General features: G+C 48.3%; 94 protein-coding genes and 1 tRNA gene (1 of these 95 running past the window's edge). 39 read left to right on the forward strand and 56 right to left on the reverse strand.

Going from position 1 to position 115,343, the window contains the following annotated elements:
• Positions 1 to 139 precede the first annotated feature (139 nt).
• The gene (locus BLS44_RS19835) at positions 140 to 490 is read left to right on the forward strand and encodes a GIY-YIG nuclease family protein (RefSeq protein WP_090391982.1); all 351 of its coding nucleotides are present in this window, start codon (positions 140 to 142) and stop codon (positions 488 to 490) included.
• 8 nt (positions 491 to 498) lie between these two features.
• On the opposite strand, the gene BLS44_RS19840 is transcribed toward BLS44_RS19835, so the two are convergent.
• The 4 genes from BLS44_RS19840 to BLS44_RS26840 form a co-directional block, all read right to left on the reverse strand.
• The gene (locus BLS44_RS19840; RefSeq protein WP_090391983.1) at positions 499 to 1,152 is read right to left on the reverse strand and encodes a class I SAM-dependent methyltransferase; all 654 of its coding nucleotides are present in this window, start codon (positions 1,150 to 1,152) and stop codon (positions 499 to 501) included.
• 459 nt (positions 1,153 to 1,611) lie between these two features.
• On the reverse strand, positions 1,612 to 2,118 hold the full coding sequence (locus tag BLS44_RS19850; protein WP_090391985.1) for a transposase: 507 nt from the start codon (positions 2,116 to 2,118) through the stop codon (positions 1,612 to 1,614).
• Between the two features lie 14 nt (positions 2,119 to 2,132).
• A complete protein-coding gene (locus tag BLS44_RS19855; protein WP_090391986.1) occupies positions 2,133 to 2,594 on the reverse strand; it encodes a MarR family winged helix-turn-helix transcriptional regulator in 462 nt (153 codons plus the stop codon).
• A gap of 113 nt (positions 2,595 to 2,707) precedes the next feature.
• A complete protein-coding gene (locus BLS44_RS26840) occupies positions 2,708 to 3,571 on the reverse strand; it encodes an SRPBCC family protein (RefSeq protein WP_218127792.1) in 864 nt (287 codons plus the stop codon).
• Positions 3,572 to 3,718: 147 nt separating this feature from the next.
• Between BLS44_RS26840 and BLS44_RS19865 the strand changes: the two genes are divergently transcribed.
• Complete coding sequence (locus BLS44_RS19865; RefSeq protein WP_090391987.1) at positions 3,719 to 4,297, forward strand: ORF6N domain-containing protein; 579 nt, start codon at positions 3,719 to 3,721, stop codon at positions 4,295 to 4,297.
• Positions 4,298 to 4,345: 48 nt separating this feature from the next.
• Here the strand turns inward: BLS44_RS19865 and hemL are convergent, their stop codons facing one another.
• From hemL to BLS44_RS19880, 3 genes are all read right to left on the reverse strand, one after another.
• Positions 4,346 to 5,635: a glutamate-1-semialdehyde 2,1-aminomutase gene (gene hemL, locus BLS44_RS19870; protein WP_090391988.1), complete on the reverse strand. Its 1,290-nt coding sequence runs from the start codon at positions 5,633 to 5,635 to the stop codon at positions 4,346 to 4,348.
• A gap of 147 nt (positions 5,636 to 5,782) precedes the next feature.
• Positions 5,783 to 6,619: an undecaprenyl-diphosphate phosphatase gene (locus BLS44_RS19875; RefSeq protein WP_090391989.1), complete on the reverse strand. Its 837-nt coding sequence runs from the start codon at positions 6,617 to 6,619 to the stop codon at positions 5,783 to 5,785.
• A 67-nt stretch (positions 6,620 to 6,686) separates the two neighbouring features.
• The gene (locus BLS44_RS19880) at positions 6,687 to 6,938 is read right to left on the reverse strand and encodes a DUF3098 domain-containing protein (protein WP_090391990.1); all 252 of its coding nucleotides are present in this window, start codon (positions 6,936 to 6,938) and stop codon (positions 6,687 to 6,689) included.
• 270 nt (positions 6,939 to 7,208) lie between these two features.
• Here BLS44_RS19880 and leuS point away from each other — a divergent pair, with 270 nt between their 5' ends.
• A complete protein-coding gene (gene leuS / locus BLS44_RS19885; protein WP_090391991.1) occupies positions 7,209 to 9,989 on the forward strand; it encodes a leucine--tRNA ligase in 2,781 nt (926 codons plus the stop codon).
• An 87-nt stretch (positions 9,990 to 10,076) separates the two neighbouring features.
• Here the strand turns inward: leuS and BLS44_RS19890 are convergent, their stop codons facing one another.
• A complete protein-coding gene (locus BLS44_RS19890) occupies positions 10,077 to 10,466 on the reverse strand; it encodes a DUF4488 domain-containing protein (protein ID WP_090391992.1) in 390 nt (129 codons plus the stop codon).
• 203 nt (positions 10,467 to 10,669) lie between these two features.
• Here BLS44_RS19890 and BLS44_RS19895 point away from each other — a divergent pair, with 203 nt between their 5' ends.
• On the forward strand, positions 10,670 to 11,956 hold the full coding sequence (locus BLS44_RS19895) for an OmpA family protein (RefSeq protein WP_090391993.1): 1,287 nt from the start codon (positions 10,670 to 10,672) through the stop codon (positions 11,954 to 11,956).
• A gap of 88 nt (positions 11,957 to 12,044) precedes the next feature.
• The gene (locus BLS44_RS19900; protein ID WP_090391994.1) at positions 12,045 to 13,283 is read left to right on the forward strand and encodes a M16 family metallopeptidase; all 1,239 of its coding nucleotides are present in this window, start codon (positions 12,045 to 12,047) and stop codon (positions 13,281 to 13,283) included.
• Here the strand turns inward: BLS44_RS19900 and BLS44_RS19905 are convergent.
• The 8 genes from BLS44_RS19905 to BLS44_RS19940 form a co-directional block, all read right to left on the reverse strand.
• Positions 13,280 to 14,197 (reverse strand): hypothetical protein, encoded by a 918-nt coding sequence (locus tag BLS44_RS19905; RefSeq protein ID WP_090391995.1) that lies wholly within the window; start codon positions 14,195 to 14,197, stop codon positions 13,280 to 13,282. The genes BLS44_RS19900 and BLS44_RS19905 overlap by 4 nt on opposite strands.
• Positions 14,198 to 14,310: 113 nt before the next feature.
• On the reverse strand, positions 14,311 to 14,976 hold the full coding sequence (locus BLS44_RS19910) for a LytR/AlgR family response regulator transcription factor (RefSeq protein ID WP_090391996.1): 666 nt from the start codon (positions 14,974 to 14,976) through the stop codon (positions 14,311 to 14,313).
• A 16-nt stretch (positions 14,977 to 14,992) separates the two neighbouring features.
• Positions 14,993 to 15,415, reverse strand: a complete 423-nt coding sequence (locus BLS44_RS19915) for a type II toxin-antitoxin system VapC family toxin (protein ID WP_090391997.1) — start codon at positions 15,413 to 15,415, stop codon at positions 14,993 to 14,995.
• On the reverse strand, positions 15,405 to 15,656 hold the full coding sequence (locus tag BLS44_RS19920) for a DUF6364 family protein (RefSeq protein ID WP_090391998.1): 252 nt from the start codon (positions 15,654 to 15,656) through the stop codon (positions 15,405 to 15,407). The genes BLS44_RS19915 and BLS44_RS19920 overlap by 11 nt, the downstream gene beginning before the upstream one ends.
• 35 nt (positions 15,657 to 15,691) lie before the next feature.
• Complete coding sequence (locus BLS44_RS19925) at positions 15,692 to 16,714, reverse strand: TlpA family protein disulfide reductase (protein ID WP_143019862.1); 1,023 nt, start codon at positions 16,712 to 16,714, stop codon at positions 15,692 to 15,694.
• Positions 16,715 to 17,012: 298 nt separating this feature from the next.
• On the reverse strand, positions 17,013 to 18,506 hold the full coding sequence (locus BLS44_RS19930) for a TlpA family protein disulfide reductase (protein WP_090392000.1): 1,494 nt from the start codon (positions 18,504 to 18,506) through the stop codon (positions 17,013 to 17,015).
• Between the two features lie 2 nt (positions 18,507 to 18,508).
• Complete coding sequence (locus tag BLS44_RS19935; RefSeq protein WP_090392001.1) at positions 18,509 to 19,984, reverse strand: sensor histidine kinase; 1,476 nt, start codon at positions 19,982 to 19,984, stop codon at positions 18,509 to 18,511.
• Between the two features lie 12 nt (positions 19,985 to 19,996).
• Complete coding sequence (locus BLS44_RS19940) at positions 19,997 to 21,538, reverse strand: TlpA family protein disulfide reductase (RefSeq protein ID WP_090392002.1); 1,542 nt, start codon at positions 21,536 to 21,538, stop codon at positions 19,997 to 19,999.
• Between the two features lie 206 nt (positions 21,539 to 21,744).
• Between BLS44_RS19940 and BLS44_RS19945 the strand changes: the two genes are divergently transcribed.
• The 3 genes from BLS44_RS19945 (at position 21,745) to BLS44_RS19955 (ending at position 30,001) form a co-directional block, all read left to right on the forward strand.
• Positions 21,745 to 24,012: an FUSC family membrane protein gene (locus BLS44_RS19945; protein ID WP_090392003.1), complete on the forward strand. Its 2,268-nt coding sequence runs from the start codon at positions 21,745 to 21,747 to the stop codon at positions 24,010 to 24,012.
• Positions 24,013 to 24,353: 341 nt separating this feature from the next.
• Entirely contained in the window at positions 24,354 to 26,480 is a 2,127-nt protein-coding gene (gene feoB / locus BLS44_RS19950; RefSeq protein WP_245729303.1) for a ferrous iron transport protein B, read from the forward strand.
• A gap of 263 nt (positions 26,481 to 26,743) precedes the next feature.
• Entirely contained in the window at positions 26,744 to 30,001 is a 3,258-nt protein-coding gene (locus BLS44_RS19955) for an amidohydrolase family protein (protein WP_090392004.1), read from the forward strand.
• A 111-nt stretch (positions 30,002 to 30,112) separates the two neighbouring features.
• Here the strand turns inward: BLS44_RS19955 and BLS44_RS19960 are convergent, their stop codons facing one another.
• Complete coding sequence (locus BLS44_RS19960; protein ID WP_090392005.1) at positions 30,113 to 30,559, reverse strand: cytochrome c class I; 447 nt, start codon at positions 30,557 to 30,559, stop codon at positions 30,113 to 30,115.
• A 218-nt stretch (positions 30,560 to 30,777) separates the two neighbouring features.
• Here BLS44_RS19960 and BLS44_RS19965 point away from each other — a divergent pair, with 218 nt between their 5' ends.
• Positions 30,778 to 31,239 (forward strand): viral A-type inclusion protein, encoded by a 462-nt coding sequence (locus BLS44_RS19965; RefSeq protein ID WP_090392006.1) that lies wholly within the window; start codon positions 30,778 to 30,780, stop codon positions 31,237 to 31,239.
• A 33-nt stretch (positions 31,240 to 31,272) separates the two neighbouring features.
• Here the strand turns inward: BLS44_RS19965 and BLS44_RS19970 are convergent, their stop codons facing one another.
• Positions 31,273 to 31,881, reverse strand: a complete 609-nt coding sequence (locus tag BLS44_RS19970) for an adenylate kinase (RefSeq protein ID WP_090392007.1) — start codon at positions 31,879 to 31,881, stop codon at positions 31,273 to 31,275.
• A gap of 208 nt (positions 31,882 to 32,089) precedes the next feature.
• On the opposite strand from BLS44_RS19970, the gene msrB reads away from it, so the two are divergent.
• The 6 genes from msrB to BLS44_RS20005 all read left to right on the forward strand — a co-directional run bounded on the left by msrB (position 32,090) and on the right by BLS44_RS20005 (position 38,887).
• On the forward strand, positions 32,090 to 32,653 hold the full coding sequence (gene msrB, locus BLS44_RS19975; RefSeq protein WP_090392008.1) for a peptide-methionine (R)-S-oxide reductase MsrB: 564 nt from the start codon (positions 32,090 to 32,092) through the stop codon (positions 32,651 to 32,653).
• Positions 32,654 to 32,824: 171 nt separating this feature from the next.
• Positions 32,825 to 34,168 carry a TolC family protein gene (locus BLS44_RS19980; protein ID WP_090392009.1) on the forward strand — a complete coding sequence of 448 codons (1,344 nt, stop codon included), beginning with the start codon at positions 32,825 to 32,827 and terminating at the stop codon, positions 34,166 to 34,168.
• A 24-nt stretch (positions 34,169 to 34,192) separates the two neighbouring features.
• Positions 34,193 to 35,452, forward strand: coding sequence for an efflux RND transporter periplasmic adaptor subunit (locus BLS44_RS19985; RefSeq protein ID WP_090392010.1), 1,260 nt, complete (start codon positions 34,193 to 34,195; stop codon positions 35,450 to 35,452).
• A gap of 22 nt (positions 35,453 to 35,474) precedes the next feature.
• Positions 35,475 to 36,221, forward strand: a complete 747-nt coding sequence (locus tag BLS44_RS19990; protein ID WP_090392011.1) for an ABC transporter ATP-binding protein — start codon at positions 35,475 to 35,477, stop codon at positions 36,219 to 36,221.
• Positions 36,222 to 36,230: 9 nt separating this feature from the next.
• On the forward strand, positions 36,231 to 37,451 hold the full coding sequence (locus BLS44_RS19995) for an ABC transporter permease (protein WP_090392012.1): 1,221 nt from the start codon (positions 36,231 to 36,233) through the stop codon (positions 37,449 to 37,451).
• A gap of 239 nt (positions 37,452 to 37,690) precedes the next feature.
• Positions 37,691 to 38,887 (forward strand): hypothetical protein, encoded by a 1,197-nt coding sequence (locus tag BLS44_RS20005; RefSeq protein ID WP_245729305.1) that lies wholly within the window; start codon positions 37,691 to 37,693, stop codon positions 38,885 to 38,887.
• 141 nt (positions 38,888 to 39,028) lie between these two features.
• Here the strand turns inward: BLS44_RS20005 and BLS44_RS20010 are convergent, their stop codons facing one another.
• From BLS44_RS20010 to BLS44_RS20020, 3 genes are all read right to left on the reverse strand, one after another.
• On the reverse strand, positions 39,029 to 39,454 hold the full coding sequence (locus BLS44_RS20010) for a hypothetical protein (protein ID WP_143019863.1): 426 nt from the start codon (positions 39,452 to 39,454) through the stop codon (positions 39,029 to 39,031).
• Positions 39,455 to 39,531: 77 nt separating this feature from the next.
• Positions 39,532 to 40,911, reverse strand: coding sequence for a hypothetical protein (locus BLS44_RS20015; protein WP_090392015.1), 1,380 nt, complete (start codon positions 40,909 to 40,911; stop codon positions 39,532 to 39,534).
• An 82-nt stretch (positions 40,912 to 40,993) separates the two neighbouring features.
• Complete coding sequence (locus BLS44_RS20020; protein ID WP_090392016.1) at positions 40,994 to 43,768, reverse strand: TonB-dependent receptor domain-containing protein; 2,775 nt, start codon at positions 43,766 to 43,768, stop codon at positions 40,994 to 40,996.
• 276 nt (positions 43,769 to 44,044) lie between these two features.
• Between BLS44_RS20020 and BLS44_RS20025 the strand changes: the two genes are divergently transcribed.
• From BLS44_RS20025 to BLS44_RS20045, 4 genes are all read left to right on the forward strand, one after another.
• Positions 44,045 to 44,692 carry a DUF47 domain-containing protein gene (locus BLS44_RS20025; RefSeq protein ID WP_090392017.1) on the forward strand — a complete coding sequence of 216 codons (648 nt, stop codon included), beginning with the start codon at positions 44,045 to 44,047 and terminating at the stop codon, positions 44,690 to 44,692.
• Between the two features lie 98 nt (positions 44,693 to 44,790).
• Complete coding sequence (locus tag BLS44_RS20030; RefSeq protein WP_090392018.1) at positions 44,791 to 46,023, forward strand: inorganic phosphate transporter; 1,233 nt, start codon at positions 44,791 to 44,793, stop codon at positions 46,021 to 46,023.
• Between the two features lie 682 nt (positions 46,024 to 46,705).
• A complete protein-coding gene (galE, locus tag BLS44_RS20035) occupies positions 46,706 to 47,731 on the forward strand; it encodes a UDP-glucose 4-epimerase GalE (RefSeq protein ID WP_090392019.1) in 1,026 nt (341 codons plus the stop codon).
• Between the two features lie 492 nt (positions 47,732 to 48,223).
• Positions 48,224 to 48,766, forward strand: coding sequence for a hypothetical protein (locus BLS44_RS20045; protein WP_090392021.1), 543 nt, complete (start codon positions 48,224 to 48,226; stop codon positions 48,764 to 48,766).
• Between the two features lie 37 nt (positions 48,767 to 48,803).
• Here BLS44_RS20045 and BLS44_RS20050 read toward each other — a convergent pair whose 3' ends face one another.
• The 5 genes from BLS44_RS20050 to BLS44_RS20070 all read right to left on the reverse strand — a co-directional run bounded on the left by BLS44_RS20050 (position 48,804) and on the right by BLS44_RS20070 (position 56,551).
• Positions 48,804 to 49,904: a mandelate racemase/muconate lactonizing enzyme family protein gene (locus BLS44_RS20050; protein ID WP_090392022.1), complete on the reverse strand. Its 1,101-nt coding sequence runs from the start codon at positions 49,902 to 49,904 to the stop codon at positions 48,804 to 48,806.
• Between the two features lie 43 nt (positions 49,905 to 49,947).
• Positions 49,948 to 50,406: a hypothetical protein gene (locus tag BLS44_RS20055; RefSeq protein ID WP_090392023.1), complete on the reverse strand. Its 459-nt coding sequence runs from the start codon at positions 50,404 to 50,406 to the stop codon at positions 49,948 to 49,950.
• A gap of 105 nt (positions 50,407 to 50,511) precedes the next feature.
• Positions 50,512 to 51,150: a response regulator gene (locus BLS44_RS20060; RefSeq protein ID WP_090392024.1), complete on the reverse strand. Its 639-nt coding sequence runs from the start codon at positions 51,148 to 51,150 to the stop codon at positions 50,512 to 50,514.
• Between the two features lie 10 nt (positions 51,151 to 51,160).
• Entirely contained in the window at positions 51,161 to 54,178 is a 3,018-nt protein-coding gene (locus tag BLS44_RS20065) for a ligand-binding sensor domain-containing protein (RefSeq protein WP_245729307.1), read from the reverse strand.
• Positions 54,179 to 54,400: 222 nt separating this feature from the next.
• Positions 54,401 to 56,551: a S46 family peptidase gene (locus tag BLS44_RS20070; protein ID WP_090392025.1), complete on the reverse strand. Its 2,151-nt coding sequence runs from the start codon at positions 56,549 to 56,551 to the stop codon at positions 54,401 to 54,403.
• A gap of 373 nt (positions 56,552 to 56,924) precedes the next feature.
• Between BLS44_RS20070 and BLS44_RS20075 the strand changes: the two genes are divergently transcribed.
• Entirely contained in the window at positions 56,925 to 58,319 is a 1,395-nt protein-coding gene (locus BLS44_RS20075; RefSeq protein ID WP_090392026.1) for a glycoside hydrolase family 140 protein, read from the forward strand.
• 8 nt (positions 58,320 to 58,327) lie between these two features.
• Here the strand turns inward: BLS44_RS20075 and BLS44_RS20080 are convergent, their stop codons facing one another.
• Positions 58,328 to 59,296 carry a 2-hydroxyacid dehydrogenase gene (locus tag BLS44_RS20080; RefSeq protein WP_090392027.1) on the reverse strand — a complete coding sequence of 323 codons (969 nt, stop codon included), beginning with the start codon at positions 59,294 to 59,296 and terminating at the stop codon, positions 58,328 to 58,330.
• Positions 59,297 to 59,538: 242 nt separating this feature from the next.
• Here BLS44_RS20080 and BLS44_RS20085 point away from each other — a divergent pair, with 242 nt between their 5' ends.
• The 4 genes from BLS44_RS20085 to BLS44_RS20100 all read left to right on the forward strand — a co-directional run bounded on the left by BLS44_RS20085 (position 59,539) and on the right by BLS44_RS20100 (position 65,093).
• On the forward strand, positions 59,539 to 59,871 hold the full coding sequence (locus BLS44_RS20085; RefSeq protein WP_090392028.1) for a PadR family transcriptional regulator: 333 nt from the start codon (positions 59,539 to 59,541) through the stop codon (positions 59,869 to 59,871).
• Between the two features lie 16 nt (positions 59,872 to 59,887).
• A complete protein-coding gene (locus tag BLS44_RS20090) occupies positions 59,888 to 62,041 on the forward strand; it encodes a PspC domain-containing protein (protein ID WP_090392029.1) in 2,154 nt (717 codons plus the stop codon).
• A 135-nt stretch (positions 62,042 to 62,176) separates the two neighbouring features.
• On the forward strand, positions 62,177 to 64,597 hold the full coding sequence (locus BLS44_RS20095) for a TonB-dependent receptor (RefSeq protein ID WP_090392030.1): 2,421 nt from the start codon (positions 62,177 to 62,179) through the stop codon (positions 64,595 to 64,597).
• A 10-nt stretch (positions 64,598 to 64,607) separates the two neighbouring features.
• Positions 64,608 to 65,093, forward strand: coding sequence for a nuclear transport factor 2 family protein (locus BLS44_RS20100; RefSeq protein WP_090392031.1), 486 nt, complete (start codon positions 64,608 to 64,610; stop codon positions 65,091 to 65,093).
• Between the two features lie 27 nt (positions 65,094 to 65,120).
• Here the strand turns inward: BLS44_RS20100 and BLS44_RS20105 are convergent, their stop codons facing one another.
• From BLS44_RS20105 to BLS44_RS20120, 4 genes are read right to left on the reverse strand one after another with little or no spacing between them, the layout of a single operon-like run.
• Positions 65,121 to 66,833: a TlpA family protein disulfide reductase gene (locus BLS44_RS20105; protein ID WP_090392032.1), complete on the reverse strand. Its 1,713-nt coding sequence runs from the start codon at positions 66,831 to 66,833 to the stop codon at positions 65,121 to 65,123.
• A gap of 12 nt (positions 66,834 to 66,845) precedes the next feature.
• Complete coding sequence (locus BLS44_RS20110; protein ID WP_090392033.1) at positions 66,846 to 67,601, reverse strand: LytR/AlgR family response regulator transcription factor; 756 nt, start codon at positions 67,599 to 67,601, stop codon at positions 66,846 to 66,848.
• Positions 67,598 to 69,364 carry a sensor histidine kinase gene (locus tag BLS44_RS20115; protein ID WP_143019864.1) on the reverse strand — a complete coding sequence of 589 codons (1,767 nt, stop codon included), beginning with the start codon at positions 69,362 to 69,364 and terminating at the stop codon, positions 67,598 to 67,600. Before BLS44_RS20115 ends, BLS44_RS20110 begins: the two co-directional genes overlap by 4 nt.
• 10 nt (positions 69,365 to 69,374) lie before the next feature.
• Positions 69,375 to 70,718 (reverse strand): TlpA family protein disulfide reductase, encoded by a 1,344-nt coding sequence (locus tag BLS44_RS20120; RefSeq protein WP_176954494.1) that lies wholly within the window; start codon positions 70,716 to 70,718, stop codon positions 69,375 to 69,377.
• 263 nt (positions 70,719 to 70,981) lie between these two features.
• Here BLS44_RS20120 and BLS44_RS20125 point away from each other — a divergent pair, with 263 nt between their 5' ends.
• From BLS44_RS20125 to BLS44_RS20140, 4 genes are all read left to right on the forward strand, one after another.
• Positions 70,982 to 72,307: a Gfo/Idh/MocA family protein gene (locus BLS44_RS20125; RefSeq protein WP_090392036.1), complete on the forward strand. Its 1,326-nt coding sequence runs from the start codon at positions 70,982 to 70,984 to the stop codon at positions 72,305 to 72,307.
• Positions 72,308 to 72,430: 123 nt separating this feature from the next.
• Entirely contained in the window at positions 72,431 to 73,810 is a 1,380-nt protein-coding gene (locus BLS44_RS20130; protein ID WP_245729308.1) for a deoxyguanosinetriphosphate triphosphohydrolase, read from the forward strand.
• A gap of 186 nt (positions 73,811 to 73,996) precedes the next feature.
• Positions 73,997 to 74,929, forward strand: a complete 933-nt coding sequence (locus tag BLS44_RS20135; RefSeq protein WP_090392038.1) for an NAD(P)/FAD-dependent oxidoreductase — start codon at positions 73,997 to 73,999, stop codon at positions 74,927 to 74,929.
• Positions 74,930 to 75,039: 110 nt separating this feature from the next.
• Positions 75,040 to 75,112: transfer RNA gene (locus BLS44_RS20140), tRNA-Thr, on the forward strand.
• A gap of 36 nt (positions 75,113 to 75,148) precedes the next feature.
• Here the strand turns inward: BLS44_RS20140 and BLS44_RS20145 are convergent.
• From BLS44_RS20145 to BLS44_RS20155, 3 genes are read right to left on the reverse strand one after another with little or no spacing between them, the layout of a single operon-like run.
• A complete protein-coding gene (locus tag BLS44_RS20145) occupies positions 75,149 to 78,379 on the reverse strand; it encodes an error-prone DNA polymerase (protein ID WP_090392039.1) in 3,231 nt (1,076 codons plus the stop codon).
• Positions 78,380 to 78,390: 11 nt separating this feature from the next.
• On the reverse strand, positions 78,391 to 79,887 hold the full coding sequence (locus tag BLS44_RS20150) for a Y-family DNA polymerase (protein WP_090392040.1): 1,497 nt from the start codon (positions 79,885 to 79,887) through the stop codon (positions 78,391 to 78,393).
• Position 79,888: 1 nt separating this feature from the next.
• Complete coding sequence (locus BLS44_RS20155) at positions 79,889 to 80,623, reverse strand: ImuA family protein (protein WP_090392041.1); 735 nt, start codon at positions 80,621 to 80,623, stop codon at positions 79,889 to 79,891.
• Between the two features lie 154 nt (positions 80,624 to 80,777).
• On the opposite strand from BLS44_RS20155, the gene BLS44_RS20160 reads away from it, so the two are divergent.
• The gene (locus tag BLS44_RS20160) at positions 80,778 to 81,113 is read left to right on the forward strand and encodes a hypothetical protein (protein ID WP_090392042.1); all 336 of its coding nucleotides are present in this window, start codon (positions 80,778 to 80,780) and stop codon (positions 81,111 to 81,113) included.
• 34 nt (positions 81,114 to 81,147) lie between these two features.
• On the opposite strand, the gene BLS44_RS20165 is transcribed toward BLS44_RS20160, so the two are convergent.
• Positions 81,148 to 81,492: a winged helix-turn-helix transcriptional regulator gene (locus BLS44_RS20165; RefSeq protein WP_245729310.1), complete on the reverse strand. Its 345-nt coding sequence runs from the start codon at positions 81,490 to 81,492 to the stop codon at positions 81,148 to 81,150.
• A gap of 87 nt (positions 81,493 to 81,579) precedes the next feature.
• Between BLS44_RS20165 and BLS44_RS26975 the strand changes: the two genes are divergently transcribed.
• Complete coding sequence (locus tag BLS44_RS26975) at positions 81,580 to 81,696, forward strand: SDR family oxidoreductase (RefSeq protein ID WP_245729312.1); 117 nt, start codon at positions 81,580 to 81,582, stop codon at positions 81,694 to 81,696.
• 5 nt (positions 81,697 to 81,701) lie between these two features.
• A complete protein-coding gene (locus BLS44_RS20170; RefSeq protein WP_245729318.1) occupies positions 81,702 to 81,971 on the forward strand; it encodes an SDR family NAD(P)-dependent oxidoreductase in 270 nt (89 codons plus the stop codon).
• 25 nt (positions 81,972 to 81,996) lie between these two features.
• Here BLS44_RS20170 and BLS44_RS20175 read toward each other — a convergent pair whose 3' ends face one another.
• Positions 81,997 to 82,866 (reverse strand): pirin family protein, encoded by an 870-nt coding sequence (locus BLS44_RS20175; RefSeq protein ID WP_090392045.1) that lies wholly within the window; start codon positions 82,864 to 82,866, stop codon positions 81,997 to 81,999.
• An 11-nt stretch (positions 82,867 to 82,877) separates the two neighbouring features.
• Complete coding sequence (locus BLS44_RS20180) at positions 82,878 to 83,426, reverse strand: YceI family protein (protein WP_090392046.1); 549 nt, start codon at positions 83,424 to 83,426, stop codon at positions 82,878 to 82,880.
• A 126-nt stretch (positions 83,427 to 83,552) separates the two neighbouring features.
• On the opposite strand from BLS44_RS20180, the gene BLS44_RS20185 reads away from it, so the two are divergent.
• Entirely contained in the window at positions 83,553 to 83,960 is a 408-nt protein-coding gene (locus tag BLS44_RS20185; protein ID WP_090392047.1) for a winged helix-turn-helix transcriptional regulator, read from the forward strand.
• Between the two features lie 319 nt (positions 83,961 to 84,279).
• Entirely contained in the window at positions 84,280 to 85,311 is a 1,032-nt protein-coding gene (locus BLS44_RS20190) for a GntR family transcriptional regulator (RefSeq protein ID WP_090392048.1), read from the forward strand.
• Between the two features lie 15 nt (positions 85,312 to 85,326).
• Here BLS44_RS20190 and BLS44_RS20195 read toward each other — a convergent pair whose 3' ends face one another.
• From BLS44_RS20195 to BLS44_RS20210, 4 genes are all read right to left on the reverse strand, one after another.
• On the reverse strand, positions 85,327 to 86,616 hold the full coding sequence (locus BLS44_RS20195) for an alpha/beta hydrolase (protein WP_090392049.1): 1,290 nt from the start codon (positions 86,614 to 86,616) through the stop codon (positions 85,327 to 85,329).
• Complete coding sequence (locus BLS44_RS20200) at positions 86,609 to 87,787, reverse strand: SGNH/GDSL hydrolase family protein (protein ID WP_090392050.1); 1,179 nt, start codon at positions 87,785 to 87,787, stop codon at positions 86,609 to 86,611. Before BLS44_RS20200 ends, BLS44_RS20195 begins: the two co-directional genes overlap by 8 nt.
• Complete coding sequence (locus BLS44_RS20205) at positions 87,787 to 89,403, reverse strand: beta-N-acetylhexosaminidase (RefSeq protein ID WP_090392051.1); 1,617 nt, start codon at positions 89,401 to 89,403, stop codon at positions 87,787 to 87,789. The genes BLS44_RS20200 and BLS44_RS20205 overlap by 1 nt, the downstream gene beginning before the upstream one ends.
• A gap of 280 nt (positions 89,404 to 89,683) precedes the next feature.
• Entirely contained in the window at positions 89,684 to 91,132 is a 1,449-nt protein-coding gene (locus BLS44_RS20210; protein ID WP_218127793.1) for a GDSL-type esterase/lipase family protein, read from the reverse strand.
• 379 nt (positions 91,133 to 91,511) lie between these two features.
• Between BLS44_RS20210 and BLS44_RS20215 the strand changes: the two genes are divergently transcribed.
• From BLS44_RS20215 to BLS44_RS20235, 5 genes are all read left to right on the forward strand, one after another.
• Entirely contained in the window at positions 91,512 to 92,210 is a 699-nt protein-coding gene (locus BLS44_RS20215) for a hypothetical protein (RefSeq protein ID WP_090392052.1), read from the forward strand.
• A gap of 163 nt (positions 92,211 to 92,373) precedes the next feature.
• Positions 92,374 to 92,844 carry a GNAT family N-acetyltransferase gene (locus tag BLS44_RS20220; protein ID WP_090392053.1) on the forward strand — a complete coding sequence of 157 codons (471 nt, stop codon included), beginning with the start codon at positions 92,374 to 92,376 and terminating at the stop codon, positions 92,842 to 92,844.
• A 299-nt stretch (positions 92,845 to 93,143) separates the two neighbouring features.
• Positions 93,144 to 94,010, forward strand: a complete 867-nt coding sequence (locus tag BLS44_RS20225; protein ID WP_090392054.1) for a leucine-rich repeat domain-containing protein — start codon at positions 93,144 to 93,146, stop codon at positions 94,008 to 94,010.
• Positions 94,011 to 94,162: 152 nt separating this feature from the next.
• The gene (locus BLS44_RS20230; RefSeq protein WP_090392055.1) at positions 94,163 to 94,720 is read left to right on the forward strand and encodes a cupin domain-containing protein; all 558 of its coding nucleotides are present in this window, start codon (positions 94,163 to 94,165) and stop codon (positions 94,718 to 94,720) included.
• Entirely contained in the window at positions 94,713 to 95,213 is a 501-nt protein-coding gene (locus tag BLS44_RS20235) for a MepB family protein (RefSeq protein WP_090392056.1), read from the forward strand. The genes BLS44_RS20230 and BLS44_RS20235 overlap by 8 nt, the downstream gene beginning before the upstream one ends.
• Before the next feature lie 110 nt (positions 95,214 to 95,323).
• On the opposite strand, the gene BLS44_RS20240 is transcribed toward BLS44_RS20235, so the two are convergent.
• The 13 genes from BLS44_RS20240 to BLS44_RS20305 form a co-directional block, all read right to left on the reverse strand.
• Positions 95,324 to 96,319: a carboxypeptidase-like regulatory domain-containing protein gene (locus BLS44_RS20240; RefSeq protein ID WP_143019865.1), complete on the reverse strand. Its 996-nt coding sequence runs from the start codon at positions 96,317 to 96,319 to the stop codon at positions 95,324 to 95,326.
• A gap of 57 nt (positions 96,320 to 96,376) precedes the next feature.
• Positions 96,377 to 96,985, reverse strand: a complete 609-nt coding sequence (locus BLS44_RS20245; RefSeq protein WP_090392058.1) for a YceI family protein — start codon at positions 96,983 to 96,985, stop codon at positions 96,377 to 96,379.
• Between the two features lie 17 nt (positions 96,986 to 97,002).
• The gene (locus BLS44_RS20250) at positions 97,003 to 97,461 is read right to left on the reverse strand and encodes a cupin domain-containing protein (protein WP_090392059.1); all 459 of its coding nucleotides are present in this window, start codon (positions 97,459 to 97,461) and stop codon (positions 97,003 to 97,005) included.
• A gap of 479 nt (positions 97,462 to 97,940) precedes the next feature.
• Positions 97,941 to 98,687: a LytR/AlgR family response regulator transcription factor gene (locus BLS44_RS20260; RefSeq protein WP_090392061.1), complete on the reverse strand. Its 747-nt coding sequence runs from the start codon at positions 98,685 to 98,687 to the stop codon at positions 97,941 to 97,943.
• A 3-nt stretch (positions 98,688 to 98,690) separates the two neighbouring features.
• Positions 98,691 to 99,761, reverse strand: coding sequence for a sensor histidine kinase (locus BLS44_RS20265; RefSeq protein ID WP_090392090.1), 1,071 nt, complete (start codon positions 99,759 to 99,761; stop codon positions 98,691 to 98,693).
• Between the two features lie 177 nt (positions 99,762 to 99,938).
• Positions 99,939 to 100,811, reverse strand: a complete 873-nt coding sequence (locus tag BLS44_RS20270; protein ID WP_090392062.1) for a methylated-DNA--[protein]-cysteine S-methyltransferase — start codon at positions 100,809 to 100,811, stop codon at positions 99,939 to 99,941.
• Positions 100,812 to 100,816: 5 nt separating this feature from the next.
• Positions 100,817 to 101,488, reverse strand: coding sequence for a methylated-DNA--[protein]-cysteine S-methyltransferase (locus BLS44_RS20275; protein ID WP_090392063.1), 672 nt, complete (start codon positions 101,486 to 101,488; stop codon positions 100,817 to 100,819).
• Between the two features lie 121 nt (positions 101,489 to 101,609).
• Positions 101,610 to 103,976 (reverse strand): hypothetical protein, encoded by a 2,367-nt coding sequence (locus BLS44_RS20280; protein ID WP_090392064.1) that lies wholly within the window; start codon positions 103,974 to 103,976, stop codon positions 101,610 to 101,612.
• The gene (locus BLS44_RS20285) at positions 103,963 to 105,171 is read right to left on the reverse strand and encodes a carboxypeptidase-like regulatory domain-containing protein (protein ID WP_176954495.1); all 1,209 of its coding nucleotides are present in this window, start codon (positions 105,169 to 105,171) and stop codon (positions 103,963 to 103,965) included. Before BLS44_RS20285 ends, BLS44_RS20280 begins: the two co-directional genes overlap by 14 nt.
• A gap of 212 nt (positions 105,172 to 105,383) precedes the next feature.
• On the reverse strand, positions 105,384 to 106,070 hold the full coding sequence (locus BLS44_RS20290; protein WP_090392066.1) for a DUF4998 domain-containing protein: 687 nt from the start codon (positions 106,068 to 106,070) through the stop codon (positions 105,384 to 105,386).
• A 10-nt stretch (positions 106,071 to 106,080) separates the two neighbouring features.
• Positions 106,081 to 107,256, reverse strand: coding sequence for a DUF5000 domain-containing lipoprotein (locus BLS44_RS20295; protein ID WP_143019866.1), 1,176 nt, complete (start codon positions 107,254 to 107,256; stop codon positions 106,081 to 106,083).
• A 17-nt stretch (positions 107,257 to 107,273) separates the two neighbouring features.
• Positions 107,274 to 109,097 (reverse strand): RagB/SusD family nutrient uptake outer membrane protein, encoded by a 1,824-nt coding sequence (locus BLS44_RS20300; protein ID WP_176954496.1) that lies wholly within the window; start codon positions 109,095 to 109,097, stop codon positions 107,274 to 107,276.
• Positions 109,098 to 109,178: 81 nt separating this feature from the next.
• Entirely contained in the window at positions 109,179 to 112,301 is a 3,123-nt protein-coding gene (locus BLS44_RS20305) for a SusC/RagA family TonB-linked outer membrane protein (protein WP_090392069.1), read from the reverse strand.
• 393 nt (positions 112,302 to 112,694) lie between these two features.
• On the opposite strand from BLS44_RS20305, the gene BLS44_RS26845 reads away from it, so the two are divergent.
• Entirely contained in the window at positions 112,695 to 112,961 is a 267-nt protein-coding gene (locus BLS44_RS26845) for a hypothetical protein (RefSeq protein ID WP_090392070.1), read from the forward strand.
• 673 nt (positions 112,962 to 113,634) lie between these two features.
• On the opposite strand, the gene BLS44_RS27220 is transcribed toward BLS44_RS26845, so the two are convergent.
• Both BLS44_RS27220 and BLS44_RS20320 read right to left on the reverse strand, forming a co-directional pair.
• Complete coding sequence (locus BLS44_RS27220) at positions 113,635 to 114,570, reverse strand: hypothetical protein (RefSeq protein ID WP_090392071.1); 936 nt, start codon at positions 114,568 to 114,570, stop codon at positions 113,635 to 113,637.
• 5 nt (positions 114,571 to 114,575) lie between these two features.
• Positions 114,576 to 115,343, reverse strand: partial view of a glycoside hydrolase family 43 protein gene (locus tag BLS44_RS20320; protein WP_090392072.1) — the 3' portion only. 228 nt of this gene lie beyond the right edge of the window; the window shows 768 of its 996 coding nt (coding positions 229–996); its start codon lies beyond the right edge, outside the window; it ends in the stop codon at positions 114,576 to 114,578.

Consider the following 115,343-nt stretch of genomic DNA (forward strand, 5'->3'; position numbering starts at 1 on the left):
TGCTGAGCTTGACGTGCTGAGCTTGACGTGCTGAGCTTGACGTGCTGAGCTTGACGTGCTGAGCTTGACGTGCTGAGCTTGACGTGCTGAGCTTGGCGAAGCACGAACACCATTAACATAAACCATAACTTCAAATACCATGAAACGCTACTATGTCTACATCCTGAAATGCTCTGACAATTCTTATTACACTGGCATTACCAGCAACCTGGAGCAAAGGCTGCGTCAACATGAAAGCGGATACTACGAAGGCAGCTACACCTCCTCAAGAAGACCGGTAACCTTGGTTTATTATGAATGCTTTCATAATGTAAGAAGTGCCATTGCTTTTGAAAAACAGATCAAAGGCTGGTCGCGGAAAAAGAAGGAGGCCCTGATGCGGTCCGACTGGGATACCCTGAAGCTATTATCAAGGAACTATACCCAATACGGGGATCCTTCGTCAGATCACCCTTCGTCAGGCTCAGGGGGACGTGAAAGGCCAGTATGATGCACTTTTCATAGCGAGCTTGACGTACCGAGCTTGTCGTGCTGAGCCTGTCGAAGCACAAAAACACTCACCTCCGTGTCCACATCATTAAGCGTTACAGTACTGTTCCACTGTTGCCTGGCGCAGGGCAGCAATGTAATAATGAACGGTTTCGCCACCAGCCGCTGGGGGGTGCTGATGATAACGGTAACCTTATGCTGCAGGAAATGGTCAATTACTTTCTTGAGTTCAGCAAATACCTCCGGCTCATAGTTTACATCGCTGAGCAACACCACATCCGGCCATGGTTGTGCAATGGCATCTTTCCAGTCCAGGGTTGTGGCGGTTACATTGTTTAGTTGTAGCTGCGCCGCCGATCTTTTTACATAAGCTGATGCAAGAACCTCTTTATCGCTGATGGTTACCTCTTTGGCAACGGATGCGGCATATAAACCCGGCAGGCCCAGACCGGCCGCCAGCTCCAGCACCCGCTGATCCGCAATATATTCCTGGTGTTGCTGTAAAAACATACTCAACCCTATCGCAGCAGGCCATACCTGTGCCCAGTATGCGGCGTTTTTATTGTCCTTATACGCCTGCTGCACAAACTCCGGTGGAGGCATACAAATTTCCAGGTGGTGATCGCCTATTGCAAAGGATTTCGATATAAAAGGGGGTTGCATATGCAGGCAAAGAAAAGGATTTATTCAGAACATCCGTAACGCAAAAAGCCGCTGCAATACGGTAGACCTCGCTACGCCTCCGCTTTTGGCGGAGGTGACCAAAGAGCGTATCCGTACCCGGCCGGTAATTTTGCGGTTATGTACATCGCTTTTCTTCCGTTATCCCGGGCGGAGTGTAACGAAGCCGGAGGATCACTTTGGTTTGCTTCCGGAATTCCCCGCTTTCCGCTTGTGGCGAGATCGGTCAGTATGACGAAAATATATGCTCTTATTATAACCATAACCCGGCTGCAATGCGCATATTCCTTGTTCCGTCATGCCGGCCATAGCGAAGGCATTTATTCATTGTTGGAGCAGATCGCCCCGCGCGTCCTGCGGACAACAATACCCGTATTGAGGTGCTGAAGTGAGTGACACAACGAAGCCGCCAAAAGCGCTGAAGCCGGGCCATAAAACAGCTTACCCGTTCTTTACCCCTGCCAGCTTTACCAGCAAGGGGATCAACCCAACTGACACGGCTATAAAAACACCCACACGGATATAGTTTAAAGTGCGCCATTGCCTTGCCCGGCTCAGCAGGTCGGCGCTAAAGGATTTGCCGTTGGCGATGGCCTGGAACTCGATGATATTGGGAGCAAAATATGCAAGGGTCCATACCCGCAATGCAATATGTACGGCAAACAGCACCAGGAGCCCGTTCCTTACCGGATCGATTTTCCAGCAGAACACCATGGCCAGGATGAAGGTTATTTCATGTATGGAATGGGCAATGATCCAGAAGGTTTTAAGGTCGGCCCCATATGGCGCCTTAAAGTACTGGAGGGATTGCGGCGGGGCGGCCGTCCATTTGGGAACCAGCACCGCTGTTTCAAAAAGCTGCGCCCCGTTCAGTAAAAAATAAGCCAGGATGGTTACCAATAACCAGCCTTCCGCCCTTGACAGGTATTCTATATTAACGTTTGCCATGATGTACTGTTTTTTTATTTAGCATTGTTGTTGAGTTCGTTGGTAAAGGCCTTCATGATCCCGACGGATGCGCGGAGATAACCGGCAATCAGCTGCACATCCTTCTTGCTGTAGGTGGAGATCAGTTTTTCAACCTCCGTTTTCAACCGCTGGTTAGAGCGCTCAAACAGTTTTTTTGCTTTGGCTTTATTGGCAACGATCAACACTTTCCTGCGATCTGTTTTGTCAAACTCCCGGCTTACCAGCTGCTGCGCTTCCAGCCGGTCGATCATGGCGGTTACCGCGCCGGTGGTTAGTCCGGTATGGTTAGACAGCTCCCCTGCGGTAAGCGGCCCCTGCCGGAGGATCAGACTAAGGTACTTATGATCCACGCCTGTTAAACCCGCGCTGCGGGCGATGGCCTCGTGCATAAGGATGGTTGCATCGGAGAGCTCCCTTCCCAGTTCGCTAAAATCTTCTGTTGCTGATGGCTGCATATATCTTTACAATTAATTATCTTGATGATAAAGATAATTAAAACTTCCGGAACTTTTCTGACATTGCCGGTCCCGCCCGGCGACCATTGAAAAAAAACCGGTAAATAGCTTCGCTATGGCTTGTGAGCACCCCCATAGCAGTCCGTTTCCGCCTGCGTCAAAGTTCGCCCTCTACGATCAAACAGTAATGCGAGATTTGTTTTAAAAGGGGGCTGCGCTACCTCCCACTCCCAGCCTTCGGACAACGATGGGAATTGCTCCGACAGTTTCTGCAGGAACCGGTCCCAGCCGGAACAGGACTCACTGATAAAAACACGCATCCCGTTCCTCGTAAACAGATCCAGGCAAACCTCATCCGTTGTCAACAGGTCTTGCTTGTAAGCAAAGATCGTTTCCACATCCGCCCATGCATAACAGGCACGCAGCAATGCTTCCTCCTGTATGAACCCATCATGTGTATAAGAAAAAGCACCGGCCCGTTCCAGTATGTATGGGTTACGCTCTGCCGCTACCAGGCAGGCGCCCATCCCGGATTCTGCAATATCTTTTATTACCCGGTTGCGCTTTGTCAAAAACCGGGTAAGATAACGCCTCATAATGATCGCATCCGTCAGCCGTCCCAGCACGCCCAGTGGCGATTGAAACTCAAACACATCCTTTATTAAAGTTCCGGCTTCTACCGCACTGAAATAGTGATCATGCTTCATAAACCTAAAGGCCCCACGCTGTTGCTCATCCCTGAAATGAACGGGCCGCTGATACGCCGTAATTTTTGAGGTCAGCTTCTGGCGTACACCAAAATGCCGGGCCTGCCAGGTTACCGTTTCCCCGGCCTCAATAAGTCCGCTGGTTTTCCCCGCAATAGCGCGCTCCCCGGTTTGGACAGTTGAAAAACGGTGCAGGTCAATGCTCCGGGACAGATCGAAGCAGGTTTCCGGATCGGCACTGACTAATGTTTCCAGTTTAATAACAGGCATACCCTTTGGGAAATTGGATTTAAATGTTGATAAAACAAAGATACAGTGGCAGAACTGTAAGGATATAAACCTGGCTGCAGGAAGTCCAGGCCCAACAAACATCTTAAAAATAATTCATATACCTTTATGCCATAAAATAGTCAACCTATGCAAATCATCCGCAGTATCCAAAACCGTATTTACGAGATCCGTGGCGAACGCGTGATCCTCGATTTTGATCTTGCTGTCCTTTATGAAGTGGAAACAAGAACATTGAACCAGACCGTAAAAAGAAACAGTAAACGGTTTCCGGCTGATTTTATGTTTCAATTGACCCGACAGGAATTTGCTGTACTAAGGCAGGAAATCGACAAATTATATGACGATGAATATCAGCAAGTTACAGATATGTCATCACAATTTGTGATGACATATCCCGGGAAACGTCCTAAAACCGCACAGCCTTATGCATTTACAGAGCAGGGAGTGGCCATGCTAAGCGGCCTACTGAACAGTGACAAAGCCATTCAAATGAACATCGCCATTATGAGGGCATTTGTGGAGATCAGGAGGATCATGCTGCAGCAGAGCGACCTGGCGGAACAGCTGACGCAGATCCAGGAGCGCATTACCGGCCACGATGCGCAGCTTTCTGCTATTTATGATGCTATTGAAAATTTACTGGACGAAAAAGCCGCCCAGAAAAAATGGGATAATCGCCAACGGATCGGGTTTAACACGAAGTAAAATAATGTGTTATTTTTCGAGACTTCAGGTCTCGAAGATCAGGCTCTCTTAAAGCTCATCCAGGCTCTCTTTTACGGCCTGTATGGTTTGATCAAGATCTTCCTTCGTTAGTGCGTTATTCAAAAACCAGCTTTCAAAAGCAGAAGGCGGCAGGTAAATACCCCGTTTCAGCAACGCATGAAAAAACCGGTTAAACCGTGCATTATCTGCTGCTGCTGCTGTTGCAAAATTTACCACCGGCTGACCGGAAAAATGAACACTGAGCATGCTGCCCAACTGGTTGATCACATAGGGCTGTCCCCAGGCTTGCAGTACTCTATCCAGTCCGTTCTTCAGGTAGGTCGTTTTTTCATCCAATTCCGCCAGTAACTCCGGGTGTTCCTTTAGCACTTTAAGTAAGGTTAGACCAGCCGTCATCGCCACCGGGTTACCGCTCAGTGTTCCGGCCTGGTAAACGCCACCCAGGGGGGCCACCATTTCCATAATGTGTTGTTTGCCTCCAAAAGCACCAACCGGCATGCCAGCTCCGATCACTTTGCCATATGTTACCAGGTCCGCATCAATGCCCAAACGTTCCTGTGCACCGCCCAAAGCCAGGCGAAACCCGTTCATAACCTCATCAAAGATCAGGATCATCTGTTCTTCATCACAAATACGGCGCAGTCCTTCCAGGAAACCTGGTTCCGGAATGATACAACCCATATTGCCGGCTACTGGCTCCACAATAATGGCTGCAATTTCACCTCTGTGGCTGGCAACCAGTTGTTCAACGGCTGCCAGGTCATTATACGCGCAGGTAAGCGTGTCATTAGCTGCACCGGCGGTAATACCGGGCACGGTTTGAATATTAAAAGTAGCCACCCCGCTGCCCGCCTTTACCAGGAAGGGATCGGCATGGCCGTGATAACAGCCTTCAAACTTTATGAATTTATTACGGCCGGTATAGCCCCGGGCTACCCGCAGTGCACTCATGCAGGCCTCGGTGCCACTGTTCACCATACGGATCAGATCTACATTGGGCACCATGGATTTGATCAGCTCCGCCATCTCAATTTCCAGCTCTGTAGGCGCTCCAAATGAGGTGGCTTTCTCTACCTGCTGTTGAACGGCCTTTATCACCGGCTCATAACCATGCCCCAGGATCATGGGGCCCCAGGAAGCAATATAATCGATATACCGTTGGCCCTGCACATCGTACAGGTACGCACCTGTTGCTTTCTCAAAAAACACAGGCGTGCCACCCACACTTTTAAAAGCCCGAACGGGTGAATTAACACCACCCGGAATACTCTTTTGTGCGCGTTCAAATAAGGATCTGCTGGATTCGTATGTATACATGATGTGAATTGTGAATAGTCAATAGTGAACGCGCAAAGCTACTTTGAATTGAGCAAACCCGTAAGTAATGGGCTTAAAAAGTACTGTATCGCTTTTCTGTTTTTTTGAAAACTACCAGCTTTTGGAGCGCGGAACCTGAAACTGCATTTAAGCAATCACCCCCTTATAAATCATTACCAGCAATACCGCCCCGGCAATGATCCGGTACCAGCCAAAGGCCTTAAACCCGTATTTTTTCAGGAAATCAATAAAAAATCTGATCGCCAGAATGGCTACTACAAAGGCCACTACATTACCCACAATAAAAGCAATGGTATTCTCTTTTGAAGCCAGGATCAGCTCATACCCTTTTTGGGTTACACCACCCTGGTTCCATTTTTTCAGGAACAATGAATAAAGAGTAGCCGCAGCCATGGTGGGCACAGCCAGGAAAAAGGAAAACTCAGCGGCAATATTGCGGGTCATTTTCTGTTGCATACCGCCAATAATAGAAGCCGCACTGCGGCTCACACCGGGGATCATGGCCACCACCTGCCATAAACCGGTAAGAAATGCCCTGGGATAAGAGATCTGGTCCACGGTTTTTACCGTTGGATGGTTAAACATTTTGTCAATAAACAATAACACAAACCCACCGATCAGCAGTGTGGTGGCCACCACTGTGGGGCTTTCCAGCAGCTCATCAATCTTATCAGCAAACAAATACCCCAGCACCAGTGCGGGAATAACCCCCACAATGAGTTTAAAATAGAACGACCAGTTAATGCCACCCGCCGCCTTTGCCGGAAAGAACCGGCGCCAGTAGAGCACCACCACTGCAAGGATGGCCCCCAGCTGGATAGCTACCTCAAACAGCTTCGTAAACTCCTCTTTTTCAATTCCCATAAAGGAACTGGTAATGATCATATGCCCGGTGGAAGAAATGGGGAGGTACTCGGTAATACCTTCAACGATCGCAATAATAATAGCCTGGATAATGCTCATAATCGGTCTTTAAAAAATAAGGCGACACAAAAGTAGCCGCCTTACCATTTCTTTTATTGAAACCTCTTTATTTTTTTTCAGAAGCTGATTTCTTGAAAATAGCATATACTTCTATAGCCAGGCCGATAAAAATAATGATCGGCGCAATAGTGATACGTGTGGTACTGTATACCGCATCTTTATTAAACACATTCGGGTCACTGCTTTTGCCACCCGACATTAAGAACATACCCAGGGCGATAACCAGCGCCCCGATCAGCATCCAGGTATAATTGGATTTTGAGAACATTGAAGATGCACCATTTGTTGAAGCGGCCATATGCTGACAATTTTAGGGTTGCAATATAATATATTATCAGCAATGCCCGGTTTGGAAGCAGTAAATCTGTCCTCATTTAATTAATTTTTATAGAAAACCGCGGGGCGGAAATTGGCGTCTTTGCCTTCAAAATACCAGCCGGACCGGTTTTTTTGAAAATACAATGCTTAAATTTGCCCCCCAAGCCAGGTTTCCTGATTTTTTTGTTGAAAATGAAGCATCAAATCCTTTTCACACGCTAAAGGAGGGGACCAGACCAATACAAGGATTATGGAGTATAACTTTAATGAAATAGAGAAAAAGTGGCAACACTTTTGGGCAGAAAACGGCACGTACACCGTTTCCAATAAGAGTAGCAAACCTAAATATTATGTCCTGGACATGTTTCCCTACCCCAGCGGGGCCGGGCTGCATGTGGGGCACCCCCTGGGCTATATCGCCAGCGACATTTATGCCCGTTATAAACGGCTGAAGGGATTTAACGTACTGCATCCGATGGGTTATGATGCGTTTGGCCTTCCGGCGGAACAATATGCGCTTGAGAATGGCATTCACCCGGCCGTTTCCACTGACAAAAATATCAGCACGTTCCGGAAACAGCTGGATAATATCGGCTTTGGTTTTGACTGGAGCCGGGAAGTGCGCACCAGCGATCCGCAGTATTATAAATGGACCCAGTGGATTTTTTTGCAGTTATTTGAAAGCTATTTCGACCGGCAGCAGCAAAAAGCAATGCCCATCCACAACCTGGTAGCTTTATTTGAGCAGCATGGTTCGGCAGCACCCGGCGTTAAGCCCCCTGCATTCAGCTTTACTGCAGATGAATGGAAATCTTATAGTGAAGCCCAAAAGTTGGACATCCTGATGGAATACCGCCTGGCTTATTGTGGTTATGGCGAAGTGAACTGGTGCGAAGCCCTGGGCACAGTACTGGCAAACGACGAAGTTGTGAACGGTGTAAGCGAACGTGGAAGTTACCCGGTGGTGAAAAAGAAGCTGCGCCAATGGTACCTGCGCATTACCGAATATGCGGACCGCCTGCTGGAGGGCCTGCAACGCGTGGATTTCAGCGAAGCCATGAAGGAAATGCAAAGCAACTGGATCGGCAAATCCAGCGGTGCTGAAATCAAATTCTCAATTCTCAATTCCCAATTCTCATTAACCGTATATACTACCCGCCCGGATACTATTTTTGGGGTGGACTTTATGGTGATTGCACCGGAGCTGGAACTGGTGGACCAGATCAAAACACCGGAGCAGGCTGCCGCTGTGGACGAATACATCGCCTATGTAAAAAGCCGGAGCGAGCGGGAACGGATGGCAGAGAAAAAGATCAGCGGTGTATTTACCGGTGCCTATGCCATAAACCCCTTCGATGGTCGCCAGATCCCCATCTGGATCAGTGAGTACGTGCTGGCCGGATATGGTACCGGGGCCATTATGGCCGTGCCCTGCGGTGATGAGCGCGATTTTAAATTTGCCAAACATTTTGATATCCCCATTACCAATATCATCGGCAGTCATTTTAACGGGGAAGAAGCCAATGCCACCAAGGATGCCGTGCTGGAAAACTCCGGTTTTTTAAATGGTGTACCCATGCGGGAAGCCATGGAAACGGTGATCAGAGCCATTGAAGAAAAGGGCATCGGGACCCGTAAGGTGAATTATAAGATGCGGGATGCAGCCTTCAGCCGCCAGCGTTACTGGGGTGAGCCGTTCCCTATTCAATGGAAAAAGGGTACTGCCTACCCGATGAACGCAGCCGCCTTACCGCTGGAACTGCCAACGGTAGACAGCTATAAACCCGGCCCGGAAGGCGAGGGGCCCCTGGCCAATATCCCGGAATGGGTGGCCCGCGAACTGGAAACCAATACCATGCCCGGTTACGCCGGATCCAGCTGGTATTTTCTCCGTTATATGGATCCCAAAAATGACCAGGAATTTGCCGGCCGTGCCGCTACCGATTACTGGAACCAGGTAGACCTTTACATTGGCGGTACCGAACACGCGGTAGGCCACCTGCTGTACAGCCGTATGTGGACCAAGGCCCTGCACGATCTGGGCTATATCGGTTTTGATGAACCGTTTAAACGGCTGGTGAACCAGGGTATGATCCAGGGAAGCAGCCGCTTTGTATACCGGATCAACGGCACCAATGAATTTGTGTCGCAGGGGTTGATTGACGCCGACGAAACCTATAACGGCCAGGTACTGGATAAAATTCATGTAGACGTAAACATTGTGGATGGTACCGTACTGAACCGGGAGGCTTTTGTAAAATGGCGCAACAATGAGTTTTCCGCTGCTACATTTATCCTGGAGGACGGTAAATATATATGTGGTGCAGAGGTAGAAAAAATGTCCAAGTCCAAGTTCAATACGGTAAACCCGGACGACCTGGTAAACAAATACGGAGCCGATACCTTCCGCATGTATGAAATGTTCCTGGGGCCTGTGGAAATGAGCAAGCCCTGGGATACCAAGGGCATTGAAGGCGTACATCGCTTCCTGAAAAAATTATGGCGCCTGTTTTATAAGGAAAATGCAGACGGTAGCTTTGCGACCATCTGGACAAATGATGCGCCCACCGCAGCCGAACTGAAAGTACTGCACAAGAGCATCAAAAAAATTGAAGACGATAACGAACGGTTCAGCTTTAATACCGGTGTGAGTGCCTTCATGATCCTGGTAAATGAGCTTACCGATCTGAAGTGCCATAAAAAACAGGTGCTGGAACCGGTGCTCACCATGCTCTCTTCCTATGCACCGCATATTGCGGAAGAGCTGTGGCACGCTTTGGGCAATAATTCCAGCGTACTGGACGCATCCTTCCCGGTATTTGAAGAAAAATATATCAAAGAATCGGATAAGGAGTATCCCATTTCTATTAATGGGAAAATGCGTACCACCATGACGATCTCCCTTGAAGCCTCCCAGCCGGACGTAGAGCAGCTGGTACTGAACAATGAGATCGTACAAAAATGGATGGACGGGAAGCCGCCCAAAAAGATCATTTTTGTAAAGAACAAAATGGTGAACGTGGTGGTATAAATAAAACGTTCTTTTTTAAAAGGGCTGTGTCAAAGGTATAATTCCCGGCACAGCCCTTTTTCTTTTCCGCATGATACCGGAACACTATCACTGCCCGGTGATCAGCTGCAGTTTTTTATAGTTCTCTGTAAAAGCTTCGCCGGAGATCTTATAGGAAAGCTGGAGCAGGCTGTCGCCGGCCAGTTTGAACTGAACCAGTTTCTGCGCACCGGCCTGTTCCGGGAAACCCGAGCGAACGGTCTTTTCAAGATAACTGTTTGCCGATTGTAATTCGTAAGTCCCTGCCATGGAAATGCCAAACCCGTCATTTCCCAGGCCTATATTGGTGGTGGTACCATCTGCATTGTACAGCTTCAGCAAACCGGTTGAAGCGCCATCCAGCTGCAGCTCCCAAATGCCCGTCAGCCGGTTTTCAGGCTTTGGCGCCAGTGCCATCAATAAGGCAGCTGCCGGGATCCAAAAAAAGTGTTTTCGCATTGCTGTTTATTTTATACCTGGAAGATACTTGTTTCTTTTTCACACTATACTTCAGACAGGAAAATAGCGGTTTTCCATATAATTATATTCCGGATGAAACCGGCGTTGTAGACGTATTTTCAAAAAATGGCATATTTTTAGATAGACTTGGGTAGCGCCCAGCCAAAATGCGCTGACTTTTAATCAAACTAAAAACGCAAACTATGTCAATCAACATTGTAGATCTTGTTAAGAACTATGTTCCCCAGGATCTGATTGCAAAGGCCGGATCCTCTTTGAACGAAAGCGAAGGAAACGTTTCCAACGCAGTGACCGGGATTATCCCTGCAGTTCTGGGTTTATTTGCCTCCAAAGCAACTTCCGGCGAGCAGGGTGCTGCAGAAGTGCTGGATACCGCCAAAGGCTTTTCCAACAGCGGTATCCTGGGCAATATAGGCTCACTGTTTGGCAATGCCGACCTTTTATCAAAGGGCACCAGCCTTTTTAAAGGGCTTTTGGGCGATAAAACCAATTCCGTCATCGACAGCATTGCTCATTTTGCCGGGATCAAGCCATCCTCCTCAGGATCTCTTATAAGCATGATCGTTCCGCTTGTATTGGGACTGCTTGGAAAACATGCTACCGATAACAACCTGAATGCCAGTGGATTTTCCAGTTTCCTGGGGTCTCAGAAAGATCATATCCTCGGTGCGCTTCCCTCAGGATTAGGGTCCCTGGGTGCGGCACTGGGGTTGAACTCCATCAGCGAAGAAGTTCAGCAAACCGTTTCCAATGTTCAGGAAACCGCTGCATCCACTTATAACTACGCAGACCAGGAAGTCCGCAAAGCAGGGGGAGGCGCCAAATGGCTGCTGCCGCTTTTGCTGCTGGCTGTTATAGCACTTGCATTATTGTATTTCCTCGGAAAAGGTTGCAACAATACGGCAACCCCCGGAGAGGGATCCGACACTACGGCCGTTGCACCTGCAGACACACTTACAACAACACCCCAGCCTACGGAAGCTCCTGCAGCAAAAACACTTACGGAAGTAACCCTGCCCGATGGCGTAAAACTGCAGGCGTACCCGGGCGGCATTGAGGACCAGCTGGTACAGTTTATCCAGTCCGACACCTACAAAACAGCAGCCGACAGCACATTGAAAGAAAAATGGTTCAATTTTGATGACCTGAACTTCGAGTTTGGCACCACAAAACTGACCGACTCCTCCAAACGTCAGCTGGATAATATTGCAGCGATATTAAAGGCATTTCCGGATGTAAAGATCAAGGTAGGTGGCTATACGGACAAAAAAGGCGATGACGCCGCAAACCTGAAGCTTTCTGATGGCCGGGCCAAAGCAGTACAGGCCGCGTTAAAAGCCGCCGGCGTGAGCGCCCAGGTTCCGGAAGCCGAAGGCTATGGCGAAAAACTGGCACAGGTAGATGAAAACGCCTCGGACGAAGCCAGGGCCGCAGACCGCAGGACCTCTGTAAGACTGTTGAAAAAATGATTATATGTAAACCCTGAATACGGCCGTCTCCTCCGGGAGGCGGCTTTTTCTTTGCCTCTGAAAACAGCATTCATCTTACATTTGCCAAATGATACAGTTTGATAAATTTACATTAGCGAATGGATTAAGAGTGATTGTGCACCAGGACAAGGCTACCCCTACTGTGGTCATGAATATTTTGTACGATGTAGGGGCAAGGGATGAAGTACCACACCAAACAGGCTTTGCGCACCTCTTTGAACACCTGATGTTTGGCGGTTCGGTAAACATTCCTGAATATGACGAACCCCTGCAGCTGGCCGGTGGGGAGAACAACGCCTATACGACCAACGACCTTACCAATTATTATATACAGATCCCCAAAGAAAACATAGAAACCGCTTTTTGGCTGGAAAGCGACCGTATGCTCTCCCTGGCATTTAGCGAAAAAAGCCTGGAAGTGCAGCGTAAAGTGGTATGCGAAGAGTTTAAGGAACACTATCTTGAGAAGCCCTATGGCGATGCCTGGTTCAAAATGCGCGAACTGGCATATAAACAGCACCCTTACCGGTGGATGACTATCGGAAAAGAATTATCGCATATTGAAAATGCCCAACTGGAGGATGTAAAGCGCTTCTTTTTTAAACATTATCGTCCCAGCAACGCCGTAATGGTAGTGGCCGGCAATATTACGACCGAAGCCGTAAAAGCCCTGTCTGAAAAATGGTTTGGCGATATCCCGGCCGGTGATCCCAAAAACAGGGAAGTTCCTGCTGAGCTCCCGCAAACGGAGGCAAGAAGAGAGACTGTTACGGCAGATGTTCCCCTGGATGCCTTTTATAAATGCTGGCATATTGGCGGCAGGCTGAGCCCCGAGTATTATGTGGCAGACCTGCTGACGGATATCCTGGGTGGCGGAGAATCTTCGCGCCTTTTTGAAAAGCTGGTAAAGGAGCTACAGCTGTTTGTAAACATCCAGTGCTATCATATGGGTAGTATTGACCCCGGCATTATCTGTATTGAAGGAAAGCTGGTAAAAGGTGTGGACATGAAGACAGCCGAGGCGGCGATCGAAAAGATCCTTCAGCATTTAAAAGAAGCGCCCATCATGGAAACAGAGTTGCAAAAGGTAAAGAATAAAACAGAAAGCATGATGGCTTTTGAAGATATGAGCCTGCTGAACCGTGCCAACAGCCTGGCCTTTTATGAGCTGCTGGGCGATGCCGGTATGATGAATACCGAACTGGACCGGTATAGCGCCGTTACCACGCAGGATATCCAGGCAACTGCGCAAAAGATCTTCCGGGAAGAAAACAGCAGCACCCTGTATTACCAGGCAAAACACTAAACGGCTTTTTTGCCAAATGTCAGTTTTGCCATCGCGTTTTTGTTGTACCGGGTAAGATAAATTTTAATGCGGCGTTCTATTTCGGCCGGAGGGAAGTTATTATTTTTCAGGCGGATCTCAATAGATACACCTTCAGCCACTCCGGGAACAGCAGCCGGGCTTACCACAAGATATTCCTCCTTATGCTGACCCGAATGCACGCCTTCCAGTAAATGATCATAGTCGATATAGATCTTACGAATGACATTCCATGGGAAAAAACCTTTTTTGGGCGTGCTGAATCCCATTGCCGAAAGTGTAAACTTCACTACGGGATTAAAATATTTAAAACACCCGTATAAAGCGACCGGAACAAATATAGCAATCGTAAACCAGGCAGCAGCATCCATAACGAAACGGCCCGCCTTTTCATAGCGGATATACGCAAAAAACGGAATGACCAGGATCCCAAAAGCAACAAGCCCCAGGTAATACTGTTTCGATCCCTGTACAATTGTTTCTTCCGGAACGGCAGCATCATCTTCCGTATCTACTACTACGCTTTTCTGGCGTACGCGTTCGATGAGGATCCTGTTGATCTTTGCCCGGTCCTTTGCCGCTATTACGGCCCATTTTCCCGGAACAACCCGGAGCTTTGACCCAAATCCTGAATCGGCCCTGCGGATCAACTCAAAAAGATCATCAACCCGCTCATATGCCCAAATACGCCATTTATTGTATAGATAAGAACCGACAATGAAAGGCAGGGTCCAGGTAAGGATAAAAACAGGGACCCCAATAAACAATGACAGGTCCTTTTGATCTGCCCAGTAAATAAAGCCCCCGGATCCGGTACAAAACAACAAAAGAGGCACGGGAATAACACGCGTCTTTACTTTGTTGAGTACATAGGAAACCGGGTAATACTTCACCATAGACAGCTATTGCTAATAATGATGCAAAATAAAGACATCTGTAAAAAATGCGCCGCTAAAAAACGGCCCGTTGCAGGTTATTTACCGCTTAGAGGAATTGATACGGAAATATCTTACCCTTCAAATGCATAACTATTGCCAATGGGGAACTCCAGCAGGTCAATAAACACCGACTGTTTATTAAATTTGGTCACCTTATCCCTGGCCACTATATAGCTGCGATGAACGCGTGTAAACTGGTCGGCCGGCAATAATTGCAGGATCTCGTTAATGGTAATGCGCGTCATGATCTTTTTATGGTGAAGGATCACATTCACATAGTTGCCGGCAGCCTCTATATAAAGGATCTCATCCAGCTGTACCCGCACCTGCTCATACCCATCCTTTAAAAAAATGAATTCCGGCTCCGCCCCCTTGCCATTCTTCAGGGAAAACAGCTCCTGCGCCCTGGTGCAGGCCTTTATAAACCGGGCAAGCGAAAACGGCTTTAGCAGGTAGTCCACTGCGTTCACTTCAAAACCTTCCACCGCATGCTCCGTATATGCCGTTGTAAAAATGATCAGGGGTGGACTGGCAAGGCTCTTTGACAATTCAATGCCGCTGATGTCCGGCATTTTAATATCCAGGAAGATCAGGTCGGTCTTATTCTTTTGCAGGTGATCAATGGCCTCAAAAGCATTGGTGAAGGTGGCTTCCAGCTTTATAAAGGGCACTTTGACGGCAAGGTTCCTGATCACCTCCAATGCTATGGGTTCGTCGTCTATTGCAATGGCATTCATGGTAAAATTTATTCTATTAGCTCTCTAACAGGTGAATAAACTCTTTTATTGTACAAACCGGAAGGCTACTGATGGCTGATTTTTTCAAGCCAGCATCTTCACTTACAAAAACATTCATGTCGTGATGCAGCGCTGTATAATATTGCAACGCATCCTCGATATCTCCAAACCTCGAATTTAGCGCCATCACTGCAATTTCATGTGGAGCATCAATAACTCTTATATCAACCAACAACTCCAGTAAAAGGGTCTTGGTTTTTTCACTCCCGTATGCTTTTGTAAGCCAGTAAGCAACTATATGCAGGATGGATGGCGTAATAAAAGCAGTAAATTTTCCGTTTACAACATATTCGAACAGCTTTTTTGCCAACTCAAAATTTGCCCGTTTAAGCGTAAAGTCCAGCAGGATATTGGCATCAAAAAAGACTTTAGAAACCATACTTTTCCTGTTGATCTTCGTAAAATGCGCTCTTCTCCATACTCTGCCTTATTATTGCCTCATTTGGCGTTAAACGATCCACCATATCCAGCAGGTTTTTCTTCCTTGCCGGTTTGCGGCGGACAATGGTTCTAAAATAATCTTCAATCAATTGAGATACACTCATCTGCTGCTTTACAGCAACGATCTTTACCGCTTCCAGAAGTTGTGCATCTATGGTCGTATTAAATCTCACTTTCATAACACAAATATACGCATATTTTAATTATATGCGCATCACTCATCTAACACCGATTCAATCTGTTTGTAAAGTGCTTCCCCATTACTGGGCCTGTAAGCCTGTGAGGTAACCAGCTTGCCATTCCTGTCAAATATTGCATAGGCAGGATATGCACGGGGAACATCCTTTGTGTTTAGCAAGCCGATCCAAAAAGGCTCAATTTCCTTATCGGTTTTGTAAATGTGATTACCCGTAACATTATGAAGCAATACAAATTCCTTCCACTTTTCAATGTTCCCCGGGTTTTCCATTGCTAAGTATAAAAACACCAATTGGGTCGCGTTCCTGAAATGATCTTTCAATGGCTTTGTATGCCGGGACATTTCTGCAACACAGGGAATACACCAGGTGCCCCAGATATCCAGGTAAACCACTTTTCCTTTGTAGGGTGCAATTAAAGAATCCAAAGACCTGATGCTGTCCGGATTTTTAATAAAGACGATATTTTTGTTACCTGTGCTTTTTGACAGGTCTGCCTCCAATGAACCAATTTCTCTTTTGCAGACATTCCGGAGCCGGCTACCCGGAAATTCTTTTATCAGCTGGTCAAAAATGACCTGCGACTTAACCAGCTCAAGATCACCGGTCCTGTCTAATGTTTGATTGGCCAGGTAACGCTCGTAAAGCTTTTCCGGGAGAATGGCCCTCGCATATATAATGCTTAAAAAAATCTCTCCATATTTTTCCGCCCTTTTTTTGATCGTATCAATGGGCAACCCTAATTTTTTCTCAATAAGAAGCTCCCCTTGCTCTCTTGCCTGTAGAAAAAGTTCAGTAAGTTCATTTTCAACATAATTTTCCAGGAACAGGTTCGCCGATGGGCTATAAGATAACAGATTTATTTCAGGCAGCGGCATTGCTTTAAGAACAGTATCTGCCAGCACCTTCCAGGCTTCGCCTCTTTGAGGCTTGCTTTTGATGCCATTTGAAAAAGCAGAAATTTTATTGGCGTAGTAATATTGAATATTCTTTTTTTTTCCTGGATACAAACCGGCAATGGAATCCCTCTCCTTCCACACTGCCGGAAGCATTCTATTAATAATGGAATCCTTACTCCACCTATGGAACCCCTTTTCAAATAGTGAATTGACCAGAAGCCGGGCATCTTTGAAAAGGACCGGGTCTTCATTTCTCTTTATGAGCTTTTGCACAGAAAGAGGCATCGCCTGCTGAGAAAAAATAGTTTTTGGAAAGCAAAACAAGAGCAATAAAAAAAAACCTTTCATAATAATAGACTTCAATTGCAGCAGGATCGTTAAATGTACAAAAAATCTTTAGCCGTTGGTATTAGGGCCGTGGTTTTAAAACCTGACAGGCTTATTGATTTAACACCGACTCAATCTGTTTGTAAAGTGCTTCCTTTTTACTGGGCCGCTCTGCCTTTGTTACTGCCAGCTTCCCCGTTTTATCAAAAATAAAATACTGCGGGTAATATTCACTTTTATCTTCTGCATTGGCCAGCAGTTCCTTCCACAAGGCATCCATTTGCTGCCGGGTCTTTCTTAGGTGGAGCCCGGTCAATGCATTTACTTTAATAAATGTTTTCCAGGCAGCATCCCGTTCGTTCTCATCCACATCCAGGTACACAAAGGCCACATCCTTATCTTTGAACTGCTGCTTCAACTGCGGGGTAAATTTCAACTCATGTTTACAGGGTGTGCACCAGGTGCCCCACACATCCAGGTATACCACTTTGCCTTTTAACGAATCAATGACCGCATAAATGGATGATACGGTATCATAGTTTGCCACGATCCGTATTGCGCTGTTGCGCTGGTTCTGCTCCAGCAGTAACTCCAGCTCCTTTACACTATTTTTTAACGAAGGATAATAGACGCTGGCCGGGTAGTTCTTTTTCAGGACTTCCAAAAGGGCTCCTGCATATTTCAGGTCTTTTTCGGTGGCCATCGTAAATACCTGCTGTGCCAGGTAAGCTTCTGCAACATCGGCACTATTGGTATTTTTTACAGCCAGCCAGTTAATATAGGACTTGCCTATTTTCCGGATCATAACGGTTCCGCTATCCAGGCTAATGTTATAATACCGCAATGGCTCAGTGGTCTTATTTCCTGAAGCCTTCATATGACCCATCGCCTCCGATTCCAGGTACCCGATATAGTCATTCACAAACCAATAATAAAACGGACCGGGATGGTCAATGCCAGACTTTGGAGAAACCGGCTGATAGAGCAACCTGAAGAAAACTCGCAGCTGATCCATCTTCATAATATCTCTTGCAAACTCGCTGGCCCGACAGTAAGCGGCAGAACGGGCTTCCTGTATAAACAACTTCTTTAATCGCGGCGAAAGCGGGGTCTTTTCAATAGCGGCTGTTTTTTCCCCTACATGCTGCATCCAGGGCCGGATATAGGTAGTATAGATCTCATCCGGGGCCTTATTTGTAAGGGAATCCCTGGGTGGCGGCGTTGTTAAAAAACCGGGATACTCCATCGGGTCGGTAGCAAACAACACTTTGTTCTCTTTAAACAGCGATCCGCCCGCAGGCTGTACGCGTCCACCTGCAATATTGTTACTGAGCTGCAATGATTGGCCCGGCCGGGCATAGAACAAAGCCGCCTGCTGATCGTAGGATACGCGTATCAGTTTTTCCTTATCCAGCGGAAACCGTATATCGAAACGACCATCTTCCTTTACGGGTACCACCAGTTCCCGGGCAAAAAAATTATATACAAAGGGCACCTGTATCTTTATTACCGGGTCTTTCAGTCCCTCAACCCGTCCGCTCAGCCGGAACTGTGCCTGCACCGGTATCACAAACAGCAGCAGCAACAGTACTTTAATCTCTTTCATTCTTATAAATTGATTGTCAGGTGTACAAAAAAATCTTTCGCTGTTTGGCGGATCACCAGCTCATGCCGTTCGGGGTATTCCAGCAACAGCCGCTCTTTTACATTCTGCAGACCGATGCCGCTTTTTAGCTTTTCCGGGTCGCCCTCTGCCTTCAGGTGAATGCTGTTCTGCACATCAAAGTACAGCAGGTTATTTTGGGTATGCAATCCAATAGTGATATAGGACGGCTCTTTCAGGCTGATGCCGTGTTTAAAAGCGTTCTCCACAAAAGGGATCAGTAGCATGGGGCTGATCTGGAGCGCAGAGACCGGCTCATCAATCTTTACCTTTATAACAATATCCGGCGAATTCACCGTACGTAGTTTTTGAAGATCGATATAATTATTAAGATAGGCCACTTCCCGCACCAGCAGGATCTTGTCCTGTATATTTTCATGCAGCATAAAACGCATCATATCCCCCAGCTTCTGGATACCTTCGCCGGTACGTTCGGCATTTTCCTGTAAGGCCGTTCCATACAGGGTGTTGAGCGCATTGAAAAGAAAATGCGGGTTGATCTGGGAGCGCAGAAAACCCAGGTTGGCTTCAGAGGATCCCAGCGCTGTTTTCAGTCCCAGCTTTTCCTTCTGGTTCTTGTAGATCCACCAGGATAACGGAATTACAACGACCCACGTCCATGCCAGCAATAAAAAATATACGCCTACAAAAGCACGGCTGCCATTAATGGTTGCCATACAAAATACCGTAGCAATAAAGTTGACCAGGAGTATAGTGGGGATGATGCGCGATAAATAATACCCGTTCCATGCCTTTTTTACCGGCAGGCCGGGGATCAGCACATAAATATGGATATACAATACCAGCAACGCATAGGGCAGTACCACCGACCATAGGATTATCGCAAAAGGCCCGGCATCATTGCTCGCCAGCATAATAAAGATGATAAGCCAGGCAAGAACGCTCAACCCGATAGAAACCAGGCGGGAGCTATTGATTTCCCGCAGTTTCTTTTTAAGCAGGGGACTGAAAGCCAGGGCCTTCAAACCAAAATACATCAGGTAAAACAAATAACAGAGGCCAGCCGCTGCAAAACCCGCTGAAAAAAAGGATACGGTAACGTCTCTCCGGGTTGGATAATAATCCACTCCGTACCTCCAGGCAAAAGTATAGGTAAAGCAGACCGAAAGCACCATGGCCAGCAGCAGGTAAGTACAGATCAGCAGGGTGATCTTAAAAAAGCCCTTCGTTTTTATTTCCACATACTGAGTAAGGAACAGGAATATCAGGTAACAGATCAGCACGATCACTATCCAGGGCTGCAGGTAGTTGGTGTAAAAACTATACGGGACATTGTTATCCTCAAACAACCGCTGCTGATGGGGAAAGGTCCGGTCCGTTGCAATCATGAATATAACAAAGCCCGCCACCAGGGTCGCTATCAGGATCTCCACTTTCTGGAATATACTTCTCGTTTTCATATTTTGTACACATTAATCGTTCAGAATTTGTTCAATTTGTTGTTTCAATACACCCGGTTCATCAGGTCGGGCCGCATTCGTATTTACCAGCTTTCCGGTCTTGTCAAACAAAACATAAGTGGGATATTGCTGCTCGGTATCTTTGCCCAATTCTTTCCAAATTTGTTGTATCTGTCCATTGGTAAGCCGGTAATGCTCGCCTTCAATGGTGTTGACTTGTATAAAGTTCTTCCACCTGCTTTCCTGATCATCTTCGTCCATCGCCAGATAGGCAAATACAACATCTTTACCGGCAAATAACTTCTTTACCATTGGTACATGCTTCATTATATTGATGCAAGGGCCGCACCAGGTGCCCCAGAGGTCCAGGTAGATTATTTTGTTTTTATGCTTCCCGGTAAGTGCTGCGAGTGATGTTAGTTTTTCTGTATCATAAATATGAATGTTCGTATTTGCAGCACCAACACTCAACCGTCCTTCTATGTTCGTTATCATTGCCTTTACGGTTGGAACATAGCAGCTCCTGGGGTATAGCCTTTGCAGGGTATCAAACAGGGCTTTTGTAACATGGACATCATCCAGCCTGTTTGAAAAGCTGATCATATCAACTAAAATCTTTTCCTGCTGCGGCAAATTAAAATGAGAACGGCTGTATTTCCAGATAATATAGCTATCACCTAAATTTTGTGCCTTATTTGTGATATCGTCAAAAGTCATCCCAAATAAATCGGCAATAATGCGTCGGCCTTTTATAGAATCTGTACGGAGTACTTCTGAGGCTTTTGCAATGGCGTTCCGGCAGTGGTTCGCCAACATAAAGCTCGCAGGCCTGCAGGCTCTTACCTGTTGACCGTCTGGCACCGGAAGCCAGTTTAAAGCGCGTGCTAAAAAATAATCCCTGTTCTTATTCTTTGCCCATCGTAAAATATTATCGCAAAATTCATACAGCTGTAGCTGATAATAATACCGCAGTTCTGAAATAAGGATGCCTTTCGCTGTGGGTGATAATTTAGAATTTGCGGTTATTATGGCCACTCCGCTATCTACCTCCCTTTTTGCCCGGCGAAACACCTGGCGTTCTATCGTATCTTTTGATGCATATGCATATCTGTTTTGCTTCCAGTCGGCGCCGTGCCCTGCGAAAAAAAGTGCTTCCTTAAAAATATCGTTTCTGAGCATCCGGTTCTCCGCTGCGCCTCGGCCTGAAAAAACAATGCTATCTTCATTTTTTATTACCTGAAGATGCTTACCAGGAGAAAGCAACAGCCGTACCGATTTTCCATCACAGGTAATAAACGCAAAAACGGAATAGGGAATGGATAACACTTTTTTAAAGGTGCCGTCTTTTTCAGTCGTAATCGGAATTTCCGGGAAAGGACTGGTTGCATAGTAAAAATTTAACGAAACCGTTTTTTCGGCACCGAATCCTTTGCCAGATAGAACAAATTCCTGACCAAAAATTGCTCCGACACTAAGATATAAAAACACAACAACTGCTAGCAATTGTTTGGTGAACAGATAAATGATGACTTGGCCTTTATTTCTTGCTTTCATAATACAAGATTAATACAGATGCGGCATTGGATATGGACAATTGTTACAGAATTGCCGTTTCCTGTGACGAAATTTTTGTTTTTCCCGGAGGGCCCTGTGACTCAGCTACGTTTCCCTGCAAGGTATTCCTGAATTTATCCCTATTTTACACGCCAGGCCGGAACCCCATTTCCTTAAACTCTTTCTTGTTAGTAAATTTGTATGGCATGGATTATATAAAGGAATACCGGCAATTTGTAAGCAGCTATTATTTCAATGAAGCGGTCCGTATTACGGTGGGGATTATCCTCCCTTCCGTTGTGCTCAATTTTTTTGGGATGCTGGAAATCGGCCTGATCGCTTCACTGGGGGCAATGGCCGTAAGTGCTGCCGACATTCCCGGTCCTATCAGGGAGCGCCGCAACGGCATGTTTGCGGCCCTGGCACTCATCTTTTTTGTAGACCTTATTACAGGATTTGCCCATGTGAATCAATTGGTTACCGCCGTTTTGATCCTGGGTTTAAGCTTTTCACTCAGCATGCTGGGTGTATACAATGCCCGTACCAACGCCATTGGCTTTGCGGGGCTGCTGATCATGGTGCTCACACTTTACCACAAAGCTACCGGCTGGAACGTGGTACTGGATGGCATATACCTGCTTTGCGGGGGATTGTGGTACATTGGCCTTAGCCTGGCATTGCACGGGGTACGCCCCTATAAAGTGATCCAGCAGGCGCTGGGCGATTCCATCATCTCCGTGGCCGATTATCTTAAGACCCGTTCCCATTTTTATAATGAAGGGGTCAACTATGATAAAACCTATAAAAACCTGATGCTGCAGCAGCAAAAAGTGCAGGATAAGCAGATCCTGGTGCGGGAAATGCTGTTTAAAAGCCGCAATATCGTAAAATCCACTACGCTTACAGGGCGGGGGCTGCTGGTGATCTTTGTAGAGTCTGTGGACCTGTTTGAAAAGGCCAATGCCACTTTTTACAACTATGAATCCATGCATAAGCGGTTCGATGGAGCCAATATCCTTCCTCATTTTCAGAAAGTGATCCTGGGCATGGTGGACGAACTGTATGAAATAGGCGTTTCGGTACAGGAAGGACGCCGCTCAAGGGTATCCAAAAATCTGAACGACGAACTGAGGGGGCTGAAACAACACTTTGAAAACTTTGTAAATACGCATCGCAACGCGGAGAACCTGGAAGCGCTGATCAATATGCGCAAGATCATGCAGTCTATAGAAGATATGATCCTGCGCATCTACACGTTGCATCATTATACCCGGTACGACCGCAAAGAAGTAAAAGAATACCGGCTGTCCGACAATTATGATTCCTTTATCGAAAAAACAGACCTGGACAGCGACCTGATCCGGGAAAATCTTACCCTGCAATCCAACACATTCCGGCATGCCCTGAGACTGAGCTTTGCCATGACCATGGGGTATATTACAGCGATCCTGTTAAAGCTTGAGTACAGCTACTGGATCCTGCTGACCACCCTGGTGATCCTGAAACCCACCTACAGCGTTACCAAACAGCGCAACTACCAGCGAGTACTGGGCACTGTTATCGGCGCACTGGGTGGCATCGGCCTTTTATTCCTTGTTTCCTCCTCCACCGGCCGGTTTACCGCAATGGTTCTGCTGATGATAGCCACTTACAGCTTTATGCGCACCCGCTACCTTGTAAGTGTTACGTTCATGACGGCTTATGTACTGATCCTGTTCTTTTTACTGGACAGCCGGAATTTTCATGTGGTGATCGAGAACCGGATCCTGGATACCCTCATTGGGTCCATCATTGCCTTTTTTACAACCTACCTCATTCCCTCCTGGGAAAAAAAACAGGTCAACAGCTATATGGCCACGGCGCTGGAGAAAACCCGGATCTATTTCGAAACCGTTTCCAGCGCTTACGTAAAAAGCGAGCCGCCCCCCGATTACAAACTCAGCCGGAAAGAAGCCTTTGTAGCCCAGGCCAATCTCTCCGGAACCTTTTCCCGGATGCTTAGTGAACCCAAAAGCAAACAAAAGAACATTAAAAAGATCCACCAGTTTGTGGTCATGATCTTTACCATCAATTCCCATATTGCCACGCTGGCCCATTATTCCAGACAGCTGGCAGCCAAATACCGTACCTACAATTTCCTACCCACAATAGAAAACACCCTGCACGAGCTCGAAAACACAGCCGGTATGCTGTCCGATGAGGAGCTAAAACAACCCGCTGCCCACAGTGATACCCAGTCATTGAAAGCGGCGGTGAAAGAACTGCTTGAAAAACGGAGACACGAGATCCAGCAGGGATTGCGGGATACCGAAACCAAGGTAACCCTAAGCGAATTAAAGCCCATCATTGACCAGTTCCTGCTTATCAGCCGTGCGTCCGGCGACCTGAACAAACTGGCAGAAGAGATCACCGGTTTCAAAAGGACTGGCGAAGAAGAAAAAGTCCCCGTGGAGTCACTTTCCGCAGCAGAGTAGTTGCTTTTGCTCACAGACGTACACGCTTTTTTTAAACCCCTTCTGCGAAAATCTGCAGAATATGGGCGCCACACTCCCGGCTATATTTATTCAAAGGAAATTTTAAGGAGGCTCACGGATTTCACAGACGCGCACAGATCTTTTAAAGCCATTCTGTGAAAGTCTGAGAAATCTGTGCCACTTCTTATCGCTTTCAGCAGCAAGACAGTCGTTCTCACGGATTCCTCAGATCCACGCAGAAATTCAAAAACCTTCTGTGCAAATCCGCGGAATCTGTGCGCCCTCCACAAACATCGGATTTCGTAAATGATCATCCGCCAAGGATCCGTAAATTTGCGGCCTTGAGGATTTTGGAAAAGAAGCAGCTACATATTGCATTAGTAGGAAACCCCAACAGTGGTAAAAGTTCCCTGTTCAATTCCCTTACCGGGTTGAGTCAGAAGGTAGGCAATTTTCCCGGTGTAACTGTAGACAAAAAGACCGGAATTTCAAAAATCGGTCTGTTTAATGCAAAAATTATTGACCTTCCGGGAACTTATAGTCTTTATCCGCGCCGGCTGGATGAAGAAGTGGCCTATAAAGTGATCCTGAACCAGGACAAAGACCTGAAGGCCGATGTGATCGTGGTAGTGGCCGACGCCAGCAACCTGAAACGGAATCTGCTGTTCTGCAGCCAGATCATTGACCTTAAGCGCCCGGTGGTAATGGCGCTGACGATGATGGACCTGGCCCGGAAAAAGGGGATCCATATCAACATCAATGAGATGGAACGCGAGCTGGGCATTCCTATTGTAGCTGTAAACCCACGGAAAAACAAGGGCATCGACCAGCTAAAAAAAGCGATGGAGCTGGTTTCGGGCAACCTGTTTAAAGCTCCTGTACACAACTTCATAGATGTGGAAGCACTGGCCCCGCAGGCCATTGCAGGCCTGCAGCAGCTGGTGCCGGGCATCAGCCCCTATGAAGGCGTACACTACCTCATCAACCACGAAACCTTTGCCCTGCCGGATACCCTGCAGGAACAGATAGAGCAGACAGAGATCGACCATCAGTTTAATCCCACCAAAACCCAGGCAGAAGAGATCCTGCAGCGGTATCAGCGTATTGGCAACGTGATGAACTTATCCGTTACCCTGCCGGATCCCAATAAAAAATCCATCCTTACAGACAAGCTCGACAATATTTTTCTCCATCGCTTTTGGGGTTACTTTATTCTATTAGGAGTGCTGTTCCTGATGTTCCAGTGCGTATTCCTGATCGCATCTTACCCCATGGACTGGATCGAATCCGGCACGGCCGCCTTTAGCGGCTGGCTGAGCAATGTTCTGCCTCAAAATAATTTCTCCGATCTTTTAATAAACGGGCTCATCGCCGGTTTGGGTGGCATCGTCATATTTGTGCCGCAGATCATGATCCTCTTCGGGCTTATTACCCTTTTGGAGGATACCGGCTATATGGCCCGTATCAGCTTTTTAACGGACCGGGTCATGCGCAGTGTGGGGCTCAATGGTAAAAGCGTAATGCCCATGATCAGCGGGTTTGCCTGTGCGGTGCCGGCCATTATGAGCGCCCGCAATATTGAGAACAGGAAGGAGCGCCTGCTCACCATTCTGATCACCCCGCTGATGAGCTGCTCAGCCCGCCTGCCGGTATACGTGATCCTTGTGGGCCTGGTCATTCCCAAAACCTACTTCCTCGGCTTCATCAGTCTCCAGGGATTAATGATGATGGGACTTTACCTGCTGGGTGTGGTATTTGCGCTCCTGGTTTCTTATGTGGCCAAGTTCTTTATAAAGAACAAAGAAAAAAGCTATTTTATCCTGGAGCTGCCCACCTACCGGGCCCCGCGCTGGAAAAATGCCCTGGAAACCATGATCGAAAAAGCAAAGATCTTCGTGGTGCAGGCCGGTAAGATCATTATGATCATCAGCATCATCCTTTGGTTTCTCAGCTCCTTCGGCCCCAAAGAACGTATGCACACCGTACAGCAGGAATATGAAACGGCCCTGGCCCACCCCAATGCGGATACAGTGCTGGTAGAGGAAACCCGGGCTGCAGCCAGGCTGGAAAATTCCTATGCCGGTATCATGGGTAAGACCATCGAGCCGGTGATCCGCCCGCTGGGCTTCGACTGGAAGATCGGCATTGCCCTGGTTACCTCCTTTGCCGCCCGCGAGGTCTTTGTAGGTACCATGGCCACCCTGTACAGCGTAGAGGATGACGGAGGCGCCAATATGGCCCTGCGCGAAAAGATGGATAAGGCCACTTTTGAGGATGGCAGCAAGGTATTTACGGTTGCCACCGGCGTATCCCTGCTTATTTTTTATGTTTTTGCCATGCTTTGCATGAGCACACTGGCTGTTGTAAAACGGGAAACCGGCTCCTGGAAATGGCCCCTGATCCAGCTGGCCTACATGACAGGGTTGGCGTATGGCCTTAGTTTTATTGTTTTTCAGCTGCTGAAATAGATTTTTTTGGGGGCTCCCGGCGGTGTTATAGCCACCGGCTGCGGTCCGCCACCCGGCTGCAATCTTTGCCTCGCAGGCAAAGGATTTCCGCCTAAGCGGCGCAGCCCCTCAACTTTTGTGCAGAGGGCGCGCGGCGACCATTGCGACCGCAATGCAAAATCGTCGCCACAGTCTTCCCATCACCTAAAAGCTGCTACCCATAACAGCAAACTAAGTTTGCCGCTAATTTCCTACTTTCGGCTCTTTATAAACAAGCAAAATACATGCGGTCTTTACTTTTCATCAGTCTTTGTTTTATTGGCCTCTCTGTGGCGGCCCAACCCAAAAAGGACACTGTTAAACCGGCATCCACAAAATGGGACGTGAACAATCCCCCGGGACAACAATATAAAGAAGTATCCTTTCCTGTAAACGAAGGTACCTGGATGAACCTGGACGTCTCGCCCAAAGGCGATGAAGTGGTATTTGATCTGCTGGGCGATATCTATAGCATGCCCATCACCGGCGGAACGGCCCGGGTGCTACGGCAGGGACTTGCCTACGAGGTACAGCCGCGCTTTAGCCCCGATGGCAAAAAGATCCTGTTTACTTCCGATGCCGGAGGGGGCGATAATATTTGGGTAATGGACCGGGATGGCAGCAACGCCAAACAGGTGACCAAGGAAAATTTCCGGCTGCTGAACAACGCTGTCTGGTCGCCGGAGGGCAACTACATTATAGCCCGCAAACATTTTACTGCAGGCCGTTCACTGGGCGCCGGGGAAATATGGATGTATCATATCAATGGCGGCGACGGCATCCAGCTCACCAAACGCAAGAACGATCAGCAGGATGTGAATGAGCCATCGGCCTCACCCGACGGTCGTTACATCTATTACAGCGAGGATATGTATCCCGGCGGTTTTTTTCAATACAATAAAGACCCCAATAATGAGATCTATGTGATCAAACGCTATGACCGCGAAAAGGGCGAAACAGAAACCGTTACCGGCGGCGGGGGAAGCGCGTTCCGGCCGCAGGTTTCACCGGATAGTAAAACACTGGCCTTTGTAAGAAGGGTGCGCACCAAAACTGTTTTATACCTCCGGAATATTGAAACCGGGGAAGAATGGCCGGTTTACGACAAGCTCAGCAAAGACCAGCAGGAAGCCTGGGCTATTTTTGGGGTTTACACCGGTTTTGCATGGATGCCGGATGGAAAGGAAATCGTAATATGGGCCAATGGAAAGCTAAACCGGATATCTATCAGCGGTAACAACACCTCAGCAGCAATTCCCTTTACCTGCAACGTCACTCAAAAAATTGCAGATGCCGTCCGCATTAAACAAAATCTCAATAAAGACCAGGACACTACTCATGTGCTCCGGAACCTGGTCACCGCTCCCAATGGAAAATTTATTGTGTACAATGCCCTGGGATCCCTGTGGAAACAGGACCTGCCCAATGGCAAAGCGGTACGCCTTACCAAATCAAACGACATCGAAGATCAGCCTGCTTTTTCAAAAGACGGTCGCTGGCTTACCTATATCAGCTGGAACGACAGCGCTATGGGCAGTATTCATGTAATGGATCTTGCAAAAGGAAGTACCCGCAGGCTGGATATTGAAAAAGGCATTTACACCACTCCCGCATTTAGCCCCGATGGAAAAACCATTGTGTATGGCAAAGAAGGTGGCGATAATGTGCTGGGCAATGCCTTTAATACAAATACAGGGATCTATACGGTAGATGCAGCCGGATCCTCGCGCCCTGTTCGTATTATTGATAACGGCAGTGCGCCTTATTTTGATGCCACCGGCGCCTTTATCTATTTTCAAAAAGGGAAGAACCTCGGCCTCTGCAAAAAAGATGGCACCGAAGAAAAAACGATAGCCACCAGCAACTACGGCAGCCAGTACATCCTGTCGCCCGACGGTAACTGGCTGGCTTTTGTAGACCTTCATAAGGTATATATTGCCGCTTTCCCCAAAACCGGCAAAACCCTGGAGATCGCCGGGGGATCTAATACCGTACCGGTACAGCTGGTAGCCAAAGATGCAGGGTACAACCTGCACTGGAATGCCAACAGCAGGGAACTGCATTATAACCTGGGCAATGAATATTTTACCATTCCGCTGCAGCAGTACTTCAAATTCCTGAATGAAAAAGATACCACCACAGCACCGGTTGTGGCAAAAGGTGTTCCTGTTGGCGTTACTTATACCCCGGACCGGCCAAAAGGATCGATCGCCTTTACCAATGCCCGCATCATTACCATGAACAATAACGCCGTTATTGAAAAGGGAACAATACTGGTGGAAGGCAACCTGCTGAAAGCCGTTGGACCGGCTAACGAGGTGTCCATTCCCGCAGGAGTAAAAATTATTGATTGCGCCGGGAAGACCATCCTGCCCGGTTTTGTGGACGCTCATGCCCATGGCAATCATTTCCGCAGCGGCATTACACCGCAAAAGCACTGGCCCTATTATACCAATCTTGCCTTTGGCGTCACCACCATGCACGACCCCTCCGCCAACAGTGAGCTTGTTTTTGCACAAAGCGAAATGATAAAGGCCGGCAAAATGGTAGGTCCCCGCGTGTTCAGCACCGGAACGGTATTGTATGGCGCCGACGGAAGCTTTAAAGCCGTGATCAATTCGCTGGATGACGCGCGCAGTGCTATCCGGAGAACAAAGGCTTTTGGTGCCTTTTCCGTAAAAAGCTATAACCAGCCCCGCCGGGAGCAGAACCAGCAAATTATTGCAGCTGCAAAAGAACTGGGTGTATTAGTGGTGCCGGAGGGTGGTTCCTTTTTTTATCATAATATGGCCATGATCAACGACGGGCATACCACGGTAGAGCACAACCTGCCCATCGCCGTATTACAGGATGACGTGATCCAGCTTTGGAAACGCGCCTCCACCGCATACACACCCACACTGATTGTAAACTATGGCTCTGTTTCCGGCGAATATTACTGGTACCAGCATACCAATGTATGGGAAAATGAAAAACTGCTCAAATACACACCCCGTGCGGTTATTGATGAACGCAGCCGCCACCGTACCATGTTGCCCGAAGAAGAATATGAGAATGGTCATATCCTTAGCTCCAAAAGCGTTAAAAAACTCAACGATGCCGGTGTAACCGTTAACATGGGGGCACATGGACAAATACAGGGTATTGGTGCGCACTGGGAAATATGGATGATGACACAGGGCGGCATGAGCCCGCTGCAGGCACTGCAGACCGCTACCATTAACTCCGCCCGGAGCCTTGGCCTGGACGACTGGATCGGATCCCTGCAAACCGGAAAACTGGCAGACCTGATCATTATGGATGCCAACCCGCTGGAAAATATCCGCAATACAGAATCGATAAAGTATGTAATGGTGAACGGCCGTTTATACGACACCAATACGATGAACGAAACCGGTAACTATCAAACGCCGCGCAGTAAATTTTACTGGGAACTGGGAAGAAGGGGCAGCGCCTTTAACTGGCAGGATGGCGGTGGTGCGCAGGAAGTGGATACGGATTAACAGCGGACTGCTATCAGGGATTCATTTTTTAGCCTTTGGACAGAGCCGATCCGTATTTCCTAATAGCCATCGGGACAAATTCCCAAATTGTCCGGAACTGATAGCTGATGACTATCTCGTTTCTTTATACACCGTAACCACATTATCCTTTTCCAGTGAGGCTTCTCCTGCTTTTACTTTCCAGGTAAGCTTTCCATTGGTGTAGGTAGTAGCACCTTTCTCTCTTTCGCCCTTCATCAGCTTTACCGTTTCACCGTTTATTTTTAACTCGGCTATTCCCATTGCACCGGAATCATGATACAAAGCGGTAATTATTTCCCCTTTATCGTTGGTGTATTTTTTTTCCTTTTTGTCCACTTCCGGCCCGGCGGCAGCGCTGCTGTCAGTATTTGCGGTATTGGCAATCACGCTATCTGCCGGGTCTGTTATAGGTGTTGACACAGGCAGGGTTGTGGAATCTCCCGAAGCCGGTGCGGGCGCACTATCAGCCGAAGGATTGCTGTTGCAGGCCATAAATGCTATAAAAACAAGGGACAATAAACAATTTTGCTTTTTCATTTGTATTCTTTTTTCCGTTAAAATAATGCAGGTCCATCCGCGGGTTAACGCAGCCCGCGCCCTTTAATACACACCGCCTGTTTACTTTCTTCTCGCCGAACGCGCGTTAAAAACAAACGATGGGTCCCCCGCACATGTTCCAAAATACTAAGGTACAATAATCGTTCCTTAACCTGCCGGGAGGTCCGTACCTTTGCACCTAAAAAATCCTTTGATTCATGAAATCACTCTTTTTCCCCTTAGCAATGGTCCTGTTAATGGCTTGCGGCAATAGCGGACAGCAATCCGCTTCAGATACAGGCGATGGCCCCAAAACAAAAGCAGACAGCCTTTTACAGGAAGTGATCGACGGGCATGATGTAGCTATGCCAAAAATGAAAAAACTGGAGCGGCTGATGAAAGAATCTTCATCGGCGATCGATTCACTTGGTAAATTACCGGCAGCGGATCAAAAGCAAAATGCAGCATTGAAAACAAACCTGGAAGCAGTGCTCAACGAGCTCCGCGGTGCCGATAAGGCGATGCATGAATGGATGAACGGCTTTAAATATGACTCTCTGCAAAATAACGAGCCGGAGCGGATCAAATACCTGGAAGATCAGAAAACAAAAGTGAACCAGATGAAGGATGCGGTGCTCAGCAGTATCAGCAAGGCTGAAGGCGTTTTGGGTAGTAAGTAAAAAGGTCCGGCGTTTTTCCGGACCCTGATCTTTTTAATCAAATGCTTCCTGCTCTTCACGCTGTCGTTCCAGTACTTTATCGATCTGGGTGCTAAGCGCATTTGAAATATCTTCAACCGAACCCTCACCGGGGATGGCTTTAAATTTATGCAGTGCTTTATAATGTTCTGCAACAGGAGCAGTTTCGTTCTGGTACACAGAAAAGCGGTTGCGGATTACTGATTCATTGGTATCATCCGAGCGGCCGGAGGTCTTACCTCTCTCCAGCAGGCGCTTTACAAGTTCCTCTTCAGAAACGTCCAGAGCCAATACACTATGAATTGCCGTTTTCTTTAATTCCAGCAGCCTGTCCAGCGCCTTGGCCTGGTTGGCGGTACGCGGAAAACCGTCGAACAAAAAGCCCTTGGCCTCCCTGTGCAGCTCCAGGCAGTTATCGATCATTCCGATCACCACTTCATCCGGAACCAACTGTCCTTTGTCCATAAAATTCTTTGCTTCAATACCCAGGGGCGTTTTCTCTGCAATTTCAGAACGTAACAGGTTTCCTGTAGAAAGGTGCACCAAACCGTACTTTTCTACCAACCGATCAGATTGGGTTCCTTTTCCACTGCCCGGAGGGCCAAATAATATTAAGTTAAACATTTACGCTTTTCTTTTAAAGTGATGTCAACAAATATAGCAAAGCTTGGCCAAAAACGGCGTATTGGGGAAATTTATTAAAAATTGTTTAAACCGATCTGAACGATCCCGGAATACCCCGCCCATCAGCAATAACCTCAAAGGATACGTCTTTCTACCGGCATACCAGAACTTTTTGCGTTGTATCTTTGTTTCACTAATAAACGTCGCCATGAAATATGTACCGGTATTATTAATTACCATCAGCCTGTTATTTCAGCATTGCGGCTATTCCCAATCCAAACCCGGTCCCAAACCGGATTCAACAAATATGAAAAAAGATAACAACCCCGTATATTCCCGTTCCGACAGCTCAAAAGTTGCCCTAACTGAAGATGAATGGAAAAAAATACTACCGGCAGAAGTATATTATATCGCCCGGCAAAAGGGGACCGAACGCCCCTGGACCAGCAAATATGAAACCTCCAAAGAAATAGGGACCTATTACTGTGCCGCCTGCGGCAACCCGTTATTCAAGAGCGATACCAAATTTGAAAGTGGCTGCGGCTGGCCCAGCTTTTACGAACCGATCAGCAAAACCAGCGTGATCTACCTGGAGGACCGCTCACATGGCATGGTGCGCACCGAAGTAGAATGCGGGCGCTGTAAGGCGCACCTGGGACACGTTTTTGATGACGGACCGCCTCCCACTGGGTTGCGTTATTGTATTAACGGAGTGATCCTTGATTTTGAAAAAGCAAAAAAAGCAGAAGAAGGGTATAAAAAGGCCCAATAGTCTATAATCTGCCTTTTCTTTCCCAGACCACTGGTAAACAGTTAACACTTTGTTTTTAATATTTTATTATCCTGTAAGCAGGAAAAATAAAATACCGGCGTCAATTAAATAGGAAGAACAAATTGTTATTACCCGTCTTTTTAAAGAGACAGGAACGAAAACCAGCTTCATATGGTCCGGGAAAAAATAGCAGCGCTGTTCATTTGTTTTTTAAGCCTGCCCTTTCAGGGAAACGGCCAAACAGATTCCCTTTTGGCCAGTCTGCCCGGAATATGGACACTGGAACAATGTATTAGTTATGCAAAGCAGCACAATATCCAGGTAAATGCGCTTCGCCTTACTGAAAAAACCGGGGAGCAGAACCTGTTACTGTCAAAGGCTGCAAAAGCCCCCTCACTCTCCGGAAGCACCACACAGTCTTTTACCAATAGCAGCAATGCAGATCCCGTGGTGGGAGGGTTTCAGACGCAATCCAGTTTTGCCGGCAGCTACTCCCTCAACTCCGGTATCACCATCTACAACGGGGATTATCTGAATAATGATATCCGGCAGAAGACCCTGATGGTACAGGCCGCACAACTGAATACCGCGGCTATGGAAAACAGCATTACCCTTCAGATCACCGAGGTTTATCTTCAGATCTTAATGGCCAGGGAAAATATTATTTATTTAAAGGACCTGTTACAAACCTCCCAGGCGCAGCTACAACAAGGACAAATAAAATACAACGCCGGCGGCATTGCCCGCAAGGACCTTGTAGGCCTGCAAGCCCAGGTGGCAACCGACAACTATAACCTTACTACCGCGCAAAATATGGTGCGGCAAAATACACTTGCATTAAAACAATTGCTCCAACTGCCCTCGGGGTATGCATTACAGGTGATCCAACCGGATACGGTAGCAACCGTACCGCACCTCATTGATGACCTGGCTACCGCACAGCAACAGGCACACGACACAAGGCCCGAGGTCAAAAGCAGCCGCCTGGGGGTGGATATTGCCCATTATGACCTGCTGAAAGCCCGTGCCGGGATGCGTCCAACACTTACAGGAACGGGTGCTTTATCAACAGGCTACTCCGATAATCAATCGGCGGCTTATATTAAACAACTGGACAATAACTTTTACCAGCGGATAGGCCTCACGCTTTCCATTCCTATTTTTAATAACCGCATTTCCAGGACGAATATCGAAAATGCAAAAATTGAGACCGAACAAGCCCGGCTTACATTAAAAAATACAGCGTTAACCCTTTCGCAACAGGTAGAGCAGGCCTATGTAAGTGTATTGAATGCGCAGGCCCAGTACGATGCCGGCGTAACACAGTTAAATACCAACAGGGAAACCTACCAGATCTCGGGAGAGCAGCTCCGCCTGGGCGCCATTACATCCGTAGACTACCTGCTTCAGAAAAACCTGTACCTGCAGGCGTTGCAGCAATACCTGCAGGCCAAGTACAATGCCATTATCAGTGTAAAGGTTTATGATTTTTATAAAGGAGCACCCTTGAATTAAACAACCGTATTAAAAAAACAAGGAATGAAAAGGAAGCGCATTATAATCCTGCTGGCAGCACTGGCCCTTATTGCCGCAGCGGCCTGGTACTGGGGGGTCAGGGAAAAAGAACAGCCATTGACGCTTACTACAGAACATCCGCACAATGGCTATATTGCCACCAGTGTAATGGCTACAGGAACCATCCAGCCTGTAGATACCGTTACAGTGGGAGCACAGGTTTCCGGCACCATTAAAAAGATATATGCAGACTTTAATTCCAGGGTAAAAAAGGGAGCATTACTGGCCCAGATCGACCCTTCCTTATTAACAGCCCAGGTACAACAGGTAACGGCCACCCTGCAACAGGCGCGCAGCAATCTCGCCTACCAGGAATCCAATTTCAACCGCCAGTCCCAATTGTACAAGGCCGGTGCCATCAGCAAGGCCGACCTGGAGACCGCGCAAAACGCCTACAAGGCGGCACAGGACCAGGTAAAAGGAACAGGAGCGCAGGTTTCCGCAGCTCAGAGAAACCTTTCCTTTACAAATATTTACTCACCCATCGATGGTACCGTACTTTCCCGGAGTGTAAGCGAAGGGCAAACCGTGGCCTCCAGTTTTAACACGCCTACCTTGTTCAGTATTGCAAAGGATCTTTCAAAAATGCAGGTACGGGCAGCCGTTGACGAGGCAGATATCGGCAACGTGCGCCAGGGGGAGCGGGCCTCTTTTACCGTTGATGCGTTTCCCAATGATGTGTTTAACGGTACTGTGCAGGAAATACGGCTGCAACCTACAGTTTCTGCAAACGTCGTCACTTATGTAACCATTATCGATGCGCCCAATAATGATCTGAAACTAAAACCGGGAATGACGGCCAATATCAATATTTATACACAGGAGGTCAATAATGCGTTGCTGATTCCTGCGGCGGCGCTGAAATACCAGCCCGATGCTACCACAGCAAAAACGTTTAAAATACAGCAAACGGAGCCCGTGCGTGAAAAAAAAGCTGCAATATCCCCTGGTAAAACAACGGCTCCCGCACCCGGCGCAGTTTCCGGCTATGCGTTTGTATGGTTACAGAAGGGAGACTCCCTTATCCGGCGCCGTATTGAAACGGGGCTAACGGATGATATCAATGTTGAAGTGCTAAAAGGGTTGAACGAAACGGATGCAGTGATTACCGGTCAGCAAAGCACGCCGGGCACTAAAGGCGGCGGGGGCACTTCCTCTTCAGACAGGAGTCCGTTTATGCCGCAACGGGGCGGTAACCGTGGGGGAGGAGGCAGGCCCCGTTAATTCTTTGTAAAGTCATCGCTCTATGGAAAAAAAGATTTTAGAAATAAAGGAGTTGAAACGGGAGTTCCGGATGGGAGCCGAGACGGTGCATGCGTTAAAAGGTATCTCTTTTGATGTAAAGCAGGGCGAATTCCTGACCATTATGGGAAGCAGCGGTTCCGGCAAAACAACCCTGCTCAATATCCTCGGGTGCCTGGATAAGCCGTCGGACGGGAGCTACCTTTTAGACGGAGCGGATGTAAAGACGCTCTCCAGGGATGAACTGGCCCGGTTGCGCAATCATAAAATAGGATTCGTGTTCCAGGCATACAACCTGCTTCCCCGTACTTCAGCGCTCGAAAACGTGGAGCTTCCGCTGATGTATAATGCTTCCATCTCTGCCAGGGATAGAAAAGAGCGGGCGCTCCGTGCCCTGGAAGCCGTAAAACTGGCAGAGCGGGTAGATCATATGCCCAATCAGCTTTCCGGCGGGCAACAGCAGCGGGTGGCTATTGCCCGCGCCCTGGTAAATGAGCCCGTAATGCTCCTGGCCGATGAAGCTACCGGCAACCTGGATTCAAAGACCTCCTATGAGATCATGGCATTGATGCAGGAGCTCAATACCGGCGGCAAAACCATCGTTTTTGTAACCCACGAGCCGGATATCGCTGCTTTCAGCAGCAGAACGATCATGCTGCGGGACGGCCGGATCACAAAGGACTATTTAAATGAGCAGCCGAGGTCGGCAAAAGAAATGCTGGCTGCAATGCCCGCCACCGATGATTATTAAACAGCAGGTATGAGCTTTATCAACCTTTTCAGGATCGCCTTAAGGGCGTTGCAGCGCAATAAGATGCGGGCCTTCCTCACCATGCTGGGTATCATTATTGGCGTGGCCTCCGTGATTGCCATGGTGGCCATTGGCCAGGGTTCAAAAAAAAGCATCCAGGATCAGCTCTCCAGCATGGGTTCCAACATGATCACGATACGCCCTAACAGTAATGTAACAGCCGGCGCCCGGCTTGATTTTTCCAGTGTGCAAACCCTTACGGAGCAGGATATCAGCGCTATAAAAAAACAGGCGCAGTATATAACCGGTATTTCACCTGCCGTAAACCAGCGGGGCCAGGTCATCAATGGCAGTATGAACTGGGCCACCACGTTACAGGGGGTCAGCCCCGATTTCCTGGGCATCCGTAACTGGCCCTTAAGCAGCGGCATTCCGTTCACCGAAGCCGATGTAAAAACAGCCGATAAGGTTTGTTTACTGGGACAAACCGTCGTTTCCAATCTTTTCCCCAACGGGGATGATCCGGTTGGAAAAATTATCCGCTTTAACACCATCCCCTTTAAGGTTATTGGCGTATTGGCTTCCAAAGGAGAAAATGCTTTCGGACAGGACCAGGATGATATCGTAATGGCCCCATATTCTACGGTACAAAAGCGGATCTCAGCCTCCATTTATTTTCAGAACATCTATGCATCTGCCATTGATGAGGCCGGCACCGACAAGGCCGTAAACGAACTCACCACTATTTTGCGGGCCTCTCACCGCCTGAAACCGGGCGATGAAGATGATTTTACGATCCGCACCCAGGCAGAGCTGATCAATACCTTCAGTTCCACCAGCCAGCTATTAACCGTTCTGCTGGGCGCTATCGCCGGCATTTCGTTGGTGGTAGGCGGTATCGGCATCATGAATATCATGTACGTTTCGGTTACCGAGCGCACCAAAGAGATCGGGCTGCGCATGTCGCTGGGCGCCCGGGGTAAGGATATCCTGCTGCAATTCCTGGTAGAAGCCATTTTGATCAGTATTACCGGCGGGCTGATCGGTATTGCCCTGGGGATCACTTCCAGCCGGCTTATTACATTTTTCCTGAAATGGCCGACATTGGTTTCCCAATCATCCGTAGTGCTCTCCTTTCTCGTATGCGCCATCACCGGGGTATTCTTTGGTTATTACCCCGCTCAAAAGGCATCGGGGCTTGATCCGATCGAGGCGCTGCGTTATGAATAGGATGGCCTGCTTAACTGCCCATGAGGCTTTGGGTCCCGGTTTCCCGCTGATCCTCCTACCGGCAGATTTCACAAACAGCGCGCATAAAGCATCCTTTGCCCGGCTGCTGTTTTCTTCATCTTTACAGAAGAACGTTTTGAACAGGGACCGTCCTACTACAATAGGGCTTTACCCCGGATCTCTCAAAATTTAATATTAAAAAATCATTAATTTTTGTAACTTGGATAGATTCCGGAGTAATGAAAAAAGTGTTGCTTATATGGAGCTTCTTCCTGCTGACGTATACCAGTGTGCATGCGGGCAACGTTCCTAAAACAGTGCAATTCCTGTTTTATGGCGATAGTATCCAGTTTGCTTGTAATGAAACCCAATTAGTTACTATTGATGAACATACATTATCCGGGGCCAGCATCCTCAGTTTTTATACAGCAATCCGGCAAAAGGACTATTCCGGTGTTCTTGCTGCGTTAAAAAAATATGAGACCGAAGAAGGCGCCGATAACTGGCTGTACTACCAGCTGGTACGCGCCGTTGTGCAGCAGATCAGTCCCAAGGAGCAGAACTATATCCGCTATACCCTGTACAAATGGTACTTTATGCTGCTGTCCGGCTTTGACCCCATGCTCAGCATTAATGGCGGGCGCCTCCTTTTCTATATCCAGAGTGATGAAAACATTTATAATATACCCTACCGTATGAAGCAGGGTAAACAATACATATGCCTCAACTATCATGATTATGGCAGCAATATTGATTTTGAAAAAACACCTTTTAATGAAGTAGCCCTGCCTGTTCCTCAAAACAACCGCTCTTTTTCCTACAAGGTTACCCGGTTGCCCCGGTTCGAAACCACGGATTATGTAACCAAAGAACTGAAGCTGACCATTTATAACCAGGATTACGACTACCATATTAAGGTAAACCCCAAGATCAAGAATCTTTTTGCCAATTATCCCACGGTAGACTACAGCACGTATTTTTCGATACCGGTCAGCAATGCAACTCATGCTTCGCTGATCCCGATGCTGAAAAAGGAGCTGCGGGGTCTTTCCATAAAAAACGGTGTGGATTACCTGATGCGGTTCACCCGGTATGCGTTCCCCTTTGAGGAGGATACCCGCCAGTTTGGGCAGGAGAAAAGGTTGACTCCGGAACAAACGCTGTTGTATAATGGCAGCGACTGCGAAGACCGGGTTCTGTTCTTTTTTTACCTGGTTAAAGAGCTCTACAACCGGCCCATGATCGTACTGGTATATCCGCAGCACGTGACTATTGCCGTAAAACTGGAGAAGCCTGTTGGCACTTCCATTCTCTTTAACGGGGAGCAATACTCCGTTTGTGAGCCCACTCCACAAAAGGAAGATATTCCCATGGGCAAATTGCTGCCTCAATTAAAAAATGAACATTATGAAGTTGCGTACGCGTACCATCCGTAGCAGCAACTAATACACGCTTGCCTGCCAACAGAGATTGCTGCTGCCGTTAACGCCTCCGTTGCATAAGGCGCCCTATTTGCAACAGGGCACTTTTCCGGGCCAGGGTATTTTCCTTCATCTGGCTTTTTATGAGCAGACCCGCTACTGCGCATTTTTCGCGTACACCACACGGATCCCGTCCAATGCACTCTGGTCATAAAATAGCGTATCTGTTCCTTTCTTTATGAGTTCCGGAACACGTTCAATAACACCCCCGGGTATGGGGAACGAATAACTGAACTCAATAGCCGTTCCGGTAGCATGTTGCTTAAAATGATAGATCCCATCTTCGGTTGTTGTCGTTGTTCCATTGGTTCTTTTTACCTGGAACGTACTATCCGGGTTTAGCAGCAGGGTTTGTTTATATCCGAGGGCCGCTCCTTTTTTTATGCCGCCCCAGCCGGTACTGACTTCTGTAAGCGTCCACAGCCCTGCTTCATTTTTTTGAGGTTGTTGTTCCCTTTTCGTACAGGCGGCTACTGTAATTGCCATGCAGAGGGTGCAAAAGATATTCTTAAGAGTGATCATATAGCCTGGTTTAAAAAAAGAAAGAGAACCGTTACCGGCCCTCTTTCAAAAAAGCGATCCTATATCACGAGATATTATTAATATTCGTTCTGTTCTGCATTCCAGGTAGACCAGGTCCTGGTCCAGTCCGTGTTTTGATCAAAGGCGCCTTTGTAAGCAACGGCCTGAAAACCGGAAAGACCATCGAAATTTGCACCGGTAAGCGCAGGAGAGCCCGCTGCTAACAGGAAGCTGGGCGTTGCATTGAATTTATAGGCATCGGCAACTTTTGCTTCAGCGATCGTAGCTAAAATGGAGTTGTTGCTCTCGATCTGTGGTTTGATGACCGCGTTGGTTGTTTTAACAGGCTCCGGGCAACCGGCAATAATGTTATTTTTGAACACCAGGCTACCTGCAAGATAATTTAATGAAGTAGCTGTCCCCTTTGTATCATCGATATACACACCGATCGGGAATCCAACAAACAGGGAATTTACAATTGACAGGGAGGAGTTGCGACGGATCTGAGCTGCATGTTTGAAATACTCATGAATGGTGTTGCCCGTGCCGTCCATTGGTCCGATAATCGTCATGTTTGAAAAAACTCCTTTTGTTTGAGGAGTGGCAATAGATCCATTACCATCGTTGTCGGATTCAAATCCATTGGATTCAGATTTATCCCGATACAGGGGGTTACGCTGGGAAATCCCAAATTGCACTTTTCCGGAAAATCCGTTATCGGTATCAAAATCATCATCCCAGGTACCGGTAGCGATCAGGTGATCGGCATTTACTGTACCACCAAACCATTCAAAAGCGTCATCGCCGGAACGGTATACCTGTACATAGCTCACCTGTGTTCCAGACCCTACACCTCCAAAAGTAATACCATTAATTTCATTGTCCGTAGAGTATTCTACTCCGGCAAACTCAACCCGTACATATTTCAATACTCCGGAGTTATCGGCAGGATTGGTTCCTCCGTACTGGTTTAATGTTGTTCCGGTTGGAACTGTCAGGCCTCCTTCAATTTTTAATTTATCTTCCGGGAGGTTAACTGGTGCTTTGCCCAATAGGATCAGGCCACCCCAGTCACCGGCCTTCCTTTGTCCTTTGGGGAAATTGGAGGTAAATACGATGGGTTTATCTGCAGTACCCTGGGCGATGATCTTTCCGCCTTTTGCAATGATCAGGGTTCCTTTGGATTTATTATCTCCTTTGATAATGGTACCCGGCTCAATGGTAAGGGTAACGCCATCCGGAACATACACAAACCCTTTGAGCAGGTATTTATTATTTGCGGTCCAGGTTGTACTTGTAGTGATTGTAGAAGGGAGAGGACTACCTGATCCGTCTGCCTGACCGACTACGATCTCCGTTCCCGTTTTTGGAGGATCGATGGAGTCGCCTTTATCGTTGCCACAAGAGGCAAAGAACAATGTTGCAATGCCGAACAACAATGTAAATTGTTTTTTCATATTCTTAATGTTTAAGTTTTTAAAAGTAGAAGTTTAATATTACCGGATCATTACCTTCCGGTATCGTTTGTGTTAACAATTTTTAGAACTTATAGGTATAGGAAAGGGTGATGGTGGTGCCCGGACGATATTGTTCCAGGATCCAATCCTTATTCAATGTATTCATCCCGTTCTGGAACGAGCTTCCGTCAAATTTTTCATTCCCGTTCTGGTCAAAATAGAACCGCACCGGGGCATTCAGGATGTCTTTTGCGTTGAGCTTGAACGCGCTTTTGGGCGTTAGCTGATAGGATACCTGGGCATCCAGCAGGTTGCGCGGCATTTCATATACCATGCCATAGAGGTTACCGCCAACCAGGTCGATCCGCTGGCCGATCCTGTTGTACAAAACATTTGCACCAAACTTATTGTCGCTTGTCTGGTAAGCAAGACCGGTATTAATTGCATAGGGCGACTGACCGGTCAATGGTCTGTCTGAGATCGTAGACCCGTCCGGCAGGTACAAGGGTCCATCCAGCTTCACCTTTGACCGGATCAGCGCCACATTGGTATAAAATTCCAGTTGCTTCAGGCCTTCGCTGATAAAGTTCAGTTTCTTCCGGATCTCTGCCTCAAAGCCGATATTGGTAGCAGAAGGGAAGTTATTAGTGGTTACTTCCAGCGCACTTTGTGCCTTATAGATGGATGTTTCGATCGTATTCTTAAAATTCTTGTAAAACACCGATGCCGAAATGATCTCGCCCGGGGCCAGGAACCATTCATATTTAAGATCAAAATTATCGATCTGTGAGCGGGTCAGGTCCGGATTCCCCAGTACGTTTGCCATCCGCTCAAAATCATAATAATAGAATGGAGCGATCTCTCTGAATTCCGGCCGGCCCAGGCTTCTGAAGTAGGAAGCCCTGATATTTGTTTTGGGGGTTATCGAATACGTAAAGTTTGCGGAGGGTAAAAAGTCTTTCCAGGTTTTGCTGAAGTTCTGCGATGAGTTTACGTTCAGGTTGTAGTACTCATACCGTACGCCCCATACCAGGCGCAGCTTGTTGGTAAACTTGTTGTCCAGCATTACATACCCGGCATAGTTCCCTGCATTGGCGGTATAGGCATCCTGTCCCTGTGTAAGGTCCTTCAGTGAATAGATATTTGAGCCGATAACACCGGGGGTAAACAACTGGTCAATCGGGCTGCGCAATACCTCCTGCTCATTTGAAGCTCCCGGATTGATGATGGGCCCGATCATCCTGTTCTTATCATCCCTGTCGCGATAAGCGGCAAATCCACCCAGCTTAACCGATGATTTTTCAAAAAGGTTTACCGGTATGGTCAGGTTCACCGCGCCGTTATAGATCTTTTCATTCAGGTCTCCGAACAACCGGTTGTTTTCACGCCCCAGGTTCCCGAGGTCTGCAATAAAGGCATTGCTGGTTCCCATCGACCGGGAGTAGCCAACCTTCCGCTGATCGGGCCGGTTATTGGTCACCAGGTTAAATGATGCCAGGTAATCCAGTACCACGTCATTATCTCCCAGCTTGTTTTCTCCTTTAAATGTATTTTTCAGCAGGGATTTCTGGACCAGGTCAAATGCATAAAAACGGATATCGCTGCCCCGGCCCAGGTTGGAACCTTCCCTGTAAAGGAAGTTATCATCAAAGATCCGGTTGTATAAATTCTTAAAAGAATATTTGCCCTTCTTTGTCTGGTAGGACAAATTCAGTAAGGCGCCTATATTGCTGGAGTATTTATAGGTATTATCAATGTAATTATAGTCATCATACTGGCGCAGGGCATTTCTTTTTACCGTTTCGGAATGGGTATAGGTAATGCCCGCCGTATAACCAAATTTATTGCCGTTGTTAAACACCCGGAGATCTCCCATATTGGCCTGGAGGTTCAATTGCGGTAATGCCTTATTTGTTTTTATATTGAAATTGTTATTCAGGCTGGATAATGCCGCGTTGATCTGTTCCTGGCTGAGTTGTCTTCCTTCAATTGCATCTGTGCCGGGAAAGCTGGCAGGCAGCTGACGGGCGCCATTGTCAAAACCCAGGAAATCGGTTCCGGAACGGTAGCCCGATTTAAAATCCTTAAACGTGGCCACGGAATTATAACCTAGGCCAACTGTAAAATCGATGAACTTACGGGTAGGCACTTCTTTGGTGATCACATTGATCACACCGCCGGCAAAATCGGCCGGGAGGTCCGGGGTTCCGGCCTTGGTAATGATCATATTGTCGATCATCGAAGAGGGAATGATATCAAACGAAAATGCTTTCCGGTTGGGCTCTGTACTGGGCAGCAGGGTACCGTCTGTTAAACCCAGGTTGTAACGGTCATTTAAACCACGGATGATTACGAATTTGTTATCCTGCACCGTAGTTCCGCTTACTCTTTTTAATACATCGCCGGTAGAACGGTCCGGCGACTTGCGGATCGCCTCTGCAGAAATACCATCGGAGATGGAGGCGCTGGTCCGCTGCGCCTGGTACAGGGACGCAACGGTTCCCTGCTGACGGGCTCTTGCAGACACCACTACACCGGCCAACTCCCCGGAGCTGGGGGCCAGGCTGATGACCAGGCCACTATCTGCAACATAACTTCCCTGCCTGTACTGTATGGTCTGTGTAATATAATTAAGTGCCGTTACTTTTATAGCCGCCGTTTTATTGGTGCCTACATTTAACCGGAAGGCGCCATCTGATTCGGATATGGCCCCTTTGTTGGATCCTTCGATCAACAATGTAGCCCCAGCAACCGGTTCACCCGTTACGGAGTTGGTTATTTTCCCTGTGATATTCTGAGAAAAAACAGCGTTACCAAGAACAATTAAAAGCCCTGTGAGCAGCAGCCTAACTTGCATATAGAATATTTCTGCAAAGATTCAGATCACATTGTTACCTCATTGTTACCCCCATGTTACCAAATCGTCAACCAGGCATTACCTTAATGTTAACAGCGGTTGCAGCCGCAGTTTTTTTGTTGAAAAATGAGCAGAAACTCTTAAAAAAGAGGGGCGTTTTAGTCAAAAAACAGAATGAAATCCTATTTCCTATATTAAGGAATTATTAATTCCTGTAATTTTATCATTATGCTTCACTGAACGGGATAATTTTGCCACCAATTTTAAAAACATACCATGGGACTCAATTCTTTTCTAAAAATTTTTACCCCCAGCAATACCGTTTTTTTTGAATTGTTTGAAAAAATAGCAGCCAATGTAACTTCTATGGGGAAGCTTTTAAAGCAGATGGTGAATGAAACCGATATCAATAAACGGAATTCTCTTTCCCAGTCCATTATTGATATGGAGCATGGCAACGATGAGCTGACCCACAGCGTATTTACCGAACTGGGGAGGAACTTCATCACCCCGTTTGACCGGGAAGACATCCACTACCTGGCTACCTCGCTGGATGATATTGCCGACTATATTTATGCTACCGCCAAAAAGATCACTACCTACCGGGTAAACCCGAATGAAACCGGGATACAGAAAATGGCAGAGCTGATCGTACAGGCAGCAGAGCAGGTACAGGCGGCAGTAATGGAACTGCGGGATATGAAGAAGGTCCGCAATATTACAGAGGCCCTGGTAAAGATCAACAGTATCGAAAACCAGGCAGATGATGTGTTTGACCTGAGCATTGAGTATTTATTTGATACTGAGGCCGATGCCAAAGAAGTGATCAAGAAGAGAGAAGTATACCAGGCAATGGAGGTGGTTACGGATAAATGTGAGGATGTAGGGAACGTGATTGAATCGATTATCATCAAATATGCATAAGAACGGTTCATAGGTCATTAATGATGGGGCATCGTATAATTTATACAAGACGGTGGCCATCGGCGTATTATCAAATCAGCACATTAGCACATTAATTTATGTTTACCTATCTTGTTGTCATCATATCCCTGGCCCTGGTGTTCGATTATATCAACGGGTTTCATGATGCGGCCAACTCCATAGCCACGGTTGTTTCCACAAAAGTGCTTACACCCTTCCAGGCAGTTATCTGGGCAGCTCTTTTCAATTTTGTTGCCTATTTTATTTTTAAAGATCACGGGGTAGCCAATACCATTGCCAAAACGGTTAAGGAAAATTTCATCGACCTCAACGTGATCTTTGCCGGGCTTGTGGCCGCCATTATCTGGAACCTGTTTACCTGGTGGCGGGGCATTCCTTCTTCATCTTCACACACCCTCATCGGCGGATTTGCCGGGGCGGGTATTTCTCATGCTATCGGAATGGGCACCGGCAACCCGTTCACCGCCGTAAATTCCAGCGTGATCCTGACCATTGCCGCGTTCATCTTCCTGGCGCCGGTCATTGGAATGATCGTAGCTTTCCTGTTTTCCATCTGGTTCATAAACTCATTTAAAAAAGGCTGGCGGGTAAAACTTTTTTCCTTCCTGGTGATTGCCGCGGTATTTGTTTTCTTAAGTTTTGTGCTGGAGACCGATCCGGAAAAACTGAAATCGCATTACGAATCCTATGCACTTAAGGTCGTCTTTTATTCCCATAATTTTAAATACATTCTGCTGGGACTGATCCTGATCATTATGGCCATTTTCTCCCTTTTCTTAAGCGGATTGAATGCGCACCGGGCCAATATCTGGTTCAAGCGGCTGCAGCTGGTTTCATCGGCCATCTTCAGTATCGGGCATGGCGGCAATGATGCTCAAAAAGTAATGGGGATCATTATGGTAGCCCTGGTGGCCTACGATCCCAATACCTACAACCTGAACCATATGGTGGTTTGGGTACCGCTGGCCTGTTACACGGCTATTGCCCTGGGCACCATGAGCGGTGGCTGGAAAATTGTAAAAACCATGGGGACCAAGATCACCAAGGTAACACCTTTTGAAGGGGTGGCTGCAGAAACCGCGGGAGCGCTAACCCTGTTTGCAACCGAGGCCATGAAGATACCGGTAAGTACCACCCATACGATTACCGGCTCCATTATGGGGGTGGGCGCCACCAAACGCTTATCCGCCGTGCGCTGGGGGGTAACCATCAACCTGGTCTGGGCCTGGATCCTTACTATACCGGTAAGTGCCGTGCTGGCCAGTCTTGTTTACTTCATTATGAAACTGGTGGTCCCGGGGATCCAGTAGGGATTCGGAACACAAAATATTAAATAAAAAAAGTATCCGCACCCGGGTACTTTTTTATTTTAACCGGTTCATCAGTGATCAATCAGAAACTCCCAACTACTGGTTCCCGGTAAAAAAGCTGTTTAGTCAAAAACACCCGTCAAAGCCCGTATGGACGGGGGCAGCAGGCAGGTTATCGAATGCAGCCGTACCGTAGCTGCCAGGTTGGAAAAAGTTCCTTGCAATGGGCGGCCTTCCCGGCCACTTTTAACAGGGGATCAGCGATCAGGGAACACCTGGTCTGAATTTTGACTGCATTTACGGGAACTTTTTACAATAGCGATCCGCTTTCAGATCACCACTAATAATACCGACAAAGTGCTTCGGAATGAAATTTAAAAGCCAGGGCAAACGCATCTGAACCAGGTGAACAGAGCGCAACACGGAACACGATCAGGCCCCGTAATGCTCCGTGTTTGTAGCACAGCGTTAAAGAGAGCCCCTGCTCCTGCGGAGCGGAGCAATGCTGCAACCAGATGCTTTTGCCGGGGTTTAAAAGCGGGGGAAAAATCGGCAGCCGATAAAAAAGTCACCTTTTATTGATGTTCCCTATTTTCCACAGACACTAATGATTCCAAATCTCAGATCGAGGTACCATAACCTAACAAAAAAATCCGCACCTTTGTAACTCAATAAAAAATTTATGAGTAAGATTTTGGTGACCGGTGGTTGTGGTTATATTGGCTCACATACCATTGTGGATTTAATAGAGAATGGATACGAGGTCATTTCGGTGGATAACAATAGCCGGTCTCAGCCCTTCATCCTGGAAAACGTTGAAAAAATTACCGGCAAAAGCGTCAAGAACTACAAAGTGGATCTCTGCAATTTTGATGACACGCATGCTATCTTTGAGGAAAACCCGGACATTACCGGCATCATTCATTTTGCCGCTTATAAAGCAGTGGGAGAATCTGTAGAAATGCCCCTGGTCTATTATGAAAACAACCTGAACTCCCTGATCAATATTTTAAAATGTGCCCGGGATTTTGATACACCATATTTTGTTTTTTCCTCTTCCTGTACCGTATATGGCAACCCGGATCATATACCGGTGGTGGAAACCACTCCCACCAAACCGGCAGAGTCGCCCTATGGTGCTACCAAACAAATGGGCGAACAGATCCTGACCGATTTTGCAAAAGTTTTTGATACCAATGTGATCGCATTGCGTTATTTCAACCCGGTAGGGGCGCATCCTTCGATCCAGATTGGTGAGCTGCCTATTGGCCGGCCGCAGAACCTGATACCCGCCATTACGCAAACCGCTATTGGCAAGCTTCCCAAGATGACGGTGCATGGCGCCGACTACGATACACGCGACGGCTCCTGCCTGCGCGATTTTATCCATGTTAGCGATATTGCCCACGCTCATACCCTGGCTATCCAGTACCTGGAAACGATAAAAAATAAAAGCAACTACGAGATCTTTAACCTGGGAACGGGGAATGGAGTTACTGTCCTGGAAGCCATTCAATCTTTTGAGAAGGTGAGCGGTGTAAAACTGAACTATGAGATCGGGCCCCGCCGGCCGGGTGATGTGATCGCTATCTATGCCAATAATGACCATGCCGTAAAAAGCCTGGGTTGGGATATCAAATATGGCCTGGATGATATGATGCGCACGGCCTGGGAATGGGAGCAGAAGCTGGCGAAAGACAACCAGTAGCCGGATGCATTCTAAACTAATGTAAAAAATTTATACCGATAGTATAGAATACGGCACAATATCCCCCAGGTGGGGAATATTGCGCAATCCTTTCATAGCCGATCATAAAAGCATATTTCGTCTGCGTTAATCCGGAGTGGCCCCAATAGCCCCGCCCGGCAGTAATATTATAAAAATTCGTATTTTGTATAGTGGTAGCAACTTTATGAAATACGAATTTTTTACGTACGTGATGATCGATAAGATATTGGATAATATACTTATAATAAGCCGGCATCAAAATTATTTCTTTTCTCGGTCAGTGAGGACACTGACCGTGGCGTGGGCCGTGGTTTGTGTCCTCACAAACCACTGGTAATTACGCATTTTAATAAAATTGATTCCGGTTCATTATTAGTTTTTCTTCCGAAAACGAAGTGGTGGAATTTAAAAAGGCTGAAAACTCGTTTTCAAAAGACGATTTAGGCAAATATTTTTCTGCACATTAAGAGAATGTTCAATAGACAACGCAGGAAATTTTTCCCGCTGCCAGACTATGATTTATCGGAGCGCAAAGTAAAGGTAACTATCACCGGAAAAGTAGTCGACATTAATTATGCGCGGAAGCTGGCGGAGCTACCTGGCTTATCACTGAACGAGATTATTCTACTGGATCGGGTAGCCAAGCATAAAATGCTGTCGGATGAAGAAATAAGATTGTTGAAAACAAAAGGTTTGATCGAAGGGCGAAAACCGAACTTTCATATATCCTCTGATGTTGCCGCCATTACAGGCGAAAGAGCTTCGTATATTAAACAGAGAGGTTTTAAGGATGAACACTATAAAAAAATGATCCTTGAATACCTGGGAAAATATACGGAAGCATCAAAAAAAGATATTACCGAATTAATTCTGGACATTCTGCCTTCTGTATTAGATGAAAAAATGAAAGAAAATAAAATAAGGAATATTGTATACGCAATGTCGAAAAAAGACAAGACCATCGAAAACAAAGGAACAAATCGGAATCCGCGCTGGGTTTTAAAGTTCATTTAAACGTTCCTGCTTTTAGATAAACTTTAGATAAACGTTGCTATACTACTGACTTGAGAAAGTCTTCCCTTATCACCGCGCCGATACCCGGTGCATCCGGCACATCGATAATACCGTTTTCCTTATACTGCATTCCACCTTCCACAGGGTCTTCGCTGAACATCAGCGCCGTGTCAAAATCAAAATACACAATATTCGGGCTGCAGCAGGCCAGGTGTGCAAAAGCCGTCATGGCCAGCCGCGATTCCAGGAAGGCGCCGATCTGAATCTCCATGTTTGCCGCTTCTGCCAGCCGGATCATCTCAAGTGCATTATAGATACCGCCGCTTTTGCCCAGTTTTATGTTGATGCGGTCGCAGGCGCCCAGGTCAATCAGCCGTTGTACATCATGCTGATCGCCACAGGTTTCATCTGCCATTATCGGAATAGGGCTTTGGGCTTTTATTTTTGGCAGCTCCATAAATTCCCATCGGGCGATGGGCTCTTCGCAATGCTGGATGTTAAATGGTTCCAGCGCTTTCAGGGTTTCAATGGCCTCTTCCCTGTGCCACCCCTGGTTGGCATCCACGCGCAGCGGAATATCAATCCCCACAGCTTCCCGTATGGCTCTGATCCGCTCTACATCCTGTGCCCCGCCTTTGCCGATCTTTACTTTAATGACCGGGAATCCCCGGGCTTTTATTTTTAAAGCGTCCGCCGCCATTTTTGCAGGGGTGCCCACACTTACCGTGTAGTCCGTGGCTATTTCCTTCTGCCTATTTCCCCCCAGGAACCGGTAAAGTGGTTGCCCGGCATGTTTTGCAGCAATATCGTACAGCGCCATATCAAAAGCGCTTTTTATGCTTTTATTCCCGTAAATGACGCCGTCCATATCCAGGATGCGGTCACCAATAGCCAGGGGGTCCCTGCCCAGCAATATCCGTTCAAGATACCGGCCCACCACTAAACCGGTATCTGCTGATTCGCCATTGATGCTCATAAAAGGGCTGCATTCTCCCCAACCGGTAATACCGGCACTGGTTTCCATACGCACTACCACGCTTTCCGCATTGTACAACGGCCCCAGGGAAATGATAAAGGGCTCCTTCAGGGGAATAAACAGTTTATACAGGTCGACCTTTGTAATGGCTAATGATTGCATCTGCTAAAAATACAAAAGACCCGGCAAATTATAATAGCCGGCCTTAGCTGTCCAGGTCTCCCCGGCGAAATTTTTTGCTCGACTGTACCCGGCCGTTTTCATCTGTAACCAACCGGAACCCGTCCTTTTCACCCGTCAGGATAATCGTATAGCTGATCCGCTCAGGGGTTGATAACTCTGTAACCCCAAAGATCTCAAACCCTGTATACCGTTTTTTTAGCTTATAAGCAATCTGCAGGGGCAGCAGGTCGCCTTTGTAATACCGAAGGGTTTGTGTCAGCGCCCCGCTGCGGTCAAAGAATGCTTTTACCTTCATTTCCCGGAGGTTGAAATCCGCCACGGTATATTCCTCCGTAGCGTACCAGCTTAAATGGTCAACCTTTTTAAAAAGCATCCGGAAGGTTTCCCCGGCTTTTTTATTTTCGATATCCGGACCGGGGGTTGCGGCACAGGCCATATAGCCGGCAGAAAGAAGGAGCAGGATGAGTATCGGACGTTTCATGATACCAGTTTTTTACGTTTTTTGTTAAGATCCTTTTCCTCCTAAAGGTAGCAAAAGACAAACCGCATCATTTACCCCCTTTAGGGGGATTTTACATTTTACAGCCTATATAAATCTGCTTTTGCGGGCTACGCTCAGCGCTTCCGCCCGCGAGTTTACATCCAGCTTATGATAAATGTTTTTGATATGCGATTTTACGGTTTCCTGGTCAATAAATAACTCCTGCGCAATCTTTGAACGGCTTTTGCCTTCCGCCACACATTCCAGAATTTCGGTTTCCCGCTTCGTAAGGGGAGAGTGCTGGTTCTTTTGAAAATACTTCATCACCTGCAGCGCAATTTCCGTGCTCATGGCGCCGCCGCCCCTGATCACATCCCGGATATGCTCCTTGATTTTATTAAACGATGTATTTTTGGTAAGATAACCCGATGCTCCATTTTTTAACGCCGTAAAAACCAGGTCATCAGACTCATGCACCGTAAGCATGATAATGTGTACCCCCGGAAGTATTTTTCTTATTGCCGGCAGCGCATCTACACCCCTCATTCCGGGCAGTTGAATATCCAGCAATATAACATCCGGCCGGATCCTGTCCAATTGCTCCAGCGCCGCCTCTGCAGAAGCATAGTCACCAGACACGAAAAAATCTTCATCCGCACTCAAAAGACTCACATAGCCGTTGCGGATCACTTCGTCATCTTCGATAATACAGCAGTTGATCAGTTGATACAAATTCGTGTTCATTGTTTGACAATTAAATATTGTGCTTTTTATTTTTCTGCTCCTGTATGCCAAAGGTGAGACAGGCCCTGGTTCCCTGCCGGCTGGCAGTGTTCAGCGTAAAACTGCCGCCTATTTTTTCCGCCCTTCTCCGTATATTGTTCAATCCATTACCGGTAACGCCGTTCTTGTCAAAGCCGGTACCGTTATCTGTAAAATAAATCCCCATGGTGCCTGCCTGTTCCTGTTTACATTCAATGGTGACCAAGGTGGCCCCGGAATGCCGCATGCTATTGCTCAGCAGCTCTTTGAATATCATAATAATATTCCGGTTATACCCCGGTGGTATCCTTATATCGGGCTCATAAGCGCTGAAACCGGTCAATTCAAACACGATATCCGTATCGCTAAACAACTCCATACCCGTTTGTTTTATGGTTTGTAATACCTCTTTTAAATGATCGCTTTCCTTTGTAAGCGACCAGATGATCTCCTTTGTGCCGGTATAGAGACCCAGCGCATTTGAGCGTATTTGACCTATAAGCTTATTCTTTTCTTCATCTGCAGGGTCCGTTTTTTGCTGCAGCAGGTCGGCAAGCAGGGAGATGCGGGTCAGTTTATTTCCCAGCTCATCATGAAAATCCTCCGCCGTTTGTTCTCTTATTTTCTGCTGCTCCAGTTCTTTGATCTGCCGGATCTCCTTGCGTCTTCTTCGCTTTTCGTTCGTATAAATCAATTGTATACCGCCCCCGGCCAGTACCAGGGCAAGCACCATCAGTCCTTTGAACCAGGCTGTTTTATAATAAGGCGTGGTTATGGTAAAAGGATACTCAATGGTATTGGAAGACTCCTGGCCGCTTTTTGTTACAGCTTTTACTCTAAAAACATAGCTGCCGGGCTGCAGGTTCTTATAACTCAGTGCCACCTGCTCCTGCGGTAATGAAAATGCCGTATCATAACCATATAGCTGGTAGGCATAACGTAAAGAGGAAGGGTCCTTCAGATAGATGCCTTTAAAATTAAAAGCGATACTGTTACCTGCATAGGCAATCTGCGGCTGTACCGGCAGTTGCTCCCAGGCGGAAACGCGATGCCCCGGTGCTTCTCCGGCGCCGGGAAACACCGCAGCTTCCAAAACGATAAAGGGTTTGCTGCCTGGTCTTTCCTTTTCCTGAACAGGATTGTACAGAAAGGCCCCTTTTGTAGTGCCAACCCAGATCTGATGACGGTCATCCTCAAGAATGGCATTGAGATTTGTTTCTGAAGGCTCGTAACCATCAGCAATGGTATACTTTTTAATTTGAAATCCTCCGGTAGCGGCTTCAAAATGCACCTGCTGCACGCCCAGGCTGGTACCCACCCAAAGGAGTCCGCGGGAGTCCTTCAGCATCGCAAATACATTGTTATCAATTAAACCGTTGTCCGTATTAAAGGGAAGGACCTTGTTGCTGACTGTATCCACAAAAAACAGCCCTTCGTCCACACAGCCAACAACCAGGTAGCGTCCCAGCTTTTCAAAACAGGACACATTAATACCCTCCAGCACCGGTATGTGCAGCGGCACCGGCCGGTCATCAGCGGAGCATTTATAAATGCCGGTAGTAGTACCGATCAGTAAGGTATCATTCAGCAGTACGGAGCTTACAACGCCCCGGGGAAGTCCGGCAAGCTTCTGCACTTTATTACCCTCTACCCAATACCCCCCCTCCGTTGTATGGATCAGCATTCTGTTATCATAGGGCCTGATGGTATAAATGGGTATATGTTGTTTTTTTTCAAGAAAGAGTTCGGTTACCTGATTTCCCCTGATCTTTAATAACCGGCCATCCATGGTGCCTACATAAAGATGATTGCTGCCATCTATCCCCAGGCAGTTAACGCCCGCAGTGCTGTACCCGGAATAATCTATGTTCCTGAAGCTTTCTTTCCGGCTGTCATAGCAAAACAGTTTTCCTTCCCGCGTACCCAGGAAGAGGTTCCCTTCCCTGTCTTTGGCAAAGCCCATTACCACATTTCCTGTAAGTCCCGAGGTTTTATCGTACCGCACAAAGGGCCCGGAGGCATATTTGTACAAACCATCCCCGTCAGACCCGATCCAGATGATATCGTCCTTATCCCTATAAAGCGCATGGATGCCATTATCGGAAACCCCGTTTGTTGCGTTGATCCTCCTTTTTACAGCCCAACTTTGCATATCAATCATCCAGGCGCCCTTTACCGTGCCCAGCCACAGGGTGCCGGCATCGCCTGTAGTAAGCGTGGTAAAACGAGCGCCGGGGAACTGCTTCTTTTGAACAACGGCATTCCCCGTAATTTTCAACAGCGTGCCTTTATTGGTAATGGTCCAATAACTGCCGTCCTGTTCTGCGATCCTAAATAAAAACTCGCCGTTTTCCAGCCCGGCCACCGCCAGCCACTTTGACCACTTGCCTTGCCGGAGCCGGAACAGCCCTTCTGAATAAATATAGGCCAGAAGTATCCCGCTGTCGTTGCGGTACAGGCAGGTAATACGTTTCTGGTTTCCGGGCAACTCGTATTTTTCAAGTTTTCCATGGCGTACTACAAAAAGACCCTGCATAATTCCAAAAGCATACAAGGTTCCGTCTTCGTCTTCTGTGATGGTGTTACACATAAAATGAGCAGGGGAAGGAGCCTCAAAATGTTCGAACCGGTACCCGTTATACCTCGAAATCCCCTTTGGGGTAGCCATCCAGATATCGCCGTTACGCGCAGTATACAGAGCCGTTATATGACCCGACAGCAGCCCGTCTTTTTTTGAAAAGATCCTGAACCCGGTTCCATCAAAACGGTTTAGCCCGGCAAGCGTTCCTACCCAGAGATAATTCCTTTTGTCCTGGGTGATGCTGGTCACCTGCGACTGGCTTAACCCCTTGTCTACACTAAAATTTTCAAATGGAAGGCGCTGAGTTTCTGCCGTTTTTAAAGCAAGGCAAAACAGCAATAAAAAGCAGGTCCTTAACAGCAATTTTGTCATTACAAATCCCTCTATAAATATAACCCAACCCGGCCCGGTTTTATTATTAATTTTCATATATATTTATGAAAAGGGCAGGCAGTAAAAACCACCTGCGTTGCAATTCTTTATTACAAAAAAATTACATGAGAAAAATCGTATCCCATTGTCCCGGATCAACGGGGTAATCAGCTGCATCACTATAAAGCAAATGTATCCTGTTCATCAGAAACAAAAATCCCCCTTATCGGGGGATTTCTTTATCTTCAGGCTTTGCTGATCACAGGGTATGCCCCCTGGTCATCTCACCAGCTTCAGTTCATTAATAATATTGGTAGCACCACCCAGTTTATCAATGCACCACAATACATAACGGATATCCACATTGATGGTCCGGTTCAGATCCTTATCAAAGGCCAGTTTGTGGCTGAGGGCTTCGTAGTTACCGTCAAAAGCCAGCCCCAGCAGCTCTCCCCGGCCGTTGATCACCGGCGACCCGGAATTTCCGCCCGTGATATCGTTGGAGGAAATAAAATCGATCACCAGGTCCTTGCGTACCGGATCCATATACTGGCCAAAATCCTTGTTCTTTAATAACCCGATCTGTTTTGCCGGCAGATCATATTCATAGTCACCCGGTTTGTATTTTTCCAGCACTCCTTTTGAAGTAGTCACATAATCATAGAATACGGCATCCCGGGGTTTGTAGGCTTTTACCTGCCCATAGCTGACCCGCATGGTAAAGGTCGCATCCGGATACATCATCTTTGCCTTTGCGGGATCCATGGACATTACACCTTTTAAGTATAACCGGCCATAATCCATGTTTTTAGCCGTAAACTCCTGGTATTTAGGTCCTGCGCCGGCCTGGTAGTTGCGGATAAATGCGCCGGCATGGGCAAATGCGGGGTCTTCATCCAGCGCCTTCAGATCCGGGTTTGCTGTAAATGCGGCCCATTTTGCATCGTCGAAAATAAACGTCCTGGTAAAAACGTCGGCCGCATACTTATCCCAGCCATTGGCGCCATAAACAGCCAGTAGCCGGGTATAAAAATCAGCAGGCTGCTGGTCCTTATCCACGTTTTCATAGAACATACGGGTAGCCGCCGCCAGTATGTGCTGATCGGAAGGCTTATCTTCTTCCTTTAAAAACTCAGCACGGGCGTCAACAGCACCCGATACCAGTTTTGCCACTTCTTCTTTTGAAGCGCCGGACACCAGCGCATTTCTCAGTGGGATCAATGATGCCGCAAAATCAATAAGCGGAGATCCCATAATACCTTCGTTCAGGTACACCCTAGCTTTGGCATAAGGCTTCCATTCATCATAGGCCTTTGCCCAGTCTGCAAAGATGTTCTGGAATTCCGGCTTACCTTTTGCCCAAACATTGAAACGGTCTTCCGCGGCCTTTTTCTGACCATAAACATCGTACTTCAGCAGCTGTTTGCTTTCCCCGTCAAAAAACTTCCAGTAGTTGGCTATGCCGGCATAACTGGAAGCCAGTTTTAATTTTATTGCCGGATCTTTTCTCATCTGCTCAAACATGTATTTCAGCCGCATATCCCTTAGTGTTACCAGGGTAGGATTATTCACGTCTGTGGCCAGCTTGATCCCATAGGAAGATTCATACCGGTTGGTACCACCGGGATATCCCCAGATCATGGTAAAATCGCCTTCCTTCACCCCCTTTAAGGAGATGGGCAGGAACCACCTGGGTTTTAAAGGAACATTGGAGGGGTCATAAGCCGCCGGCTTGTTCTGCCTGTTGGCATATACGCGGAAAATAGAAAAATCGCCGGTATGGCGGGGCCATTCCCAGTTATCGGTATCGCCACCAAATTTACCTACCGCTTCAGGAGGCGTTCCTACCAGGCGTATATCATTATACCGCTCGTATACAAAAGCCAGGTACTGGTTGCCTTTAAACAGGGGGCTTACCCGGGTTTCTATACTGGCAGCCGCATCGCTCATCCGCTTGTTGATCGCCGCCAGCACTTCCGTTTGCTTATCGGCCCGCTCTTTTCCGCTCAGGGAGCCTAATGCCGCTGTAACCTCTTTGGTTACATCCTCGATCCGCAGCAGGAACTGAACGCTCAGTCCTGTTTTGATCTCTTCGCCCTTGTTGCGCGCATAAAAGCCATCCCGTAAATAATTGTGATCAACAGTGCTGGCGCTGGCAATAGCATCATAACCACAGTGGTGATTGGTAAAGATCAACCCTTCCGGGCTCACGATCTCACCGGTACAGCCGCCGCCAAAGATAATGATGGCATCCTTCAATGAATTTTTATTGACGCTGTACAGCTGTTCCTTGCTCAGCTTCAGACCTTTTTGTACCATATCCTTGTATACCTGCTGACCCAGCAATTGCGGCAGCCACATTCCTTCATCCGCATAGGAGCGGAATACTGCCGTAACAAAAACCAGCAGCAACAGAAAACTTCTCTTCATTCGATTCATCGATTTTTTAGACTAAAAAAATGAGGATCCTTCCTCATAACAAGCGCCCAAACATACAACAAATGTTTGCAAGTTTTTATACCGTGCAGATTAGCGGGGGTTGCTTCGGGAAGCCCTTTTAGATAGTTCTTAAAAAAAGGGGAATTTCATTAACAGAAATATGATAAAAATATCCGGGACTTAAATAAACAGGATCCAGGAAGAATAAAAATTGGTTTTGGTAAAATTGAAATAGTAAAAACCGACCGCCGGTGGTTCATTTTTGCGCTCTTCCGCAACCGGCCCGGGATTTTGGCTACCTTTATAACGGTTATTTTTTAAGCTGAAACATTGCCTGCCAACCCTGTTATTATATTACCATCCCATGAAAAAAACATTTTGTTTGTTCCTGTACCTGCTTTACGGCAACCTGTATGCACAGGTAAGCGTTGATGCCACAAAAACCTTTTTACAGGAAAGGGGAAAACCTTTTTTCTGGCTGGCCGATACAGGGTGGGAGCTGTTTCACCGGCTGAGCAGGGAAGAAGCGATCCATTACTTGAATGTAAGACAGCAACAGGGCTTCAACGTTATTATGGCTGTTGCTTTGAGCGAGCTGGATGGCATTAATACACCTAACTATTATGGCGACCGGCCTTTTAAAAACAGGGATCCGCTGCAATGGGATGAAACTCCCGGGAATGATCCGGCCAATGCCGCAGCATACGATTACTGGGATCATGTGGATTTTGTGATCCGGGAGGCTGCAAAAAGAAAGATCTATATAGGCCTGTTGCCGGCATGGGGCGATAAAGTGGTACCCGGGGCATATGGTCCAGTAATTTTTACAACCCCGGATATTTCCTATGCTTACGCCAAAAAATTAGCCACGCGGTATAAGGCTCAAAAAAATATGATCTGGATCCTGGGGGGCGACCGGCCGGCCATTACCGGTACTGCCGATTACAGGCCTGTATGGCGTGCAATGGCCAAAGCGATACGGGAGGTGAGCGGGAACGGCGTATTTATTGCCTACCATCCCGGGTGGCATACCAGCGCCTACTTTAAAGAAGAGGACACCTGGCTGAGTATGAATGCGATTCAGAGCGGCCATGCCACAAGAGAAATGCGGATATGGGATTCTGTACGGGCCGATCTGAAAACGCTTCCCAAAAGGCCTTTTATGGATATGGAGCCCTGTTACGAGGATCATCCCGTTTTTCCCTGGGATGGCAAATGGACAAGAGCCGGAAGGGGCTATTTTTCAGCCTATGACGTTCGCGCAAGAATATACCGGGGCGTATTCTCCGGTGGCTGCGGGGCTGTATATGGCCACCACCAGGTATGGCCGTTTACAGACACCAGCAGAAATAAGCCGGTTTATATCGGGGATACGTTAATCGGATGGAAAAAGGCGATCGGTTCACCCGGCGCCGGGCAAATGCAGTATCTGAAAAAGTTACTGGAAGCGCATCCTGATTTTCACCGGGTTGAAGACAGCCTGCTTATTGCCTCAAACCGGGGAACGGATTACAGGGACCTCATTATCGCTACTCGGAACCAGGACAAAACCTATGCCCTGATCTACCTTCCGCAGCCCCAAGCCATCCGGGTAAACCTGGACCTTCTGCGGGAAGGCAGAAAGAAAATAACCTGGTTCAACCCCGCAACCGGAGCTTCACGGGTGCTGCGGCAGCCATATAACGGGAGTATACAAACTTTTGATCCTCCGGACAAAAACCAGAAAGATTGGGTCCTCGTCATTGACGTATTACAATAAAACAAAGGCTACTGATATACATCTGCATTTACAATGGTTGGCAGCCGTTCGCCTTTTAAACCGGCGATCACATTCTTTGCCGCCATTACGGCCATCGCATCACGGGTTTCTACAGTGGCCGAGCCGATATGTGGCAAAATGCACACATTGGGCATTTTAAGCAGGGGGTTGGCCGGATCCATCGGTTCCGGGTTCGTTACATCCAACCCCGCGCCCCAGATGGTATTGCTTTCCAGAGCTGCTTTCAGATCCGTTTCATTATGCAGCCCGCCTCTTGCCGTATTCACAAAAATGGCATTGTGCTTCATTTTCTCAAACGCCGCCTTATCAAACAGTTCTTTTGTCTGTGGAGAGAAATTGGCATGCACGGAAAGCACATCACTTTGCGCCAGCAATTCCTCAAAGGAAACATACCGGGCACCCAGCTCTTTTTCGGCTTCTTCATTACGGTTCCGGTTATGATAGATCACCTGCATATCAAAAGCGGCCCGGCATTTCCTGGCCATTTCATAGCCGATCTTACCCAGTCCGAATATTCCCAGTACCTTCCCATCCAATTCAACCCCCAAATCGGCAACCGGCTCAAATTCCTGCCATTTACCGTCCAGAATTTTATGATAGTTATAAAATGCCTTGCGCGATACAGCCAGCATCAGCAGGAAGGCTGTATCCGCTGTGGCCCGGCTCAGCACCCCCGGGGTATTGCCTACCGGGATCCCCAAACGGGTGGCTGCTGCTATGTCTACATTATCATAACCCACGGAAAAAAGAGACAGCACTTTTAAATGACGGCAGGCCTCCAGTAAAACAGCATCTGCTTTTACAAAACCGGCGCTCAGCAGGGCATCGTATTGTTGCACCTGTGCGATAAGCTCCTCCTGTGGCAATGTTTTTGCGGCAATCGTATAAGAAATACCTGCCTCCTGTAAAAGATCCAGCCCTTTTTGAGGAATTTGTTTGGTAATGAATACGTTCATAGTAAGACGTTTATTAGTGCAAAGTTTATAGTGCAAAGCGGGCACAGATAAAGAAAAAGGGAACCGGAATATCTATGGGCCGTTCACCATTGCCTCTTCGCTATTACCTATTGCCCGGTAACGAAACTACCGTTATTCACCGACATTTTATTTTCTTTTACCGGTAAAAAACGTCAAACAAGGTACTATGTATTGCCAAATACTAAAGTTCGCCAATATCTTTGTGATACAATTGACAACCAATGAACATTGATAATACACAAAGCCAGATGCGGAAGGGAATTTTGGAATTCTGCATTCTGTCTGTGATCAAAAGAGGGGAGGCGTATCCAAGTGATATTATTGAGGAGATGAGAGCGGCTGGTTTACAGATCCTGGAAGGAACACTTTATCCCCTGCTTACCCGGCTAAAGAACGCAGCCATGCTTACTTACCGGTGGGAGGAAAGCAACAGTGGTCCGCCCCGGAAATATTTTTCCCTCACAGAAAAAGGCGAGGAGTTTTATAAAGAGCTGGAACAGACCTGGAACGAATTATCAAATGCAGTGAACACTTTAAGAACGAAAACCCGATAACTACAAAACAATCATAATGAAACAGATCATCAACATACAATTAGGCGGCCGCAGTATTGCCATTGAAGATACGGCAGCACAAAAAGTGCAGCAGTACCTGGAAAGCCTGCGCGCTCATTTTTCAAAAGAGCCCGGGCGGGATGAGATCCTTGCAGATATTGAGGCCCGTTTTTCCGAGCTCATGTTTGAAAAACTGCGCAAAGGAGCGCCCCATATTGCCGAAGCGGATGTGGATGAAATGATTGCCACCATGGGCCGGCCGGAAGATTTTGCCGAAGAGGCCGGAACCGATAGCCAGGCGCAGGACAGCAGCAGCCAAAGCCGCTTTGCAGCAGGAAGCCGCAAACTGTACCGGGACGCCAATAACAAAGTGCTGGGAGGCGTATGCAGTGGTGTGGCCAACTGGATCAATATCGACCCATCCATTGTTAGGGTGCTGTTTGCCATTATTGCCTTTGGAAGCTTTGGCACCGGTTTACTGATCTATATCCTGCTCTGGATCTTTTTACCTGCCCGGGACCTGGAGGGCTACAAGGGCAAGCGCCTGTTCCGCAATCCTGATGATAAAAAGATTGGTGGTGTAGCCAGCGGTATTGCGGCCTATTTTGGCAAGGAGGCCAATACGGTACGGCTGATCTTTGCCTTGCCTTTTATTCTCAGCATCATCAACGGTATTTTCAGTCACGGGAATTTTGACCCCTTCCGGGGCGTATTCTTCGGCTCGCTCAGCGGCACTTTTCTTACCGCCTATATCATCCTCTGGATCGTATTGCCGGAAGCCATCAGCCCCTATGAAAAAATGGAAATGCATGGCCAGCCGGTGGATTTGAACTCTATTAAGAATAACGTTCAGAATTCGATGGGCGACGTTTCCAGCAGGATCAGGAACTGGGGCAAGGAAGTTCAGGACTCAGCAGAACGGTTTGGCAACTCCGGCACAACCTATGGGCGTAATTTTGGCAGGGAATTTGGCAGCGCCGCAGGACGGGGTGCCCGCGGACTGGGGCATGGCATTGCCGTAGTGATCAAAGCCATTTTCCTCATCATCTTCGGAACCATTATCTTTTCTCTTTTTATAGGACTGCTGGCATTGCTGTTCAGCGGCTATGTATTTGCTCCTTTTAATAATTTTTTATGGACCAGTGAAAACCAGCAGTTCCTTGCCTGGGCCACCGTACTCCTGTTTATCGGCGCTCCCATTGTGGGATCGGTGATCTGGCTGTTCCGCATGATCCTGAACGTGACCACACCCGGCAACTACCTGAACTGGCTGTTTGGAGGTCTCTGGGCCTTTGGATGGGTGTTCCTTGTACTGTTTGTGAGCAGTATCTCCAGGGACTTTAAGAGAAACCAGTCGGCTGAAACATCTGTTGCCATTACGCAGCCCCGGAACGGCAAACTGATCCTTACCGTTTCCCAGCCGGAACTGGAATTCAACGGTGATTTTACCTGGATGCGCGATACGGATGGGGATCGTATTTCCGGGTTTAGTCTTACTAAAGACACCCTGAAATTATCCGACATATCAATCCTGTTTGAAAAGAGCCCCGACTCGCTGTACCATGTAGCTATCGACAGGCAGAGTTTTGGCAATACGGATGAAGAGGCCCTGGCCCGCCTGAATAAGATCCACTACACCGTTAGTTCGGCAGACAGCATCCTGGACCTGGCCAGCGGTTTTTCGGTTGATAAAACCAGCAAATACCGGATGCAGCGGGTTCAGGTGATCGTTCAGGTTCCTGTTGGCAAAAAAGTACAACTGGATCCTTCCGTAAATGAAAAACTCAACACCCTTGATATTGAAGTAGAATCCGGGAAAGCCGGTATCCGCCGCATACGTGAAAGAAGGAATTACCGTTATTATACCCCCAACATCGCCTATACCATGATGGAGAACGGCTCGCTGAAAAGTGAGCATGAACCCGAAGAAAGCAATACCATCACCCCCGGGGCTGACACCACTTACAGATGGAAAGAGCCGGCCGGCAGTAAGGACTCTGCAAAAGAGGTACCCGCCGGAACCTACCGCTACTCTTCTGCTGCCGAAACGGTTCAAAAGGATTCAGCGGCCAGTTCCAAACCGGTTAATCTTTCTAAAGAAGAACTGAACCACCTGTTGCAGCAAAAGGAAAAAGAGATCGAAGAGCTGCGTAAAAAAGTAAACCGGTAACCAAATCCACCGGGCAATCTTCCTGAGGTTGCCCGGTAATTCCCACTTCTCATACCAGCAGCAGGCCAGGCTATGCTGCTTTAAAAAACGGGCATACTCCCGTAAGGGACCCTTATGGCCTAAAAAATACAAAATATGAATCTTGCCATCCGCCGTATCACAACCCAGGTCTTGCTCTCATTGATCTTCCTGAGCCATTTGCAGGCACAGGAACAACCCGTCCGCAAAACGATCTCCGGTCTTATAAAGGACAGTCTTACAAAAGAACCGCTGGCATTTGCCACGATTGCCGTTCTTACAAAGGCGGGTACTCCGGACACCGTGCTCTCCTGTAATGAACAGGGCCTTTTTACTGTTACCCTGCCGCCAAATGGCCGGCTTACATTCACCGCAACCGGTTACCATCCAAAAACAATGACCGCAAACGCTCTTACATTCCTGCCGGAGCCGGTCATTTACCTGAAAGCACAATTGCAGGAATTAAAGGGCGTAACGGTAACTTCCACCAAACCGCTGATCCGGCGTGAAGTGGACAAGCTTATCTATAACATGGAGGCAGACCCGGAAAGCAAGTTCCGCAGCACGCTGGATATTCTAAAAAAAGTACCTTTTCTTTCAGTAACGGCACAGGGTGGCCTGTTGTTTAAAGGCAATTCCAGCTACCGGATCCTGATCAACGGAAAGCCATCCGGCATGATGGACAATAATCCTTCGGAGGTGCTTAAAAGTTTGCCCGCATCCACCATCCAGGACATCGAAGTATATACAACGCCCCCCTCCAAATATGATGCAGAAGGCCTTGCCGGCGTCATTAATATCATTACCACCAAAAAAGTGGGGGAAGGTTATAAAGGCACCCTTAACCTGAATGAAAGTATTCCAACCGGCGGGCCCGGTGCCGGCTTTTCCTTTACTGCCACACATAAAAAATTCGGGGTCGAACTATACGGCGGCGCCAACAGCACGCATAATCCTGCGGCCCAAACCAGCATCAGCCGCACTACAACCGGCGATCAGCCAACACAATTAGCCGTTTCCGGCTCCGGTAAAAATAACAATAACGGCCGGTACCTTGGCTCGCAGTTCAGCTACGAGATCGATTCGCTCCAGCTGGTTACGGCCCAGCTGAATGCAAACGGCTTTTATTCAAAAGGGCAGGTTTCAAGATTTTCTATGCTGCAGGATGCCGCCACACTGTTACAACAATTTCGCCAGCAAAATACAGTCCGGGGTAAAAATAATGGCTTTGACGGATCACTGAACTACCAGCTGGGGTTTAAAAAAGATAAGTCAAAATTGCTTACGGCCTCCTACCGTTTTATGCAATATCAAACCGGGAGCCGTTCAGAAAACGGCTTTACCGAACTGGTCCATTATGATATTGCCGACTTTAACCAGTTTAACAATACCGCTATACAGGAACAGACCGGCCAGGCCGATTATATTCAAACAGTCAAAAAAATAAAACTGGAAGCGGGGATAAAAGCCATCTTCCGGCAAAATCAAAGCAACTTTCATACGCTGCAATATGATGGCAGCACCTTTATTGAGGACCCGGCCCAGCAAAACGTGTTTACCAACAATCAAACGGTACTTTCCGCGTACAACACCTATATGCTGGCCTTAAAGCAATGGAGCTTTAAGGCGGGCGCAAGGCTGGAACAAACCACGAATCATATCGACTTTCAATCTACCCGCACACAGGTACAGAATCATTACCTCAACCTGATCCCTGCCGTTGTTATCAACCGCAACAACACGAACGGAAGCTATATCAACCTGGGGTATAGCCAGCGATTAAAACGCCCCGGCATTAACCGCCTGAACCCGTTTGTAAACCGTTCCAATCCCGATTTTGAAGAAACGGGCAACCCCCATCTTAAAGCCACGCTGTTGCATAACTTTGACCTGGGCTACGGCTTTAACCGGAAGCAGTCCCTTAATATAGGACTTAACTATGCATTTGCGCACAACTTTGACCTGCGGTCTTCCCGCTATGATCCTGCCACCCGCATTACCTATATTACCTATTCCAACTCCGGCGATATTGCCGCCCTGGTGCTGCATATGAACCTGAACCTTACGGTTACAAAAGCATTGAAAACAGTTATCAACGGGAACCTTGCGCATTTCTGGATCGAGACCGATGCAGACGGCCCGCTTCAAAAGCTGACCCGCTTCCTTTATTCGGCGTCCATGAACCATACGTATACCTTTAGTAAAGACTGGACCGTCACGGCCTCGGCTGATTTTATCGGGAAGAATATTGCGCCCGCCCAGGTACAGGGTACCGTTAATGGTTTTATTGCCACCAGCTTCGGAGTGAGCAGGAATTTATGGAGCAATAAACTGGCCCTGTCCGCCTATGTCAATAACCCCTTTACCAGATACCGGAATAACCGTACAGAAATATCCGGCTTCAACTTTGTGCAGACAGATATAACCGAGGAGTACTTCCGCAAAGCGTGCATCAGCATTAACTACAAATTCGGCAAGCTGAAGCAGGACATAAAGCGCAACAAACGGGGTATTAATAATAATGATGTAGCCAATTAAATTTATAAACATGAAAAAGATCTTTTTAACACTTGCCCTCGCTGCAGGCGCAGGACTGATACATGCCCAGGAGGCACGCACATCATCCCTGTTTCTGCAGTTACAGGAACGTGACAGCCTGCTTTTCGATCGCGGCTTTAACCACTGTGATCTCTCTTCTTATGACACAATCATTGCTGAAGACCTGGAGTTTTATCATGATGTGGCCGGCATTACCAATGGAAAAGCAGCATTTATAGCTTCCGTAAAAAACAATATCTGTGGCAGCGCCAGCAAAATAAAACGCGAACTGGAGCCCGGAAGTCTGAACGTTTATCCACTTTTCAAAAAAGGAGTCCTGTACGGTGCACTGCAGGAAGGAATGCACCGTTTCCAGGTTCTTGAAAACCAGCAGTGGCGAAGGGTCGGCATAGCGCGGTTCACCCATTTATGGATCCGGGAAAACAACACCTGGAAGCTAAAGCGGGTAGTCAGTTACGATCACAAGGCGCTGTAACATTCAACCTGTACCTGGCGCATTGCATTACTTTAATCCTGTTGCTTCCGCAAACTTCTCCCGGCTTAGCTCACTCATGAAGCTGATCCTGTCAGAACTGATATTCCCTCTTTTATCAATTACAATATAAGTGGGATAACCCCCATTTGCATTTAGCTTTTTGCGGAAGGCACTTTCCAGCTCTTCATTTATAAAAATATGGGTGCCGGATGGTTTCAGCGTCCCGATCCGGTTTTTCCAGGTCTCTTCATCGGAGCCCGATGTGGTGCACAGGTAAATATACTCCACCGGCAGGTCCTTCGTTTCCTCGTGCAGTTTTTTGCTATTGGTAATATCTGCTATACAGGGGCCGCACCAGGTAGCCCAGATATCGATCACCAATGCCCTGTCTTTAAATTTCGATCTTAGGTTGCTGATAAACCGATCGATATGATCGATGCTATCCAGCCGGTAGAGCCGCGCTCCGAAAGAAAGGGCAGCAACTGGTTTTCCAATAAAAAAGCTATCGGAACGCAGCACCCCGGACGATTGAAACAATTGCTGTACTTCTTTCCGGCTGGCGGTAAATGCATTTAATTCCTGCTCCACCACCTGCTTGGTCCATCCGGTCTTCATGGAGTTTAATAACAGGGGAAAGGAGGCACTGAAATCGTCTTTCCCCAATTCCATTAACGATAATTTCAAAATATCTGTGCGGGGGTTGGTACTGTTTTTTTCAATACGCTGAACAAATTGCTCAAAGTTAGCTGCCTGTACTTCCTTCTTCAGCAGCGTGTACCGGCGCGCATATAAACGTTTAAGAATTGCTGCTTTATCTTTTCTTTCAGCAGATTCGTATTCCTTAATGGAATCCAGCACTGCTTTTTGCCCGTTGGTATACGTATTATATTTTAAATAGAGCAGGTCCTGTAATGCAGGTGTTGTTTGATCATTTGCAAAAGCATAGGTGTGTGACAAGTTTCTGTAGAAGCCGGCGCCCTCATTGCTCATAAAACAGGGCTGATGCGCAATGGCTTTTTTGTATAAATTATTGGTAGAGCTGTCTACGCTCCTTAAAGCCACGATTACCCATTCGTAGAACCGGGAATCGGTTTGGTTTCTAATCGCCCATTCGTAGCCCGGGTTGTCTTTTATATAAGCATCATCCAGTTGTTTCAAGGCCGCATAAATGGAATCCGCCGTTACCAGGAAAGAAGACTGGGGCAATTGTTTATTTGCCGCATCCAGGCAAACCTGTACCAGCCTTGAGGACAGACTATCCCCCAGGTCTTTTTTGTACAGGGTCTTTTTACACAGTGCTTCGTTCAACCCCGCATCCGTACCTTTAAAGGAAATACCCGTTCCAAATAGATACGCCTCCTTTTTAACGACCCCGGCATCAATAACCACTTCAAGGTCCGTATTTACCAGGATACCGGTGTATAGATAGTCGTCAACCGTTAACCAAACCTGCTGGTAGGGCAGGTTCTCATTCATTTTTATAACAGCCCGCCCATGATCATCAAGCGTGGCAAAACCGGTAACCTGCGTAGTTGTGCCCAGATGTACTACCGTATATTTTACTTTGGTTCCGTTTAAGGACCTGGTGCTGTTCATAACGGTGATCTTTAGTTCGGGAACTTCTCTCAACCGGAGATAGGCATCCATTTCCTTATCATCAATGGGCAGGGCCCGGTTGTTTTTTTGCGCAAACAACGATACGGACAGGGCCAGTACCGCCACAGTAGCCAGGATCTTCATGATTATTATTTTTTATTTCAGGTGAATCAGCATTTTTGCCAGGTATTCCTTTTTACTTTTGGATACCGGTATCTTATCGCCGTTTTCCAGGGCCAGGTAGCCCCCGTCTTCCTTTACCCAGCTCCGGATATGACTCTTGTTCACCAGGTGCGACTGATGGCAGCGCACAAAACCATAGTCCGCCAGCAGTTCTTCATATTCAAAAATGGGATGGGAGACCGTGATCTTTGTACCATCGTTTAAAAAGAAAAAGGTATAGGCATTGGACGATTCGCAACGGACGATCTCTTTGGGATGTACAAACCGGGTTTCCTTAACTGTTGACAATGCCAGTTTATGCGTGGACCGCTCTTCCCGGTTCCGGATCAGTTGCAGCAGGTTTTCCAGTTCCCGGTTCTGCATTTTTTCGCGGATACGGCGCTCCGCCTTTTGTACGGCCGCCCTCAGCTCGTCTATATTCAGCGGCTTTAGTAAATAATCTACTGCCGAAAATTTAATGGCCTGGATCCCGTACTGGTCAAAGGCGGTGATCAGAATGATCTCAAAAGAATGAACAGGAAGCTCCTGCAACATCTGGAACCCATTCTTGCCCGGCATCTGTATGTCCAGGAAAACAAGATCCGGTTTTAGTGTTCTGATCAATGCAGCGCCATCGTCTGCATTCATTGCCGTCCCTGCAATCTGCACCTGCGGACAGTACCGGTGCAGCAGCCCTTCCAGGTTATCAATATTATTGCGTTCATCATCTATAATGACTGCCTGTATCATAATAGCCCGTTTTTAAAATATATTCTTGCTGTGGTCCCCATTTCATCTTTATCAAAAGAGAGCGCTATCTGCTGCAGCGGGAGGGTTTTATTCAGCAGCAGTATCCGGTCTCTGGTCAGCTTCAGGCCAAAGCCTCCCGTTTGCGCTCCTGCATCAAACCCCTTCCCGTTGTCGGTCACCGTTACAACCAGATCATCATTTTCTTTTTTAAAGTTAATTTGCAATACTCCTTTTTCCTGCAAGGCCCCAATCCCGTGTTTAACGGCGTTCTCCACGAGCGGCTGCAGCAACAGCGCCGGTACTTCAACCGCATTGCCATCGATCGCCTCATCCACGCTTATGTTATACCTGAATCCAAAGCGCAGTTGTTCCAGGTTCAGGTACTTTTGAAGTATCGCGGTTTCATGGGTGATACTGATCATTTCCCGGTCGCTCCCCTTCAGCGATTCGCGCATCAGGGTACTGAACTCCGACAGGTACTGATGGGCCCCGGCCGTATCATTCTTTGTGATCAATCCCTGTATAGAGCTCAATGCATTGAATACAAAATGGGGGTTAAACTGCGAGCGGATGGATTTTAATTCCGTGGAAACCCGTTGCTTTTGTAATGCCGCTGCTCTTAGTTTTTTATGCTGCAGCCGGTTTATATAAAGGATGATCAGAAAAGCAAGCGCGATCATAACCGCGGTACCCATGAGTACTTTGAACCAAAGGGCCTGGTACCAGGCAGGTTTGATCATGAAAGTATAAGCGCTGACTGTTTGCCGTTGAAAGGCATATCGTAATAGCAGCTGGTAGTCCCCGGGCTTTAGCTGCTGCAGCCAGATGATATTGGGATCAAAATTATTGCTCCTCCAGCCACTGCTGTCTTTTTGGTTATGCACGAGGTTGTACTCCACCAGCGTTTCAGATTTTACTTTGTCCTTCAGGTAAAAGAACAGATCCCTGTCAAACGACGAAAATGTCTTCTGCAGATGCAGCAGGCTATCGGGCGGTCTTGTTTTTATATCGCCATAATAGGTAGACCGGGGCTGTTGAAAATCATATTTCCACTGGTATTTATATACCTCAAAAAACGATTTCATTGCTCCCGAAGTAAAAGTGGCGATCACTTCGGGACTTCGTTTTGCCCAGAATGCAGTAACGGCACTGAGCGATTCCGGATCTTTTATGCTTTTTACTTCTACGATGATGTCATTTCCTACTGAGGCATTAAACGCTCCAAGGTAGGCCATTTCCTTGTATTCCACACCCGTAGCTGAAAAATGCCCGTACATATACACCGGGCTAAAAAAGCGGATGGGCTGCCACGGAACCAGGACCTTTGTTTTACCGGAAAGCACCCTGAACTGAAAGTCATTTTTATTTTCCGGCGTAATTCCATAGGCGGTTACAATAATTGAAGAAGAATCAAAAAGCGGCACGATCCCGCTTCCCAGAAAACCGTTCGTAAGCGCATACTGCTTACCTTTCCTATACGTTTTAACAAAATAATCCCCTTCTTTAAATTTTTCTCTCTGATTCAATACCGTAAAGGGGTATACACTTTTGGAATGAAAAATAGCCAGGGTAATTTCACCTGCCGGGCCTGGGTTCCGGTTTATGGAGCTTGTATTTTCAAGATAGTCATAGTTTTCTCTTATTTTTCCGCCATCCAATGGCGCTTTAAACAAGGGATTCTGGGCGTCGATCACTACTTGCTGGCAAAAGCAATGAATGGATAACAGCCATGCAATAACCGTATATAGAGCGTATCGGTTCAATTCCTTTTCTTTAATCTTTCAGTAATTTATTTAACTGCTCATCAACATCATACGGCCGTGCTGCATGTCTGTCAATAAGATTTCCTTTTTTATCCATTATAACATAATGCGGTACGCTGTTTATATGAAATGCCTCCTCCGCTTCCTTCATTAGTCGTTCATCCAGGAAATAATGCTCCCCTGCGATGTCTAATTCTTCCCGGGCTTTTTTCCAGTTCCGCTCCAGATCATGATATCCGCCCAGGTATAAAAATACAATATCCTTTCCGGCCAGTTTTTCTTTTAAACGTTCTGCCACAGGAAAATCGCCCCTGCAGGGAACGCACCAGCTTGCCCAGAAATCAATATACAGCACTTTGCCCTTATACTTATTAAAAATCTGCGTTAAAGAGGTTAGTGTATCCATAGGCATTGCCGCCGGGGGTTGGGTAAATTCCTGCCGGAGTGCATCCACTTCTTTTATGAGGCTTTTGTTCTGTACTGTTGTAATGTATTTTTTATATACCGGCAGGTATACGCTGTCATCCGCCTTTTTCAGCCAGGCCATGAGCCGGGTCAGCTGAATATCCCGGGTGCTGTTCTTAAGGGTGTGGGTAATATACCCGAAGTACGTTTGAGGGGTGAAGGGCTTGCCGGTCCTGGCAAATGCCTCATTTATATAAGCATCAACAACATCGTTATACTCCAGGGTATGTAATGCGGCGAACTCATCATCAAACCCCTGTTCAAATAATTGCTTTGGCAGGGCCGGGTGAAGCGTGTCAGAGCGGTCCGTGTTTTCTACAAGGGTCCTTTCATAAGGCTCATACCGGTATTTGGAACACAGCCATTTGTAATAGCGATCACTCATTTTGTGCGTTTTCCGGTATTGGTCCAGCAGGCCGGTCCGCTCCGCTGCTTTTTGCTTTCGCAATAACAAGACGCTGTCTGCACCCTTGTTCCTTACGGCCTTCCAATACACAGCATCGCGCGGGTCATTTTCTGTGGCATATACTGTATAATTAAAATCGTCTGCATTTTTGTTGATAGCGGTCAGCGGGGCGGCTTTGGAAAAATCTGCTGCCAGCTCAATATGACTGCCGCTAACGAGATCAAAAAACTGGTAGCCTTTTTTGGTCTCAATGAACCAGGTATTGATCTCCTTTTCCGGCAATACAATGCTGAAATGATTGTTGGCATCAATACGGGCCTTATATCTTCTGTCGCGCCAGCTCCGGGTATTATTGGTAAATCCTCCCGGCTCTTTAAAAACAATTACGCTGTCGCGCGCATGGGTTACGGTTCCTTTTATGGTTACCTGGCTGTAAGCCGCAGCCGGCATAAGCAATACGATGATGAGGAATAGTCTTTTCATTTCCCAAAGAAAAACGGTCTTAGCGGCTTTTTTAAGCGGCACTTTGAATCCGGATGCTATCGTTTTGAATACATCCCGGGAGGTGGTGTATCCCCTGTATTTGTTGATTCTGCAGCGCCGGGCGGTTACCGGTAGCCGGCTTTCGCCGGGAAATATGCCTTTTGGCATCCGTGCAAACCGGACCGGTTTGCCGTTTCTTTTAATCTATTTTTTTTGTAATCGATTGCATTTTTTATACATTTGACAGTACAAAACAGTTTGCCATGCATTCAAGAAGAAAATTTATAGCCCAGTCCTCGGCATTAGCGCTGGGGGGGCTGGCCTTACAATCTTTTAATACCCGTAACTTTTCACGTACCCGTACTTCCGCTGCCGACCAGATCCGGATCGGCGCTATCGGCATTAATGGGATGGGGTGGGCCGATACCGTTTCCATGCTTAAAAACCCTGGGGTAACGCTTGCCGCGCTTTGTGATGTAGATAAAAATGTGCTGGACAACCGGATGCGGGAGCTTTCGAAAATGAATATCGATACCTCTAAAATAAAGACGTATACGGACTACCGTTCCCTGCTGGACCGCAAGGACATTGACGCCGTGATCATCGGAACCCCCGACCACTGGCATGCACTGATCATGATCCATGCCGTGCAGGCCGGTAAAGATGTATATGTGGAAAAACCGGTGGGGAACTCCATTGCGGAATGCCGGGCCATGGTAGCCGCACAGGAAAAATACAATAAAGTGGTACAGGCGGGGCAGTGGCAGCGCAGCCAGCAGCATTTCCGGGATGCCGTGGATTTCATCCGCTCCGGCCAGCTGGGAAATATCCGTACGGTAAAAGTATGGTGCTACCAGGGCTGGATGAAACCCGGGCCCAAAGTAGCCGACAGCGCCCCCCCGGCGGGAGTGGATTATAAGTTATGGCTGGGACCCGCAAAGACCCGGCCCTTTAACTCCAGCAGGTTTCATTTTAATTTCCGCTGGTTCTGGGATTATGCTGGCGGGCTGATGACCGATTGGGGCGTGCACCTGATGGACTATGCCATCTTTGGAATGGATGCCCCGGTGCCCAAAACGGTTTCCGCACTGGGTGGCGATTTTGCCTATCCTGAGCTTTACCAGGAAACCCCGGATACCCTGGCCGCGCTTTACCAGTTCGACAACTTTAACCTGATCTGGGATCATGCCATGGGTATCGACAACGGGTTGTACGGAAAGGATCATGGTATTGCCTTTATCGGCAATAATGCCACCCTGGAGCTGGACCGCGGCGGATGGGAAGTGCTGGAAGAAAAACGCAGCAGCAAAAAGGTGAGCATGCAGCGTAAAGGGCCTTCTGATAACGGTTTGGACAAACACACCCAAAACTTTATCAATGTTGTCCGATCCCGCAAGCTTAGCGACCTGAACTGCCCCATCCAGACAGGGGCCCATATAGCCACCGTTTGCCAGATGGGCAATATCGCCTATCGCAGCCAGGCAAAAGTAACCTGGGATAAAGCAGCCAACAAGTTTACCGACAGCAAACTGAACGCGGCTTATCTTATGGCCCCCTACCATAACGGGTACACCCTGCCTAAAATATAAAACAAAGAATGACCGGCAGGTGCAGAAGGCAGGAACCCAGGTGCTGAAATCCGGGCCTGTGTTTCTGTGCTGCAGTGGCCAAAGAACATTACCTTAGCAAGGTTTAAATTTGCGATTATGGTAATGACGTGGAACAATTGTTTTTCTTCAAAGCGCTATGGGCTCGATAAAACATCTAAAGACATCCGGAGCGACTTCGAACGGGACTGGGACCGGATCATTTTTTCGAGCCCCTTCAGAAGGCTGCAGAACAAAACACAGGTGTTTCCCCTTCCGGAAGAGATCTTCGTACACAACCGGCTCACCCACTCGCTGGAAGTAGCCAGCGTAGGCCGTTCCCTCGGTGGACTGATCGGTGAAAAGATCGCTACGCTTCCGGACGTGGAAAAGGATCCGGGTGCCGCTGTTTTTTATACAAGCGATCTGAAATATGTTATTGCCGCAGCCTGCCTGGCCCACGACCTGGGTAACCCCGCTTTCGGGCATTCGGGAGAAGAGGCCATTTCAAAATATTTTAAAAAAAGCGACCGGTCGGCCCTGCCGGACGACATTGCGTTTAAACAACTATTCAGCCCCGCAGAATGGAAGGACCTCATTACCTTTGAAGGAAATGCCAATGCGCTCCGCATTCTTACCATGAAGCAGAACGGGCGGATGAAGGGTGGTTTCCGGCTTACCTACAGCACCCTTGCCTCCATTCTCAAATATCCCTGTGAATCCCTGGCTTCTGCAAAAGGCATTATTCACCGGAAAAAATACGGCTACTTCAAAATTGATGAAGAGGTATTCCTGGAAATAGCACAGGAGCTGCATATGATCCGCGATATGGAAACAAGTCCGGAAATAACCTATAAACGTCACCCTTTCGTATTTCTTGTGGAGGCAGCGGATGATATCTGTTATAGTATCATTGACTTTGAAGATGCGCACCGGCTGGGCATCCTGAGTTATGAAGAAGTAAGGAACAGTTTTTTAGCCATTATTGCCGCAGATCCCAAAGTCAACATGGATTCTGTTATAAGGGTAGCAGACGATCTGCGCGGAGATGCCAATGAATCCATTGCCTATTTGCGGGCAAAGTCGATCGGCACGCTGATCTACAAAGCTACCGAAGTATTCTGGGAGCAGCGGGAAGCCATCCTCAGCGGAACATTTGAAAAAAGCCTGATCAATGCCATCCCGGAGCTGGAAGCTGCGCTCCGGGAAATAGCTGCAATTTCCCGGCAAAAGATCTACAATGCCCGCAAGGTTGTGGAGCTGGAGATCGCCGGCTTCCGCATTATGTCGGGCCTGGTCGAAGATTTTGTTACCGCGGCCCTTACACCTGCCGGCGATCGGGAAAAAGAGCATCAGAAAATACTGGAACTGCTGCCCCGGCAGTATGTCTTTGATGAAACCGGGAGCCCTTACAGCAAGGTCATGCATATCCTCGATTTTATTTCGGGCATGACAGACGTATATGCCCTGAAACTATACCGGAAGCTCAGGGGAATCGAAATGTAGGGTTGCTCATTTAAAGCCCCCCGCAGCAGGAAACAGGGCCTGCATTCCCCGGAACAGCATTATATTCATTTTATTTATGCAACTATGTTGCATAAATAAAAAATAAACGATAGCTTTGCCCGGAGAACAGGCAGAAGCTATGTGTTATGCAGCCTGTTCTTCAATGAACCATTTAAACCGGTTTTTATGGAAAAGAACAGATCTTTTGATGTAGTGATCATCGGCGGCAGTTATGCAGGTCTTTCCGCCGCAATGGCGCTGGGCCGCTCGTTAAAGAATGTGCTGGTGCTGGATAGCGGAACACCCTGCAATGCTGCCACACCACATTCCCACAACTTTCTTACCCAGGATGGCAAGCCACCGGCTGAAATAGCGGCCCAGGCCCGGCAACAGGTAGCACAATATACGACCGTGCAATTCCTGGCCGACCCTGCTGCAGGTGCAACCGCCTCCAACGGGCAGTTTACGGTAACAACGCTCTCCGGAGATCAATTCAATTGCCGGAAACTGATCTTTGCAACAGGTATCAGAGACTTGCTTCCGGCAATTGATGGAATTAGCGAATGCTGGGGTAAATCGGTGATCCATTGCCCGTATTGTCATGGTTATGAATTCCGCAACCATAAAACAGGGATCCTTGCAAACGGTGCCGCGGCGCTGCACCTGGCAGTGCTCGTCCGCAATCTTACCAGCGACTTAACCGTATTTACCAACGGTCCCCTGCAATTTACAGAAGAAGAGCAGCTGCGGATGCTGCAGCAGGATATCACCGTAATACAAACGGAGATCCGTGCACTGCAGCAAACGGGAGGGCAACTGCAGCAGATCATATTTACAGATAATACTACGATGCCTTTACAGGCATTATATGCCCGTGTACCCTTTGAGCAGCAAACCCCGCTGCCTGCAATGCTTGGTTGTGCCTTTACCGAACAGGGACATATTCAGGTTGATCCCTTACAAAAAACAACGGTCCCCGGGATATATGCCTGTGGCGATGCGGCATCCCCCATGCGCTCTGTTGCCAGCGCTGTAGCCGGTGGCAATCTTGCAGGCGCAATGGCCAACCATGAGCTTTCACAGGAAGACTTTACCGGAAAGACCAGGGCAGAAATGTAAAAATGAAGGATTGTCGATAAGAAAGAAGCTTACCGCCAATAACAGGCAGCCTGCTTTTTAATTTTAAATTTTTTATTCGTTATTTTACATTCCCGGAGATACCGGGTAATGCCATCCTAGCTCAGTTGGTAGAGCAGCTGTTTCGTAAATAGCAGGTCGTGGGTTCGAGCCCCATGGTTGGCTCATAAAACACGGATCGTAACACAGACCTCCATCTGTTCATTTAAAATTCCTTGAAGGGAACAATTCGCCCTGTACTGCTTTTTGCCCGATGTCTTTTTTCTTCCCGGGAGCATCGGTTGCTCCCATATAAGAAGTGACTGTCAGCCGGAGCTCTTCTGCACCTGGCGCCACCATATCCTGCAAATACGCATTCATATTGTAGCAACGGCGTACCACTACATGGATCACGCTGCCTTCCTTTTGTAGCTTACCGGAAACCATCAGTAATTTCGACTGTAAAATTTCCCTCCGGTAGGTTTCAAATACTTTATGAAATACCACCAGGTTGGCTATGCCGGTTTCGTCCTCAATCGTAATAAAGCAAACCCCGGTTGCCGTTTGAGGCCGCTGCCGTACCAGTACCAGGCCGGCAATCCGTACAAAAGCACCGTCCGGCCACTCTTCTAACATACGGGTAGGCGCAATGTTCCGTTTCTGAAGACCGGGCCGTGCAAAACTTACAGGATGGGCCTTTAGCGACAGGGAAGTACTGTTATAATCCTGCAGTACATGCGCGGCAGCACTCAGTACCGGCAATTGAGCCGCGGGCTCTGCCGTGCTTTCAGAAGGTTGTCCTTCAAATACACCGGCAGGTTTATCTGCCAAGGCCGCCACCTCCCAAAGCGCCTGCCTGCGGTCCAGCCCCATGGACCGGAAGGCATCGGCATCGGCCAGGTATTCCAGCGCGGTCTGAGAGATCCCCGCATCAGACAGCTCAACAATGCTGCTGAAGGCTTGCATTCTCTTTTTGACCAGCAATTCCATCTCATCTTCCTTTACCCCCTTTACCTGCCGGAAACCCAGGCGCACGGGACAATATGCTCCGTTTTTTTCTTCAAGGGTATTGTTCCAGCAGGAATGATTTACATCAGCGGGGAGTACTTCCACGCCGTGTTTCTGTGCATCCATAACAATTTGTGCCGGGCGGTAAAATCCCATAGGCTGACTGTTGAGCAAGGCACAACAGAACACATCCGGGTAATAGTACTTGATCCAGGAGGAAATATATACCAGCAGGGCAAAACTGGCGGCATGGCTTTCCGGGAAACCATAGCTCCCAAAACCCTCCAGTTGTTTAAATACCCTTTCGGCAAATTCCTTTTCATACCCTTTTTTGATCATACCATCCACCAGTTGGGTGCGCCACTTTGTTACCTGGCCCGGAGCTTTAAATGTGGCCATGCTGCGACGCAGGCCATCTGCCTCCGCAGGCGTAAAACCCGCCGCAACAATAGCGATCTCCATGGCCTGTTCCTGGAAAAGAGGAACCCCCTTGGTCCGTCCCAGTATTTTTTTTAATTCCTCGGAAGGGTATATTTCCTCTTCCTCACCATTACGCCGGCGCAGGTAGGGGTGCACCATATCGCCCTGTATGGGCCCGGGGCGCACAATGGCCACTTCGATCACCAGGTCGTAAAATTCCCGGGGCCGTAGCCGGGGCAGCATCGACATCTGCGCCCGGCTTTCGATCTGGAACACACCGATGGTATCAGCCCGGCTGATCATCTTGTATACTTCTGTATCATGCTGTGGCACTGTAGCCAGCGTTAACGCCCGTCCGTGATGATTTTTGATCAGATCAAATCCTTTGCGGAGGCAGGTGAGCATACCCAGGGCCAGCACATCTACTTTTAAGAAGCCCAGGGCTTCAATGTCATCTTTATTCCATTCAATACAGGTACGGTCTTCCATGCGCGCATTCAGGATCGGGCAGAGGTCTGATAATTTATTCTGCGTGATCACAAAACCGCCGGTGTGTTGGCCCAGCTGCCGGGGAAAACCGATATACTGCCGGGTAAGCTCCAGTGTTTTTAACAGATGCGGATCCCGGGCCATAAAGCCCCCGCTCGTTTTTGATTTTCCCGCGGCCCATTCCTGCGTAAATTCATATTCGGACTTTGCCAGGTGATCCACCGAATCGGCCGACAGGCCCATCACCTTGGCCACATCCCTTACCGCACCCTTCCAGTGTACCTGTGTTACGGTAGCCACAATGCCCGCCCGGTTACGGCCATATTTTTCATAAATGTATTGCATTACCTCCTCACGCCGCTCATGCTCAAAATCCACATCAATATCGGGTGGTTCATCCCTGTCATCCGACATAAACCGGGCAAAGAGCAGTTTAATTTCCGCCGGGTTCACCGAGGTAATACCCAGGCAATAACAAACCACCGAGTTGGCGGCAGAGCCCCGGCCCTGGCAAAGAATTTCCCTGTTGCGCGCAAAACGCACCAGGTCATACACGGTCAGAAAATAGGAAGCATAGTTCTTCCGCTTCATAAATGCCAGCTCTTCCTTAATGGCGGTGTTGATCTCTTCCCATTTCTCCGGCTTCATTTCGGCCCTGTCAAATTTTTCCCCGGCGCCCTTCCATGCCAGGTATTCCAGCTCCTGCTGCGGTGTGCGGCCTTCTGTGGTAAGCTCCTCGGGGTATACATAGTTCAGCTGCCCCAACGAAAACCGGCAGGCATCCGCAATTTCCTGTGTACGGGCAATGGCATCCGGGTACAAACGGAACAACCGCAGTATTTCCTTTTGATCTTTCAAATGCCGCTCTGCATTCTGGCAAAGCCGGTAACCCGCTGTTTGTATGGTACATTTTTCGCGGATACAGGTCAGTATGTCCTGCAACTCCCGTCTTTCCATTTCATGATAGTGCACATCATTCGTGGCCACCATCGGAACACCGCACTGCTCCGCCAGTTGCGCCAGCCGGAATAATTTTTTCGCATCATTGCCCTGGTAGGTACATACCGCTCCCAGGTATAGCTGTTGTCCCAGCATTTTGCGATACTCCCTTACCGCATCCTTAAACGCCTGGTCAAGGTCAAAGGCCGCATTTAATTCCGGGGGCGGCACTACAATAAACTTCATCCCCTTTGCATACCGGTATACATCGGCTTTATACAGCACACATTTCCCCTTTTCCGTACGCAGGTTACCTTCTGTAAGCAATGCAGACAGCCGGCTGTACGCTTCCCTGTCTGTCGGATAGATCAGCAGACCGGGCCCATCCGCCAGATCCAGCCGGCAGGCGGGTATGATCCGCAGGGGCGTATTCCTTGCCGCGGCATATGCGCGTACCACACCTGCCAGGGTATTGCGGTCCGTAATGGCAAGCGCCGTATACTGCAACTCTATAGCCTGTTTCACCAGTTCTTCGGGATGCGATCCGCCGCGCAAAAATGTAAAATTGGTGGTCACCTGTAATTCTGTGTAGTGCATCGATACCTCTTTTATGCAAAAAATCCATGAAGGAACCATTGCGGTTTTTCTGCTCCATAATGCCCCGCCCTAAATAGCCAGTACCGGGCCCCGTCCTCGTCTTCCACCACATAGTAATCGCGTACCAGGCGCTGCTCCAGCCACCATTCCTGTTCAATACGTTCCGGGCCATCTGCCCTTGCTATATTATGAACCTTTCCCCGGTAACGGAAAAGCATGGGCGGATAATCCGGAACCGGAGCCGCAACAATGACGGGCTCCGGTTCCGGCAACAGGTATACGGGACGCGGCCGGTCGCTGCGCCAGGCGGCTCCGGTTTTCTCAGATAACCCGGCTGCAACAACGGAGCGCTCGGGCCAGTAATGTTCAGCCGGCTGGTACCGTTTTATGGCGGCATCCCCAAACCGGCCGGCGATCCGGTCCAGCAAACCCGCCAGTTCCGAGCCGGTATCTGCTCCTCCCAGCGTATTCCAGATGGCTTCCTGCCGTCCCGAAAACGCTTCTACAGCCGGAGCCTCCAGCGTAAACACTTCAATACCCATCCCCGGAGCAATGGTAGTCATCTTTGGCTCAAACAGCTTCAACAGATGCGCCGTATTGCGTACCGGCCGGTTGGTCCCGATAAAAATTTCCTGCGATCCGCCGTCTACGGTATTGATCTTAAATACAGCAGAACGCAACCCCTTGCCGGATCTCTGAAGACTATCGCAAAGCTGCTGCAGTAACGTTTCCAGGGCAATATCAATGGCAATCCTTGTATGTACCGGCTCTGTACAAGAAAGCTGCTCGCGGAAAATCACGGCCGGCTGCAGGGCTGTGGGTGTTTCCGGCAGGTGGCCCAGGGCCTGCGCAATACGGGTGAGCAGTGCCTGTCCAAAGCGCCGGCGCAATACCGTTGAAGGCATGGCAATAAAACTTCCGATATGCGCAAAACCCAGTTTTTGTAACCGTTCCAATACCGGGGGTTCCAGCCGCAACGCGGCAGGCGGCAAAGGGTTTAATGCTGCCTCCTGCTGCCCGGGAGCCGCAATAAAACCTGCTGCCCCAAAACGGGCAATCGCCCAGGCAGCTCCAACCGTATCTGCAATACCTGTACACACCTCGTAACCAATGGTCTTTAATTGGTGTACGATGGCATCCTGATAGAGCTTCTCACCACCCCAAAGGTGCGGGCAACCGCTAATGTCCAGCAGGATGCCATCCGGCAGACCGGGCGACACAACCGGGGTAAAACGAAGGCACCATTCCGCTAACCGGGTCAGTAATTTTTCTTCCACGCCCGGTTTATAATGAAATAGTTTTAACGCTGGCAGCAGGGCCTTTGCATCGGCCACCACCATTCCCCGTACAATCCCTTTTTTTACAGCCGGTGTACTGGCTGCTTTTACCATCAGCCGGCCCCGTTCCGGTGCGGCAATAATAAAAGGAGTGTCCTTTAAACCCGGCCGGAGGCGCAGCGCTCTATCGGCAAGAAGCGCGGGGAACCATATCGATAAATACCGCCGCATGCTATCCTGCTTTTTTTATAACAGCCGCCTGTTCTTCCACTTTTTCCGGCAGCACGGAAAAACCCTGCGGGGTCCACTGTACATTCCATTTACCCGGCCGGCCATTGCGTATTTTGCACAGCTCCACATTCCAGCCCGGGAAACCCACGCCCGGTAAGCCTTCGGGAGGAATACTGGCAATGGGGCGGATCCGCCAGCGGGAGACACAGGCCAGGTTGCCGGCAACCCTGTTCGTGCGGTGATGAATAAAACCGGTTACACGGCTTTTTTCCACAGCCAGCTGTAACCGGCGGGATGCCGTAAAACTTAGCTCCTGCACTTCCCCTACCACAGCGGCAAGGGTTGCACACTTAAGCCCCTCTTCAATAGACCAAAGGGCCTTCTTAGGATCCGGAGCTTCCACAAAAAGGACCTGGTCCGGTGTAATACCAAAAAAGCTTAACGCAGGCGGGAAGATATTCCGGTGCCGGCTTACCCAAAGACAGCTGCCCCTTTGCATGAGTGTACCCAGCAGGCCCGCTATAAAGCCGGTGGTAGCGGCCGCATCTTCAGCGCTGCTGCTCATCAATTCATGTACAGCGCTTACCGGGAATGCCCGATGCGGAAACGATTGGTTTATGATACCCAATCCTGTTTCCTGCAGCTCCGCATCCAGGGGAGCCCGCAGGCCCTGCAACAACAGCAGTTCTTCCTGCAGTTGCTGAAAAATGGTGGTATGAAACAGCGCCTCTGCCATATAACCGGGCTGCCAGCAGCCGCTGCTAAGGTACGATCATTTTACTAATATATTTAGTATTTTTTGCTACATTTCTTGCCTTTTACAAATCTGTGCTTTAGGGTAACAAGTCAGAACTTCCATTGATATACCGGTAACATCAAACATTAAAACAATGAAAACAACGCTTACACTTTGCATATTCCTGGTATGGGCACAGGCCGGGTTTGCCCAGGACAACAACTCCCGGATCATTATCAGTTCCGGGATGCCGTCACGGATCTCCATGAATGTAACCGTACCCAAACAGCAGCGGGCCGCATCTGCAGATACTACTCATAACCCTTTATACGAACAGGGAGGAAATTCAGGACAGAACCCGATGTTTGAGAACAGGATCCAACCGGCACATCCTGACTACAACCAGATAAAAAACGGGCAAAACATAAAAAGACAACCAGCAGAAAACCGGTACAGTGGTTTAAGAGATGTGGTAAAGACACAGGTATAGCCAGGCCGGACAAACAGGGCCATTAGCCCAGGCATCAGGGTTTGTCTGCACGACCTTTCAGGATGGTTTTCCGGTGCTGCCGGCCCCAGCGGATCATTTCCTGGATGATCGTTCCAAAACTGCGGCAGTAGGCAGTAGGCGCATACTCCACCAGCACGGGCGTATCGGCATAAACGGTCCTTGTTACCAGGTTGTTCATCTCCATTTCTTTGAGCTCTTTCGACAGCATCCGGGTGGTGATACCGGGAATGCTACGCTCAATTTCCCGGAAACGCCGGTGGCCATTGCAAATAGCATTGATGACCGGCAGCCGCCATTTTCCCCCGATGAAGTAAAGGGTGTCCTGCAATGCTCTTAATTCTTCTGCATGATTGCGCATATCTGTTGTTGTTATCTGGTATACTCTATGATACTGGTTACAAAAGTATATCATTTACCGGGTAGCTTTGCTAAAAATTAAAGATCTATGCTACAGCAGAAAAAAGCCCTTATAACAGGAGGGAACAGCGGCATCGGGTATGCCACAGCAAAGGAACTGGCAGCCCGCGGAGCTCCGTATACCAGGCCAGCAAAGCCGCACTGAACTCTATCGCCAAAACCGCCGCTGCCGAACTGGCATCCCGGAAGATCCGGGTAAACATGATCAGCCCCGGGCCTACCAGAACAGAAGTATTGAGTAAATCCGGCGCGGATCCGCAAACGGTTCAAAACCTTTTTAACCAGTTGGCAGCTGCCATTCCGTTGAAAAGGACCGGCACTCCCGAAGAAGTGGCAAAACTGGTTGCGTACCTGTGCGATGCACCGGCTGCCTTTATTACCGGTGCAGAGTTTGTAATGGATGGCGGCATGACCCTGTAAATACCAGGGTGCCGTCCGGCTGTTGTTACAGCAGGATCCGCTGTGCTGCCGGTACCGTTGCAATATGCGGCATCCGGCCCTCCCTGTATTGGCGGTACAGTTCGGGAATTGCCTCCGCACTGTCGGCTATAAAAGGGCCATGCGTAACGATCTGCTCGCGCAGCGGTGCACCGGCATAAAGCACCAGCCGGGCAGCTCCTTTTGCAACAATTTTTAATGTACTTGGCCCCGCTTCTTCAAACAGATCCAGCCATCCCACCTGTTCCTTATGCAGCAGTTGTTCATTTGCACCGGCAATAAGCTCCCCTTTCAATACATATACAAATGTGTTGTACTGTGCAGGAAGATCGAGCAGCGCAGTTGTACCCGCCTCCATCGAAATATCGGCAATGATCAGCGGCACATAATTTTGCACCGGTGCAGTAAGTCCGTTCAATGAACCGCTGTATAACCGGATCTGTACACCGTTATTATTGAGTACCGGTACGTGTTCCAGCGGCAGGTCCTGAACCCGGGGCAGTGCGTTCCTGTATTTGCGGGGAAGGTTCAGCCACAGCTGCAACAGCCTTAACTGCATGGGCCGGTTGATGGTTTCTGTATGCACCACGCCACTGCCGGCGGTCATTAACTGAAAATCTCCACTCTGCATTTTATATGCCTCATCGCCGATCTCACCTTCCAGTAGTAAGGACACTGTTTCAAAGCCGGCATGCGGATGTGCTCCGCCCGAGGGCCCGGTATCCTTCTTATCCAGTATATCATCCATCAGGAAGATAAAGGGATCGGAAACGCCGAAGTCGGCGCCTACCAGCTGACGGGCCATATGGCCGGCACCCAGAAACCCGGGACGGGCTTCCGGGGTTTCTGTTCTTATAATCTTTCTTTCGATTTTCATAACGGGGCCTTTTATGCAGGAACAGCCACAGCCTGCTTTACCAGCTCCAGCTCACTCTGGATCTTTACTTCCTCACCCAGTGCAATGCCGCCCGTTTCCAATACCGAGTTGAAGTTGATCCCCCACTGGCTGCGTTCAATTTTACCGGTAACAAAAAAGCCTGCCCGCTCATTGCCCCAGGGATCCTTTGTAGTACCGTTGTGCTCTACGTGCAGCTGCACCGGCCGGGTAATACCCTTCAGGGTCAGGTTGCCCCGCAGCTCAAAGGTATCTTCACTTTTGCGTTCGATACCCGTTGATACAAATTCCAGTTCCGGGTGCTTTTCCACTTCAAAAAAATCGGAATTTCGGAGGTGCGCATCCCGTTGCTCGTTATTGGTTGACACGGAATCCATGCGGGCCGTGAGTTTTACCTGTGCTTTACTAAAATCATCCCCGGGTGCATCTACCGCTACCTGAAAATCCCGGAAAGAGCCTGTTACATTACTGATCATTAAGTGCCGGATCTTAAAACCCAACTCACTATGTGTAACATCGGATAACCATTTTGTTTGTGTCATAATTTATTTTTTTGTTTACGGGTACAAAGTTATTTCAGGTCGCTTACAAAAAGTAAGCACTTAACAAAAGGTAAGCACTATACAAGACGTAAGTGGGTATCTTTGCCCTTCAACAACAATAAGATCATGGCAAAATTGAATAGCAGCGATGTGCATCTTTCAGCTGAAGCATGTAATGCCAATCTGATGGCAGTCGGAGATGCGCTGTACGCCATCGGCGGAAAATGGAAACTGCGGATCATTGTGGCGTTAAAGACCGGCAGCAAACGCTTTAATGAGTTGCAGCGATCTATTGAAGGCATTTCGGCCAAAGCCCTTGCGGCGGAATTAAAAGACCTGGAGCTGAACGGGTTTGTACATCGCCGGGTATTTACGGGTACTCCTGTAGTGGTCAGCTATGAGTTAACGGAATATGCCGGTACCCTGGGCGATGTACTGGACGCGCTTTCTTCATGGGGCAGGATGCACCGGGAAACCATTAAGAAAAGCATGCGTAAAAATAAAAGCATGGCTTCGCCAAACCTGGCCCCATAATTTGCCTTAAACCGTTTAAGTATGAACAAACTTAAAAAAACTGACAGGGATTGCTATCCTGTATTGACCTGACTTACTGGATTGCCACAGACACACCGATCCTTTGAACCTGCAACAAACAGGCACAAAAGTCCTCAGCGCTCCCTATGTTTGTTCAAAGTTGAACGTTTCATTTATACCGGCTTCGTTCGGGGAAAAGCCCCCATTGTATAGCAGGTATATGGTTTGGATGCAGCGCGGTCTTGTGGCTATACACCACATTTTTCCTGCTCGTCATTTAATAGTATATTGGTCTTTTGAATTGCCAACATTTTTTTAGATGAAAAAACAACGCCTGCTGGATCTGATCCAGGTGGATCCGTATTCGAGCACACCCAAATATCTTCAGATCGTTAATGCCGTTCTAAAGGAAATTGAGAAAGGAACCATAACGGCGGGCGACAGCATGCCATCCATCAACGAGTTCAGTATCGAGCTGGATATAGCACGGGATACGGTAGAACGGGGTTACAAACAGCTACGCCGCCTGGGGATTATTAATGCAGTTCCAAGAAAGGGATACTTTATTGAGCGTACTGAATTTCAGCGCCCGCTCCGGGTATTCCTGCTTTTCAATAAACTAAGTACCCCCAAAAAAATGGTTTACGATGCTTTGGTAAATGCACTGGGCGATAAAGCGGGTATCGATTTTTATATTTATAACAATGATTTTCATTTGTTCAAGCGCCTGCTTTCGGGCAGTAAGGATCATTACACCCATTACGTGATCATTCCACATTTTATCGACGGGGGCGAGCGGGCTTCCGAGATCATCGATACCATTCCAAAGGATAAACTGATCCTGCTGGATAAACTGGTGCCGGGGGTAAATGGTGCGTACGGCTCTATTTACATCGACTATCAAAATGATATTTACCAGGCGCTTCATGATGCCCTTGAGCATCTTGAAAAATACCATACCATTAAGCTGATCTTCCCGGACAACAGTTACTATCCAAAGGAAATAAAAAAAGGCTTTGCCCATTTTTGCCAGGATAATGCCTTTTCTTACAGGATCATTCACAATATCGAAAATGAACCCATTAAGCAGGGCGAAGTATATATCAATATGATCGAGGAGGACCTGGTAACCCTCATTGAAAAAATCCAGCCCACCTCGTTAAAAATAGGCGCACAGGTGGGCATTATTTCCTATAACGAAACCCCGTTCAAAAGAGTGATCTTAAACGGGATCACAACGATCTCTTCCAACTTTCATGAAATGGGGGTTATGACTGCCCGGGAGATCCTTTCGGGAACCACGGAAAAGCAAAAAGTGCCCTTCCTGCTTACATTACGTCCTTCTTTATAGGTAGCCGGCGGACTGTTACGGCAACACCGTTCTTGCCGACTCTAATCCAAAAAGGTTCACGGTACTTACGGAGATCGTTGAGGAGGATGCGCCTGAATGAGGGATGCCGATCTGCAGTGCAGGCAGCTCACGCGGGTAAGCATCATCGCCGTTGGTATCAAAGTTCTGACAGGTACCGGTTTCCGGAAAACGGCCGATCAGCTGGTCATTCCTATAAATATTAAAATGGCTGATACCGGATTCTATGTCTGCATCTGCTTGCCAGCTCAGCATTATAGCATCACCCTGTACCTGCACTCCCCTCACATGGTTGGGAGCCGGGGGCGGTGTATGATCGATAACGGTGCCGGTGATCACATATTCCCTCCATTTGGCAGCGGTTGCCGAATCGGGGAACCAGGCCGCATTCCGCTTATTACCCGGGAAACGCTGCGCCGGGTATATATTGTAAGATACCGTATCGCCCAGCCATGCCTGGGACCGGTCCGCGGGCCTCATGGCTGCATACCCGGCTCCCGGTGCGGACGGAAGCCTTTGCCGCAGCACCGCTTCATAGAACGGGATGGCTATATACCGGACATAACTGTAATTGTGGCTCTGGTAAGGGGTACAGGCAATGCTGGCATACCCGCCCCGGGAGCGCAGTTTACCAAATTCCCTTATGGATGTTTGCCAGCAGCAGGCATCGCCTGCCGGCCCCGCATGCCGCATCATTACCGGCACCTCCAATGCGGCAGGCGGGTAGGCCCCCGGCTCAAATGCCGGTGAATATCCAAACACCGCCAATATCCTTTTGGGATATTCCCTTAACATGGACAAAGCCCAGTAACCGCCGCCGGAATGGCCCCATAGCAGCCAGGGCAGCGCTGCCAGCTCCTTATGCCCGGAGGCCTTCCCAATGGCCGCAAGCGCTTTGATGAGCGCCGGGCCCGATCCGGATCCGGGGTTTCTCCAGTCATGGCAGTTGCCTTTAGCGGAGTAAAGGTCGGGACCTACGATGGCCAGGTTCCATTTTTTTGCAAATGCCTGGTATTGCAGATCAAAAGCCGTAGCAATTCCCCGCCCCTCCATAGTACAGCCGTGCTGATGCACAAAAATACCCTGCAGACCGGATACACTATCGGGGATAAAAACCGCGTACCGGGCTGAATCAAATGTGTAATGCGCATCGGTTTGCGTAATGATATAGACCTTACCATTGGCCACCTGCCGCACCTGGTATCCAGGGGCGGTATTTTTCTGAGCCCTAGCCGATAAAGGCATCAGCAGCCCGCAAAGGCCTAACCACCATCCTGCCTTATTCATAAATTTCAGGTATATCCGTTAATGTTTGCAGAAACATCAGCCGTGAGCCTTTTGCGTTCGGATGATGATAGATCTGGCCAAAATCATAGTCTTCATGCCACATGGTGGTTTTATCTACCACAGCACCATCAAATCCTACCGAGGTTGCTTTATCAAACCGGGCGCCTTTGATCCGATATCGCTGACGGACCTTTTCAATAAGCGCATTCACCGGCACCTGGCTGCCGCTTTCATTGGCGGGAATATTATTAAGAATGGGTATGGCGCCCTGCAACTTTATATATTCCACCAGGGCGCTAAGGTTTTGCTCCGTATTGCCCCCATTCGTACCAATGGTAACCATTACATATTTGGCCTTTATAAAGGGCAGTTCATTTTTGATCCGATCCAGCAATTCATTAATAGTCGTTCCTCCCCGGCCGCTGGCCATCACTTTTCCGTGAGCCTGCCCCCGGATGAGCTGGGTCCACGAATGGGCGAAATCAGCCCTGGGGAAATAGCCTTCCGGCTCCGTTATGGAATCGCCATAGATCAGCAGCAACAGGTCACATTCATTTGAAAGCACGGTCATCTGCTGAACACAGATCTCCGATCCTTCAGCTAAACCAAAACAATAATAATCGTGCTGAAGTCCTGCAAAAAAACCAGGGCCCACCGCCCCGGCCCGTACTCCACCGGTGCCATCGGTTGTTGCAGCAATACTGTCGGCAGCGCCGGTATACAGATCGGTCAGCCGGAGCATTACGGTCTGGTAGTTCCGGTGCACTTCCACCAGATAGTCGTGCCCCGGATCCAGGAACGGTACGGTTTTCCGGGTTACCGGGTTGGTCTGAATACTGATCGTTTTGCGGGTCATATCCACAAAGGCTTTAAAATCGCCCTGGTCGCTTTGAAAAACCGCCCTGGCATCCGCCGAAAAACGAACCCGGTAGCGGACGAGGCGCGTTGCAAGAGAGTAATATTTATTCAGTCTTGCCAGCTGTCCTTTTACGCGCATCTGTATGCCGTTTGCCGTATACCGGGCATCCGGCCATACCAGCTCCGGGTATTGGCCCGCGGTGTCAAACACCTGGTTATACAGGACAACTGTAGCTCCTGCCGATTGCTGACCTGTTGCAGGGTGCCAGCAAAGCAAACAGGCCAGCAGCCACAGCTTTCGGGCTAACGGCATCAGTACTTTCCTTTTTGATACTGGATATAACCTTTCTCCGTCCATATTTTTTCAAGAGGAGCCAGTCTTTTCCGGAAATCGCCGTAAGATTTTTTTGTATCATAGGGGATCCATCCCACTTCTGCAGAAGCCGCAATACGCGGAAAGGTCTGGTAGTAGATCCGCTCGCTGGTTGGGGTAGACTCGCCCCACATCTGGCAGCCGATCCCCAGTATCTTTTTCCGATCCGCGCCGGTTACCCCTTCCGGTATGGGGTTAAACATATACGTCTTTTCAAGCGGCGTGGTTTCATAGGAATAATCCAGGTAGGTAAAATGCCTGTCGGAGTTTACCACATCATATCCCTGGGCAATGGCCTTGTTTACCAGCTGCACATTCCCATCCCAGAACTGTACGATCGTACCTTTTGCAAGCCGCTCCGACTGGCCGGCCTGCACATGTGCTTCCTCCCGGATGTTATCGCCGGTGATCTCGTTCCACCCGATCATGCGGTATCCCTTTGAAGCGATGTACTGCGACATGCGGTTGATGGCCCATACCTGCAGGTCGGAGTATGTAGGCAGGGAATGCGCCTTCATAAAATCATTGATGGGCTTTGAATCTTTCCAGTGCCGGTAATCAGCCTCATCGCCTCCTATATGAATGATCCCATCCGGAAACAGTGCGATCACTTCGTCCAGTACATCATGCAAAAATTGCTCTACTTTAGGATCCGTAACATCATACAGGTCATAGTGCACCGGCTTACCGGTTTGCTTGCTGCTGGCCCCCAGCCAGGGATAAGCAAAAATAGAGGCAGAAGCATGGGCCGGCACTTCAATTTCAGGGATCACCGCAATGCCTCTTGCATGCGCATAAGCAATGATCTCTTTGATATCTTTTTGAAAATAAAATTGTGCAGGAGGATCCAGGAACAGGCTGTCCAGGCGGCTTTCGGAATTTTGGAAATGCACCATATGCCCATAGTTCCCTCTTGACCCGATCCGGGTAAGCAGGGGATACTTTTTAATTTCGATTCGCCAGGCAGGGTCATCTACCAAATGCCAGTGGAAGGTGTTCAGCTTTAAACGGGCCATTTCATCCAGCAGTCGTTTTACCATTTCCTTTCCGTGAAAATTACGGCTTTCATCCAGCATATAGGCCCTCCAGGGAAACGCCGGCTTATCGGCAATCACACAGGCGGGGAAGGATACCCCATCGGCCTGTGGCTCCTGACCCAGCTGCCGCAGGGTTTGCAATGCATATAGCAATCCTTTGCTGCCATTGGCCTGCACACTAACCGCCGGGCTTTGAGCGTTTCCGGAACGTAGTTCCAGCCTGTAGGACTCGTCTTTAGGATCATTGGCTCCTGTATTAAGTGCAAAACGGACCCGGGCCTTTTGCGGTGTACTTACCCACCGGGGCTGAAGACCGATCTCTGTAAGAACCGCATCCCAATACGCCGTATCGATCTGCACATTGCGATCCATATAAATGGCAGCATCCCGCTCCAGTTTTACCGATCCCTTTTTTAACTGAACAGATGCCGGCTGCGGAATGATATTTAACGGCTGCTGCTGTGCCTGCAAACTACCCGTAAATAAACCTACCGACAGGCAAACCATGATTCCTTTCATACCTATACAATTTTTAAATTATGCTTTTATATGTTGAAGTTGAAATGTTCCTTCTTTATATATCTGAGCCGGTACGTTTTGTACCATTTACGCCCTTGCGGGCACAGGCCATCAATCGTTATACATTATGCAAACATTTGTTATTGAATATCCGGCGTGAATTTAGCGCACTATTTTTTCCCCACTGTCCTGTTCTGTACTGCTCACGGGCCCGCTTCTAACCGTAACGGGCGCAACGAATACGCAAAGTCTGCGATGAGCATATCACGGGATCCCACTTTTATGGTCTGGGAAAATGTACGGCATCCAGGATAAAATCAACAATCGGTGTTGGATCCGTTAAGCTGTGCGGATGATGTCCAACGCCGGCTTTATGTATCACTTTAATCTTTCCTCCGGCTTTCTTAATCCTTTGTTCAAACGGTGTTGTATTTTCTGCAACAGGAACAACTTCATCGGCATCGCCAACCACGTGCAGCATCGGGAACCCCAGCCGGGCTATTTTCCCCGCATGATCCAGCGGACTGTTTACAAACTGATCTGCCTGCGCATCGGATAGTTTATAATCCTGTTTAAAAATTTCCCAGGAGGCTTTATCCCCCGGGCCGGCACCCTTTCCTCCCGGCCAGCTTTTTAAATCGAGCACCGGGGCATCGGCATATACCCCCGCTATTTTCCCCGGGTTGGACAGCGCCCAGTTATAAACGTATACCCCGCCCCTGCTCATGCCCTCCATCACTGCCCTTTTTGCCAATCCACCGGTTTGCAACAGTTTGTAAAACCGGTTCCAGGCAGCTATAGCTTCTGCGTTACCAAACAGCTCCGCTACATCACAGTACACAATATGGAACCCCCGCTCCAGCAAAAAGATATCCGTTTGCGGCTCATGCCCCCAAAACCGCGCCCGCCATACCCAGGGCCGGTTTCCGGCTGTCACTTTAGGCCGCACCACTTTGCAGGGGCGCCCTGCATACCTAAAAGAAACACATTCAAACCCGTAAAAAGAGCTCAGCGCCTGGCCGGTGGTGTCAAATGCAGTACCCAGCTGCCTTTTCAGATTCCTGAACAGGTCAAATTCCGGATCCGGTTGTGGCGTGCGGATGGCTTCATATACACGTTGCGCTATTATCCGGGCGCCTTCAACATTAGGGTGGATCCTATCAGGGAACAGCTGCCGCTTTTCAATAAAAAGCGGGCGCAGGTATATGAGTTCTGTGTGCGTATCCAATGCTGCCTGCCGGATCATGGGCGTGATCTGTTTTTCGATAACGGGGTCGTAAATGGCATTGCTGTCTTCAACAAACGAAGGAACCGGCAAAAGCAGCAGGATCCTTGGGTGTGAAGGCAGTTCTGCAAACGACCGGATCAGCGCTTTGTAGTCATTGACAAATTCTCCGTAAAAAGAGCGGTTCACCCGTTTGCTATCATTGGTGCCCAGTTTAATAATAACGATATCCGGTGCACTTTCCAGCGCCTGCCTGCAGGCTTGGGTTTTCCAGTAAGGATTATTACCGTTTTTCAAAAGCGTGGCACCGTTGCTTCCGAAATTCATAATATGGTAGGCGCTTCCCAGCATTGTCTGCAATTGTGCAGGATAGCTGTCGCGGGCCCGGTTCTCAATTCCAGCGCCAAATGTAATGCTGTTGCCAACACAGGCTACCCGCACCTGTTTCTGGGAAAATGCCGGTGTGGCCAGCATCAAAAAAACATAAAGAAAACATTTCATCATTATACGGTTTGTTGTTGATATGCCGGTTAACGGGCAATCGAAAATATATTTTTTTTTGCATCCCCTGCGCCATCCTTTTTCCCAAGGTGCTGCCGCAAGCGCCGGAAAATACTGCCGCACACAAAGATCACAGATAGCAAGGCAGTGAAAGGTTGTTTTATTGTTTGTTATTCAATGATTCGTATTCCGATATTTATCGGAATGATATCGAATGCCCTCAGAATGATCAGCATTAAAAACAGATACGTTGAACAGCAAGCCCCCAACTAAATCAATGCATGTCGTTGTATGTCGCCTTTAGTAGCACATTGGTCGACAATTATTGTACAAGAAGAGCCCGGCGGATAACTTTGCTTCCCGTTAAAACAAACCATCAATCATGAAAAAAACAAACAAACTGTTATTAAAAACATTACTATTCCTTGTATCAGCGCCCTTAATTATTGCTGCCTGTAAAAAAACCGGGACAGAAAAAGAGAACAATAGTACTTCAAACGTCTATAAAGGCTGGGGAAGCTCGGTAGCAGATCCGGAAGGCACTGCGCTTCACTTTCCTCAGGGAATTGAGCTTGTTCAGGCTAAAGTAGCACCCGAAGAATATGAAGAAGAAAGTGAATGTACACGCAGAGAATATGGTATGGAACGGGTATCGGGACTTGGCCTGGATGGTAAGGTTACCCTTTGTGTCAATTTTAGAAACACGACTTCAGCGCCGATCAATGTAACCTTACCTCCCGGGCTCATTTTTATTTCAACAGATATTAAGAAACAAAATGGCCTTTTATCAGAAAAAGTAACCTTTGAAGTTCCGGCAAAACAGGTATATTTTCACCAGCTGAATCTGCATTGTATAAATATAGCCAGGGAGCCTGCCCGAAAAAAAGATCTGCAGTTTAGATTAGGCCCCGTAACCAATGTTCAGCTTGCTTTGGATCTATTAAAGTTTTTAGAAACCAAAGACCTGCATAAAAACCCCGAGGAAACAGGCGCCGTCATTGGTACAGCGTTGGCCAATGTTCAGCAAGGCAGGTTTTCCAAGTATATACTGGGGGAACTGGATAAATTACCGAATAAATAATTTATAACGAATCCTGATCCCCCCTGCCGGGAAAATCAAAAAGGCCGTTGCTAATGCCAAATCGGGCGCCTTCACAACCACTGCAACAAATTGAATAACTATCTTTACCTGGCGGGATGCTACCGGTTTTTACGACCACTGAGGGCCCGCCTTAATACATACAATGAACAGCATTGAATTTAAAATAGTACAGCCGGACGATCAGCTGCTATTGCAACAGATCGCCGGCTGGTATTTTTCGGAATGGCAAATCCCTGTTGACACTACCGTAAAAGGACTGCAGTCCATTACTGCAGCCGCAGGACAGTTCCAGGTATTGATGATGCTTGATGGCCTGCCCATTGCTACCGGTGGTATCTATGATCATGTGGGGCTGGTGGACCGGGCGCCGCGCTTTAAAATTTATAAAAAATGGCTGGCCCAGGTATACACGATCCCCGCAGAAAGAGGCAAAGGATACGGCGCAGCCCTTTGCCGCTACATACATGAACAGGCAGGATCGCTGGGGCTCAAAAAAATCCACCTGTTTACGGACACTGCAGCATCCCTGTACCGCCGTTTGGGATGGATGGAAACGGAACAGTTCGACATCGCTAACCGGCATCTTATTATTATGGAAAAAAATTGCTCCTGATCGCTTCAACATACATATCGTTCCATGACCGCAGCGGGATCGCAGCAGATGTTGGCCCGTTCCAACAGTGACCACCATACCTGCGTTTGGTTAACTGTAAACCTAAACGGCTGCACAGATCTCGCTCAAAGCAGCCGGGCATAACGCTGGCCGGGGCTGTTTGCGATGCAATCATTTACCGGTAAACCGCTTCGGGCAAATGGCCGTAACCGGATGACCCGATCACTTCCGGCCCCAAAAGCATCACTTATTTAAGACCATGAGGCATCCCATTACTTAAAATACCATAAAGATCCGTTATGATCACTGATCACGCGCTGTACAGGCAGCTTAAAAACGCGTACACATCTGAAAACCTGACAAAAATCAGCGAACAGATCCTCCGGCTATATCATCATAAACAGTATGAGCCGTTACGCGCATTGGCATCGGCAATCGGTGTTCCTGAACACTATGAGGGCCGTCAGCTGCTGGCAAAGCTGATGATGTTGTATCATCCGGACCGGCTGGGCCACTATCAGCGATCGCTGGAAAGCGATAGTATGAACGATATCCGGCATATCCTGATCGCGCTAAGGATAATCTCCCTGTTTGAGGCAGATACAGCAACCGCCCGCCAGGACCGGGATCCGGACCTTCCGGAGGAGGAGCATGTATGGGAGGATCCGGAAGATGCCTGTGACCCGGACACGCCCGAAGACGATGCCGGCAGGGATCTGTATTATGGCGAAAATGATAACAGTTTTTACACCCTCTTTAAGAAAAGTATGTATGGGAGAACAAATATCATCCTGCCATCCTGCCTGCTGGAAGATATCGACGAGCTGGAGCTGGCAAACCGCGGCATAGACAACCTGGAGGGGCTTGCTTATTGCCGCCACCTGGTTACGCTGGACCTCTCCGGCAACACATTAACGAATTTAGAAGGAATGGAAGGACTTGGTTGTCTGGAAGAACTGTATGTTGCAGAGAACAGGATCGGGTATATAGATGCACTGAGCTACCTGGGCCGGTTGCGGATACTGGATCTGTCCGGTAACGAGGTCGATGATCTTTCTCCTTTGCTGGAGCTGGAGCATCTGGAACTGGTCAACCTTAGTGAAAATCCTGTTCCCCGGTACCAGATAGACCTGCTAAAGGCCCGGGGCTGCTTAGTGCTCTTTTAAGTGGCCGGCACGCCTCTTCCGTGCTCAAACAATAGATCCATCTCCGCAGGGATCCCGTATGCACCGGACGATGAAACAGGCTGTCTGTACACAGAACCGCCTCTCTATCGACAAACAAAAAAAGCCTCCTTTCTTTCTGCTAAAATTGCAGCATGAATCAAACAATTATCAATCCCGTTATCAAAGACCAGGTAACCTTTACGCAAACGGCTGCGGCAACCAATGGTCGCATTACCACCCTGCAGGTGACCTTAATGCCAGGCGGCGGCACGCCGATGCATTATCATAAAAACTTTTCCGAAACATTTGTTGTGGCAGAAGGCATATTAACCCTTACCCTAAAAGGCAGGACCCTCCATCTTACAGCAGGTCAGAAGCTTACCGTGGAAAAGGGACAGGCCCATCGCTTTTCAAACGAAGCAGCGGGTCCCGTTGTATTTACCACGGTTGTGCTCCCCGGATCTGAAGGCTTTGAAAATGCGTTGCGGATCCTGTACGGTCTCGCCGGCGATCAGCAAACCGATAAAAAGGGAGTTCCTAAAAGCCTCCTGGCACTGGCCGTTATTTCAAAAATAAGCGATATGCGGCCAGCCGGCGCCGGCGCACTGATGATCCCCTTTTTCGGACTCCTTAACTTTATTGCCGGGATATCCGGTTTTCACAGAACCCTTGTGAACCGGTATTGTAAAAAACAGGAAGCATATGATTGAGGCATTAAGCAGGATAGAATCCCTGATACTAAAAAGTAACGGACTGGTGATCTCAGCCATGGCTGAAGACCCTGAATATCCAGCCCGTTCCGGATGCAGCTTCCGGCTATCCGGCCGGAATATAAAATTCAGGGAAGCAAAAATAACCCCAAAAAAAACCGGGCAGTTCGTAACCTTATGGAAGCGGAACCAAAAGGGTCAAACGGAACCATTTAACGTAATGGATGATTTTGATTTTTATATGATCGCAACCAGGCAAGAACACCGGTTCGGCTTCTTTTTGTTTCCGAGGCATATTTTAGCTGAAACGCAGATCCTAACCACCGGCGATAAAGAAGGTAAACGCGGCTTCAGGGTATATGCAGATTGGGATATTGCCCCAAACAGGCAGGCCGAAAGAACAAAAACCTGGCAAACCCGTTATTTTACGGATCTGACGGTACTGAAGACTATAGACCACAAGGCTTTTAACTCCATAATAAACGGTTATTAAGACAACCACTGCCCTGCACAGCCTTTTCCTGGTTATAATAAAGCCGGCAGACAGCGCTCCTGCTGCCTGCCGGCTTTTTCAGGTGCAGCCGGCAACTGCTCCGGGTAAAGCTATTCCATCTTTAAACCGATCTCCAGCGCATCCCAGTTGCTTCTAAAGGACGACACCATTACGGGCGTATATTGATAATTGGGTGTAAATGTTACCGTGGAGGTACCGGTAGCGTTATCCGGTTTAAGACCCAGGCGCGGGTAAACATTCGCCTGCGTACCTGTTGCACTCATTTTTAACGGGTGCCCGTCGCTCATCCTGGCGTTGATTGTATATTTACCTACCGGTATATTATGAATGGCAAACCCTGTATGGGCGCCTATCTGCCTGGTAATTTTAAAAGACCTTGTTTCCCCGTAAAGCCCCGTGCCCACAGGTATCAGCTCCAGTTCAATGATACCGTTGGCCGGCAGGTATTCGGGGTTTTGATAATACGCATCCGGATCATTTGTATTAAAATTAAACGACAACGCCCCCCCGTAATAATTACTTTCATTATTGGGCTGCTGTGCCACCTCATCCGGGTTGGCAAGGCCATAGGAGAGTAATACAAAGTTTTTGACCACGCCGTTGCCGGAAGGAAAAGAGCTGGTGCCCCCAACGGGGTATAACGCAACAACCGCCGGCGTTTCGTTATAATTGATCGTAGTGGCCGTGCCAAAAAAATAGGCGGCACCGGCCGGAATAGCAAACTCATAATACCCGTTGTCATTGGTGCGCCCGCTTCCGCTGGAATAAAACCCGCCGGTCATGGATGAGGACACCCCAATATGTGCTCCTTTTAAGGGCCTGCCGCTTAAATCCGCAACATAGCCCCTGGCAATGCCCGCTTTTACTGACAGGGACGGGAAGACCGGCATTCGCGGCAGGGTGTTGCCCATAACATTCACATAGTATTCATTTTCCGAAATTGTAAAATTGGTGTGGCCGTCTACCGGGGGCAGGGCCGGTTGCTCGCCCCAGGTGCCATCCCCGGAGCTGTCATCGGGATCTGACTCTTTTGAGCATTTTGTAAATAAGGTACCTGCTATCAGCAGCAAATAAAAAAGTTTCATCTGTATTATGTTTTTTAGTGCGTTTATAAAAGACATTAAAGCCGGACAGGGATCCGCCTATAAACCGGAGGGTTTGAAATAGAGTTTCAGATCCATTTCCACATCGGGCAAAATGTAGAGGGTTTCTTTGGGGTCGTTAAAGCTGTTCATACCCCATTGCAGCCGGTTTAGTTTAAAGCTGCCCTCAGCGGCGATCTTATCCTTTTCTGCTTTTATCAAAACGGGTATTTCAACGCTGTGCGTTTGCCCGATCATCGTAAAATCACCGGTGATCATCGTATTGGCAGGAGAGGCCGCATTGCTGTAGGGCTCAATCCTTGTGATATGAAAACTGGCTTCCGGATGTACCAACACGTTAAAAAAACGCGGGCTTTTCAGGTCAGCCAATAATGCATCCCGTTCCGCTTCGTTGGTCAGATCAAAATTGCTGATGCTGACAATTGGGATCGTGAAGCTGCCACCTGTTATGTTCCCTTTCCCATCTGTTTTGAGATTACCGGCTACTTTAAATGCGCCCCTGTGAAAATGGGTGGGCGCGCTTCCCTTCCATACAATAGAAGAACGTGCTTCATCTGCTTTAAAATCGGTAGGGCGTATGGATTCTTTGTGTGAGCATGCGGTGAGCACAAATACCGCTATAAGCGCGGAATAAATTGTTATTTTCATTTTTGTTTTTTGCAGGGTTATAAAAAATTAACGTTATATACGTTGGTGATTACATCCAGCATTGCCTTCATTTGCGCCACCGGAGGAGCACCGGGCGCAGCAACGGCTGCCGGCATTTCCGGGAGCGGTTCACTGAATTCGATAAAATAATTCCATAGGTTCCCCGGGGTGATCAGGTTCATAAGAGTTGCCTGTTCTGTAAGTATTTTAAATGAATGGGGCACATTGCGGGGGGCAAACAGGGCATCGCCCCGTTTCAGGAGGCTTACGCGCTCCCCAACGGTTACGCTTATCTCCCCATCGAGCACATAAAATGCTTCATCCTCCCGGGTATGGATATGCGGTGGTGGCTCGGCTCCCTTTGGCAATGTAAGCTCAAGCAGTGCCAGTGCATCGCCGGTTTGCTCCGGCGCAATCAGTGTTTGAAAATAGCCTCCCTGGTACCCCCGGTACCGGGTTGTTGTTAATCGTTCCATTTTTTATTCTTTATTTGATTCTTAAATATGCAGTTCGCTGGTCTTTTTTACAGGAGACCCGGCCGGTGCTCTTCTATAAAAAAGGTTCATGCCCTGTTTTATTTTTTAAAATTGAATGCGTCTTTCCTGGTTGTTCCGCCGGCGCCGGGCAGAGTAGGGGCCCTCTATCCGCCTGCGCCTTCTGGCAGGAAAAATGCAAGATTGAGACGATTCCGGCATACACAAAAACAGTGTCGATATATATCCGGTTTTATCGTTATACGCTGGTTTTTATTGCCGAATGCCGGGCATATGAAAACGGGTACAGCCCGGAATATCCTTAGACGAACAGGAATGATGGGGGCGCCCCGGCACCGGTGGTAACCACCTGTGCAAGCGCTGCTTCATTAATTGAAACAGGAGCGGAAATATCAGCCCCTGCCAGCACCGTAAACCGGGCGGGGCTGCATCAAAGCGTATCGGGGCTGATCCCGTTCACCTTAGCGGGTATGATCTGCAGGACCCGCCTCCGGGTCAAATTTCCGGGCACAGGCCTGTTTGTAGTTACGGCCGATGGGGATCTTATTTCCGGCAACCATAAGATGGTTGGGATGATACCCTTCTATTTTACTGAGGGGAATAATAAAGGACCGGTGAACGCGCATAAACGCCCCCATCGGAAGCAGCTTTTCTGTTATGCTGATCTTCTGCTTGGTTTGAAATACCTTTTCCCTGGTAATTACTTTTATATAATCTTTGATACTTTCGATCCACAGGATCTGCCGGGTGTTCACCTTTATTAAACGCCGTTCCACACGCAGGTATAAAAACTGGTCGGCCGGGGGCGGGAGCTCCTCTTCGCCGGCTTGTGCGCTGTTTTTGTTTGCTCCATTTAAAAACTGCATCACTTTATCAATAGCCTGCAGGAAACGCTTCAGGGGGATCGGCTTAAGAAGATAGTCGATCGCATTGAGATCAAAACCCTCGATCGCATATTCCTGGTAAGCTGTTGTAAAAATGACCAGTGGGGGCCGCTTCAGGCTGCGGACCAGGTCCGTGCCCAAAAGACCGGGCATTTTAATATCCAGGAATACGAGGTCAATTTTATCCTGCCGAATGATCTGGAACGCCTCTATAGCATTGCTGCAGGTTCCGGCAATGACTATTTCAGGAATATGGGCTGCATATTTCTTTATAATTGCCATCGCATGCGGCTCATCATCCACTATAAGCGTACGGATCACCATCGTTTATCTTTTGTTTTTTGAAGACAGCTGCACATGGAGCTCCGCAATGAAACAATCTCCTTCATCAAAACACAGGAGCTTATGCTTTCCGGGGTATAACAATGCCAGTCTTTTCCGCAGATTGGATAACCCGATCGCCCCGGCCGGTTTTTGATTATGGGTAAAAGAACGCTCGGGTTTGCTATTGGACACTTTAAAGACCAGCTGTTCCCCGGAAATGCACAGTTCAATATTGATCCAGGGAGTATCCGTTGTTTCTGCGGCTCCGTACTTAAAGGCATTTTCCACAAGCGGGAGCATCAGCAGCGGGGCTATTTCCACAGTGCCGGCGCAATCACTCACCGATACATTAAGCTCCAGGCGATCTTCATAGCGCAGCCTTTCAAGCTCAATATAATCCTGCAGCACCTCAAGGTCCCGCTTTAGCAGCACCTGCTCCGCAGCACATTCGTAAAGCATATACCGCAATATATTGGAAAGCCCCAGGATCGTTCCCGGCGTTTGGGGAGCATTGTCCAGCGAAAGCGCATAAAGATTGTTCAACGCATTAAAAAGAAAATGGGGATGCAGCTGTCCTTTTAAAAAGTTCAGCTCTGCCTGGAGCACCACCTGTTTCCGCTCATGCCATAAAATAAACAGTTTTAGCGTTACGCAGATCCAGACCACCGTATTGCTGCGCTCAAGGGCATTTGCAAAATCGCCCGGGGCTTTCAACTGCTCCCATTCCGACAGGTTGAGTTTGTCCCAGGTAAAGCCGGCGTCTCTTGATTTATAAAACCGGAATATATAGGGGTCCGTGATCAATACTTCCACAACCCGGTACAAAACGGCAACCAGGATCATGGTAAGCAAGACCAGCAAAAAGGTTTTGACATATTGGGAACGGAAGTAAAAACGGGGGATGATCCAGCCGGATATGACATAAAAATAAAGCATGTGCACCGGCAGCAGCAGCAGGATAACCGTTATGCCCAAATGATAGCTTCCGTATGCAGTACTGTAAATAAACACCAGCAAACTGAACGCAAGCAGCCAGTAGAACCATTGCTTTAGTATTGGATATTTTATGATCAACCAGCCATTTTTCTGCAAGTTAAGTTTCCCCGCTTATATTCCCTCGCGGCCGTAGACAAAGGAACGGTTTTGTCGATGAATGCAAAGAGGGCTCCGCAGGGTGCTGACCCGGACAATACGATGCGGTAACCGTAGAAAAGCAGCGCCCTTCCGGCTTCCGTACTCCTGTAACCATTTTTAATGCGCTGGGCTCCGGGGCTGCTCCCGGGTATTTTTCAGGGATGCCTCCCAGCCGATAATGGCATTTTTTCGTATCGCGCCCCAGTGATACCCGCCAATTTCACCGGTAGACCGGATCACCCGGTGGCAGGGGATCAGCATCGCCACCGGGTTGTTTCCCACCGCCGTTCCTACTGCCCGGGAAGCCCCTGGATAGCCGGCATTGGCTGCCAGGTCGCCGTAGGTCGTAAAACCCCCGGACGGCACTTTTAATAATGTTTCCCATACTTTTATCTGGAAGCGGGTTCCTTTTAAATGAAGTTTTACTTCCTCCAGCCGGCTCCAGTCCTGCGAAAAAACGAATAATGCCTGTTGTTGGATCAGATCCACCACCTGCACATAGCGGGCATTCGGCAATCCCGCTTTCAGCACATCCAGCGCCTGCTGTTCTCCTTTATCAACAAATGCCATATGGCAAATACCCTTGGAAGTAGACGCTACCAGTATTTTGCCAAAGGGACTGTCTGCAAAAGAGTAGTTGATGTGTAATGATCCGCCGCCATTCTTATATTCCCCGGGGGTCATCCCTTCTACTTTTACCAGCAGATCGTGCAGCCGGCCCGTACCCGAAAGCCCGGTTTCAAACGCCACATCAAAAAGGCTGGCCCGGGTGCTCCTGAGCATGTCTTTGGCATATTCCGCCGTCAGGTATTGTAAGAATTGCTTGGGGGTAACACCGGCCCAGTTCCGGAACATCCGTTGAAAATGAAACGGGCTCAGGTGCACATGTGCTGCCACATCTTCCAGCGTTGGCTGTAATTTGTAATGCTCCTTAAAAAACTGTATGGCCGCTGCAATACGGTTATAATCGAGTTCCTGCTGTGTTTCCATTGTCTTTAATTTTTATTCAAAACTACACCTGACCGGGGCGCTGTAAAACCCGGATCCTGCGCTGTTTCAGCTTCCCAGGTCAATAATTTTTCCTTTAGTTCAGTGCCCCAGAAATATCTGTTAAAACTGCCATCCGTGCAGATCACCCGGTGGCAGGGCAACAGGAAGCCCACCGGGTTACAGCCTACGGCATGGCCCGCGGCCCTTGCTGCCCGGGTGCTTCCGCCCAAACGGGCATAGGTGGTCAGACCGCCAAAAGGGATCCGCAGTAACTGCTTCCAGATCTGCAGCTGAAAAGGGGTTCCCTTCAAATGCAGGCGAACGGGTATCAGGTGGTGGGTGGCATGCATTTGCCGGATCGCCGCTGTTTGAAAAAAAGAGCGGCCTTCTGAAACCGGGTTGAAAGGAAACCTTCTTTTCAGATCCCGGAGCGCAGCCGCCGGCTCATTTCCGGTAAACCCGAGGTAGCAAACACCCTTTGATGTTGCCGCTACCAGGATCTCCCCAAAAGGCGACCCGGCACATTCATACGTGATATGCGTTGCCGCATCACCGGGGCTCCATGGCTCCAGCTGTATATTACCCGGCACTATCATTTCAGTAGCGGCCAGGCGCTGACGCATGGTGTTCTTATTACGTACGTCTGAGAAGCTCTTTTTTCCTTGTAAACCTTTCATATCCCTGTTCTTTACCGCACAAAGGTACCACAGTAATAATGCCTGCAAAACCCGGATCTTGCGTTGATGGATGAGGGTCTATAACGTTTTTCACCCCTGGCCCATCAAATGCAGCATCACGCTATAATAATGTTTTGTAAAAGGACAGCAACCTGCCGCTTTCCGTAACGCCTGCTGCTTTAACCGCAAACTTTACCGTGTTGTCGGTATTATAAAAATGAATGGGAATAAAATGAACCCGGTTCGATGTTGCCGCCCGGGGATTCCAGTATAAGGTGATCCGCCTGTCTGCAGGGCCGGCTGTATCTTTTTGCCGGTACACCGGGTTATAAAATTCTGGCGCCTTTGCATAACCCTCCACATATTCAATATCATATTTGTTGCCCGCAGCCTTAAAATCACGGCCCTTTTTGGTATAGATCGCCACCGAGGGAATAGACCCTCTGCCTGCGATGAAGTCAATGCCTTCTACAATCTTAATCATAGCAACATCGGCAGGATCAACAGCATACAGTTGCAGCTGATTCTGCACCGGAGCTTCATCTAAATAAAGTGCCGCCTGATCAAACGTTCCATCCCTTTTCCTCGCTTTTATGTAGTACTGATTACTCTTGAGGTCAAACTCAACCCGTACCATCGGTTGCTGCATCCTTAAATAGTCAAAGAGGTTTCCTATTGCTTTAACAGGGATCAGCTCATATACCTCGCCATAAAGATCCCTGAAACGGCCGGTAGCATATTTCCGTACCAGCATTTGCATCCGGTCTTTTGTTCTGGCACTAACCGTTATATTTTCCATATACTCCTTGGTGTGTATCAGGCTGTCAAAGGGCGATCTGCCCATGTTTTTGGACAGGCTGTTGATGGCCCTTACACGCGGGTATTCTATTGCCAGGGTATCTTCCTCTGCTGCGTTCAAAACCACATCAATAAAATCACTTTTTTTTGTGGCTGCGCCAAACAACAGCCGGGTTGGCCCCAAAAAATCCAGCCCGCTTAACCGGAATGAACCGGCTGTATCGGTATTGAACACCGTTGTTTTTGAAGTGCTGTCTGCTTCAGATATGGCCAGCAGGCTAACCGCCTTATTGATGTAGCGCCGGGATGTGCCTTTATAAAAAACGGTGCCGGACAGGCCGGGCTCCCCTTTTTTTGAATGCATACCGCTGTTCTTCCGGTCTTCCCATTTTAAACCACTCCAGATACCGGTCAGCATCACCAGGTCCAGGAGTGCACTGCGGTCCTGATAAAGCTCATCCCAATAGCTACCGGCATCATAAATCCTGTTCTTCAGGTAGCAGGTCAGGAGGTTTGCAGAATAAATATTCTGCCGGTCCCTTTCGGGCTCCTCAAACCCTGCATCAGTAACACTGACGGCAAAAGCCCCGGCCGCTGCATCATCCAGGTTTAAAGACAGCAGGTTTTCCGCCCGGTATTGCCGGCTTAACAAAGCAACAGAGAGGTTTGCCGAAGCCATATATTCCCTGTTATCAATAAAACAAAGCCTTTCCGCCAATAGCTGGGTATCCCTGCTGAACAAGGCAAGTCTTGCAACACCCGAAGGAAGCCTGCTTATGTCGATGGAACCGCTACAGGAGGTTTCCCCAGTCTTAAACGTTGTACTATAAAGCATTTTGCCTGCTCCCTGCAACACCAGGATAGAAGGCTGTGCCCCGCTTCCTGCCAGTGCCTGGATGGCAAAGGACAGGCGCGTACTATCTCCTGCCACCTTTAAGGCAGCCCCTCCTTTTATCGAAGCAGGTAAAGGATACTTTTTGTTTGAATGATCCCCCTCAATTATAGCAAAATAAGATGCCCCCGGCTTTGGATCCAAACTAAAAAACCCCATTCCATTGTGGCTGCTTTTGAATTCGCAGATCTGTTCTCCTGATGCGCTCACTATTTTGCCTGCAATTTCAGAAGGCGCCCCCAATGCATCCGCATACTTAAAAGCCACTTTGTTCATTACGCCCTCCACAAGCCGGCTGCCTTCCGGATAAAACAGGAGGGCCCTCTCATAAACCGGCTCCTCCTCCGTTAAACGGCTCCCGACACTATAAATCTTTACCAGCTTTGTAAACAACGCCCGGTTTTCCTGTATAAGGTTGCGCGAATAAGCCCTGATCATATAGGCGCCCGTTGACAGACCCGGAGGTAAAACAATGGATGCAGGGAATGTTTTCCCGGAAGGCAAAAAAGTTTGCGCAACAATCTTTTTACCGGCTTTAAGGTCCAGCAGTTCAAGTGTCAGGGTTTGCGGCGTTACACTCCTGTTTTCTGCATTGGTAAAAAAGCCCTTTGCCCAGATGGTGTCACCGGCCAGGTAGGCACTGCGGTCTGTTTGTAAATACAATTTAGCAAAAGCATTTAAAGATCCCTCCGGAATACCTGCAGGTGCAACCTGGCATTTTCCAAAACAGCAAACAGCCCATCCCGTTATGAGCAATGCAAACTTCCTGATATAAGACCCGCAGTCATTCGTAATCATAAGGCAGAAGGTTTTGTATTGCCCCCGCGCTGCTCCAATACCCCTGTGTTATAAGAACCCGGGCAGGAGAGACACCGCCATTGGGAAAAATGAAAACACTATTATTATCTTTTAAAGAGAGCAGCGCATTTTGAAAATCGCTGTTAAGATCCAGCCCGGGAAGCGATAGCGGCTGCCGGAGTTTATTAATGCGTTTATGCTTATAGGTTACCATTAAATAGTGCTCAAAATACAACTCCTTCATCACCTCAAGATCCGTAATAAAAACATCTTCTGCCTTCAGCAGGCTGCTGTCACATTGGATGACCTTATCTTTTCCTTTTATGTAAACCCGGTAATAATATAAGGAGCTGTCCGGAGGCGATTCACCGATCCGGAGCATTTCTGCAGCAATATTTAACCTGACTTTTTTCTCTTTCATCAATTGCTTTACCCGGGCCCGTTCCGTGTTCTCTTTTACAGTGGCGTGCCGTACTTCAAAGCCATTTGCCTGAAGCGTATTGTTGTAAAGCGCCTTTAAAAAATGGGGGAGGGAGCCGAAGTAGACCTCTTTCCTTCGCTTTTTGAATTTATGACTCCCGTTACTGATATCTTCGAACCGGGCATACCCAACATTCACAAATGTTTTCTCCGCAAAATTGATAACGCAATCCTCCATATCAAAGTAAATTTTGTACCCCAGTGCGTTATTTACGATCTCTATGGTTTTTGCTGCCTGCGCTTTAAGCAGGTTTTCGCCGGCAGCTACTTTCAGGATAATGTCTTCAAAATTCAGGATGGAGCAATCCGCGGCATTTTCCCCGGAGCCGATAAAATAGTCGGTGAATTTCTTTCGCCAGGATCTGCTGTTGACAACTTTGTATGTTAAAGCGTGTACCGTTACCATATCAAGGTCATTATTCCGGGCCGCCATTTTGATCAGCAGGCGATGATCATTTCCCGGAATTTCATTGGTACGCAGGCTAACGGTTTGGTATCCTGTTGCTGAAATGATCAGCAGTTGCGGCTGCACCGGAACCTCAATGGTAAAAAAACCTTTGACGCTTGTAGTGGTTCCGGATTGGAGACCGTTAAAATATATGCTTGCTCCTTCTACCGGTTTACCGCTTATGCTGTCGATGACTTCCCCTGTAACAATGCCCTGGCACCCTGCCGGCCGGCACCAGCAAAAAATGAGGGCAAAAAGCAGTATCATTCTCAGGCAAAACGGGTTCATAATTTATGGCTCTTCGATGCAAGACTTTTTCCATACAGGCATGCTCCTGCTGCAGGATCACGATCCTGTCGCTGATCAGTGGCCCTACGGCTGACCTGCTCAAACGAAGACCCAATTTAACAAAATTATCTAATATGTAAAGAGCTATTGCAAGACAGCCCCGGGTTTGAATACGATCAACACGCGCTCTTCTATGGCTTTATAACCGGGTTAAGCTGGGTAAAGTTGGTATAAAAAGTATCAATACAACCGGCTTCCGGAAGAAAGGCGGTCCGGTAGGTAATTTCTCCTCCCACACCCTGGAATACGGAGTCGCTGACCGTATAGGGCACCCTAACCGATTTTGTTGCACCGGAAACATCCGTAAACCGGAACTCAGAGAACAACGCATAGCGCGGGGCAAGATAAAACTTCAGCGACAGGCTGTTTTTGGATTGACTCCATTCTTTCAAGCTGATGGCCTGCTGCTGCAAACTATTCTGGAACTGTTCGCCATAAGCACGGGCAGCAGTTTCACCGGCCATTGACCGGTATATTAATGCCGCATCCGAAGTAACGGTCTCAAAAACATACGAATCTTCAGAGAGGCCGGTCAGATCGTGATACAGGGTATCGCCCAGCCGGTTCTCCGGCATATCCAGCACAACGGAGTCTGCCCGGGTATTCCAATACAGGATCACCTTTTTTACCTTGGGGTCTTTATTTACATATTGAAGCCGTACCCGGTTTTTCCCCGGCATTGAGGAAAGAGCACTTAATTTATTCAAATAAATGATCTCCCCATTCTCCAGGTACTTTTTATGAAGATCATTCATCTTTGAGCAGGACCACAACAACAGCAGCAACCCCGCATACACTAAAAACGGATATTTGGTCATATCACTTATTTTACTGATTAATTTTAGTATCTCCCCACAATGTCATTTCCATTACCTGTATCACAGAGGCATTGGCCCAGGTTTGCAGGCATACAAAACGCAGGTATCTTACAGGGGGCGCCGTTAAGGGCACATTCCATTCCTCTCCTTTTACGTTCGCGTATTGGATATCCTCTGTGGTTACGCCTCCCAGGGGAAGCCCGGAGGGTTTTACGGACTCAAATTCGCCCAGCAATGTCCAGGTATTAAAATTATCGCTGACATTTGATGTAGCAGACCCCCATACCTGGAATTTTTTCGGATGTCCCAGGTTATAGATCAGGTTGTTCTCCGGTCGCTGGTTGATCTTGAAGCGGCTCAGTTTTGCCAGCTGCCCCATATCAAAGGTAAATTCGAGGTTATAGTTTGCAAATCCGCTGGTAATACTGTTGTTCCACAAATTCTCAATATACCAGTTCGAAGTGGTATACGCATTGTAAGGAATCCCCGGGGGGTTCCACCTGCGGAATTTCAACTTGTCTAGCTGGGTTTCGTAAAGCGGGGTATAATCATCATACAGGGTATCAGTTTTATTTCCCCACCGGTCGCGGATGGTTACACCAAAGGTTCTTGAAGGATCCTGGTAGCCCCTTACATTGCCCCCGGATGCTTTGGCCTTGCTGTAAAACGACTGTACTTCCCGCATCTCCGTTACTCCGTTCATCTGCGTGGGCGTAACCACGGTCACCACAAGATCCGCTTCACTTTGGTTGGCCCAATCCAGCCGGATCCCTCCAAAATCGTTTTGTACGGCCATGGTATTTAAAACCGAATAAATGGGTGCATCTGCCGGTTTAACGGTCACCAAGACAGGCGCCGATTCATTGTTGCTCCGGTCCACCGTCCGGAGCTCTACCGTATGTTCGGCTGATCTGCCAAACCCTTCCACCACCAGCTCCTGGCTATAGATCGAAGCCCGCTGTTCTGCCGGCCGGCCATTCCGTGTATAGGTCGCTTTTACATACAGCAGATCCGGGTCAGAAGGGATGTCGTAGGTGATCACAGCCCTTCCCTCCAGGTTGCTGACCCTGGGCGCCATTACCGGTCCGGGCGCGGTACCATCGGTTGGGAACTGGCCGGTAAATGCTTCTTTTTTACAAGAAGTGATGAAGACGATCAATGAAACAAACAAAATTACTTTATTCATTTTATAAGAATTATTTTTTACCACCCGGGGTTTTGAACAAGGTTTCCGTTTTTGAGCAGCTCATCCTGCATAATGGGCCATAACACTTCCTTTAAGGTATATTGCTTCCGGATATACGTAAGCGGTTGATAAAACTCCTGGGCTTTTGTACCTTCTGTATTCCATCCCTGGATGGGTTGGTTAAAGTACTCGAGCGCCACCTTCCACCTGCGCAGATCCCAGAACCGCTGTGCTTCAAAAGCCAGCTCAATGCTCCGTTCGCGATGAATGATCTCCCGCATCCCGGCTTTTGTTGTATACTTATCGGGATAAATGGAAAAGGCCGGCCAGGAACTTTCCACATTTTTCAAACCGGCCCTGTTCCTTACATAATTCAGATACTGCAATACTTCTGCCGTGGGGGCGGGGAGCGATTCATTCAGCGCTTCGGCATAAAGCAGGTACAGATTGGCCAGCCGGTAAATAGGAAAATCAAATCTTTTGGGCACAAAAGTTTGCGCACTGTATGTAGACTGGTAATTCGATAATTTTTTAACATAGTAGGTGGTTACAGAATAGCGTTCTGTTCCAACGCGCCCCCCGGTAACGGAGCCCAGCATAAAGTTCAGCGGCCATTGCTGCTGATCGTTAAAACGCCCCAATCCATACCACCATCCGCCGTCTACCCCCAAACTTCCGTAAAACCGGTACTCCCTGTCTAAGTGCATCTTTGCCGTGGTATACCCCGTTTGCATAAAGAATTTATGATTTGCCGGAACGGTCTGCAATTCATACCTGCCGGTATAGTCATAGGTTTTGTCTTCTTCCATCGGGACCCCGTTACGGGTGTAGAACATCTCGGCCATTTTTAAAGTGGGCACCAGCATCTGGTACACCACCCGCTCATGATCCGTGGCAAGCCGCGGCATGGTATAAATTTCGAGGTCGGAGCTAATGAAGGAGGACAGGCTCCAGATGCGTTCCACGTTGTACTTATCTGCTATGATCTGGCCGGGCTGGATCACCAGTTTTGTGGAGTCCGATATATTCAGCGCGGGGTTGTTAAAACGGTACAATGCAACCCCAGCTTCCATACAGGTATCGATCGCATTTTTACAGGCCACCGCAGCCCGTTCCCATTTTTTGGGATCATAAACATTATTGACCAGTAAAATACCCCGGTTATCCTTAAACCCTGCATAGTCCTGGTTGCCGTTGAACAACGGGCTGGCCGCCGTTACCAAAACATCAGCCTTTATGGTTGCTGCCGCCGCTTTGGTGATCCTCCCCGCTTCAGAAACTTCGTTTTCTATTTTATACGGCAGATCGGGCATTGCCTCATCCAGGAGCTGTACGATATAATCCACTACCTTATCCACCGGCTCCCGGTATATAAACGTTTCTTTTGAAGGAACCTCTATGGACATGTTGTCTTTTATAATGGGGATAGGGCCGTATAACCGCAGCAGGTAAAAATGGTACCAGGCTTTTAATGCCTTTACTTCCGCCACCCACCGGGCGCGCTCAAAATCGTCCAGTCCCCCGGCCCTGGAGGCATTCTCGATAAAAGTATTGCAATCTCTTATCGCCTGCCAGAGCGGTGTACCGCCTTTACTCCCTGCCCAGTAATCAAAGTAAGGGGAGGTTTTGTTATTGCCATAACGTGCCAGGTCAAAAGCATACTGCGCCCTGTTATTGAGGTCAACGTGAAACCAGTAGTCATCCCCTGCTATAAAGCCAGGCTCGGCCAGCGTTCCCAAACGGGGCAACCGGGAATAGCAGGTAGCCAGGTATTTTTCGGTGCTGGTCCTGTCCTTGAACGCATAATCTAAGGTTGCAATATTATCTGGTATTACATCCATATATTTTTTACAGGATGCAAACAGGCCTGTAAATAACATTAAAAGAGCTGGATAAATTATCTTTTGCATACTAAAGTTATTCTATAAAGTACATTGAATTCCGAAATTAACTACTCGTTGAAGCGGATAACCCAAACCATTGCCTCCCATTTCCGGATCCCACAGTTTAAACCTGGAAAAATTGAACAGGTTGGTTCCATTGGTATAGATCCGCAGCTTTGTAAGTTTAAGCCGGTGTATAAGACGCTCCGGCATGGTATAACCCAGCTCTACCTGCTTCACCCGTAAGAAGGACCCGTTCTGCATGAACCAGGTACTTGTACTAACATTATTATTATTCACTGCCGGGGCCAGTCTTGGCCAAAGTGCATAGATGTTCCGGTTGTCCTCTGACCAGTGATCATCGGCATAGGCTTTTAAAAGCTGGTTGGAGTAGCCGGTTCCGCCAACGAACGGCGTGGTTTCAGCGGCATTGATCCAAAAGGACCTGCGCCCAAGCCCCTGCAAGAAAACCGAGAAGTCGACATTCTTATAGGTGGTGGAAATCCCGAAGCCATAAATGATCTCCGGAACTGTCGGGTACCCGATCGGAACCTGGTCCAGCTGATCAATAACCCCATCATTATTGATATCCCTGAATTTAATATCCCCCCCCATTGCATCGGCTCCCTGTGCAGGTGAGTTCTCTACCTCGGCATCATCTACAAACAGCCGCTCTGCCACATAGCCCCAGGTTTGGTTAATGGGGTACCCAATGCGGGACTTCCAGGGTGTAGCGCTGTAATCCGGCTCATCGTATACCCTGATCTTATTGGTAGCATAGGTAAAATTCCCTCTTCCGGATATGAACCAGTTATTGGAGAGGCTCCTGGATACTTCCAGCGCCACATCAATCCCTTTGCTGCTGGCTTCGCCCAGGTTGGCTTTGGGATAATAGGCCAGGCCCATGGTATAGGGTATAAAGGACCGCTGCAGCAGGATATTATACCGGTACTCCCGGTAAAGGTCTATGGTAAGATTGGCCGCATTCAGCAACCCGACCTCAAAACTCAGGTTCGACTTCCTTGAGGTTTCCCAGGTGATATTGGGGTTGGCATAACGTTTTTCCAGAACGCCAACAATTGTATTTGAAAATTCGGAACCGAACATATAGGACCGGCTGGAGGCATTCATATCTACTTCTGAAAGGAAGAAGAACCGCTCTTCATCCGTTCCGATAGCATCGTTCCCCACCAGCCCGTAGCTGGCCCTGATCTTTAAGTTATTAATGATCTTCCGGAGGCCATCGCTCCAGAATTTTTCCTTGGACACATACCAGGCGCCCCCGATAGACGGAAAGAATCCAAAACGGTGCGATTGTGAAAAGCGTTCGGAACCGTTATACCCGAAATTGGCTTCCAGGAAATAACGCTGCATTAAACCATAGGTAAACCGGCCCGCCAGCCCCATGTTCCGGTGCGGAAGCGAGTTCTGCAATGAGCCGGCATTGGCTGCCAGTTTGTTCAGCATGGTATATACCAATGTACTGCTAAACGTATGGTCTCCTTTTAACGTGGGGCTGTAATTTAAAATACCCTGGAAATAATTTTCAGAAGATACATCCTTCCCGGTTTCTGCATAATCCAGGTATTCGCGGCCCGTAGTAGGGTTCAGCTCCTGCAGCAGGTACACACCGGTTGTTTTATCATAATCGGCCAGGGCATAATAATAAGGGTTGTACGCCCGCTGCACGCTGTAATAATTATAGCGGGTGGTATTATACATAGCGCTCAGCTTCAGACCGGGAGTTATAAAATTCAGGTCCTGTTTTAATTCAAACTGGGCCAGCACCATGGCATTGGTATAGTTCCTGTATCCCTTTACCAGGTCTGCATAAGGATTGCTGTAATTACCGGAACCGGAATTTCCGAAAAGGATGTGTTCCGTTAGTTCATTGGCCGCATCCGGCGGATAGTATGCGGGGTACAGAACAGGATTGGTTTTCATGATCCGGCTGTAAATATCGGAGCCGGTATAAATGGGGCCGGTATAATCGGTCCAGGTTGAGTTAAGACGTACCAGTGCCTCCGTGGTCCTGGTCAGATCCATATTTACATTTGCCCTTAACCCAAAAGTTTTCAGATCAATATTATTATTAAAGTTATTTCTTTTATCAACCTTTAACAGCCCGTTGTCCTGGTTATAGGTAGCCGCTACATAATAGCGCGCCACTTTTCCGCCGCCGCTCACATTCAGGTTCAGGCGCTGGTTCTGCGTATTATTTTTCAGCAGCATCGAGTACCAGTCGGTTGTCGGGTACAAAAGCGGGAACTTACCGGCCATCGTATTTTCAATTTTTTCCTGCGAATAGGGAACAAGCCCCAGGCGGTCCCTTGTCATCACCGCTTCATTGGCCAGTTCCATATAGGTAACCGGGTCGGCAATTTCGATCTTGCGGGTGGGGCTCGATATCGACCGTTCATAACGTGCAGCAACGATCGCCCTGCTTTCTTTACCTTCTTTGGTTGTAATTAAAATAACCCCGTTAGCGCCCCTGGCGCCATACAATGAAGTAGCGGTAGCATCCTTCATCACCGAAAAGCTTGCGATATCATCTACCTGCAATCTTGCCAGTTCGGTAGCTGACATTTCAATACCATCTACCAGGATCAGCGGCCGGTTCTGGTTGCCAAAGCTGGTAACACCGCGAATAAAAAAATTAGCATTATCCAGCCCCGGCTCGCCGCTCTGCTGAAAGGCGATCATACCCGCTACGCGCCCCGCAAGGGCGGTTGTAAGGTTACTGGATGGTGTTTTTAATTCCGCTGGTTTAACAGTGGTGATCGCACCCACCACGCTCTCCTTTTTTTGCGAACCAAAGGCCACAACGGTCACTTCAGACAGGGCATCTTTTTTGGGCATCAGGACCACGTTAATCATACGCTGGCCGCGTACAGACACCACCTGGTCCTCCATGCCGGCAAAGGAGTAGCGCAATGATTCACCTGTGGAGACTTCTACTTTATAGGCCCCTTTTTCATCGGTAAGGGCACCCCTGGAACTTCCGTTAATTGTTACAGAAGCCCCGGGCAACGGCTGCCCCAGCGTATCGGTAACGCTCCCCGTTACGGGTCCTGACTGCGCTACCGACCTTGCGGACACCAGCAACGTTACCAGGAGAAGTAATAAAAAGGCACACCGGGTCTGTTTAAATCGATTCTGCATTTTTACTGGTAGTTAATTTTAGATCCTATGGATTAATCGTTAATATGACAAAGCCGTACAAAGATGCAGGGTACCTTTGACTTTCTTTAATACATCTTTTCCTTTATCTGATACAATTTTCCAAATAGCACATGTACGGCAAATGATACCGTGTAAACAGCTCCCCTGCAGTAGTCTTTTCTTTATTTTATACACCCTGCGGCCCCGGGTTAACCTGGCAGGGCGCCCCTGCACACCCGTTGAAACCCGAAGGGCTATACCATAGTTCTGGCTGAAAAAAAGTACCGCTTATCTGCCATAAAATACAGGTACACAACCGCAGCATCCTTTAGTTTTAAAGGATCTTCTATCTTAAACAACCTATTTTAAAAGCTGCTTCAGCAGTCAAAAACGATGATGCAACTGGTTTCAAAAATAATCGGCCTGAGCATAGCCCTGGCCTTTGGCGGTGCATGCACGGCAGCACAGGCACAAAACAAAAACGCTGTTAAAGAAAGTAACGCTGCGGGCTCACTTCAGAAAGTAAGGGATCTTGTTATTTACAGGGACAGCCTGTTCCACAATGCCTTTCCGTCGATCATAAAGAAGAAAGACGGCACATACCTGCTGGCTTTCAGAAGAGCGCCGTATTTTCGGGGAGAAGAGCACCACGCATGTTGATCCCAACAGCTACCTGGTGCAACTGACCTCAAAAGACGGCATGAACTGGCCTGCTCAACCGGCCCTGCTCTCTGCACATCCGTTTGGCGGCTCACAGGACCCCTGTCTTTTACAATTAAGAAACGGCACTATCTTATGCGCCAGTTATGGATGGGCCTTCCCCAATGCCGATGCACTGGCCAAAATAAAGACTCCGTATTTTAAAACCGGCGATGCTGTTTTCCCGGGTGGCTATTTATTGCGTTCCACAGACAATGGCAAGACCAGGAGCGCACCCGTTTACCCTCCATCCGTTCCGGACGAGATCCATTACAGTTTATATGGCAATAAAGTACCGGCCTACAACAGGGGTGCACTCTTTGAAGGAAGAAACGGAACCATTTACCGGGTGGTAGCCGCCACCGATGATGCCCGGACCCTGAAAACATCGAACTACCTGTTAACCTCCAAAGACGGGGGCAAAAGCTGGGCCTATCAATCAGTTGTTGCCAAAGACCCCAGGATCGTGTTCAACGAGACCTCCATTTATGAAACACCTAAAGGAGACCTGGTTGCCTTTATGCGCACAGGCAATGCAGGCGACACGGCCTATATAGCCCGTTCAAAAGACGGCGGAAGCACATTTACGTGGCGGCCCTGTTCCAAAGCCCCGGCAGATCCGGCAGGCTGCCACTTAATACGGCTCCATTTTCAGCAGCGCATATGCCGCGGCCGCATGCACATCGGCGTTATACCCCGCCAGCCGGCTGTTGCTGAGCAGCGGATATTGCTGCAACAGCCATTCCCGGCCGGCCTTTGTGCCCTTTAGCGCCAGCCCTGCCAGCAAATAGGGCCACATTTCCTTTTCATCTCTTTTACGGAACAGCCGGCTCCAGGCGGCTTCCGCTTCTGCACTTCTTTCTGCCGGAGCTGCGATCCACAGCGTTGTCAGCAATGCAGCATGGATAGCCGGATCTGTTGGCAACAGGTCTGCCGCATGACGAACCTGGTCCCAGCGGGATGCTTCCAGCACATGCAGGAAGCGCAGCACATAAGCAATAACCGGTACGGCTGCATGGTCGTTTTCCGCCAGCTGCTGCAACAGGAGCGTAACCAGCCGGTCCTTTGCCCTATTGTTGCCGGGCGCTGAAAAACCGGTTGCATTCCACAGTTCATATACCTGCATCGGGCTGGTGTGTTCCTCCCGCAGGAGCTTGTTAACAGTTGCTTCCGGTAAAACAGGATACCTTAGTTTGGAGAGGGTCTCTATCGCATGCAGCCGGTCCGGCGCTGTTGTATCCCTATAAACAGCTGCAATCTTCCGTACCCAGCGGGCACGTTCCTTTTTTGAGCGGGAAGCCTGTGCCAGAACCCGCCATATACCGATCCTGTATTTTGGAACAGCGGCGTACAGCCGGTCTTCTTCCCTGAAAATGCGGTATACCTCATTCACAGCCGCACCGCTCCATACCAGGTATTCTGCCACATGCACTTTTATCCATTCCTGCTGCCCCTGCAAAAGCTGCCGCAGGTCTTTTATGTAAACCGGGTCCCTTGCAAAAGCACTGCCGGCGCCGGCTGCCAGCAACAGCATACCTGCAAAAAAACCGGCACTCCATTTTATAAACATTTTTTTTAACGCTTCAGGGTAAGGGTAGCACCGTTATCTATCACCTCATAAAAATGGGCCCTTTCACTGCCGTCGGGGCTGTTTGGACCGTGGAAGGTAAGCATCAGCTGGTTGCTGAAGGTTTTAAACAACATGCCATGCCCGCTGTTTTCCTCTACCAGCAGGTCCTTTTGCTGAACCCAGGGACCGGTGACCTTACCCGTTGTTGATTCCGCAATACCGATGGCATAACTTCCGTTCTTAAAGCTGGACCAGATCATGAGCAGTTTGTTGGTCCTGGTACGGTATAAAAAGCAACCATCCGTCACATAGCTGGTCACCCCATCGGGCCGCTGGTTACCGGTAGACCAGGGAGCGCTTGAGGCATGAAACAAGGTAAGCGGGGCACCCCGGGGTTTTGAGAGATCCGGCGTAAGCGCCACAAGCTCCATTGCCCCATCTTCTATCTGAACCCACTCATGACAGTAGATCATATACGGGACCCCGTCCTCCACCCACAGGGTACCATCCAGCGCCATCCGGTCCATAGGGGTATGCGGCAACCGGCCGGCAAAAGGAAGAAAGGGTCCCAACGGGCTGTCCGAATAAAAGATCTGCGTTCCCCGGAAGGTATACCGGGGCCAGTTAGCTTTTGCTTTTTTCCATTCAATATCCGAATTCAGCGTAGCAAACAAATAGTATTTGCCCTGGTACCGGTGTACCTCCGGGGCCCAGACCGGCCCCTTGATCCAGTTGTCACCGGGTATGCTAAAAACAGGATAGGGACCGTCCCA

Origin of the sequence: Niabella drilacis, from assembly GCF_900101395.1 — a bacterium.
Taxonomy (GTDB): domain Bacteria; phylum Bacteroidota; class Bacteroidia; order Chitinophagales; family Chitinophagaceae; genus Niabella; species Niabella drilacis.

Excerpts from the sequence above, each read along its gene's own strand:
- BLS44_RS19835 (WP_090391982.1), top strand. The coding sequence starts at position 140 with ATGAAACGCTACTATGTCTACATCCTGAAATGCTCTGACAATTCTTAT.
- BLS44_RS19840 (WP_090391983.1), bottom strand. The coding sequence starts at position 1,152 with ATGCAACCCCCTTTTATATCGAAATCCTTTGCAATAGGCGATCACCAC.
- BLS44_RS19850 (WP_090391985.1), bottom strand. The coding sequence starts at position 2,118 with ATGGCAAACGTTAATATAGAATACCTGTCAAGGGCGGAAGGCTGGTTA.
- BLS44_RS19855 (WP_090391986.1), bottom strand. The coding sequence starts at position 2,594 with ATGCAGCCATCAGCAACAGAAGATTTTAGCGAACTGGGAAGGGAGCTC.
- BLS44_RS26840 (WP_218127792.1), bottom strand. The coding sequence starts at position 3,571 with ATGCCTGTTATTAAACTGGAAACATTAGTCAGTGCCGATCCGGAAACC.
- BLS44_RS19865 (WP_090391987.1), top strand. The coding sequence starts at position 3,719 with ATGCAAATCATCCGCAGTATCCAAAACCGTATTTACGAGATCCGTGGC.
- hemL (WP_090391988.1), bottom strand. The coding sequence starts at position 5,635 with ATGTATACATACGAATCCAGCAGATCCTTATTTGAACGCGCACAAAAG.
- BLS44_RS19875 (WP_090391989.1), bottom strand. The coding sequence starts at position 6,619 with ATGAGCATTATCCAGGCTATTATTATTGCGATCGTTGAAGGTATTACC.
- BLS44_RS19880 (WP_090391990.1), bottom strand. The coding sequence starts at position 6,938 with ATGGCCGCTTCAACAAATGGTGCATCTTCAATGTTCTCAAAATCCAAT.
- leuS (WP_090391991.1), top strand. The coding sequence starts at position 7,209 with ATGGAGTATAACTTTAATGAAATAGAGAAAAAGTGGCAACACTTTTGG.
- BLS44_RS19890 (WP_090391992.1), bottom strand. The coding sequence starts at position 10,466 with ATGCGAAAACACTTTTTTTGGATCCCGGCAGCTGCCTTATTGATGGCA.
- BLS44_RS19895 (WP_090391993.1), top strand. The coding sequence starts at position 10,670 with ATGTCAATCAACATTGTAGATCTTGTTAAGAACTATGTTCCCCAGGAT.
- BLS44_RS19900 (WP_090391994.1), top strand. The coding sequence starts at position 12,045 with ATGATACAGTTTGATAAATTTACATTAGCGAATGGATTAAGAGTGATT.
- BLS44_RS19905 (WP_090391995.1), bottom strand. The coding sequence starts at position 14,197 with ATGGTGAAGTATTACCCGGTTTCCTATGTACTCAACAAAGTAAAGACG.
- BLS44_RS19910 (WP_090391996.1), bottom strand. The coding sequence starts at position 14,976 with ATGAATGCCATTGCAATAGACGACGAACCCATAGCATTGGAGGTGATC.
- BLS44_RS19915 (WP_090391997.1), bottom strand. The coding sequence starts at position 15,415 with ATGGTTTCTAAAGTCTTTTTTGATGCCAATATCCTGCTGGACTTTACG.
- BLS44_RS19920 (WP_090391998.1), bottom strand. The coding sequence starts at position 15,656 with ATGAAAGTGAGATTTAATACGACCATAGATGCACAACTTCTGGAAGCG.
- BLS44_RS19930 (WP_090392000.1), bottom strand. The coding sequence starts at position 18,506 with ATGAAAGAGATTAAAGTACTGTTGCTGCTGCTGTTTGTGATACCGGTG.
- BLS44_RS19935 (WP_090392001.1), bottom strand. The coding sequence starts at position 19,984 with ATGAAAACGAGAAGTATATTCCAGAAAGTGGAGATCCTGATAGCGACC.
- BLS44_RS19940 (WP_090392002.1), bottom strand. The coding sequence starts at position 21,538 with ATGAAAGCAAGAAATAAAGGCCAAGTCATCATTTATCTGTTCACCAAA.
- BLS44_RS19945 (WP_090392003.1), top strand. The coding sequence starts at position 21,745 with ATGGATTATATAAAGGAATACCGGCAATTTGTAAGCAGCTATTATTTC.
- BLS44_RS19955 (WP_090392004.1), top strand. The coding sequence starts at position 26,744 with ATGCGGTCTTTACTTTTCATCAGTCTTTGTTTTATTGGCCTCTCTGTG.
- BLS44_RS19960 (WP_090392005.1), bottom strand. The coding sequence starts at position 30,559 with ATGAAAAAGCAAAATTGTTTATTGTCCCTTGTTTTTATAGCATTTATG.
- BLS44_RS19965 (WP_090392006.1), top strand. The coding sequence starts at position 30,778 with ATGAAATCACTCTTTTTCCCCTTAGCAATGGTCCTGTTAATGGCTTGC.
- BLS44_RS19970 (WP_090392007.1), bottom strand. The coding sequence starts at position 31,881 with ATGTTTAACTTAATATTATTTGGCCCTCCGGGCAGTGGAAAAGGAACC.
- msrB (WP_090392008.1), top strand. The coding sequence starts at position 32,090 with ATGAAATATGTACCGGTATTATTAATTACCATCAGCCTGTTATTTCAG.
- BLS44_RS19980 (WP_090392009.1), top strand. The coding sequence starts at position 32,825 with ATGGTCCGGGAAAAAATAGCAGCGCTGTTCATTTGTTTTTTAAGCCTG.
- BLS44_RS19985 (WP_090392010.1), top strand. The coding sequence starts at position 34,193 with ATGAAAAGGAAGCGCATTATAATCCTGCTGGCAGCACTGGCCCTTATT.
- BLS44_RS19990 (WP_090392011.1), top strand. The coding sequence starts at position 35,475 with ATGGAAAAAAAGATTTTAGAAATAAAGGAGTTGAAACGGGAGTTCCGG.
- BLS44_RS19995 (WP_090392012.1), top strand. The coding sequence starts at position 36,231 with ATGAGCTTTATCAACCTTTTCAGGATCGCCTTAAGGGCGTTGCAGCGC.
- BLS44_RS20005 (WP_245729305.1), top strand. The coding sequence starts at position 37,691 with ATGAAAAAAGTGTTGCTTATATGGAGCTTCTTCCTGCTGACGTATACC.
- BLS44_RS20010 (WP_143019863.1), bottom strand. The coding sequence starts at position 39,454 with ATGATCACTCTTAAGAATATCTTTTGCACCCTCTGCATGGCAATTACA.
- BLS44_RS20015 (WP_090392015.1), bottom strand. The coding sequence starts at position 40,911 with ATGAAAAAACAATTTACATTGTTGTTCGGCATTGCAACATTGTTCTTT.
- BLS44_RS20020 (WP_090392016.1), bottom strand. The coding sequence starts at position 43,768 with ATGCAAGTTAGGCTGCTGCTCACAGGGCTTTTAATTGTTCTTGGTAAC.
- BLS44_RS20025 (WP_090392017.1), top strand. The coding sequence starts at position 44,045 with ATGGGACTCAATTCTTTTCTAAAAATTTTTACCCCCAGCAATACCGTT.
- BLS44_RS20030 (WP_090392018.1), top strand. The coding sequence starts at position 44,791 with ATGTTTACCTATCTTGTTGTCATCATATCCCTGGCCCTGGTGTTCGAT.
- galE (WP_090392019.1), top strand. The coding sequence starts at position 46,706 with ATGAGTAAGATTTTGGTGACCGGTGGTTGTGGTTATATTGGCTCACAT.
- BLS44_RS20045 (WP_090392021.1), top strand. The coding sequence starts at position 48,224 with ATGTTCAATAGACAACGCAGGAAATTTTTCCCGCTGCCAGACTATGAT.
- BLS44_RS20050 (WP_090392022.1), bottom strand. The coding sequence starts at position 49,904 with ATGCAATCATTAGCCATTACAAAGGTCGACCTGTATAAACTGTTTATT.
- BLS44_RS20055 (WP_090392023.1), bottom strand. The coding sequence starts at position 50,406 with ATGAAACGTCCGATACTCATCCTGCTCCTTCTTTCTGCCGGCTATATG.
- BLS44_RS20060 (WP_090392024.1), bottom strand. The coding sequence starts at position 51,150 with ATGAACACGAATTTGTATCAACTGATCAACTGCTGTATTATCGAAGAT.
- BLS44_RS20065 (WP_245729307.1), bottom strand. The coding sequence starts at position 54,178 with ATGAAAATTAATAATAAAACCGGGCCGGGTTGGGTTATATTTATAGAG.
- BLS44_RS20070 (WP_090392025.1), bottom strand. The coding sequence starts at position 56,551 with ATGAAGAGAAGTTTTCTGTTGCTGCTGGTTTTTGTTACGGCAGTATTC.
- BLS44_RS20075 (WP_090392026.1), top strand. The coding sequence starts at position 56,925 with ATGAAAAAAACATTTTGTTTGTTCCTGTACCTGCTTTACGGCAACCTG.
- BLS44_RS20080 (WP_090392027.1), bottom strand. The coding sequence starts at position 59,296 with ATGAACGTATTCATTACCAAACAAATTCCTCAAAAAGGGCTGGATCTT.
- BLS44_RS20085 (WP_090392028.1), top strand. The coding sequence starts at position 59,539 with ATGAACATTGATAATACACAAAGCCAGATGCGGAAGGGAATTTTGGAA.
- BLS44_RS20090 (WP_090392029.1), top strand. The coding sequence starts at position 59,888 with ATGAAACAGATCATCAACATACAATTAGGCGGCCGCAGTATTGCCATT.
- BLS44_RS20095 (WP_090392030.1), top strand. The coding sequence starts at position 62,177 with ATGAATCTTGCCATCCGCCGTATCACAACCCAGGTCTTGCTCTCATTG.
- BLS44_RS20100 (WP_090392031.1), top strand. The coding sequence starts at position 64,608 with ATGAAAAAGATCTTTTTAACACTTGCCCTCGCTGCAGGCGCAGGACTG.
- BLS44_RS20105 (WP_090392032.1), bottom strand. The coding sequence starts at position 66,833 with ATGAAGATCCTGGCTACTGTGGCGGTACTGGCCCTGTCCGTATCGTTG.
- BLS44_RS20110 (WP_090392033.1), bottom strand. The coding sequence starts at position 67,601 with ATGATACAGGCAGTCATTATAGATGATGAACGCAATAATATTGATAAC.
- BLS44_RS20120 (WP_176954494.1), bottom strand. The coding sequence starts at position 70,718 with ATGAAAAGACTATTCCTCATCATCGTATTGCTTATGCCGGCTGCGGCT.
- BLS44_RS20125 (WP_090392036.1), top strand. The coding sequence starts at position 70,982 with ATGCATTCAAGAAGAAAATTTATAGCCCAGTCCTCGGCATTAGCGCTG.
- BLS44_RS20130 (WP_245729308.1), top strand. The coding sequence starts at position 72,431 with ATGACGTGGAACAATTGTTTTTCTTCAAAGCGCTATGGGCTCGATAAA.
- BLS44_RS20135 (WP_090392038.1), top strand. The coding sequence starts at position 73,997 with ATGGAAAAGAACAGATCTTTTGATGTAGTGATCATCGGCGGCAGTTAT.
- BLS44_RS20145 (WP_090392039.1), bottom strand. The coding sequence starts at position 78,379 with ATGCACTACACAGAATTACAGGTGACCACCAATTTTACATTTTTGCGC.
- BLS44_RS20150 (WP_090392040.1), bottom strand. The coding sequence starts at position 79,887 with ATGCGGCGGTATTTATCGATATGGTTCCCCGCGCTTCTTGCCGATAGA.
- BLS44_RS20155 (WP_090392041.1), bottom strand. The coding sequence starts at position 80,623 with ATGGCAGAGGCGCTGTTTCATACCACCATTTTTCAGCAACTGCAGGAA.
- BLS44_RS20160 (WP_090392042.1), top strand. The coding sequence starts at position 80,778 with ATGAAAACAACGCTTACACTTTGCATATTCCTGGTATGGGCACAGGCC.
- BLS44_RS20165 (WP_245729310.1), bottom strand. The coding sequence starts at position 81,492 with ATGCGCAATCATGCAGAAGAATTAAGAGCATTGCAGGACACCCTTTAC.
- BLS44_RS26975 (WP_245729312.1), top strand. The coding sequence starts at position 81,580 with ATGCTACAGCAGAAAAAAGCCCTTATAACAGGAGGGAACAGCGGCATC.
- BLS44_RS20175 (WP_090392045.1), bottom strand. The coding sequence starts at position 82,866 with ATGAAAATCGAAAGAAAGATTATAAGAACAGAAACCCCGGAAGCCCGT.
- BLS44_RS20180 (WP_090392046.1), bottom strand. The coding sequence starts at position 83,426 with ATGACACAAACAAAATGGTTATCCGATGTTACACATAGTGAGTTGGGT.
- BLS44_RS20185 (WP_090392047.1), top strand. The coding sequence starts at position 83,553 with ATGGCAAAATTGAATAGCAGCGATGTGCATCTTTCAGCTGAAGCATGT.
- BLS44_RS20190 (WP_090392048.1), top strand. The coding sequence starts at position 84,280 with ATGAAAAAACAACGCCTGCTGGATCTGATCCAGGTGGATCCGTATTCG.
- BLS44_RS20195 (WP_090392049.1), bottom strand. The coding sequence starts at position 86,616 with ATGAATAAGGCAGGATGGTGGTTAGGCCTTTGCGGGCTGCTGATGCCT.
- BLS44_RS20200 (WP_090392050.1), bottom strand. The coding sequence starts at position 87,787 with ATGCCGTTAGCCCGAAAGCTGTGGCTGCTGGCCTGTTTGCTTTGCTGG.
- BLS44_RS20205 (WP_090392051.1), bottom strand. The coding sequence starts at position 89,403 with ATGAAAGGAATCATGGTTTGCCTGTCGGTAGGTTTATTTACGGGTAGT.
- BLS44_RS20210 (WP_218127793.1), bottom strand. The coding sequence starts at position 91,132 with ATGATGAAATGTTTTCTTTATGTTTTTTTGATGCTGGCCACACCGGCA.
- BLS44_RS20215 (WP_090392052.1), top strand. The coding sequence starts at position 91,512 with ATGAAAAAAACAAACAAACTGTTATTAAAAACATTACTATTCCTTGTA.
- BLS44_RS20220 (WP_090392053.1), top strand. The coding sequence starts at position 92,374 with ATGAACAGCATTGAATTTAAAATAGTACAGCCGGACGATCAGCTGCTA.
- BLS44_RS20225 (WP_090392054.1), top strand. The coding sequence starts at position 93,144 with ATGATCACTGATCACGCGCTGTACAGGCAGCTTAAAAACGCGTACACA.
- BLS44_RS20230 (WP_090392055.1), top strand. The coding sequence starts at position 94,163 with ATGAATCAAACAATTATCAATCCCGTTATCAAAGACCAGGTAACCTTT.
- BLS44_RS20235 (WP_090392056.1), top strand. The coding sequence starts at position 94,713 with ATGATTGAGGCATTAAGCAGGATAGAATCCCTGATACTAAAAAGTAAC.
- BLS44_RS20240 (WP_143019865.1), bottom strand. The coding sequence starts at position 96,319 with ATGAAACTTTTTTATTTGCTGCTGATAGCAGGTACCTTATTTACAAAA.
- BLS44_RS20245 (WP_090392058.1), bottom strand. The coding sequence starts at position 96,985 with ATGAAAATAACAATTTATTCCGCGCTTATAGCGGTATTTGTGCTCACC.
- BLS44_RS20250 (WP_090392059.1), bottom strand. The coding sequence starts at position 97,461 with ATGGAACGATTAACAACAACCCGGTACCGGGGGTACCAGGGAGGCTAT.
- BLS44_RS20260 (WP_090392061.1), bottom strand. The coding sequence starts at position 98,687 with ATGGTGATCCGTACGCTTATAGTGGATGATGAGCCGCATGCGATGGCA.
- BLS44_RS20270 (WP_090392062.1), bottom strand. The coding sequence starts at position 100,811 with ATGGAAACACAGCAGGAACTCGATTATAACCGTATTGCAGCGGCCATA.
- BLS44_RS20275 (WP_090392063.1), bottom strand. The coding sequence starts at position 101,488 with ATGAAAGGTTTACAAGGAAAAAAGAGCTTCTCAGACGTACGTAATAAG.
- BLS44_RS20280 (WP_090392064.1), bottom strand. The coding sequence starts at position 103,976 with ATGATTACGAATGACTGCGGGTCTTATATCAGGAAGTTTGCATTGCTC.
- BLS44_RS20285 (WP_176954495.1), bottom strand. The coding sequence starts at position 105,171 with ATGATACTGCTTTTTGCCCTCATTTTTTGCTGGTGCCGGCCGGCAGGG.
- BLS44_RS20290 (WP_090392066.1), bottom strand. The coding sequence starts at position 106,070 with ATGACCAAATATCCGTTTTTAGTGTATGCGGGGTTGCTGCTGTTGTTG.
- BLS44_RS20295 (WP_143019866.1), bottom strand. The coding sequence starts at position 107,256 with ATGAATAAAGTAATTTTGTTTGTTTCATTGATCGTCTTCATCACTTCT.
- BLS44_RS20300 (WP_176954496.1), bottom strand. The coding sequence starts at position 109,097 with ATGGATGTAATACCAGATAATATTGCAACCTTAGATTATGCGTTCAAG.
- BLS44_RS20305 (WP_090392069.1), bottom strand. The coding sequence starts at position 112,301 with ATGCAGAATCGATTTAAACAGACCCGGTGTGCCTTTTTATTACTTCTC.
- BLS44_RS26845 (WP_090392070.1), top strand. The coding sequence starts at position 112,695 with ATGATGCAACTGGTTTCAAAAATAATCGGCCTGAGCATAGCCCTGGCC.
- BLS44_RS27220 (WP_090392071.1), bottom strand. The coding sequence starts at position 114,570 with ATGTTTATAAAATGGAGTGCCGGTTTTTTTGCAGGTATGCTGTTGCTG.